The organism is Micromonospora kangleipakensis (assembly GCF_004217615.1).
In the GTDB taxonomy this organism is placed as follows: domain Bacteria; phylum Actinomycetota; class Actinomycetes; order Mycobacteriales; family Micromonosporaceae; genus Micromonospora; species Micromonospora kangleipakensis.
This window is the reverse complement of record NZ_SHLD01000001.1, coordinates 1-111,890: the sequence shown is the minus strand read 5'-3', so window position 1 is coordinate 111,890 and position 111,890 is coordinate 1. Positions and strand designations below refer to the sequence as shown.

Annotated in this window: 117 protein-coding genes, 4 tRNA genes and 1 pseudogene (1 of these 122 running past the window's edge); 96 read left to right on the top strand and 26 right to left on the bottom strand. The window is 71.9% G+C overall.

Annotated features, from left to right (window positions below; genetic code table 11):
• The 3 genes from EV384_RS00615 to EV384_RS00605 all read left to right on the top strand — a co-directional run.
• Positions 1-45, top strand: partial view of a coiled-coil domain-containing protein gene (locus tag EV384_RS00615; protein ID WP_130329093.1) — the 3' portion only. The gene continues 993 nt to the left of window position 1, outside the view; the window shows 45 of its 1,038 coding nt (coding positions 994-1,038); its start codon lies beyond the left edge, outside the window; the stop codon is at positions 43-45.
• A 35-nt stretch (positions 46-80) separates the two neighbouring features.
• The gene (locus EV384_RS00610) at positions 81-1,634 is read left to right on the top strand and encodes a fused MFS/spermidine synthase (RefSeq protein WP_130329091.1); all 1,554 of its coding nucleotides are present in this window, start codon (positions 81-83) and stop codon (positions 1,632-1,634) included.
• 71 nt (positions 1,635-1,705) lie between these two features.
• A complete protein-coding gene (locus EV384_RS00605) occupies positions 1,706-3,313 on the top strand; it encodes a serine/threonine-protein kinase (protein WP_130329089.1) in 1,608 nt (535 codons plus the stop codon).
• A 59-nt stretch (positions 3,314-3,372) separates the two neighbouring features.
• Here EV384_RS00605 and EV384_RS00600 read toward each other — a convergent pair whose 3' ends face one another.
• Positions 3,373-4,005 carry a potassium channel family protein gene (locus EV384_RS00600; RefSeq protein ID WP_423202939.1) on the bottom strand — a complete coding sequence of 211 codons (633 nt, stop codon included), beginning with the start codon at positions 4,003-4,005 and terminating at the stop codon, positions 3,373-3,375.
• Between the two features lie 25 nt (positions 4,006-4,030).
• Positions 4,031-5,365: a TrkH family potassium uptake protein gene (locus EV384_RS00595; protein ID WP_130329085.1), complete on the bottom strand. Its 1,335-nt coding sequence runs from the start codon at positions 5,363-5,365 to the stop codon at positions 4,031-4,033.
• Between the two features lie 106 nt (positions 5,366-5,471).
• Here EV384_RS00595 and EV384_RS00590 point away from each other — a divergent pair, with 106 nt between their 5' ends.
• Positions 5,472-6,590 (top strand): glycerophosphodiester phosphodiesterase, encoded by a 1,119-nt coding sequence (locus EV384_RS00590; RefSeq protein ID WP_130329083.1) that lies wholly within the window; start codon positions 5,472-5,474, stop codon positions 6,588-6,590.
• A 69-nt stretch (positions 6,591-6,659) separates the two neighbouring features.
• On the opposite strand, the gene EV384_RS00585 is transcribed toward EV384_RS00590, so the two are convergent.
• The 3 genes from EV384_RS00585 to EV384_RS00575 form a co-directional block, all read right to left on the bottom strand.
• The gene (locus EV384_RS00585) at positions 6,660-7,184 is read right to left on the bottom strand and encodes a SigE family RNA polymerase sigma factor (RefSeq protein WP_130329081.1); all 525 of its coding nucleotides are present in this window, start codon (positions 7,182-7,184) and stop codon (positions 6,660-6,662) included.
• A complete protein-coding gene (locus EV384_RS00580) occupies positions 7,184-8,299 on the bottom strand; it encodes a hypothetical protein (protein WP_130329079.1) in 1,116 nt (371 codons plus the stop codon). Before EV384_RS00580 ends, EV384_RS00585 begins: the two co-directional genes overlap by 1 nt.
• Before the next feature lie 192 nt (positions 8,300-8,491).
• A complete protein-coding gene (locus tag EV384_RS00575) occupies positions 8,492-8,695 on the bottom strand; it encodes a winged helix-turn-helix domain-containing protein (protein ID WP_423202873.1) in 204 nt (67 codons plus the stop codon).
• A 311-nt stretch (positions 8,696-9,006) separates the two neighbouring features.
• On the opposite strand from EV384_RS00575, the gene EV384_RS00570 reads away from it, so the two are divergent.
• The 8 genes from EV384_RS00570 (at position 9,007) to EV384_RS00535 (ending at position 15,354) form a co-directional block, all read left to right on the top strand.
• Complete coding sequence (locus EV384_RS00570; RefSeq protein ID WP_130329075.1) at positions 9,007-9,309, top strand: DivIVA domain-containing protein; 303 nt, start codon at positions 9,007-9,009, stop codon at positions 9,307-9,309.
• Positions 9,309-9,563: a hypothetical protein gene (locus tag EV384_RS00565; protein WP_130329073.1), complete on the top strand. Its 255-nt coding sequence runs from the start codon at positions 9,309-9,311 to the stop codon at positions 9,561-9,563. The genes EV384_RS00570 and EV384_RS00565 overlap by 1 nt, the downstream gene beginning before the upstream one ends.
• Positions 9,564-9,795: 232 nt before the next feature.
• Entirely contained in the window at positions 9,796-11,001 is a 1,206-nt protein-coding gene (locus EV384_RS00560) for a substrate-binding domain-containing protein (RefSeq protein WP_130329071.1), read from the top strand.
• 2 nt (positions 11,002-11,003) lie between these two features.
• Positions 11,004-11,747, top strand: coding sequence for an ABC transporter ATP-binding protein (locus tag EV384_RS00555; RefSeq protein ID WP_130329069.1), 744 nt, complete (start codon positions 11,004-11,006; stop codon positions 11,745-11,747).
• Positions 11,744-12,475, top strand: coding sequence for an ABC transporter ATP-binding protein (locus EV384_RS00550; RefSeq protein ID WP_130329067.1), 732 nt, complete (start codon positions 11,744-11,746; stop codon positions 12,473-12,475). Before EV384_RS00555 ends, EV384_RS00550 begins: the two co-directional genes overlap by 4 nt.
• Positions 12,472-13,362 (top strand): branched-chain amino acid ABC transporter permease, encoded by an 891-nt coding sequence (locus EV384_RS00545; protein WP_130329065.1) that lies wholly within the window; start codon positions 12,472-12,474, stop codon positions 13,360-13,362. The genes EV384_RS00550 and EV384_RS00545 overlap by 4 nt, the downstream gene beginning before the upstream one ends.
• Positions 13,359-14,468 (top strand): branched-chain amino acid ABC transporter permease, encoded by a 1,110-nt coding sequence (locus tag EV384_RS00540; protein ID WP_130329063.1) that lies wholly within the window; start codon positions 13,359-13,361, stop codon positions 14,466-14,468. Before EV384_RS00545 ends, EV384_RS00540 begins: the two co-directional genes overlap by 4 nt.
• Before the next feature lie 139 nt (positions 14,469-14,607).
• Positions 14,608-15,354, top strand: a complete 747-nt coding sequence (locus EV384_RS00535; RefSeq protein WP_130329061.1) for an SDR family NAD(P)-dependent oxidoreductase — start codon at positions 14,608-14,610, stop codon at positions 15,352-15,354.
• A 69-nt stretch (positions 15,355-15,423) separates the two neighbouring features.
• Here EV384_RS00535 and EV384_RS00530 read toward each other — a convergent pair whose 3' ends face one another.
• Positions 15,424-16,233 carry a hypothetical protein gene (locus EV384_RS00530; RefSeq protein ID WP_130329059.1) on the bottom strand — a complete coding sequence of 270 codons (810 nt, stop codon included), beginning with the start codon at positions 16,231-16,233 and terminating at the stop codon, positions 15,424-15,426.
• A 143-nt stretch (positions 16,234-16,376) separates the two neighbouring features.
• Here EV384_RS00530 and EV384_RS00525 point away from each other — a divergent pair, with 143 nt between their 5' ends.
• The 4 genes from EV384_RS00525 to EV384_RS00510 all read left to right on the top strand — a co-directional run bounded on the left by EV384_RS00525 (position 16,377) and on the right by EV384_RS00510 (position 22,002).
• Positions 16,377-18,404, top strand: coding sequence for a BTAD domain-containing putative transcriptional regulator (locus tag EV384_RS00525; RefSeq protein ID WP_130329057.1), 2,028 nt, complete (start codon positions 16,377-16,379; stop codon positions 18,402-18,404).
• 113 nt (positions 18,405-18,517) lie between these two features.
• Positions 18,518-20,641, top strand: a complete 2,124-nt coding sequence (locus EV384_RS00520) for a RecQ family ATP-dependent DNA helicase (protein ID WP_130329055.1) — start codon at positions 18,518-18,520, stop codon at positions 20,639-20,641.
• Positions 20,642-20,783: 142 nt separating this feature from the next.
• Positions 20,784-21,014, top strand: coding sequence for a heavy-metal-associated domain-containing protein (locus tag EV384_RS00515; protein WP_130329053.1), 231 nt, complete (start codon positions 20,784-20,786; stop codon positions 21,012-21,014).
• Positions 21,007-22,002: a hypothetical protein gene (locus EV384_RS00510; protein WP_423202872.1), complete on the top strand. Its 996-nt coding sequence runs from the start codon at positions 21,007-21,009 to the stop codon at positions 22,000-22,002. Before EV384_RS00515 ends, EV384_RS00510 begins: the two co-directional genes overlap by 8 nt.
• 4 nt (positions 22,003-22,006) lie before the next feature.
• Here EV384_RS00510 and EV384_RS00505 read toward each other — a convergent pair whose 3' ends face one another.
• From EV384_RS00505 to EV384_RS00495, 3 genes are all read right to left on the bottom strand, one after another.
• Positions 22,007-22,423, bottom strand: coding sequence for a helix-turn-helix domain-containing protein (locus EV384_RS00505; RefSeq protein WP_130329051.1), 417 nt, complete (start codon positions 22,421-22,423; stop codon positions 22,007-22,009).
• Between the two features lie 183 nt (positions 22,424-22,606).
• The gene (locus EV384_RS00500) at positions 22,607-23,773 is read right to left on the bottom strand and encodes a class I SAM-dependent methyltransferase (protein ID WP_130329049.1); all 1,167 of its coding nucleotides are present in this window, start codon (positions 23,771-23,773) and stop codon (positions 22,607-22,609) included.
• Positions 23,774-24,084: 311 nt separating this feature from the next.
• Positions 24,085-25,761, bottom strand: a complete 1,677-nt coding sequence (locus EV384_RS00495; RefSeq protein ID WP_130329047.1) for a DEAD/DEAH box helicase — start codon at positions 25,759-25,761, stop codon at positions 24,085-24,087.
• A gap of 302 nt (positions 25,762-26,063) precedes the next feature.
• Between EV384_RS00495 and EV384_RS00490 the strand changes: the two genes are divergently transcribed.
• Positions 26,064-26,717, top strand: a complete 654-nt coding sequence (locus EV384_RS00490; RefSeq protein WP_130329045.1) for a ferritin-like fold-containing protein — start codon at positions 26,064-26,066, stop codon at positions 26,715-26,717.
• A 63-nt stretch (positions 26,718-26,780) separates the two neighbouring features.
• On the opposite strand, the gene EV384_RS00485 is transcribed toward EV384_RS00490, so the two are convergent.
• Entirely contained in the window at positions 26,781-27,008 is a 228-nt protein-coding gene (locus EV384_RS00485) for a DUF3107 domain-containing protein (protein WP_130329043.1), read from the bottom strand.
• 65 nt (positions 27,009-27,073) lie between these two features.
• Entirely contained in the window at positions 27,074-27,712 is a 639-nt protein-coding gene (locus tag EV384_RS00480) for a TetR/AcrR family transcriptional regulator (protein WP_130329041.1), read from the bottom strand.
• Positions 27,713-27,860: 148 nt separating this feature from the next.
• On the opposite strand from EV384_RS00480, the gene EV384_RS37125 reads away from it, so the two are divergent.
• From EV384_RS37125 to EV384_RS00450, 6 genes are all read left to right on the top strand, one after another.
• Positions 27,861-30,854: a hypothetical protein gene (locus tag EV384_RS37125; protein ID WP_130329039.1), complete on the top strand. Its 2,994-nt coding sequence runs from the start codon at positions 27,861-27,863 to the stop codon at positions 30,852-30,854.
• Positions 30,855-30,900: 46 nt separating this feature from the next.
• Positions 30,901-31,875, top strand: coding sequence for an alpha/beta fold hydrolase (locus EV384_RS00470; RefSeq protein WP_130329037.1), 975 nt, complete (start codon positions 30,901-30,903; stop codon positions 31,873-31,875).
• A 5-nt stretch (positions 31,876-31,880) separates the two neighbouring features.
• On the top strand, positions 31,881-32,789 hold the full coding sequence (locus EV384_RS00465; protein ID WP_130329035.1) for a DUF3152 domain-containing protein: 909 nt from the start codon (positions 31,881-31,883) through the stop codon (positions 32,787-32,789).
• Between the two features lie 226 nt (positions 32,790-33,015).
• Positions 33,016-33,759 (top strand): DUF3152 domain-containing protein, encoded by a 744-nt coding sequence (locus EV384_RS00460; RefSeq protein WP_242623886.1) that lies wholly within the window; start codon positions 33,016-33,018, stop codon positions 33,757-33,759.
• A 70-nt stretch (positions 33,760-33,829) separates the two neighbouring features.
• The gene (moeZ, locus tag EV384_RS00455) at positions 33,830-35,050 is read left to right on the top strand and encodes an adenylyltransferase/sulfurtransferase MoeZ (protein ID WP_207232201.1); all 1,221 of its coding nucleotides are present in this window, start codon (positions 33,830-33,832) and stop codon (positions 35,048-35,050) included.
• Complete coding sequence (locus tag EV384_RS00450; RefSeq protein WP_423202938.1) at positions 35,047-36,024, top strand: squalene--hopene cyclase; 978 nt, start codon at positions 35,047-35,049, stop codon at positions 36,022-36,024. The genes moeZ and EV384_RS00450 overlap by 4 nt, the downstream gene beginning before the upstream one ends.
• A gap of 13 nt (positions 36,025-36,037) precedes the next feature.
• On the opposite strand, the gene EV384_RS00445 is transcribed toward EV384_RS00450, so the two are convergent.
• Together EV384_RS00445 and proB are read right to left on the bottom strand one after the other, a co-directional pair.
• Positions 36,038-37,279 (bottom strand): glutamate-5-semialdehyde dehydrogenase, encoded by a 1,242-nt coding sequence (locus EV384_RS00445; protein ID WP_130329027.1) that lies wholly within the window; start codon positions 37,277-37,279, stop codon positions 36,038-36,040.
• A 10-nt stretch (positions 37,280-37,289) separates the two neighbouring features.
• Positions 37,290-38,399 (bottom strand): glutamate 5-kinase, encoded by a 1,110-nt coding sequence (gene proB / locus EV384_RS00440; RefSeq protein WP_207232200.1) that lies wholly within the window; start codon positions 38,397-38,399, stop codon positions 37,290-37,292.
• A 61-nt stretch (positions 38,400-38,460) separates the two neighbouring features.
• On the opposite strand from proB, the gene EV384_RS00435 reads away from it, so the two are divergent.
• Genes EV384_RS00435 through EV384_RS00425 form a run of 3 tightly spaced genes read left to right on the top strand, consistent with a single transcriptional unit; the run spans position 38,461 to position 41,855 of the window.
• Positions 38,461-38,775: an MGMT family protein gene (locus EV384_RS00435; protein ID WP_130329023.1), complete on the top strand. Its 315-nt coding sequence runs from the start codon at positions 38,461-38,463 to the stop codon at positions 38,773-38,775.
• Between the two features lie 32 nt (positions 38,776-38,807).
• The gene (locus EV384_RS00430; protein ID WP_130329021.1) at positions 38,808-40,304 is read left to right on the top strand and encodes an MFS transporter; all 1,497 of its coding nucleotides are present in this window, start codon (positions 38,808-38,810) and stop codon (positions 40,302-40,304) included.
• Positions 40,305-40,331: 27 nt separating this feature from the next.
• A complete protein-coding gene (locus EV384_RS00425) occupies positions 40,332-41,855 on the top strand; it encodes a pyridoxal phosphate-dependent decarboxylase family protein (RefSeq protein WP_130329019.1) in 1,524 nt (507 codons plus the stop codon).
• A 49-nt stretch (positions 41,856-41,904) separates the two neighbouring features.
• Here the strand turns inward: EV384_RS00425 and EV384_RS00420 are convergent, their stop codons facing one another.
• The 3 genes from EV384_RS00420 to EV384_RS00410 form a co-directional block, all read right to left on the bottom strand.
• Positions 41,905-42,828, bottom strand: a complete 924-nt coding sequence (locus tag EV384_RS00420) for a hypothetical protein (protein ID WP_130329017.1) — start codon at positions 42,826-42,828, stop codon at positions 41,905-41,907.
• A gap of 200 nt (positions 42,829-43,028) precedes the next feature.
• Complete coding sequence (locus tag EV384_RS00415; protein WP_130329015.1) at positions 43,029-44,234, bottom strand: hypothetical protein; 1,206 nt, start codon at positions 44,232-44,234, stop codon at positions 43,029-43,031.
• Entirely contained in the window at positions 44,227-44,796 is a 570-nt protein-coding gene (locus EV384_RS00410) for an RNA polymerase sigma factor (protein WP_130340105.1), read from the bottom strand. Before EV384_RS00410 ends, EV384_RS00415 begins: the two co-directional genes overlap by 8 nt.
• 130 nt (positions 44,797-44,926) lie before the next feature.
• Between EV384_RS00410 and EV384_RS00405 the strand changes: the two genes are divergently transcribed.
• Positions 44,927-45,502 (top strand): NADH-quinone oxidoreductase subunit B, encoded by a 576-nt coding sequence (locus EV384_RS00405; RefSeq protein WP_130329013.1) that lies wholly within the window; start codon positions 44,927-44,929, stop codon positions 45,500-45,502.
• Positions 45,503-45,538: 36 nt separating this feature from the next.
• Entirely contained in the window at positions 45,539-46,855 is a 1,317-nt protein-coding gene (locus tag EV384_RS00400; protein ID WP_130329011.1) for a DUF2252 domain-containing protein, read from the top strand.
• Between the two features lie 20 nt (positions 46,856-46,875).
• On the opposite strand, the gene EV384_RS00395 is transcribed toward EV384_RS00400, so the two are convergent.
• Positions 46,876-47,922, bottom strand: coding sequence for a glucose 1-dehydrogenase (locus tag EV384_RS00395; protein WP_130329009.1), 1,047 nt, complete (start codon positions 47,920-47,922; stop codon positions 46,876-46,878).
• Positions 47,923-48,035: 113 nt separating this feature from the next.
• Here EV384_RS00395 and EV384_RS00390 point away from each other — a divergent pair, with 113 nt between their 5' ends.
• Together EV384_RS00390 and nuoH are read left to right on the top strand one after the other, a co-directional pair.
• Positions 48,036-48,857 carry an NADH-quinone oxidoreductase subunit C gene (locus tag EV384_RS00390; RefSeq protein WP_130329006.1) on the top strand — a complete coding sequence of 274 codons (822 nt, stop codon included), beginning with the start codon at positions 48,036-48,038 and terminating at the stop codon, positions 48,855-48,857.
• Positions 48,857-49,819 carry an NADH-quinone oxidoreductase subunit NuoH gene (gene nuoH, locus EV384_RS00385; protein WP_130329004.1) on the top strand — a complete coding sequence of 321 codons (963 nt, stop codon included), beginning with the start codon at positions 48,857-48,859 and terminating at the stop codon, positions 49,817-49,819. Before EV384_RS00390 ends, nuoH begins: the two co-directional genes overlap by 1 nt.
• An 18-nt stretch (positions 49,820-49,837) precedes the next feature.
• On the opposite strand, the gene EV384_RS00380 is transcribed toward nuoH, so the two are convergent.
• A complete protein-coding gene (locus EV384_RS00380) occupies positions 49,838-50,884 on the bottom strand; it encodes a glutathione S-transferase family protein (protein WP_130329002.1) in 1,047 nt (348 codons plus the stop codon).
• Positions 50,885-50,993: 109 nt separating this feature from the next.
• Between EV384_RS00380 and EV384_RS00375 the strand changes: the two genes are divergently transcribed.
• From EV384_RS00375 to EV384_RS00330, 9 genes are all read left to right on the top strand, one after another.
• A complete protein-coding gene (locus tag EV384_RS00375; protein ID WP_130329000.1) occupies positions 50,994-51,425 on the top strand; it encodes an ester cyclase in 432 nt (143 codons plus the stop codon).
• A 140-nt stretch (positions 51,426-51,565) separates the two neighbouring features.
• Positions 51,566-52,156 carry a NuoI/complex I 23 kDa subunit family protein gene (locus EV384_RS00365; RefSeq protein ID WP_130328998.1) on the top strand — a complete coding sequence of 197 codons (591 nt, stop codon included), beginning with the start codon at positions 51,566-51,568 and terminating at the stop codon, positions 52,154-52,156.
• Complete coding sequence (locus tag EV384_RS00360) at positions 52,153-52,758, top strand: NADH-quinone oxidoreductase subunit J family protein (RefSeq protein ID WP_130328996.1); 606 nt, start codon at positions 52,153-52,155, stop codon at positions 52,756-52,758. Before EV384_RS00365 ends, EV384_RS00360 begins: the two co-directional genes overlap by 4 nt.
• On the top strand, positions 52,755-53,156 hold the full coding sequence (nuoK, locus tag EV384_RS00355) for an NADH-quinone oxidoreductase subunit NuoK (protein WP_242623884.1): 402 nt from the start codon (positions 52,755-52,757) through the stop codon (positions 53,154-53,156). Before EV384_RS00360 ends, nuoK begins: the two co-directional genes overlap by 4 nt.
• Entirely contained in the window at positions 53,153-55,105 is a 1,953-nt protein-coding gene (locus EV384_RS00350) for an NADH-quinone oxidoreductase subunit 5 family protein (RefSeq protein WP_130328994.1), read from the top strand. The genes nuoK and EV384_RS00350 overlap by 4 nt, the downstream gene beginning before the upstream one ends.
• A 232-nt stretch (positions 55,106-55,337) precedes the next feature.
• Positions 55,338-56,840, top strand: coding sequence for a complex I subunit 4 family protein (locus EV384_RS00345; RefSeq protein WP_130328992.1), 1,503 nt, complete (start codon positions 55,338-55,340; stop codon positions 56,838-56,840).
• 169 nt (positions 56,841-57,009) lie between these two features.
• Positions 57,010-58,503, top strand: coding sequence for an NADH-quinone oxidoreductase subunit N (locus EV384_RS00340; protein WP_130328990.1), 1,494 nt, complete (start codon positions 57,010-57,012; stop codon positions 58,501-58,503).
• A gap of 130 nt (positions 58,504-58,633) precedes the next feature.
• Positions 58,634-59,512: a zinc metalloprotease HtpX gene (htpX, locus tag EV384_RS00335; RefSeq protein ID WP_130328989.1), complete on the top strand. Its 879-nt coding sequence runs from the start codon at positions 58,634-58,636 to the stop codon at positions 59,510-59,512.
• A 137-nt stretch (positions 59,513-59,649) separates the two neighbouring features.
• On the top strand, positions 59,650-60,909 hold the full coding sequence (locus EV384_RS00330) for an MFS transporter (RefSeq protein ID WP_130328987.1): 1,260 nt from the start codon (positions 59,650-59,652) through the stop codon (positions 60,907-60,909).
• A 240-nt stretch (positions 60,910-61,149) separates the two neighbouring features.
• Here EV384_RS00330 and EV384_RS00325 read toward each other — a convergent pair whose 3' ends face one another.
• The 4 genes from EV384_RS00325 to EV384_RS00310 all read right to left on the bottom strand — a co-directional run bounded on the left by EV384_RS00325 (position 61,150) and on the right by EV384_RS00310 (position 63,505).
• Positions 61,150-61,335 (bottom strand): hypothetical protein, encoded by a 186-nt coding sequence (locus EV384_RS00325; RefSeq protein ID WP_130328985.1) that lies wholly within the window; start codon positions 61,333-61,335, stop codon positions 61,150-61,152.
• Between the two features lie 63 nt (positions 61,336-61,398).
• Positions 61,399-61,863 carry a PH domain-containing protein gene (locus EV384_RS00320; protein WP_165439843.1) on the bottom strand — a complete coding sequence of 155 codons (465 nt, stop codon included), beginning with the start codon at positions 61,861-61,863 and terminating at the stop codon, positions 61,399-61,401.
• A 91-nt stretch (positions 61,864-61,954) separates the two neighbouring features.
• The gene (locus tag EV384_RS00315; RefSeq protein ID WP_130328981.1) at positions 61,955-62,698 is read right to left on the bottom strand and encodes a class I SAM-dependent methyltransferase; all 744 of its coding nucleotides are present in this window, start codon (positions 62,696-62,698) and stop codon (positions 61,955-61,957) included.
• Positions 62,699-63,010: 312 nt separating this feature from the next.
• Entirely contained in the window at positions 63,011-63,505 is a 495-nt protein-coding gene (locus tag EV384_RS00310) for a YajQ family cyclic di-GMP-binding protein (RefSeq protein ID WP_130328979.1), read from the bottom strand.
• A gap of 149 nt (positions 63,506-63,654) precedes the next feature.
• On the opposite strand from EV384_RS00310, the gene EV384_RS00305 reads away from it, so the two are divergent.
• Positions 63,655-63,738: transfer RNA gene (locus tag EV384_RS00305), tRNA-Tyr, on the top strand.
• A 166-nt stretch (positions 63,739-63,904) separates the two neighbouring features.
• Positions 63,905-64,144 (top strand): annotated as a pseudogene (locus tag EV384_RS00300) (tyrosine-type recombinase/integrase); the annotation flags it as partial.
• Positions 64,145-64,191: 47 nt separating this feature from the next.
• Here the strand turns inward: EV384_RS00300 and EV384_RS00295 are convergent.
• The 4 genes from EV384_RS00295 to EV384_RS00280 all read right to left on the bottom strand — a co-directional run bounded on the left by EV384_RS00295 (position 64,192) and on the right by EV384_RS00280 (position 67,949).
• Positions 64,192-64,617, bottom strand: a complete 426-nt coding sequence (locus EV384_RS00295) for a DUF6924 domain-containing protein (RefSeq protein ID WP_130328975.1) — start codon at positions 64,615-64,617, stop codon at positions 64,192-64,194.
• A gap of 757 nt (positions 64,618-65,374) precedes the next feature.
• Positions 65,375-66,592 (bottom strand): low temperature requirement protein A, encoded by a 1,218-nt coding sequence (locus tag EV384_RS00290; RefSeq protein WP_165439842.1) that lies wholly within the window; start codon positions 66,590-66,592, stop codon positions 65,375-65,377.
• 108 nt (positions 66,593-66,700) lie between these two features.
• A complete protein-coding gene (locus EV384_RS00285; protein WP_130328971.1) occupies positions 66,701-67,102 on the bottom strand; it encodes a hypothetical protein in 402 nt (133 codons plus the stop codon).
• Positions 67,103-67,427: 325 nt separating this feature from the next.
• Positions 67,428-67,949 carry a TetR/AcrR family transcriptional regulator gene (locus EV384_RS00280; protein WP_242623883.1) on the bottom strand — a complete coding sequence of 174 codons (522 nt, stop codon included), beginning with the start codon at positions 67,947-67,949 and terminating at the stop codon, positions 67,428-67,430.
• 256 nt (positions 67,950-68,205) lie between these two features.
• Here EV384_RS00280 and EV384_RS00275 point away from each other — a divergent pair, with 256 nt between their 5' ends.
• From EV384_RS00275 to infA, 55 genes are all read left to right on the top strand, one after another.
• Positions 68,206-68,829: a DUF2218 domain-containing protein gene (locus EV384_RS00275; protein WP_130328969.1), complete on the top strand. Its 624-nt coding sequence runs from the start codon at positions 68,206-68,208 to the stop codon at positions 68,827-68,829.
• A gap of 1,221 nt (positions 68,830-70,050) precedes the next feature.
• Complete coding sequence (locus EV384_RS00265) at positions 70,051-71,247, top strand: epoxide hydrolase family protein (RefSeq protein WP_130328967.1); 1,197 nt, start codon at positions 70,051-70,053, stop codon at positions 71,245-71,247.
• A 200-nt stretch (positions 71,248-71,447) separates the two neighbouring features.
• Entirely contained in the window at positions 71,448-72,539 is a 1,092-nt protein-coding gene (locus EV384_RS00260; RefSeq protein ID WP_130328966.1) for an IS630 family transposase, read from the top strand.
• Positions 72,540-73,018: 479 nt separating this feature from the next.
• A complete protein-coding gene (locus EV384_RS34580; protein WP_165439841.1) occupies positions 73,019-73,168 on the top strand; it encodes a hypothetical protein in 150 nt (49 codons plus the stop codon).
• 60 nt (positions 73,169-73,228) lie between these two features.
• The gene (locus tag EV384_RS00255; protein WP_130328965.1) at positions 73,229-75,769 is read left to right on the top strand and encodes a putative bifunctional diguanylate cyclase/phosphodiesterase; all 2,541 of its coding nucleotides are present in this window, start codon (positions 73,229-73,231) and stop codon (positions 75,767-75,769) included.
• 107 nt (positions 75,770-75,876) lie between these two features.
• Positions 75,877-75,949 (top strand) — tRNA-Thr (locus EV384_RS00250).
• 25 nt (positions 75,950-75,974) lie between these two features.
• Positions 75,975-76,047: transfer RNA gene (locus tag EV384_RS00245), tRNA-Met, on the top strand.
• 130 nt (positions 76,048-76,177) lie between these two features.
• The gene (gene rpmG / locus EV384_RS00240; protein ID WP_067301359.1) at positions 76,178-76,345 is read left to right on the top strand and encodes a 50S ribosomal protein L33; all 168 of its coding nucleotides are present in this window, start codon (positions 76,178-76,180) and stop codon (positions 76,343-76,345) included.
• Positions 76,346-76,467: 122 nt separating this feature from the next.
• The gene (locus EV384_RS00235; RefSeq protein WP_130328964.1) at positions 76,468-76,914 is read left to right on the top strand and encodes a MaoC family dehydratase N-terminal domain-containing protein; all 447 of its coding nucleotides are present in this window, start codon (positions 76,468-76,470) and stop codon (positions 76,912-76,914) included.
• A gap of 1 nt (position 76,915) precedes the next feature.
• Positions 76,916-77,308, top strand: a complete 393-nt coding sequence (locus tag EV384_RS00230) for a MaoC family dehydratase (protein WP_130328963.1) — start codon at positions 76,916-76,918, stop codon at positions 77,306-77,308.
• A gap of 128 nt (positions 77,309-77,436) precedes the next feature.
• A tRNA-Trp gene (locus EV384_RS00225) sits at positions 77,437-77,509 on the top strand.
• A gap of 212 nt (positions 77,510-77,721) precedes the next feature.
• A complete protein-coding gene (secE, locus tag EV384_RS00220) occupies positions 77,722-78,114 on the top strand; it encodes a preprotein translocase subunit SecE (protein WP_130328962.1) in 393 nt (130 codons plus the stop codon).
• Between the two features lie 38 nt (positions 78,115-78,152).
• A complete protein-coding gene (gene nusG / locus EV384_RS00215; protein WP_089012486.1) occupies positions 78,153-78,875 on the top strand; it encodes a transcription termination/antitermination protein NusG in 723 nt (240 codons plus the stop codon).
• A gap of 184 nt (positions 78,876-79,059) precedes the next feature.
• Positions 79,060-79,491 carry a 50S ribosomal protein L11 gene (gene rplK / locus EV384_RS00210; protein WP_109944007.1) on the top strand — a complete coding sequence of 144 codons (432 nt, stop codon included), beginning with the start codon at positions 79,060-79,062 and terminating at the stop codon, positions 79,489-79,491.
• Between the two features lie 82 nt (positions 79,492-79,573).
• The gene (gene rplA / locus EV384_RS00205) at positions 79,574-80,290 is read left to right on the top strand and encodes a 50S ribosomal protein L1 (RefSeq protein ID WP_130328961.1); all 717 of its coding nucleotides are present in this window, start codon (positions 79,574-79,576) and stop codon (positions 80,288-80,290) included.
• A gap of 77 nt (positions 80,291-80,367) precedes the next feature.
• Positions 80,368-80,790: an ATP-binding cassette domain-containing protein gene (locus tag EV384_RS00200; protein WP_423202871.1), complete on the top strand. Its 423-nt coding sequence runs from the start codon at positions 80,368-80,370 to the stop codon at positions 80,788-80,790.
• Complete coding sequence (locus tag EV384_RS00195) at positions 80,787-80,966, top strand: hypothetical protein (protein WP_130328960.1); 180 nt, start codon at positions 80,787-80,789, stop codon at positions 80,964-80,966. Before EV384_RS00200 ends, EV384_RS00195 begins: the two co-directional genes overlap by 4 nt.
• Positions 80,967-81,275: 309 nt before the next feature.
• The gene (gene rplJ / locus EV384_RS00190) at positions 81,276-81,821 is read left to right on the top strand and encodes a 50S ribosomal protein L10 (RefSeq protein ID WP_130328959.1); all 546 of its coding nucleotides are present in this window, start codon (positions 81,276-81,278) and stop codon (positions 81,819-81,821) included.
• Positions 81,822-81,875: 54 nt separating this feature from the next.
• A complete protein-coding gene (rplL, locus tag EV384_RS00185; protein ID WP_130328958.1) occupies positions 81,876-82,259 on the top strand; it encodes a 50S ribosomal protein L7/L12 in 384 nt (127 codons plus the stop codon).
• A gap of 572 nt (positions 82,260-82,831) precedes the next feature.
• Positions 82,832-86,263, top strand: a complete 3,432-nt coding sequence (rpoB, locus tag EV384_RS00180) for a DNA-directed RNA polymerase subunit beta (RefSeq protein ID WP_130328957.1) — start codon at positions 82,832-82,834, stop codon at positions 86,261-86,263.
• A gap of 80 nt (positions 86,264-86,343) precedes the next feature.
• Positions 86,344-90,231 carry a DNA-directed RNA polymerase subunit beta' gene (locus EV384_RS00175; RefSeq protein WP_130328956.1) on the top strand — a complete coding sequence of 1,296 codons (3,888 nt, stop codon included), beginning with the start codon at positions 86,344-86,346 and terminating at the stop codon, positions 90,229-90,231.
• 61 nt (positions 90,232-90,292) lie between these two features.
• Entirely contained in the window at positions 90,293-90,811 is a 519-nt protein-coding gene (locus EV384_RS37120; protein WP_423202937.1) for a winged helix-turn-helix domain-containing protein, read from the top strand.
• Positions 90,763-91,230 (top strand): hypothetical protein, encoded by a 468-nt coding sequence (locus EV384_RS00165; RefSeq protein ID WP_130328954.1) that lies wholly within the window; start codon positions 90,763-90,765, stop codon positions 91,228-91,230. Before EV384_RS37120 ends, EV384_RS00165 begins: the two co-directional genes overlap by 49 nt.
• A gap of 8 nt (positions 91,231-91,238) precedes the next feature.
• Positions 91,239-91,607: a hypothetical protein gene (locus EV384_RS00160; RefSeq protein WP_130328953.1), complete on the top strand. Its 369-nt coding sequence runs from the start codon at positions 91,239-91,241 to the stop codon at positions 91,605-91,607.
• A 502-nt stretch (positions 91,608-92,109) separates the two neighbouring features.
• A complete protein-coding gene (locus EV384_RS00155) occupies positions 92,110-92,568 on the top strand; it encodes a hypothetical protein (protein WP_278045665.1) in 459 nt (152 codons plus the stop codon).
• Between the two features lie 531 nt (positions 92,569-93,099).
• Positions 93,100-93,474, top strand: a complete 375-nt coding sequence (gene rpsL / locus EV384_RS00150) for a 30S ribosomal protein S12 (RefSeq protein ID WP_007465318.1) — start codon at positions 93,100-93,102, stop codon at positions 93,472-93,474.
• A 1-nt stretch (position 93,475) separates the two neighbouring features.
• Complete coding sequence (rpsG, locus tag EV384_RS00145; protein WP_088647009.1) at positions 93,476-93,946, top strand: 30S ribosomal protein S7; 471 nt, start codon at positions 93,476-93,478, stop codon at positions 93,944-93,946.
• Positions 93,947-94,021: 75 nt separating this feature from the next.
• Complete coding sequence (gene fusA, locus EV384_RS00140; RefSeq protein WP_130328952.1) at positions 94,022-96,118, top strand: elongation factor G; 2,097 nt, start codon at positions 94,022-94,024, stop codon at positions 96,116-96,118.
• A gap of 222 nt (positions 96,119-96,340) precedes the next feature.
• Positions 96,341-97,534 (top strand): elongation factor Tu, encoded by a 1,194-nt coding sequence (gene tuf, locus EV384_RS00135; protein WP_130328951.1) that lies wholly within the window; start codon positions 96,341-96,343, stop codon positions 97,532-97,534.
• Positions 97,535-97,889: 355 nt separating this feature from the next.
• On the top strand, positions 97,890-98,198 hold the full coding sequence (rpsJ, locus tag EV384_RS00130; protein ID WP_007073037.1) for a 30S ribosomal protein S10: 309 nt from the start codon (positions 97,890-97,892) through the stop codon (positions 98,196-98,198).
• Positions 98,199-98,209: 11 nt separating this feature from the next.
• Positions 98,210-98,875 (top strand): 50S ribosomal protein L3, encoded by a 666-nt coding sequence (rplC, locus tag EV384_RS00125; RefSeq protein WP_130328950.1) that lies wholly within the window; start codon positions 98,210-98,212, stop codon positions 98,873-98,875.
• Positions 98,872-99,522, top strand: a complete 651-nt coding sequence (gene rplD / locus EV384_RS00120) for a 50S ribosomal protein L4 (RefSeq protein WP_109801296.1) — start codon at positions 98,872-98,874, stop codon at positions 99,520-99,522. The genes rplC and rplD overlap by 4 nt, the downstream gene beginning before the upstream one ends.
• Positions 99,519-99,821, top strand: coding sequence for a 50S ribosomal protein L23 (gene rplW / locus EV384_RS00115; protein ID WP_130328949.1), 303 nt, complete (start codon positions 99,519-99,521; stop codon positions 99,819-99,821). Before rplD ends, rplW begins: the two co-directional genes overlap by 4 nt.
• Positions 99,822-99,833: 12 nt before the next feature.
• A complete protein-coding gene (gene rplB / locus EV384_RS00110; RefSeq protein ID WP_130328948.1) occupies positions 99,834-100,673 on the top strand; it encodes a 50S ribosomal protein L2 in 840 nt (279 codons plus the stop codon).
• A gap of 12 nt (positions 100,674-100,685) precedes the next feature.
• Positions 100,686-100,967 carry a 30S ribosomal protein S19 gene (rpsS, locus tag EV384_RS00105; RefSeq protein WP_013735950.1) on the top strand — a complete coding sequence of 94 codons (282 nt, stop codon included), beginning with the start codon at positions 100,686-100,688 and terminating at the stop codon, positions 100,965-100,967.
• Between the two features lie 40 nt (positions 100,968-101,007).
• Positions 101,008-101,466: a 50S ribosomal protein L22 gene (gene rplV / locus EV384_RS00100; protein WP_130328947.1), complete on the top strand. Its 459-nt coding sequence runs from the start codon at positions 101,008-101,010 to the stop codon at positions 101,464-101,466.
• Complete coding sequence (gene rpsC / locus EV384_RS00095) at positions 101,466-102,350, top strand: 30S ribosomal protein S3 (protein WP_130328946.1); 885 nt, start codon at positions 101,466-101,468, stop codon at positions 102,348-102,350. Before rplV ends, rpsC begins: the two co-directional genes overlap by 1 nt.
• 3 nt (positions 102,351-102,353) lie before the next feature.
• Entirely contained in the window at positions 102,354-102,779 is a 426-nt protein-coding gene (rplP, locus tag EV384_RS00090) for a 50S ribosomal protein L16 (protein ID WP_073834927.1), read from the top strand.
• Positions 102,779-103,015, top strand: coding sequence for a 50S ribosomal protein L29 (gene rpmC, locus EV384_RS00085; protein ID WP_007465283.1), 237 nt, complete (start codon positions 102,779-102,781; stop codon positions 103,013-103,015). Before rplP ends, rpmC begins: the two co-directional genes overlap by 1 nt.
• Complete coding sequence (gene rpsQ, locus EV384_RS00080; RefSeq protein ID WP_130328945.1) at positions 103,012-103,287, top strand: 30S ribosomal protein S17; 276 nt, start codon at positions 103,012-103,014, stop codon at positions 103,285-103,287. Before rpmC ends, rpsQ begins: the two co-directional genes overlap by 4 nt.
• 97 nt (positions 103,288-103,384) lie before the next feature.
• Positions 103,385-103,753, top strand: coding sequence for a 50S ribosomal protein L14 (rplN, locus tag EV384_RS00075; RefSeq protein WP_007465279.1), 369 nt, complete (start codon positions 103,385-103,387; stop codon positions 103,751-103,753).
• Entirely contained in the window at positions 103,750-104,070 is a 321-nt protein-coding gene (gene rplX / locus EV384_RS00070) for a 50S ribosomal protein L24 (protein WP_007465276.1), read from the top strand. Before rplN ends, rplX begins: the two co-directional genes overlap by 4 nt.
• Positions 104,070-104,639 carry a 50S ribosomal protein L5 gene (rplE, locus tag EV384_RS00065; protein ID WP_130328944.1) on the top strand — a complete coding sequence of 190 codons (570 nt, stop codon included), beginning with the start codon at positions 104,070-104,072 and terminating at the stop codon, positions 104,637-104,639. The genes rplX and rplE overlap by 1 nt, the downstream gene beginning before the upstream one ends.
• A gap of 1 nt (position 104,640) precedes the next feature.
• Positions 104,641-104,826, top strand: a complete 186-nt coding sequence (locus tag EV384_RS00060; protein ID WP_007465272.1) for a type Z 30S ribosomal protein S14 — start codon at positions 104,641-104,643, stop codon at positions 104,824-104,826.
• A 96-nt stretch (positions 104,827-104,922) separates the two neighbouring features.
• The gene (rpsH, locus tag EV384_RS00055) at positions 104,923-105,330 is read left to right on the top strand and encodes a 30S ribosomal protein S8 (protein ID WP_130328943.1); all 408 of its coding nucleotides are present in this window, start codon (positions 104,923-104,925) and stop codon (positions 105,328-105,330) included.
• A 16-nt stretch (positions 105,331-105,346) separates the two neighbouring features.
• Positions 105,347-105,889: a 50S ribosomal protein L6 gene (gene rplF / locus EV384_RS00050; protein ID WP_130328942.1), complete on the top strand. Its 543-nt coding sequence runs from the start codon at positions 105,347-105,349 to the stop codon at positions 105,887-105,889.
• Positions 105,886-106,275, top strand: coding sequence for a 50S ribosomal protein L18 (gene rplR, locus EV384_RS00045; protein WP_130328941.1), 390 nt, complete (start codon positions 105,886-105,888; stop codon positions 106,273-106,275). The genes rplF and rplR overlap by 4 nt, the downstream gene beginning before the upstream one ends.
• A 33-nt stretch (positions 106,276-106,308) precedes the next feature.
• A complete protein-coding gene (rpsE, locus tag EV384_RS00040; RefSeq protein ID WP_130328940.1) occupies positions 106,309-106,923 on the top strand; it encodes a 30S ribosomal protein S5 in 615 nt (204 codons plus the stop codon).
• Positions 106,923-107,105, top strand: coding sequence for a 50S ribosomal protein L30 (gene rpmD, locus EV384_RS00035; RefSeq protein ID WP_120729755.1), 183 nt, complete (start codon positions 106,923-106,925; stop codon positions 107,103-107,105). Before rpsE ends, rpmD begins: the two co-directional genes overlap by 1 nt.
• Positions 107,105-107,548: a 50S ribosomal protein L15 gene (gene rplO, locus EV384_RS00030; RefSeq protein WP_130328939.1), complete on the top strand. Its 444-nt coding sequence runs from the start codon at positions 107,105-107,107 to the stop codon at positions 107,546-107,548. Before rpmD ends, rplO begins: the two co-directional genes overlap by 1 nt.
• A gap of 235 nt (positions 107,549-107,783) precedes the next feature.
• On the top strand, positions 107,784-109,112 hold the full coding sequence (secY, locus tag EV384_RS00025) for a preprotein translocase subunit SecY (protein WP_130328938.1): 1,329 nt from the start codon (positions 107,784-107,786) through the stop codon (positions 109,110-109,112).
• Complete coding sequence (locus EV384_RS00020; protein WP_089012511.1) at positions 109,113-109,766, top strand: adenylate kinase; 654 nt, start codon at positions 109,113-109,115, stop codon at positions 109,764-109,766.
• Positions 109,767-109,857: 91 nt separating this feature from the next.
• Positions 109,858-110,709 carry a type I methionyl aminopeptidase gene (gene map / locus EV384_RS00015; RefSeq protein WP_130328937.1) on the top strand — a complete coding sequence of 284 codons (852 nt, stop codon included), beginning with the start codon at positions 109,858-109,860 and terminating at the stop codon, positions 110,707-110,709.
• A 141-nt stretch (positions 110,710-110,850) separates the two neighbouring features.
• Positions 110,851-111,618, top strand: coding sequence for a DUF1707 SHOCT-like domain-containing protein (locus EV384_RS00010; protein WP_130328936.1), 768 nt, complete (start codon positions 110,851-110,853; stop codon positions 111,616-111,618).
• Between the two features lie 47 nt (positions 111,619-111,665).
• A complete protein-coding gene (infA, locus tag EV384_RS00005; protein ID WP_207232199.1) occupies positions 111,666-111,887 on the top strand; it encodes a translation initiation factor IF-1 in 222 nt (73 codons plus the stop codon).
• Positions 111,888-111,890: the final 3 nt, after the last annotated feature.

Below are 111,890 nucleotides of genomic sequence, written 5' to 3'. Positions count from 1 at the left end.
CCCGCCGCCGACCACACAAACCATGTTCATCTTTCGATGTACTGACCCGGTCGCCGGGGAGGCTGCGTAGCATCGCGACGGTGAGCAGCTCATCGTCCGACGTCGTGGTGGACTCCGCGCCGACCGCGCCGACGCCGCCCCGGGCCCTGCCGAACGGGCTCGCCGCCTTCCTGGTGTTCCTCTCCAGCGGGGCCGTGCTGGTCCTGGAGACCGTCTCGCTCCGCCTGGTCGGCCCGTACGTCGGGGTCACCCTCCAGGTGACCAGCTCGGTGATCGGCATGGCGCTGGCCGCGATCGCGTACGGGGCGTGGATGGGCGGGTTCCTGGCCGATCGGCGGGACCCGCGTACCCTGCTGGCCCCGGCCCTGGTGCTGGCCGGCATCGCCACCGCGGTCACCCTCCCCGTCGTCCGGTACGCCGGTGAGGCCCTGCGCGGCGGCGCGGCGAGCGCCGTGCTGCTGCTCACCGCGCTGGCGGTGCTGGTGCCGGCGGCGCTGCTCGCCGGGGTGACCCCGCTGGTGGTCAAGCTCCAGCTCGCCGACCTGCGCCGCACCGGGCAGGTGGTCGGGCGGCTCTCCGGCATCGGCACGCTGGGCGGGATCACGGCCACCATGGTCACCGGCTTCGTGCTGGTGGCCGCGCTGCCCAGCACGGTGATCGTGCTGGGGCTGGCGGCGCTGCTCGGGGCCACCGGGCTGGCGCTCGGGGTGTACCTGCGGCGGCGGGCGGGGACCGGGCTGCCCGGTCCGGCCCGGGCGAAGGCCGCCCTGGCGGTACTCGGCCTGGCCGGCGCCGGTCTCGCCACGGTCGCCCCGAACCCGTGCGACGTGGAGACCGCGTACCACTGCGCGAGGGTCGAGGTGGACCCACAGTGGACGCAGGGGCGGACGCTCTACCTCAACTCCGCCGAGCACTCGTACGTGGACCTGGCCGATCCGACGCACCTGAAGTACGCGTACACGCAGTGGATGGGCCTGGTGGCCGACGCGGCGGCGCCCAAGGGGCAGCGGCTGGATGCCCTGCACCTGGGCGGCGGTGGCTTCACCATGCCGCGCTACCTGACCGCGACCCGGCCGGGCACCGCCAACCTGGTGTTCGAGATCGACGGCGGCCTGGTCGAGCTGGACCGGCGCGAGCTGGGTGTGCGCACCGGCCCGGAGCTGCGCGCCGCGGTCGGGGACGCCCGGGTGCTGCTCGACGCCGAACCGACCGACAGCCGGGACCTGATCGTCGGTGACGCCTTCGGCCACCTGGTGGTGCCCTGGCACCTCGCGACCCGGGAGATGGCCGCCGAGATCCGCCGGGTGCTCCGGCCGGACGGGATCTACGTGCAGAACGTCATCGACCTCCCGCCGGACCGGTTCATCCGCGCCGAGCTGGCCACCGTGGCCGCCGAGTTCCGGCACGTCGCGCTGGTCGCCCCGCCCGGCGCGATCGCCGGCCGGTACGGCTCGAACTTCCTGATCGTCGGCTCGGACGCGCCGCTGCCGCTGGCCCGGATCCAGGTCGGGCTGCGCACCCTGCCCGAGCAGGCGAGCCTGCTGCACGACGACGAGCTGACCGCCTACGTCGGGGACGCGCTGGTGCTGACCGACGACTACGCCCCGGTGGACCAACTGCTCGCTACCGCCTGATCGGGTGACTTTCCTGACCGATTACGACTCTTCAGGTGTAGGTGGGATCACCCCGGGCAACAGGACTGACCATGGGTGGAGCGGTCAGGAGCGGCGAGCAACTACTGGGTGAGCGGTACCGGCTGATCGAGCAGCTCGGTGCGGGCGGCATGTCGGTGGTGTGGCGCGGATACGACGAGGTGCTCGGCCGCCAGGTCGCGGTCAAGGTGCTCGCGTCCCGACTGGCCAGCGACAAGGCCTTCCGGCACCGGATCCGCATCGAGGCGCAGGCCGCCGCGCGGCTCTGCCACCCCAACATCACCAACGTGTACGACTACGGCGAGTCCGAGCAGGTCGGGCTGACCGTGCCGTACGTCGTGATGGAGCTGGTCGACGGTGGCCCGCTGAGCAGCCGGCTCGGCCGCGGCGGGCAGCTGCCCTGGCGCGAGGCGGTGACCATCGGCGCGGAGGTCGCCTCGGCGCTGGCCACCGCGCACGCCCGGGGCGTGGTGCACCGCGACGTCACCCCCGGCAACGTCATGCTCACCCCGACCGGGGTGAAGGTCGTCGACTTCGGCATCTCGGCGCTGGTCGGGGAGAGCGAGAACGGCCCGGACGGCGCCCTGCTCGGCACCCCCGCCTACCTCGCCCCGGAGCGGCTCGACAAGGGCCAGGTCTCCCCGGCCACCGACGTGTACGCGGTCGGCCTGCTGCTGTACCGGATGCTGACCGGCCGGCTGCCCTGGCAGGCCAGCACCACCACCCAGATGCTCCAGGCGCACATGTACAACGACCCGGACCCGATGCCGCCGGTGGTCGGGCTGCCCGACGAGGTCGAGGAGCTGGTCCGGCGCTGCCTGGCGAAGGGTCCCGCGGACCGGCCGACGACCGCCGACGTCGCCCGTACGCTCGCCGAGGCCGCCGGCATCGCGGCGATCGTGCCGGTCTCCCCGGCGCTGGGCCAGTTCGACCCGGCGCTGCTGGAGAACGCCGGGACCACGATCCTGCCCTGGTCGACGGCGACCGACGCGCTGCCCTTCTCGGCCTTGCGGACCCGGACCCGCCGGGCGGCGACCCGCCGGCGCAGGGTCGAGGCCGGGGTGGCCGCGGTGGGCCTGGTCGCGGTCACCGCCGCCATGTGGGGGATGACCTCGCGGACCTCGGCCAGCGGGGAGATCGAGCCCACCGAGGCCCGGATGGGGCTGCCTGAGCCGGCCCCGTGCGAGGTCGACTACGTGCTGCGCCGGGACTCCGGCCGGGACTTCGCCGCCGAGCTGACCCTGACCAACACCGGCGGCCGGGAGCTGCGGGACTGGATCATGAGCTTCACCTTCCCGGGCCGGCAGACGGTGACCCAGGCCCAGGCGGCGGTGCGGCAGCACGGGCAGACGGTGCTGCTTGAGCCGCCCGCCGCGGACGCCGCGCTGGCGCCGGGGGCGTCGAAGAAGGTCGCGCTGAGCGGCTCGTACACCGGAAACAATCCGCTGCCGGTGCAGTTCAAGGTCGGCGAGAGCACCTGCGGCGTGCAGGTCTCCGGGGTGGCCGGGTCGACGCCGACGACCGCGCCGCCGACGACCAGGGCGCCCGCGAAGACCACCGCGAAGAGCGGCTCGCACTCGTCGGGCAGCTCCGGCGGGGGTGGGCGGGCGAAGTCCGAGAAGTCCGGCAAGGGCAAGGACGGCGGCAAGGGAAAAGGATAGTGGCCGAGGGCAGGGGAGGCGGCCACGGCGGCAAGGGGAAGTGACCGTGCGGGTGGCGCTCAGGACAGCGCGGCGAAGCGCTGCACCTGCGCGATGCTGCCCTCCACGATGAGCACGCTGCCCTTCTCCAGCACCGTGTCCGGCTCGGCGTAGTGCAGGCGTTCGCCGGGCAGTTTGGCCCCGACCACCCGCACGCCGTACCGGTCCGCCGGGGGCAGCTCGCGCAGCCGCCGGCCGACCAACCCCTCCGGCACGCGCACCTTGGCGATGGCGAAGTCGTCGCCGAACTCGATGAAGTCGAGCATCTTGCTGACAATCAGGTGCGCCACCCGCTCGCCGGTCTCCGCCTCCGGGAAGACCACGTTGTGTGCGCCCACCGAATCCAGGATCTTGGCGTGCTTCGCTGAGTTGGCCCGGGCCCAGATCTGCGGGATGCCGAGCTCGGCCAGGGCCAGCACGGTGAGCACGCTGGCCTCCACCGAGGCGCCGATGGCGACCACCACCCGGCGGAAGTCCGCCACGCCGAGCTGCCGCAGGGCGCCCTCCTCGGTGGAGTCCGCCTGCACCACCCGGTCCAGCTGCTCCGACCAGCGCTGCACCGTGTCCTGACTGTGGTCGATGGCGAGCACCTCGTGGTCGAGCTGGGTCAGTGAGCCGGCCAGGTGGCAGCCGAACCGGCCCAGGCCGATCACCACGACGCCGCTCTCGTTCGTCTTCCTAACCGACAATGGGTTGCTCCTCCGGATAGCGGTACATGCGTCGCCGGGTGTTCAACGCGATCGCGGACCCGAGGGTGAGCGGGCCGACCCGGCCGATGTACATGAGCGCGGTGAGGACGTACTGGCCCGGCTGCGACAGCTCCGGGGCGATCCCGACGGACAGACCGGTGGTGCTGAAGGCCGACGTCACCTCGAAGAGCGCCTGGTAGTAGTGCACCCCCACGGTGATCAGGACCAGCAGCACCGTGCCGGCCACGACCAGGGCGACGCTGAGCAGGGCTACCGTGAGTGCCTGCCGCTCGCTGGCGCGCGCCACCCGACGACGGCCGACCGACACGTCCGGCTCGCCGCGCAGTTCCGCCCAGATCACGAAGGCCAGCAGGAAGAAGGTGCTGACCTTGACGCCGCCCGCGGTGCTGGCGCTGCCCCCTCCGATGAACATCAGGATGATGAGCAGGGGGTAACTCGACTCCGTGAGCTGGTCGATGTTGATCACGTCGAAGCCGCCGGTCCGGCTCAGCGCGATCTGGGTGAACGCGGCCAGCACCTTCCCCGGCGCGTCGTACGTGCCGATGGTGGCCGGGTTGGTCCACTCGGCGGCCAGCAGGTAGCCGAAGCCGACCGTGATCAGCGTCAGGCTGCCCCAGACGGTCAGCTTGGTGGCGACCGCCCATCGGACCGGTCGCCGCCATTCGCGGACGGCCTCGAAGAGGGCCGGGAAGCCGAGCCCGCCGATGATCGCGCCGAAGCCCAGCGGCAGCGCGACCCACGGGTCCCGGGAGAACGCGACCAGCCCGTCCGAGTAGAGCGTGAAGCCGCCGTTGTTGAACGCCTGGATCGAGTGGAAGGCGGCGGACCAGAGCGCCGACCGGGGCGGGTAGTCGTAGACCAGCCAGAGCCGGCCGGTGATGAGCGCCGTCATCACCGCCTCGGTGACGAACACGGTCGCCGCGATCCCCATCAGCAGCCGGCGTACGTCGCCGATGCCGAACTCGGTGGTCTCCGCCTGCACCAGCAGCCGGTTGCGCAGGCCGAGCTGTCGGGACACCACCAGGATCACCAGCGCCGCACCGGTCAGGATGCCCAGGCCGCCGACCTGGGTGAGCACGGTGATCATCGCCAGTCCGAAGCCGTTCCAGTAGTTCGGGGTGTCGTTGACGGCCAATCCGGTGACCGAGACGGCGGAGGTGGAGGTGAAGAGCGCCGTGGCGAACGGCGTGTAGTGCTGCTCGCTCGTGGCCCAGGGCAGCATCAGCGAGCCGGTGCCGAGCAGGATCACCGCCAGGAACCCGAACGGCACCAGGCGCACGGGGTGACGGAGCAGCCGACGCACCACGCAATCTTCCGTCCGGAGATTCATCGGCAGGTCAGGAACCGACCAACTGCTGGTCAACCGGGACCGGTCTGCTGGGCGCATCCCTCGACGACAGGAGACGGCGTTGCGACGTACCCTTTCCGCCCTCGGCGTGGCTGGCGCGCTGCTCGCGGCGGCCGTGATGGTGCCGGCCGTGGCCGCCCAGGCCGATCCGGAGCCCGACACCGCGCGGTCCCGCGCCACCCAGCGGCCCATCGTGATCGGCCACCGGGGCGCGAGCGGCTACCGCCCGGAGCACACCCTGGAGTCCTACCGGCTGGCGATCCGGATGGGCGCCGACTTCATCGAGCCGGACCTGGTCTCGACGAAGGACGGCGTGCTGGTCGCCCGGCACGAGAACGAGATCTCGGGGACGACCGACGTGGCGGCCCACCCCGAGTTCGCCGCGCGCAAGGCCACCAAGACCATCGACGGCGTCGCGGTGACCGGCTGGTTCACCGAGGACTTCACCTTGGCCGAGCTGAAGACGCTGCGGGCCAAGGAGCGGCTGCCGCAGGTCCGGGTGGCCAACACCGCGTTCGACGGGAAGTTCCAGGTGCCGACCTTCCAGGAGGTCATCGACCTGGCCCGGGCCGAGTCGAAGGCCCGGGGCCGGACCATCGGCGTCTACCCCGAGACCAAGCACCCCAGCTACTTCGCCTCGATCGGGCTGGCGCTGGAGGAGCCGCTGGTCGCGGTGCTGAAGGCGAACAAGCTGACCCACCGGCAGGACCCGGTCTTCATCCAGTCCTTCGAGACGGCCAACCTGCGCAAGCTCGACGGCATGATCGACGTGCCGCTGGTGCAGCTGATGGACGCCGCCGGCCGCCCGTACGACTTCACCGCCGCCGGTGACGTCCGCACCTACGCCGACCTGGCCAAGCCGGCCGGCCTGGCCTGGATCGCCGGGTACGCCGACGGGATCGGCGCGAACAAGAACCTGATCGTCCCCCGGGACGCGACCGGTCGACTGCTCGCCCCGACCACGCTGATCCGGGACGCGCACCAGGAGAAGCTGGTCGTGCACGCCTGGACGTTCCGCGCGGAGAACCAGTTCCTGCCGGTGGACTTCCGGATCGGGGCCGACCCGAACGCCCGCGGCGACATCACCGCCGAGTACGAGCTCTTCTTCGGCCTCGGCCTGGACGGCGCCTTCGCCGACCAGCCGGACACCGCCGTCGCCGCCCGCGCCGGCCTCGCCTGACAGACGTACGCCGTCGGCCCGCCACCCCCGTTGGGGCGGGCCGACGGCGTCGGCGGGTTCCCGCCGATGTCAGGCCGACGTCTCGGACAGCTCGAACGCCTGGGCCAGCGGCCCGTCCGTCCGCCGAAGGGCGCCGATGGCCCGGCTGGCGCGGCTCTTCACCGTCCCCGTGGAGCAGCCGAGCTGGACGGAGATCTCCTGCTCGCTCAGCCCGGCCCAGTACCGCATCACCAGCACCACCCGCTGTTGCGCGGGAAGCGCGCGGAGCGCGTCCAGCACCAGCCGCGCCGTGTCGCGCGGCTCGTACGGGTCGGCGTCGCGGCGCTCCGGCAGCTCGCCGGTGGGGATCTCCCGGCGCCACAGCCGCCGTCCGGCCCGCCAGGCCGCCCGCACCATCACCTGTCGGGTGTACCCGTCGGCGTCACCGTCCGGGTGCAGCCGGGACCACGCGCGGTACGTCTTGACCAGCGCCTCCTGGGTGAGGTCCTCCCCGTGGCCACGGTCGCCGGTGAGCAGCGTGCCGTGGCGGACCAGGGCGGCGTACCGGGCGTTGACGAACTCGGCGAAGCCGGCCGGGCCGGTCGGGGCGGCCATCAGCGTGCCCCGGGGGCGAGCAGGCCGCGGAGCTCGGCCAGGAAGCCCGGCGGAAGCCAGACCCGGCCACCCATCGAGGAGGTGGCGAAGGCGCAGTCGTCGGTGCTGCTGATCGCGACGACGGCCTGCGGCAGCCCGGACGGGTAGCTGAAAGTCAACCTGACCATGTCCTTTCCGGCCAGCCGCCACCCCGGAACCAGCTCCGGCGCCGAGGCGCACGGCAGCTCGCCGTCCCGCACGACCCGGTCGAGCCCGCGCAGCCGGTCCAACACCCGGGAGACCGCAGACGCGTCGGTCGAGTGGATCTGATCCTGGCTCCTAACTGCCAGGTATGCGCTCGACGCGGTCTCGGGCAGGACCAGCCGGCGCGCGGGCACCGGATCGGAAGTGACCGAGGAGACGAAGGCAGGCACGGACTTCGACGTCATCTCCCAGGCGAGGTCCGCCCCGGCCCAAGGCAACTGCACCTCGCTAACGACGGACCACTCGTGGCGCTGCGACGCCCGGACGTTGTTCACCTCGTTGTCGGTGAGCCAGGCCGGCTGTCCCCCGGGCAGGACGACCTCGCTGAGGCCCTCCTGGAACTGCCGCGGCCTGCCAATTCGCCCCACGGGCGGTTGCCACCACCGCACGTGGATCTGTGCGGGAACCTTCGGGCAGTCCATGCCGCTCGGACGGTAGCCAACGTTGATCAGCACGGAGCCCTCGGGGATCTGGCAGTCGCTGAGCGGCTCAGGCGGGTCGCTGAGCACCTGCCAGCCGTCGGGAACGGGCAGGATCAGTCCGTGGATGCGGACCGCTCCGTCGACCACAGTTGCCGCCACCTTGGGCCGCTCGTACGCGCCCTTGGTCGGCGCGATGCTCGGCAGGGCAGGCGGAGTGGGGCCGGCTGCGGCGGAAGGGTCGGTGCCGGCCGGTGTCGTGCCAGCGCCGCCGGCGACCAGGCCTCCGGTGGTGAGCAGGGCAACGGCGACCACGCCGGCCGCGCCGGCGGTGGCCAGGTGCCGCCGTCGGGCCGCCCGGCTCCGGCGTAGCACCTCCGGCACCGGATCGGCGGCGCGTGGCCGGGCGTCGGCGACCGCCGCGTCCAGCAGCGATCGGATGCGTTCCGTCATCGGTCCCCGTACCTCCCGTTGTCGATGTCCCACCTATCTGAAGACATCGGGGAGCGCGGAGGTTCCATCCGGGTCCACCGAGCCGACCGGACGTGGTCCCGCCGGTGGCGAGGCGTCGAGGGCTTCAACGGGTGGTGGGCCGGTTGTCACGCGAGGGCTCTGCCGTCGCGCGGGGGATTGTGGCCGGGACGCCTAAGGCTCCGAGCGCTCTGCGACGTAGGTGCCCCGCCCCGGTTGTCCGGTGATCAGCTCGCGGTCGTGCAGCAGTGACATCGCACGATAGGCGGTGTTCATGCTTACGCCATATTCGTCGGCTATCTGCCGAGTAGTGGGCAGCTTGTCGCCGGGCTTCAACTCGCCACTCTTGATCTTCGCGGTGAAGTCGTTGGCGATCACTTTGTAGGGCGCTGTCGCTGTGGGCATCGGGACTCCGGTTGGTTCGGCGAGTCCGATCCTGCCTTACTTACTCAAGTAACTGCAACAAGTTGCCGACGCGTCGAAAGTAGAGGGTCGACCAACGCCATATACTGGTGTAGGTTGCTGATGTCCGGCTCCGGTTGGTTCGGCAAACCGCGGGGTCGGACCTCGGATTGGCTCCGGGGTCGTATCGCCGATATTGGCTGCGGTCGCGGGGCCGGCGGTCCGGTCCGCGTCCCCTTTCCGCGGGCCGGGCCGCCTGCCAGCGCGACTGCGGGAGGAAGGTGGTCATGCGCAACGTGCTGAACCTGTTCCGGTCGGCGCGGAGGCGGCCGGCGTCGAGTCGGCCGCAGAACGGCGGCTGGTACCGGTCGGAGTCCTGTCGGCCGCTGAGCGTGGGGCAGATCCGCGACCGGCACTTCCGCACCGTGCGGCACGGTCTCGACCCGACCGAGGTGCACGCCTTCCTCTACCGGGTGGCCGGGGACCTGGCGATCGTCCGCCGCGAGTTGGCCCGTACCGCGGAGGAGAACGTCCGGATCAAGCGGGCGTTGCGAAGCTGGCAGTCCAGGTTCACCCCGGGGAGGCGCTGATGGGCCGGGAGCGGTTCGTCGTCCACCTACCGGTGCTCGCCACCGACCTCGACGGGGCCCGACGCTTCGCCCGGGGCATCTGCCGGGCGCTCGCCGTCCTTTCCGACGTGGACCGGGCCGAGACGACGGTCTCCGAGGAGGACGCCCAGCACGTACGCCATCGGGTCTACTGCGACCGGTTGCTCGACGGCGGCCGGCGCTGCCCGTTGCCGGCCGACCACGACGGCGAGTGTGGGCCTCGCCGGCAGCGGTAGCCGAAGGTCCGGTTTTCCGGCTCTGCGGTGGCGGGGTGCGACACACCGCCGTCGCGGGTGGTGGCGGCGACGACCATCACCCACGGGCGTCATCACCGGCGGTGGCAGGCTGTTGTTACGGCCGGCCACCCCACTACGGTTACTTGTGTGTTTCGGCCACATAGCCCGTGCGTGACGTCACTTCTAGCGTGAGCCGACAAATGAGTTCCCCCTGTCCTCACCTGGAGTCGCAATGACGGTCCGGCACACGCGACGGGTGTTCCTCTCCGCCGCCACGATGATGGCGGCGGCGATTGCCGCCACGGCCTGTGGCAGCCCGCAGGACACCGCCTCCGGCGGCGGCGACAGCGCCGCCCCGGTCAAGGTTGGTCTGGTGTATTCCCAGTCGGGGCCGCTGGCCAGCTACGGAAAGCAGTACATCGAGGGGTTCAAGGCCGGCCTCGACTACGCCACCAAGGGCACCGGCAAGGTCGGTGACCGGAAAATCGAGCTCACCGAGGCCGACGACGCCGGTGACCCGGCCAAGGCGGTCTCCGCGGCCAAGGACCTGATCGGCAAGGGCTCGAAGATCATCGCCGGTTCCACCTCCTCCGGCGTCGCCCTCCAGGTCGCCCCGATCGCCGCGCAGAACAAGGTCCTCTTCATCTCCGGCCCGGCCGCCACCGACGCGGTCACCGGCGCGAACAAGTACACGTTCCGGTCCGGCCGGCAGTCCTACCAGGACGTGGTGACCGCCAAGTCGTTCATCGGGGACGCGACCGGCAAGAAGGTGGTCGTGTTCGCCCAGGACGGCGCGTTCGGCGACGCGAACGAGGCCGCGGTCAAGAAGGTGATCGGTGGCGCCGGCGCGACCGTCAGCAGCGTCCGGGCCCCGGCCAGCGCGACCGAGTTCACCCCGTTCGCGAGCCAGATCAAGGCCGCCAAGCCGGACCTGCTCTTCGTCGCCTGGGCCGGCACCACCGCCCCCGCCATGTGGCAGACCCTCGACCAGCAGGGCGTGCTCTCCTCCACCACGGTCGTCACCGGCCTGGACATCCGCGCCTCCTGGCCCACCTTCGGCGCGGCCGGCGGCAAGATCTCCTTCCTGTCGCACTACTTCGACGGGGCCAGCGACACCGAGGCCGCCAAGGCCGCCAAGGCGAAGATCCCCGGCGGGACCCTCGACCTGTTCCACCCGGACGGCTTCGCCGCCGCGCAGATGGTCGTCCGCGCGGTCACCGAGGGCGGCGACGACGTGGACAAGATGATCAAGGCGCTCGAAGGCTGGCAGTTCGACGGGGTCAAGGGCCCGATGACCATCCGCGCCGAGGACCACGCGCTGCTCCAGCCGATGTACCAGGCCAAGCTCTCCGGCAGCGGCACCACCTTCACCGCGGCCGCCCAGAAGAGCCTGACCGGCGACGAGACCGCCCCGCCGGTCACCCAGATGAAGGGCTGAACGTGCTCGCCACCCGCGGTCTGACCTGGCGGATCGGCGAGGTCGCCATCGTCGACTCCGTGTACCTCGATCTCGCGCCCGGGGAGTTCCTCGGCGTGATCGGGCCGAACGGCGCCGGCAAGACCTCGCTGTTCAACCTGATCACCGGCCTGCGCCGGCCCACCGAGGGGCGGATCCTGCTGGACTCCGAGGACATCACCGCCCTCCCGCCGCACCGGCGGGCCCGGCTCGGCCTGGGGCGTACCTTCCAGGCGTCCTCGGTCTTCGGCTCGCTCACCGTGCGGGAGAACGTCCGGCTGGCCGTACAGGCGCACCGGGGTGGCTCGATGAAGCTGTGGCGGCGGGCGGCGGCCGACCGGGAGGTCGCCGCCGCCGCCGACGCGGCGCTCGACCGGGTCGGCCTCCACCACCGGGGTACGGCGCTCGCCGGCACCCTGGCCCACGGCGAGAAGCGCAAGCTGGAGATCGCCCTGCTGCTCGCCGGGGAGCCCCGGGTGATGCTGCTGGACGAGCCGATGGCCGGGGTCAGCGCCGAGGACGTGCCCGAGCTGGTCGAGGTGATCAAGTCGCTGACCGGCGACAGTGGCCGGTCCGTGCTGATGGTGGAGCACCACATGGACGTGATCCTGGAGCTGGCCGACCGGATCGCCGTGATGCACCACGGCGCGCTGCTGGCCTGCGACACCCCGGACACGGTGATGGCCAACGCCACCGTCCAGGAGGCCTACCTGGGGGAGTCGCTATGAGTGTGGAACCCGTCCTCGCGGTCGACGACCTGTCGGTGCGGATCGCCGGGCTGCACATCCTCCAAGGGGTGTCGTTCACCGTCGCGCCGACCGGGGTGACCGTGCTGCTCGGCCGCAACGGGGTCGGCAAGACCACCACGCTGCGCGCGATCGTCGGGCTGACGCCCCGCAACGGCGAGGTCCGCGGCACCATCCGGATGGGCGCGCAGAGCCTGCTCGCCCGCCCCACCCACCGGCTGGTCCGCGGCGGGCTCGGCTACGTGCCCGAGGACCGCTGCGTCTTCGCCGGCCTCACCGTCGCGGAGAACCTGCGGCTCGCCGAACGGCGGGGCACCACCCCGGCGTACGACAAGGTCTTCGCGCTCTTTCCGGAGCTGGACCGGCGCGGACGGCAACGGGCCGGCTCCCTCTCCGGCGGGCAGCAGCAGATGCTCGCGATCGGCCGGGTCCTGCTCAACGACAACCGGCTGCTGCTGGTCGACGAGCCGACCAAGGGGTTGGCGCCGAAGGTGGTGACCGAGGTGGCCGAGGTGCTGGAACGGGTGGCGGAGTCGGTGCCGGTGCTGCTGGTCGAGCAGAACCTGGCCGTGGTCCGCCGGCTGGCGAAGGACGCGGTGGTGCTCTCCGCCGGCAAGGTCGCCTGGACCGGGAACGCGCAGGAGCTGCTCCTGGAGACAGCGCTGACCAAGTCGCTGCTCGGGGTGGGCTCCGGGGAGGTGCACGCGTGAGCGACGTCGTCCTGCTGACGCTGACCGGGCTGGGACTGGCGGCGCTCTACTTCCTGGTCGCCTCCGGGCTCTCCCTCGTTTTCGGCCTCGCCGACGTGCTCAACTTCGCGCACGGCCTCTTCCTCGGCGTCGGGGCGTACGCGACGTGGTGGGCGGCCGGCAACCTGCCCGGCGCCGGCTCCGACGGGTTCGGGTTCGTGGTGGCGGTCGCCTTCGGCGTGCTCGCCGGGGCGCTGGTCGCGGTGCTGGTCGAGCTGGTGCTGATCCGGCCGCTCTACTCCCGCACCATCGAGCAGGTGCTGGTCACCGTCGGACTGTCGCTGGCCGGGGTGGCGCTGCTCCAGGCCACCTGGGGCGCCGACCCGCGCCCGTTCCCGCGGCCCGCGTGGACCCGGGACGTGACCGGCGTCCTCGGCGCGAACGTGCCGAACGCCGGGCTGCTGCTGATCGTCGCCGCGGCGGTGGTCCTCGGCGGGCTGCTCGCCTTCCTCCGCTGGACCCGGTACGGCCTGGTGATCCGGGCCGGCGTGGAGAACCGGGAGATGGTGACCGCACTCGGCATCGACGTCCGCAAGGCGTTCACCCTGGTCTTCGCGCTCGGCGGGGCGGCGGCCGCGCTGGCCGGCGCGCTCGGCGGGGTCTACTTCGGCACCGTGTCGCCCGGGCAGGGCGGCTCGCTGCTGATCTTCGCCTTCATCGTGGTGGTGATCGGCGGGATGGGCTCGGTCGTCGGGTCCGCGTACGCGGCGGTCGCGGTGGGGCTGCTGCAACAGTTCGTCAACTACTACGGTACGTCCGGCCTGGGTGACCTCTGCGTGGTCGGGCTGCTCGCCGCGGTGCTGCTGCTGCGTCCGCAGGGCCTGGCCGGAAAGGTGGCTCACGCATGACCAACTCCGTGGTCGAGGCGCCCCCGGCGCAGGTGCCCGACGAGCTGGCCCCCGGGCATTCCCGCTGGCACGGGGTGCGGCCGTTCCTGCCGCTGGTCGCCCTGGTGGTGGCGGCGATCGTGCCGTACTCGACGGCGAACCTGCCGGGAATCTTCGAGGGCCCGCTGAACTCGCCGGGCACCCTGCAGCTGCTCGCCATCTGCCTGGTCTTCGGCGGTCTGGCCGCCGGCTACGACCTGCTCTTCGGCCGCACCGGGATGCTCTCCTTCGGACACGCCCTCTACTTCGCCGCCGGCGTGTACGGCACCGACATCCTGGTCACCCGGGCCGGGCTGCCGCTGTGGCAGGCCGCGCTGCTCGCGATCACCGGGGGGACGATCCTCGCCGCGCTGCTCGGGGCGGTGGCGCTGCGTACCGTCGGGATCGCCTTCGCCATGGTGACGCTGGCCTTCGCCCAGGTCGGGGCGATCCTGGTGGCCCGCGACTTCTACGGCTGGACCGGCGGCGAGGAGGGGCTGCCGCTGGACGTCTCCGGGTTGCCCCCGGCCCTGGTCGGGGTGGCGAACACGGTCAACCTGTACTGGCTGGCGCTGGCGTACCTGGCGCTGGTGGTCTTCGTGGTGCACCGGGTGAGCGGCTCACCGACCGGCCGGGTGCTGGCCGGGCTGCGCGACGACGAGCGGCGGATCGGGGTGCTCGGCCTCGACCCGTACCGGTTCAAGCTGGTTGCGTTCACCCTGGCCGGCGGGCTGGCGAGCGCCGGCGGGGTGGTCTACTGCCTGATCGTCGGCGGCGCCTCCCCGCACATCACCTCCTCCGAGCTGACCCTGTCGCTGCTGGTCATGGTGGTGCTCGGCGGTCCCGGCACCCGCTGGGGACCGGTCCTCGGCGGCATCCTCTACATGTACCTGGACCACCGCCTCACCGCCTTCGGCACCAGCGACGCCGTCAACAACCTCCCGGCGTTCCTCAGCCACCCCCTCTCCCAGCCCCTCTTCGTCCTCGGCACCGTCTTCATCCTGGCCGTCTACTTCTTCCCCGGCGGCCTGACCAGCCTCCGCACCCGCCTCCACCCCCTCCTGACCACCCTCCACCGCCGCCCCTAACCCCCCGCCCCCCGGCCCCCCCGCCCCCCGGCCCCCCGGCCCCCCAGACCCCGTTGATCATGAAGTTATTGTCGCGACACGCCGTGGTCGCCGGCGATAACTTCATGATCGACGGGGTCTGAGCGCAGGGGAGGCGGTAGTGGTGGAGCGGTTGGCGGTGGTTAGTGGGGGTGGGACCGGGATCGGGGCGGGCGTGGCGCGGGGGTTGGTCGCCGACGGGTTCGACGTGTTGATCGTGGGGCGGCGGGCGGGGGTGCTCGACGCGGCTGCGGAGCGGATCGGGGCCGAGGGTGGGCGGCCGGGCGCGGTCCGGGCGGTGGCCGCTGATCTGACCGATCCGGGGCAGGTTGACCGGGTGGTCGAGGCGGTCGGGGGGCGGGGCGTGGACGCGGTGGTGAACAACGCCGGGGGATACCTCGGTGGGGACACCGGCACGCTGGCCGGGACCGCGGCGCACTGGCGGGCCAACCTGGACGCCAACGTGCTCACCGCGGTGCTGCTCACCGAGGCGCTGCGGCCGGTCCTGCGCCGCCCCGGCGGCCGGGTGGTCCTGCTCAGCTCGATCGCCGCGCAGCGCGGCGGCGGCGGGGCGTACTCGGCGGCGAAGGCGGCGCTGCACGGCTGGGCGTACGACCTCGCCACCCAGCTCGGCAGGGAGCAGATCACGGTCAACGTGGTCAGCCCCGGCTACGTCGCGGAAACCGAGTTCTTCGGCGACCGGATGACCCCGGAGGGGCACGCCGCCCGGGTGGCGGCCACCCTGGTCGGCCGCGCCGGCCAGCCCGACGACATCGCGGCGGCGGTCCGCTACCTGGTCGGCCCGGCCGCGGGCTACGTGACCGGCCAGGTGCTCGGCGTCAACGGCGGCTCGGTCCTCGGCCGCTGAGGCCGCCCGCCCCGCTGACGACGAAAGGGCGGCGGCCCCCCGTGTGGCCGCCGCCCCCTGCGTCGTGGGTCAGCCGTTCAACATCTCGTACGCCATCGCCGGCGCCTTCGTCGCCGCGCTGCCGGTCGGCACGGTGATCTTCGGCGTGCTGCCGTAGTCGGCGTACGTGACGACGTACTGGTACGCCTTCCGCTCGCCGCCCGCGGGGATCTCCAGCACCAGCGAGGCGAGGTGCTCGTCCGGCCCGACCAGCGCGGTGAACGGCACGTGCTTGCCGGCCTCGCCGAGCGCCGCCGCCTCACCGTCCTCCAGCGCCTTCGCCGCCTCACCGCTGGTCACGTCGATCAACCCGACGTACTTCCCGAGGCCCTGCTCCTCGACGGAGGTTGCCGCCTCGATCAGCGGGCCGGCGTTGCCCTGGTCGGCGCCGTCGAAGGTCGGCACGCTGTCGCTGTCGGTCAGCTTCGACTTGTCCAGCACCATCCACTTGTTCGGGAACTTCGGCAGGCCGGGGTGGCCGCTGAACTTCGCCTTCATCCAGATCTTGTCCTCGATGACCAGGAACGACATCTTCATCGTGATGCCGTCCTTGTCCGGGGCCATCACGGTGTTCACCTCGAATGCCTTCGACTCCGGGTCGATCCGTCCGGTGAGGTTGCTGGACGCGTCCTTGCCGGTGAACCGGAAGGCACCTTCCGTACCGTCCGGGACGGCGTCGAGGAGGGCCTTCTTGGGCGTGGCGGTGGGGTTGGCCGGCGGCGCGGCGGCCGGCTCGGTCTTCGGCCCGCAACCCCCGAGCAGGGTGGTCGCGGCCAGCATGGCGGCGACCGTGCCGACCGCCCGTCGGATGGTGCCGGCGCTGCCCGTTGCCTGTGTCATCGCACTTCTCTTTCTCGCTGCGTGGCTTCTGCCGAGGACGATGCTGCGGGCCGGCACGGCGGTTTGGCTGCCGATATGCTGCCGTCCGGCTGCCGGGCACTGCCGTCCGGCGACCATGGGGGTGTCAGGAGCGGAAGACTCGCATGTCAGCAACGCTGCGTTTCGAGGTCCTCGGGCCTCAGCTGGCCTGGTACGGCGACCGGGAACTCGACCTCGGCCCGGGCAAGCAGCGGGCCGTGCTGGCCGTGTTGCTGCTCTCCGCCGGCCGCCCGGTGCCCACCGGCCAGATCGTCGACGCGGTCTGGCCGGAGGAGCCGCCCGCGAACGGCCCCAACGTGGTGCAGAAGTACGTCGCCGGGCTGCGCCGGGTGCTGGAGCCGGACCGTTCCCCGCGTACGCCCGGGCAGGTGCTCAGCCTGACCGACGCGGGGTATTTGCTCCGGATCACGCCGGAGGCGGTGGACGCGGTCCGCTTCGAGCGTGGCGTCCAGCGGGCCCGCCAGCGGCACGCGGCGGGGCGTACGGCCGAGGCGCTGGCCGAGCTGACGGCGGCCCTGAAGCTCTGGCAGGGCGAGCCGTTCACCGGGTTCGCCGGGCCGGTCTTCGAGGCCGCCCGGCACCGGCTGGTCGAGCTGCGGGCCGTCGCCCTGGAGACCCGCGCCGACCTGGAGCTGGAGAGCGGGCGGCACCGCGAGCTGGTCGGCGAACTGGTCGAACTGGTCGCCGAGTTCCCGGTCCGGGAACGGCTGCGGTACCAGTTGATGCTGGCGCTGCACCGCGGCGGCCGGCAGGCGGAGGCGCTCGCCGCGTACCGCGAGTTCGCCGCCCTGCTCCGGGAGGAGTACGGCATCGAGCCGGGCGAGGTGCTCCGGGAGCTGCATCGCCGCATCCTCCGCGCCGACCCGACGCTGGTCCCGGCCCGGATCCCGGCCCAGGCGGTGTCGGATCCGCCGGCGCCCACCGAGGGGCTCCCGGCCGCCGTCGCGGCGTCCGCGCCGACCTCGGGTGCGGCCGACCCGGCATCCCGGCCCGACGTCCCTGCACCGCGGGAGGACGACGCCGCAGCCCTGGCTGACGTCTCAGTGCCGCGGGGGGTCGAGGCCGCGTCTCCGGCCGACGTCTCAACGTCGGAGGGGGTCGACGGCGGGGCCGACGTCCGGGCACCGCGAGAACCGGAGGCGAATTCCCGGGCCGTGGTCGCGGGACCGCCCGAGGCCGATGGTGGGCCCCGGTCCGACAGCACGGCATCGCGCGAGGTCGACAGGGTTTCCCCGGCCGTCTTCACCGCGTCGCCGGCGGCCATTGCGGGTTCCGGCGCCGCGCCGGGGGCGGCCGCCACCTGGCCGCCGCCCGTCGTCCCCGCGGCGGAGTCCGCCACGGCGCTGCCGTCGGGTTTCGCGCCGTCATTCGGCGCCGGCCCGGCAGGGCTCCCCGGCACCGGCCCGACGTACGGCCCACCGCCGGCGTTCCCCCCACCGCACACCGCGTTCGCCGGTGGCCGCCCGCCCCGGCGGGCCCCGGTCTGGCTGAGCTTCACCAGCACGATCATCGGTACGGCGGTCACCCTCCTCAGCTTCGGCTTCCTGACCTGGGTGGTGCTGCTGCCGTACGCCGTCTGGCGGCGGAGCTGGCGGACCGCGATCGCCGCCGCCTGCTACCTCGCCCTGGTGGTCGCCTTCGTCGTCGCCTTCGGAGATCTGGAGGCCGAAGCGGAGCCGAGCGACCTGGACATGCTCACCGTGCTCGGCCTCGTGATTGCCTGGCTCGGTGGCGCGCTGCACGTCGTCCTGCTCAACCGGGGTGTCTGGGCGACCGTCACCGGGCGGCGGCGGGACCGGCCGGGCGAGGCGCGGCGACTCCTCCGGGAGCAGGCCCGGTACCTGCTGCACCACTACCCGGCCGCCCGGTACGACCTGCGCATCGGCCGGCCCGACCTGCCCCGCACCTTCGACGACGGCGGGCTGGTGGACATCAACGCGGTGCCCGAGCAGGTGGTCGCGGCCCTGCCCGGGCTGACCCCGGCGCAGTACCAGCAGGTCGTCATGGACCGCTGGCTCCGGGGCCCGTTCACCTCGATGGAGGAGCTGGCCGGCCGCTGCCTCCTCCCGCCCACCCTCACCGACTCCCTCCGCGACCTCCTCGTCTTCCTGCCCCCACCCCCGCAGGATTGATCAAGAGGTTTGCGTCGGTCCGGGCCCGGATCGTGACGCAAACCTCTTGATCACCGGGAGTGGGCGCGGGCGGTGGAGGGGTGGTGGGCCTTGAGCGCTGGTAGAAATGCCGGATGAGCCAGGATCGGGCGACGGTACGGGAGCGGGCCGAGGCGGTGCTGCGCCGGCTGGCCGGTGAGCACGCCCGGCTGCGGGAGGACCAGTGGCGGGCGATCGAGGCGCTGGTGGTGGACCGGCGCCGGGTGCTCTGCGTGCAGCGCACCGGGTGGGGCAAGTCGGCGGTGTACTTCGTCGCCACCGCGCTGCTGCGGGAGCGCCCCGACGCCGCCGGCCCGACCGTGATCGTCTCCCCGCTGCTGGCGCTGATGCGCAACCAGGTGGAGTCGGCGGGGCGCGCCGGCATCCGGGCCCGCACCATCAACTCCGCCAACCTCGACGAGTGGGACGAGATCACCGGCGAGATCCACGCCGGCGCGGTGGACGTGCTGCTGATCAGCCCGGAACGGCTCAACAACCCGGACTTCCGGGACACCGTGCTGCCGAAGCTGGCCGCCACCACCGGCCTGCTCGTGGTGGACGAGGCGCACTGCGTCTCCGACTGGGGGCACGACTTCCGGCCGGACTACCGCCGGCTGCGTACCTTCCTCGGCAACCTGCCCGAGCGGACGCCGGTGCTGGCCACCACCGCCACCGCCAACGAGCGGGTCACCGCCGACGTCGCCGAGCAACTGGGTGACGCCTTGGTGCTGCGGGGCACGCTGGACCGGGAGTCGCTGCGGCTGGGCGTACTCGACCTGCCGAGCCCGGCGCACCGGCTGGCCTGGCTCGCCGACCACCTGGACCGGCTCCCCGGCTCGGGCATCATCTACACGCTCACCGTCGCGGCGGCCGGGGAGACCGCCGAGTTCCTGCGGGCCCGGGGCTGGTCGGTGGCCTCATACACCGGCCAGGCCGAGGACGCCGACCGCCGGGCCGCCGAGCAGGACCTGCTCGACAACAAGATCAAGGCGCTGGTCGCCACCAGCGCGCTGGGCATGGGCTTCGACAAGCCGGACCTCGGCTTCGTGGTGCACCTCGGCGCGCCGCCCTCGCCGATCGCCTACTACCAGCAGGTCGGCCGCGCCGGCCGGGCCGTGGAGCACGCCGAGGTGCTGCTCCTGCCCGGCGTCGAGGACGCGGCCATCTGGCGCTACTTCGCCTCCCTGGCCTTCCCGCCCGAGGAGCAGGTCCGCGCGGTGCTCGCCGCGCTCGCCACCGACCGGCCGATCTCCACCCAGGCCCTCGAACCGGTCGTCGACCTGCGCCGGGCCCGGCTGGAGCTGATGCTCAAGGTGCTCGACGTGGACGGCGCGGTCCGCCGGGTCCGCGGCGGCTGGCTCGCGACCGGCGAGCCGTGGGTCTACGACGAGGCCCGGTTGCGCCGCGTCGCCCAGGCGCGCACCGCCGAGCAGCAGGCCATGCGGGAGTACGCGACCACGCCCGGCTGCCGGATGCGCTATCTGCGCGAGTGCCTGGACGACGCCGGGGCGGGCGACTGCGGCCGGTGCGACCGCTGCGCCGGCCCGCTCTTCGCCGCCGAGGTCTCCGACGCCGCGCTGAGCGCCGCGCAGACCTTCCTCGGCCGCCCCGGCGTGGAGATCGCGCCCAAGAAGCTCTGGCCGACCGGTCTGGAGGCGGTGGGCGTACCCCTGAAGGGCCGGATCCCCCCGACCGAGCAGGCGCTGCCCGGGCGGGCCGTGGGACGGCTCTCCGACCTGGGCTGGGGTGGGCGGCTGCGCGGCCTGGTCGGGCCGGAAGCGGCGGACGGTCCGGTCCCGGACGACGTGGCCGCGGCCGTGGTCGAGGTGCTGAAGGCCTGGGCGCACGGCGACGACCCGTGGCCGCGCCGCCCGGTCGCCGTGGTCGCGGTGGGCTCCCGCACGCGCCCCGCGCTGGTCGACTCCCTCGCCGAGCGGATCGCCACCGTGGGCCGGCTGCCGCTGCTCGGCCGGGTGCTCCCGACCGGCCCGGCCGGGACCGGCGGACCGCGCGGCAACAGCGCCCAGCGGGTACGCGCCCTCCACGACGCCTTCACCGTCCCCGACGAGCTGGCCGCCGCCCTCGCCGGGCTGGACGGGCCGGTGCTGCTCGTCGACGACCTGGTCGACTCGGGCTGGACGGCGACGATGGTGGCCCGGCTGCTGCGCCGGGCCGGCGCCCCCGACGTCCTGCCCCTCGCCCTCGCCGTGGCCGGCTGACCCGCCCGGGTCGCCGGCGGCGCGATCCCCGGGGCGGTCGTCCGTGGCGGAGGAAAAGTTCCCGGCCGGCCCGGAATGCGAGCGTCACCACCGTCACCGACCGTGCGCGGGCCGGCACCACGTCCGGCGGTACCGTGGGGCCATGACCGAGCAGCGACCCGTCACGCAGACGTACGCCGTCACCGGGATGACCTGCGAGCACTGTGTGCGGGCGGTCACCGCGGAGCTGACCACCCTGCCCGGCGTCGAGGAGGTCCGGGTGGACCTCTCCACCGGCACCGCCACCGTCACCAGCGCCGACCCGCTGCCGGTGGAGTCGGTCCGGGCAGCCGTCGACGAGGCGGGCTACGAGTTGGCCGGCGGCGTTGCCTGAGCCGTCGCCCGCCGGACCGGCGGCCCCGGCCGACCCCGTGCTGGCGGTCGGCCCCGGCGTCCCGGTGGGGGAGCCGCCCGTCGGGCCGGACCGGGCCACCCTGCGGTTGGCGCTGGTGGTCGGCGGGCTGCTGCTCGCCGTGCTGCTCGGCTTCGGCCTCGGCCGGCTGAACCCGCCGCCGAGCACGGCGTCCGGCGCGGCCCCGGCGGCCGGCGGGCACACCCACCCGCCCGGCACCGGTGTCCATTCGCACGGCGGGGCGGCCGTCGACCAGGGCACCGCCGCGGACGCCGCCGGCCTTTCGGTCAGCGCGGCCGGCTACACCCTCACCCCGTCGACCGTGGAGTTCCCGGTCGGCCGGGCCGGTGAGCTGCGGTTCCAGATCCGGGACGAGCGGCGGCGGGCGGTCACCCGGTTCGCCGTCGTGCACGACAAGCCGATGCACCTGATCGTGGTCCGCCGCGACCTGACCGGATACCAGCACCTGCACCCGACCATGGCGGCGGACGGCACCTGGTCGGTGCCGCTGACCCTGACCCAGCCGGGCGTCTGGCGGGCGTACGCGGACTTCACCGCGGTCGCCGACGACGGCGGGCAGACCGCCGTCACGCTCGGGACCGACCTGACCGCCCCCGGCGGGTACGCGCCCCGCCCGCTGCCGGCGCCGGCCACCACCGGCACGGTCGACGGGTTCACCGTCGGCTACGAGGGGACCCCGAAGGCGGGGGAGTCGACGCCGTTGCGGTTCCGGGTCCGCGCCGGTGACGCCGCCGCGCCGCTGGAGCGCTACCTCGGCGCGTACGGCCACCTGGTCGCGCTCCGCGAGGGCGACCTGGGCTATCTGCACGTACACCCGGAGACCGGGCGGGACGGCGATACGGTGACGTTCCAGCTGACCGTGCCGGGGCCCGGCCGCTACCGGATGTTCCTGGACTTCCAGGTGGCCGGGGTGGTGCACACCGCCGGCTTCACGGTGACGGTGCCCTGACCGCTCAGCCGGCCCGACGGACCGGGCGGCGGGCCAGGTAGCGGAGCAGGTCACGGATGTGGTGCTTCTCCTCGGCGGGGACGCTGGGATCGGCCAGCCGCTCCAGGATCACCCGGACGTCCGCCTCCACCGGCGCGTCCTCGGCGCGGCGACGCGGCGTGGGGCCGGCGTCCGGCAGCCCGAGGGCCCGGAAGGCGGCGGCCACCGGCAGGTCGAGGGCGGCGCAGAAGCCGCGCACCTTGGCCAGCTCGGGGTAGTCCTGCCAGTCACCGGCGAGCCAGCGAAACACGGTGGACCGGCCCACGCCGGTGTGCGTGGCCAGGTCGGTCACCGTCCAGCCGCGCTCTTCGCGGGCGTCGTCGATGGCGCGGCGCACGAAACGCGCGAACGCCATCTGCGGCGATACCTCTGCGGAACCCATATCCCTGCGGGGTCTTCCTTCCCGACCGGAGCACCGGACGATGCGCCTAAGAGGGTAGTACGACCCGACGCGGAGGCAACCGACCGATCGGTCCGACCGTCCCGTGGGCGGGACTGCCGGGGCCGGCGGGGCGGCTCCGCCTTCGGGCGGGGGCGTCGGGAACCGCGGCGCCGAGCGGCGCCGTTAGGCCGGCGGCCCGTCGGTCGCCGCCCCGGAGAGCAGGGTCTCCAGCCGCGGCGTGACGTGCCACTGGTCGACCAGCTCCCGGTACTCCGCCCGCTGCGCGTCGGTCGGGGCCGTCCCGGTCCGGCGGGCCCGGATCAGCAGGTTCCGCGGGGTGTGCCGGGAGTCGACGAACTCGACCACCTCCGCCCGGTAGCCGTGCAGCCGGAGCAGCCCGGCCCGGAGCGCGTCGGTCAGCACGTCCGCGAACCGCTCCCGCAGGATGCCCTGCCGGGTGAGCAGCTCGTACGGCGCGGGCGCCGGCCGGGAGCGGAGTTGGGCCGCGATGTCGTGGTGGCAGCAGGGCGCGGCGAGCACCCAGCGGGCGCCCCACCAGACGGCGCGGGCCAGCGCCTCGTCGGTGGCGGTGTCGCAGGCGTGCAGCGCCAGCACCAGGTCCGGGGCCGGCTCGACCACCGCGTCGGCGATGGTGCCGGCGACGAAGCGGACCTGGTCCGCCCAGCCCAGCCGCTCGGCCAGCTCGGTGTTGCGCCGGCGCTGGTCCTCGCGTACGTCCACGCCGACCAGCTCCACCTCCAGCCCGCGGGCGGTGAGGTACCGGTGGGCCGCGAAGGTCAGGTACGCGTTGCCGCAGCCCAGGTCGACCACGCGCAGCGGGCCGGTCAGGTCGTCCGGCAGGGTCGCGGCCAGCGCCCGGAGGAACGCGTCCACCTGGCGGCGCTTCGCCGCCGAACCGCCGATCTCGGCGAAGATCGGGTCGCCCGGATCGAGCAGGTAGTCCTTCTCCCGGTCGTGACCGCCCGGCTCGGCCGCCGGCCGGCTGGCCGCCGCCCGGTGCACCTGCGCCTCGCCCGACTTGGTGACCCGCAGTTGCAGCGTCGCGTCGGCAGTCTCCACGTGCCAGTTGCCGAACGGCTCGGCCAGCAGCGCGTCAATTGCCGCGCCGGCCTCCGCGCCGGGCGCCACGTTCCGCGTGTACGGCCGGGCTCCGTCGGAGGTGGAGATCTGCAGGCGCGGGCCGGCCTTGAGGGTGACCGGCCGCAGCTCGGCGCGGACCACCGAGGGCCGCAGCCCCCGGCGTCGTCCGGCGGCGACCGCCCGGGTCAGGGCGGGGTCGAGCAGCAGCGCCTTGACCTCGGTCAGGGCGGCGTCCAGCGGTTCCGGCATCGCTCCATCATCCTTCCCGGCCGCCGGCTTCCCCGGCGGGCCGGTCGTGAGTGTCCTGTGGCACCCCTCCGCCCCGCTCGCGGTGGCAGGGAGTGCCGGTGCTGGGTGTCCTCTCGGCATGCTTTGCTCTGCTTCAGCCGCCGCAACACCTGGCGGGCGATGGTGTTGCCTCCGCTGCAGCAGAGCAAAGGGCGCCAGTGGGGTGTCCCTCCTCCGAGCGCCGGCAGCCCGGCCCGGCCGCGTGGGCCCCGGACAGCCGACGTCCCCCGTACCGGGGGACCGGTGCGGGGGACGTCGGGGTGTCGCAGAGGTCAGTCGGCGGTCGCCTCGGCCGGCGTACCGGCGCCCGAACCACCGGCACCACGGCGGCGCCGGCGGCGACGCGGCTTCGCGGCCGCCTCGCCCTCGGCGGAGGCCGCCGCGGCCGGCTCGGCGCCGCCCTCGGCGGTGATCACCGCGGTGGGCTCGCCGGCCACCGCCTCGCCGGCCCGGCGACGCCGCCGGCGCGGGGTACGGGTGCCCTCCTCGGCGGAGGCGTCGGCGGGCGTTCCGCCCGCCGGCGTGGCCGCCGCGTCGCCGCCCCGGCCCCGGTCACGCTCGCGGTCGCCGCGCTCGCCCCGGCCACGGCTCTCACCGCGTCGGGAGCCGCGGCTCTCACCGCGCCGGGACCGGCCACCGCCGAGGTCCTCCTCGACCTCCGCCGCCAGCCCGGCGCGGGTGCGCTCGGCGGTCGGCAGGGTGCCGGTGACGTCCCGGGAGATGTCCAGGTCGGTGTAGAGGTGCGGAGAGGTGTGGTACGTCTCCGCCGGCTCCGGCATCTCCAGCCCGAGCGTCTTGTCGATGATCCGCCAGCGGGGCATGTCGTCCCAGTCGACGAAGGTCACCGCGACACCGGTCGCCCCGGCCCGGCCGGTACGACCGATCCGGTGGGTGTAGGTGTCCTGGTCCTCGGGGCAGTCGTAGTTGATGACGTGGGTGACGCCGGTGACGTCGAGCCCGCGCGCCGCCACGTCGGTGGCGACCAGGATGTCGATCTTGCCCGCGCGGAACGCCCGCAGCGCCCGCTCCCGGGCGCCCTGGCCCAGGTCCCCGTGGACGGCGGCGACCGCGAAGCCGCGGAAGTCGAGGTCCTCGGCGACCCGGTCGGCGGCCCGCTTGGTCCGGGTGAAGATCATGGTCAGGCCGCGACCCTCCGCCTGCAGGATGCGCGCGACGATCTCGACCTTGTTCATCGAGTGCGTGCGGTAGACCAGCTGCTGGGTCTGCGGCGACGGGCCGGTCTCGGCGGTGTGCCCGGCGTGGATGGTCACCGGCCGGCGCAGGAAGCGCCGGGACAGGGCGACGATCGGGTCCGGCATGGTGGCCGAGAAGAGCATGGTCTGCCGGTCCTCCGGCAGCATCGCGAGGATCTTCTCGACGTCGTCGAGGAAGCCCAGGTCGAGCATCCGGTCGGCCTCGTCGAGGACCAGCGCGCGCACCCGGTCGAGCCGCAGGTGCTTCTGCTTCTGCAGGTCCATCAGCCGGCCGGGCGTGCCGACCAGGATCTCGACGCCCCGGCGGAGCGCCTCGATCTGCGGCTCGTACGCCACGCCGCCGTAGATCGGCAGCACCCGGATGCCCCGCGTGCGACCGGCGGCGTCGAGGTCCTTGGCGACCTGGATGCCCAGCTCGCGGGTGGGGACGACGACCAGCGCCTGCGGCACGCCGTCGCCGCCCTCGGCGGGGGCGAAGACCCGCTCCAGCAGCGGTACGCCGAAGCCGAGGGTCTTGCCGGTGCCGGTCGGCGCCTGGCCGATCAGGTCGACGCCGCGCAGCGCGATCGGCAGCGCGTACTCCTGGATGGCGAACGCACGGGTGATGCCGGCGGCGGCCAGCGCCTCGACGGTCTCCTGGCGGGCGCCGAGTTCGGCGAAGGTGGGAGCTTCCGGACGGACCGGAGCGGTGGGAGCCAGTTCCTGGCCCGCGTTGTCCTGAATCTGCTCGCTCATATGGATTTGGGGGTGCCCTCTCGTGGTGCGCCCCGTCATGTCCTCAGGGCGCGATCGGTGTGGCGCGGGCCACACGGTCGGGCGGAATGCCGAGCCGGACCGGGCCGCACGCGCGCCGCGGGTCGGGTGCGACCAGTTCACTGATCGGATCGACGCCCACGGCAACTGTTACATACTACCTGAACCCCCTGGTGGCCGTCCCTGTTCCAGGCGGCGGTGCGGCATCCGGGGGTTACCGGTGTGACCTGCGCCACAAGCCAGCGGGACCGCCGTGTCACGCGGGCGGACGGTAGCCTGCGCTCGTGTCCGCCCCGACCGCGCCCGACCCCGCCCTCGTCGACCTGCTCGGCCTGGTGGCGTACGGGGAACTGCTCGCCTTCGACCGGCTGGCCGCCGACGCCCGGCTCGCCCCGGACCTGCGCCGCCGGGCCGCGCTGAGCGAGATGGCCGCGGCCGAGATCGGCAACTACCGGCGGATCGCCGACCGGCTCTCGGCGCTCGGCGTGCCGCCCGACGACGCGATGGCCCCGTACGTCGGGCCGCTCCAGGCGTACCACGACTCGACCGAGCCGAAGGACTGGCTGGAGGCGGTGACCAAGGCGTACGTCGGCGACGCCATCACCGACGACTTCCTCCGGGAGATCGCCGACGGCCTGGCCGAGCCGGACCGCCAGCTCGTCCTCAACGTCCTGCACGACTCCCGGTACGCCGAGTTCGCCGCCGCCGAGATGCGGGCGGCGATCGAGGTCGACCCGCGGGTGGCCAACCGGCTCTCGATGTGGGCCCGGCGGCTCGTCGGGGAGGCGCTCTCCCAGGCCGGGCGGGTCGCGGCCGCGGACCGGGGCGCGCTCACCGCGCTGATCACCCGGCGGGAAGGCGTGGACGTGCCGGCGCTGTTCCGGCGGCTGACCGCCGCGCACACCGCGCGGATGACCGCCGCCGGGCTGAACAACTGAGCCGCCCCCGGCGTGCCGCGCGGCAGGGACGCGGGCGCGTCACCTGCCGCGGCGACCGGATCGTCAGCGGACGGTGAACCCGACCGCGCGGGGCGCGGCCTCCGCGATCTCGACGTAGGCGACCTTGTTGACCGGCACGATGACCCGCCGGCCCTTCTCGTCGGTCAGGGAGAGGGTGCCCTCGTCCTTGGCGAAGGCGTCGGTCACGATCTGCTCGATCTCGGCCGGCGTCTGCGCGCTCTCCAGGACCAGCTCGCGCGGCGCGTACTGCACGCCGATCTTGACCTCCACTGTGCCTCCTCAACTGGGGCGAAAAAGCCGCCTTGGGAAGGCTATCCGATCTGGCGGCCCGATGTTCAGGCTGACTCACCTTGCAGCGGGAAGCTGGCGATGCCCCGCCAGGAGAGCGCGGCGACCAGCGCCTCCGCCTCGGCCTTCGGCACCTGCCGGCCGCCGGCCAGCCAGAACTGCGCCGCCGTCTCCGCCGCCCCGACCAGGCCGGAGGCGAGCAGCTCGGCGTGCGCTCGGCTGACGCCGGTGTCCGAGATGATGGTGTCGGTGATCGCCGCGATGCAGCCCTGCTCGACCCGCTCCACCCGCTGCCGGACGGCCGGGTCGTTGCGCAGGTCCGACTCGAAGACCAGGCGGAACGCCTCGCTCTCGTGGTCGACGAAGTCGAAGTACGCGCGCACCGACGCGCTGACCCGCTCCTTGTTGCTGTTGTTGCCGCGCATGGCGTCCTGCACCCGGGCGACGATCGCGTCGCAGTGCGTGTCCAGCAGCGCCAGGTAGAGCTCCATCTTGCCCGGGAAGTGCTGGTAGAGCACCGGCTTGGAGACCCCCGCCCGCTCGGCGATGTCGTCCATCGCCGCAGCGTGGTACCCCTGGGCGACGAACACCTCCTGGGCGGCCGCGAGCAGCTGCTTGCGCCGCGCCGAACGCGGCAGGCGGGTGGGCCGGCCGGCGGTCTGTGCACCGTTCCCCACAGCGGTCATGGGAGCCTCCGAGTTTCTTCGTACGAGCCGGCATTTATCACCCGAACCGGTCCGGGTTCGTGACCCGGCCCGGAATTGGCCCGCCGCTGTAACTTATCGCCACTGTCACCACACGGTAGCCTCACCGGGGGCGACCAAGGAGCGCGCGGTGACTGAATCAGGGCAACCCGGAGCCGCCACCCCGGGAGAGCACGGCGACGGGACGGGTCAGCGGGACGACCTGGCCCGTTCCGTCAGCGGGTGGGCGCCCCGGGCAGCCGGCTGGTCCCGCGGCGGGGAGGCCGGCCGCGAGCCGGGGCCCGTCTGGCGGCGCCCCGAGCCCACCGCCGGCTGGGCCGCCTCGTCCACCCGTCACGGCGACCTGCCGGCCCCGCTGGCCGGCCTGCCCGCCGAGGAGCCGCCGGCCCGGGTCAACGGCCGTCCCCACGTCAACGGCGTACGCCACGCCGAGGAGGAGCCGCCCGTGACCCGCCAGGCGCCGGTGAGTGCCCCGCCCGCAGGCGAGCCGCGGCGGGATCTCGACGCCGACCGGCTGGTCGTACCGGCCCAGCGGCCGGCCCCCGCGGTGGAGCAGCCGTCCGCCGACGCCGAGCCCGGCCCGGCCCGGCACGCCTCGGACGACCCGCCGGCCAGCCGCGGCTCCTCGCGCTGGGCGGAAGGGACCGTCCCGTCCTCCGCGCCGCCGGCCGTGCAGGTGCCGCCGGTCGGCACCGCCGCCGCCGGGTTCGAGGTGCCGCCCGGCTTCCACGCCCCGATCGTCGAGCGCGGCGCTCCCGAACCGGCCCCGTCGCTGTCCCGCGGGTGGACCGACCGGCTCCCCCCGGAGCCGCCCGCCACCGAACCGGCCGAGCGCCGCGCCGCGTCCGCCGAGGAGCCGGGGTGGCGCGCCGAGCCGGCCGACCACCGGGCCGCGTCCGCCGAGGAGCCGGCGTGGCGCGCCGAGCCGCCTGAGCACCGTGCCGCGTCCGGCGAGGAGCCGGGGTGGCGCGCCGCCGAGCCGGCCGACGAGCGCCGCGCCGGGCCCCCGGCGGAGCCGGAGTGGCCGGGTCCGAGCTGGAACCGGCCGAGCTGGGGCAGCGGCTGGGCGCCGCCGTGGCCCCGCGACGACGAGCCGACCGGCCGCCGCGCCCGCGACGAGCGGGCCGTCGAGTGGGCGCCCGAGCCGACCCGGCCGTACGAGCCGGTGCGCGCGGAGCCCGCCCCGCCGTACGAGCCGGTGCGGGCCGAGCCGGCGCCGGCGTACGAGGCGCCGCCGGCCGAGCCGGTCCGGCCGTACGAGGTCGCCCGGACCGACGTCGAGCCCCGCCCGCCGTACGAGCGGGAGAACACCGACCGACCGTCGTGGGCCGGCGGTGCCCCCGCGGCCACGCCGTTCAGCCCCCCGCCGCACGCCGCCCCGACCAGCGCCCCGCCGGTCCCGCGCAGCGCCTCGCCGGTCCCGCGCAGCGCCCCGACCAGCGCCCCGCCGGTCCCGCGCAGCGCCCCGACCAGCGCCCCGCCGGTCCCGCGCACCGCCCCGGCCAGCGCCCCGCCGTACGCGGCGCCCGCCAACGTCGCGCCGGCGCCCCGGGAGGCGCCCGGCGGCGCCCCGGCGTACGCCGTCCCGGCCAGCGCTCCGCCCGCCGCCTACGACCCGCAGTCCGCCGGGCCCGATCCGGTCCTCCCCGGGGCCGCCCGGTCCGCCGAGGAGCGGAACGTCCGGCCGTTCCGACTGCGTCCAGAGGCCGGGGAGGTCCCCGCGACACCTCCCACCGGGACGGGCGGCCATCCGCCGCCCCCCGCCGGCCCGGGCCCCGCCACCGCCACGAGCGGAGTGGCCCGCTTCGACCGCGCCCCGGCGCCCGCCCCGACGAGCGCACCCCCCTACGCGGCCCGCCGGTCCGCCCCCGAACCGGTGCCGACGGCCGAGCCGGTCGCCGACACCGGGCCGGACGACGCGGCGTTGGCGATACTGCCGCAGCGCGTCCCCGCCGAACCGGACGTGCCCGTCGTGCCGGAGCCGCCAGCCGTGGAGCCATCCGCCGAAACCCCCGAACTCGCCCGGATCGCCACCCACCTGCGTCGTGACGACGAGCCCGCGCCGCTGCGGGAGCGACCCGAGGGGTTCGACGTCAACGCCATCCTCGACGCTGTCCGGGAGGTCGCCGGCGTCCGGGACGCCGCCCTGCGCCGGACCCCGGCCGGCGCGCACAGCCTCCGGCTCGACCTGACCGACGGCGCCGACCCGGCCGAGGTGAGCCGCCAGGTGGCGCGGCTGCTCCAGGACCGGATGGGGCTGGCCGCCGCCCCGCAGAACCTGCCGGGGATGCCGGCCACGCCGCCGCCCCCGGTCCGCCGTCGCTCCGCCGAGGGGCGCGCCGACCGGGGAGCCGCGGAGGCGCGGCCCGCCGAGGAGCGCGCCGACGCGTCGCGTACCGGCCCGGCCCGGGCGGACGCGCGGGCGGCGGAGAGCCGCTTCGGCCAGGAGCCCGAGGGGCGGGCCGGCCGGGCCGCCGACACCTCCGCCGACGGGCGGGAGGGCCGGAACGAGCCACGTGCCGAGCCGGAGTCGCCGCGCCGGCGCCGCCAGCTCGCGCCCCACCGGGGCCGGGCCACGGTGGAGGAGACGTCGCTGGCCGCCGCGCCGGCCGGTACGCCCACCGCCAGCCCGGCGATGCTCGGCACGTCGTACTCCGGTGGCCAGATGACCACGACGGAGACCGCCCCCTCCCGACCGCTGGACACCGGCGGCGCGCCGGGGCCCCGGGTGGTGATCGACCACGTCCAGGTGAGCACCTTCGGCCTCGACGCCACCGTCGAGGTACGCCTGATCGCCGGCGACGAAACCGCCGAGGGCCACTCCACCGGCCCGGCGGTCGACGGCTACGTGCTGCGGCTCTGCGCGGTGGCCGCCGCGGCGGCCGTGGACGAGCTGCTGCGCGGCGCCGCCCAGCCGGCGGACCGGGGGCGCTGCTTCGTGGAGCACACCGCCGTGGTGCCGTTCGGCAACTGCGAGGTCGCCACCGTGGTCGTGCTGCTGGTCTGCGACGGGTGGGTGGAGCAGCTGGCCGGCTCCGCGCTGGTCGCCGGTGACCCCCGGCAGGCGGTGGTCCGGGCGACGCTGGCCGCCGTGAACCGCCGGCTCGAGGCGTTGCTGGCCTGATCCGCGGCCGGTGTGGGTCGGGGGTGGCGTGGGAAACACTGGGAGCATGAAGCGTGCCACCCTCTGGCCGGACCATCTCCTGCCGGCGCACCACGTGCCGCCGCCCTGGCCCGGCCGTGCGGTACGCCTCGATGGCACGGTCACCTACGTACGGGACACTCCGGCCACCGCGCCCGGCGCGGAGCCGGCGCTCTACGTGCACGGCCTCGGCGGCTCGTCGCAGAACTGGACGGACCTGGCCGGTCTGCTCGCCGACCGGCTCGACGGCCAGGCCATCGACCTGCCGGGCTTCGGGCGCAGCGAGCCGGGCCGGCGCTACACGATCCCCTCCTTCGCCGAGCGGGTGGTGCGCTGGATCGAGCACAGCGACCGGGGACCGGTGCACCTCTTCGGCAACTCGCTGGGCGGGGCGATCTCGGTGCAGGTCGCGGCGTCGCGGCCGGACCTGGTGCGGACGTTGACCCTGATCTCCCCGGCGCTGCCGTTCCTGGACTTCCGGCGGTCCCTCCAGGGGCGGATGCTGCCGCTGCTGGCGATCCCCCGGGGCGAGCGGCTGGCCGCCTGGCGGCTGGCCCAGCTCGCTCCGGAGGTGACGGCCCAGCAGGTGATGGAGGCCTGCGTCGCCGACCTGACCCGGATCAGCGAGCAGCGCCGGCAGGAGGCGGTCGAGGAGATCCGGATCCGCTACGAGGCCGCGCACTACGCCGCCGCGTACGTCCGGACGTTCCGCGGTCTGGTCTCCAGCTTCCTGCGGTCGTACCTGCCCGGGTCGGGTTCGCTCTGGCGGCTGGCCGCCACGGTGCGGGCGCCCACGCTGGTCGTCGGCGGGCGGCACGACCGGCTGGTCGACGTCCGGGTGGCGCCGCAGGCCGCCCGGGTGATCCCGGACAGCCGGCTGCTGATGCTCGACGGGGTCGGACACGTGGCGCAGCTGGAGGTGCCGCGCACGGTGGCGCGGGCGGTGCTGGGGCTGCTCGGCGAAACGGAGGAGAGCGCCCGGGGCCACGACATGGCAGGCTGAGCCGGATGCCCAGCTCCCCCCCGCCACGCCACGGTGCCGCGCGGCCCGCTCCCGCCGTCCGTCCGACCGCTCGACCCGCCGCGCGCCGCTGGCGGCCGGCGATCGTGGTGGCCGCATTCCTGGTCGCCGCCGGGGTCGCCGTCGGTGTCGCGGTGCAGCGGCTGCCGGCCAGTGCCGGGGTGGTGGTGAACGACGAATGGGCCGCCCGACCGGCCGCCCGGTCGGCCGTGCCCACGCCGCCCCCGTCGCCGTCCGGGTCGCCGTCCGGCCGGCCCGTGCCGAGCCCGACGACCCCCGCGGAGCCGGTGCTGAGCCTGCCCGGCCCGGTGCCCTCGGCGGGGCGTGGCAGCTTCGGGTACGACGACCGCCAGGGCGGGGTGCTGGGCCGGTCGGGCACCCTGCGGCGCTTCCGGGTGGCGGTGGAGAACGGCTCCGGGGAGGACGTGCTCGCCTTCGGCGACGCGGTGCAGGCGGCGCTCGCCGGGCCGGGGAGCTGGGTGGACGGTGGCCAGCTGCGGTTGCAGCGGGTGCCGGCCGGTTCCGGCTACGACTTCACGATCTACCTCGCGACGGCCCGTACGGCGGGTCAGATGTGTCTGGCCGGGGGCACCGACATCCGGATCGGCGGGCGCCCGTACACCTCGTGCCGGACTCCGGGCAAGGTGATCATCAATCTGGACCGCTGGCGGCTGTCGGTGCCGCACCTGGTGAAGGCCGGGTTGCCGCTGGACCGCTACCGGCTCTACGTGATCAACCACGAGGTCGGCCACCAGTTGGGGCACCGCCACGAGCGTTGCCCGGGGGCGGGCCGGCCGGCGCCGGTGATGCAGCAGCAGACGCTCTTCCTGGACGGCTGCACGCCCAATCCCTGGCCGTATCTGGAGGGGCGGCGGTACACCGGGGCGCCGGTGTGATCGTCCTGCGGACGGCAACGGGAGGCGTTTGCGGCAAGAGCGGTAAACATGGCTGAATGCCCGAATTGCATGGCAGGCTGAGGTCATGACGTCGTCGTCCCCTTACGACCCGCCTGCCGAGCCCGACCGGGTGTCGGCCCCTCCCGGCCGTCCGCCCCGGCTCGACTTCGACCGCCCCCCGGCGGCGACCGGTCTCCCGCGGCCGGTCGGGCCGAGCCTGCGCCGGATGCGGCGTCGCCGTCGTCGTACCGTCCTGCTGCTGGTCGCCCTGCTGGCGGTGGCCGGCGCGGTGGCCGGCCTGACCGAGCTGGTCCACCGGCGGGCGGATCCGCCGGCCGGGAATCCACGGCCGGCGAACGGGTTCGGCGCGGGCGCCCGGGTGGAGCCCGGCCCGTACCCGACCGGGGCCTCCGGCAGCTTCGCCGCCGCCGACGGCCGCTCCCCGATCCGCGGGTACGACGGCCCGCTGCGCCGCTACCGGGTCGCCGTAGAGCAGGGCGCCGGGCAGGACGTGGACGTCTTCGCCGCCACGGTGGACGAGGTGCTCGGCGACCGGCGCAGCTGGATCGGCTCGGACGAGCTGCGGGTGCAGCGGGTGGCCGAGGAGGCCGCCGCCGACTTCACCATCTACCTGGCCACCCCGGCGACCTCCGAGCGGATGTGCGCCGAGGGCGGGCTGACCACCGAGCGGTACACCTCCTGCCGGATCCCCGGCCGGGTGATCATCAACCTGGCCCGCTGGATGGAGTCGGTGCCCGACTACGGCGCGCCGCTGGAGGTCTACCGCACCTACGTGATCAACCACGAGGTCGGGCACGAGTTCGGCGAGGAGCACCAGGCCTGCCCCGGGCCGGGGGCGCCGGCCCCGGTGATGCAGCAGCAGACGTACGGGCTGGACGGCTGCGTCGCGAACGCCTGGCCGTACGTCGACGGCTCCCGCTACTCGGGCGAGCCGGTCGACGGGATCTGAGTTATTCCCGCTCCCGCATGTCGGGCGACGTGTCCCTCCTCATGGCCGACCGGTGCTCCGCCGAGCGACAATGGCGCGGTTCGCCACCGCCGATCCCGGGGAGTCCACCGTGTCGTTGCCCCCGCTCGTCGAGCCCGCCGCCGAGCTGACCGTTGACGAGATCCGCCGCTACTCGCGCCACCTGATCATCCCGGACGTCGGGGTCGAGGGGCAGAAGCGGCTGAAGAACGCCCGGGTGCTCTGCGTCGGCGCCGGCGGTCTCGGCTCGCCGGCCCTGATGTACCTCGCCGCCGCGGGCGTCGGCACGCTCGGCATCATCGACTTCGACACCGTCGACGAGTCCAACCTCCAGCGCCAGATCATCCACGGCGTCTCGGACGTCGGCCGGTCCAAGGCCGAGTCCGCCGCGGCCTCGATCCGGGAGATCAACCCGCTGGTCAACGTGGAGATCCACAACACCGCGCTGGACCGGGAGAACGTCAAGGAGATCTTCTCCCAGTACGACCTGATCGTCGACGGCACGGACAACTTCGCCACCCGCTACATGGTCAACGACGCGGCGGTGCTGCTCGGCAAGCCGTACGTCTGGGGTTCGATCTACCGCTTCGACGGTCAGGCGTCGGTGTTCTGGGCCGAGCACGGCCCCTGCTACCGCTGCCTCTACCCGGAGCCCCCGCCGCCCGGCATGGTCCCGTCCTGCGCCGAGGGCGGCGTCCTCGGCGTGCTCTGCGCCTCGATCGGCTCGATCCAGGTCAACGAGGCGATCAAGCTGCTCGCCGGCATCGGTGAGCCGCTGGTGGGCCGGCTGATGGTCTACGACGCCCTGGAGATGGAGTACCGCAAGATCAAGGTCCGCAAGGACCCGAACTGCGTGCTCTGCGGCGAGAACCCGACGGTCACCGACCTGCTGGAGGACTACGAGGACTTCTGCGGCGCGGTCTCCGAGCAGGCGCAGGAGGCGGTGGTCGACGCGACCATCACCGCGCTGGAGCTGAAGGAGTGGCAGGACGCCGGCAAGGACATCTTCCTGATCGACGTCCGCGAGCCCGCCGAGTACGAGATCGTCCGGATCCCCGGCTCGACGCTGATCCCCAAGGGCGACATCCTCTCCGGCGAGGCCCTGGTGAAGCTCCCGCAGGACAAGCAGATCGTGCTGCACTGCAAGTCCGGCGTCCGCTCCGCCGAGGCGCTCGCCGCGCTGAAGGCGGCCGGCTTCCGCGACGCCGTGCACGTCCAGGGCGGCGTGCTCTCCTGGATCAAGCAGATCGACCCGTCGCTGCCCGCGTACTGAGTCGTCTCTCGAAGGGGCCCTTCCGTCGCCGGGAGGGCCCCTTCGCGTTCCCGCCGGTGGGCCGGGTCACGTCGGCCGAGCTACCGAGGCGTAACCGCGTTTGCGCCGGTAGCGTTGCCGCCGTGGTCGACTTGGACGCCGCGATCGGCTTCGTCGTGGCTCATGGTGACGCGGTGGACCGCGCTCGCCTCTCCCGGCTGCGCACCGGGGCGCCGGTGCCGGTCGAGCTGCTCGACGCGGCCGAGGCCGGGCAGACGCCGGGTGGCGGCTGGCCGGCCACCCTGGGCAGCGACGTCGCCTCCGTCGACGCGACCTGCTTCCGCCTCGGCGAGCTGGACGACCTCGGCGCGCTCGGTCGTCCGGCGGCCCGGCACGCCCTGGACTGGCTGGCCGTCCGGCAGCTCCCCGACGGCGGCTGGGACGAGGACCCGGCGCTGGCCGCGTTCGCCCCCGAGTGGGCCCGTCCCGGCGACCCGGAGGCCCAGCTCTACCTCACCGCCAACGCCGGGTTCTGGCTGACCGTCGCCGGGCTGGACGCGCGCGCCGCCGGCCCGCTGGACCACCGCGTCGGCGGGGCGTACGCCGGGGTGGTGCAGGCCGCGGCGCAGGCGCTCGCCGCGCAGCTCGCCCCGGACGGGAGTTGGCCGTCGTTCCTGCCCGCCGGCTGGTTGAGCGCGGCGGTGCTGCACCGGCAGCAGATGTACTACGAGTCGGCGCGGATCCAGGCGGTGCTGGCCGAACGGATCCCGGAGCTGTCCCCGGCCGACGTGGCGTGGCTGGCCGCGACGCTGCGCCGGGTCGAGGTGGGCGAGGAGCAGTGGCTGCTGGTCTCGGCGCGCAAGCGGCTCGCCGAGACGCAGCGCAGCGACGGTGGCTGGGACAGCGACGACGGCCACCAGTTCGACGTGCACACCACCCTGCGGGCGATCCGCGCCTGCCGCCCGGCGGTCGGGTCGGCCACCCCGGCCGGCTGAGCGGCGGCCGGCGTCAGCGCAGGTGCCCGTCCCCGGTGACCACGTACTTGGTGCTGGTCAGCTCGGGCAGCCCCATCGGGCCACGGGCGTGCAGCTTCTGGGTGGAGATGCCGATCTCCGCGCCGAAGCCGAACTCGCCGCCGTCGGTGAACCGGGTGGAGGCGTTGACCATCACCGCCGCCGCGTCGACCCGGGCCACGAACTCCCGGGCGGCGGGCTGCGAGTCGGTGACGATCGCCTCGGTGTGGCCGGTGCCGTAGCGGCGGATGTGCGCGACCGCCGCGTCCAGCGAGTCGACCACGGCGACCGAGATGTCGGCGGAGAGGTATTCGGTGCCGAAGTCCTCTTCGGTGGCCGGGACCACCGCGGCCGAGTACGCGGCCACCCGGGCGTCGCCGTGCACGGTCACCCCGGCGTCGGCGAAGGCGGCCAGCATCGGCGGCAGGAACGCGTCGGCGACGTCCGCGTGCACCAGCAGCGACTCGGCGGTGTTGCAGGTGGAGAGGCGCTGGGTCTTGGCGTTCAGGGTGACCGCGACCGCCTTGGTGAGGTCGGCGGCGGCGTCCACGTAGACGTGGCAGTTGCCCACCCCGGTCTCGATCACCGGCACCGTCGACTCCTCGACCACGGTGCGGATCAGCGACGCGCCGCCGCGCGGGATCAGCACGTCGACCAGGCCACGGGCGCGCATCAGCTCCTTGACCGAGTCGCGCGAGCTGGCGTCGAGCAGTTGCACCGCGTCCGCCGGCAGCCCGGCCCCGGCGACCGCGTCGCGGAGCACCGCGACCAGCGCCGCGTTGGAGTGCGCGGCCGAGGAGGAGCCGCGCAGCAGCGCCGCGTTGCCGGACTTCAGGCAGATCCCGGCCGCGTCCACGGTGACGTTGGGGCGGGCCTCGTAGATGATGCCGACCACCCCGAACGGCACCCGGACCTGCCGCAGCTCCAGGCCGTTGGGCAGGGTCGAGCCGCGGACCACCTCACCGACCGGGTCGGGCAGCGCGGCCATCTGGCGCAGCGCGTCGGCGATGCCGGCCACCCGGCCGGCGTCGAGCGCGAGCCGGTCCAGCACGGCCGCGGTCAGCCCGGCCTCCCGCCCGGCCGCCAGGTCCGTCGCGTTCGCGGCCAGGATCTCCGGGGTACGCGCCACCAGCGCGTCGGCCATCGCGACCAGCGCGGCGTCCTTGACCGTACGGGTGGCGACGGCCAGCGCCTCCGCCGCGTCCCGGGCCCGCCGGGCCTGCTCGACGACGCTCATCCTGCACTCCTCACAGCAGTACGAGGTCGTCGCGGTGGACGACCTCCCGTTCGTACGCCGGGCCGAGCGCCGCGGCGAGTTCTCCGGTGGAGCGGCCGAGCAGCCCGGGCAGCTCCACCGCGTCGTAGTTGACCAGCCCGCGGGCCACCGGAGCGCCCTCGGCGTCGACCAGGTCGACCGGGTCGCCGGCGGTGAACGCGCCGTCCACGGCGGTGATCCCGGCCGGGAGCAGCGACTTGCGCCGGCCCACCACGGCCTGCACCGCCCCCGGGTCGAGGTGCAGCCGGCCGCGCGGGGTGGTGGCGTGGGCGAGCCAGAAGAGCCGGGCGGCGGGGCGCCGCCGCTCGGGGTGGAAGAGCGTGCCGACCGGCTCGCCGGCCAGCGCCGGGGCGGCGAGCGGGGCGGCGGTGAGCACCACCGGGATGCCGAAGCCGGTGGCGATCCGGGCCGCCTCCACCTTGGTCACCATGCCGCCGGTGCCCACCCCGGCGCGGCCGGCGCCGCCGATGTCGATGCCGGCCAGGTCCCGGTCGTCGCGGACCTCGGCGATCCGGCTGCTCTCCGGCCGGGTCGGGTCGCCGGTCCAGAGCGCGTCGACGTCCGAGAGGAGCACCAGCAGGTCGGCGTGGACCAGCGCGGCCACCAGCGCGGCCAGCCGGTCGTTGTCGCCGAACCGGATCTCCTCGGTGGCCACCGTGTCGTTCTCGTTGACGATCGGCACCGCCCGCAGGTCGAGCAGCTTGCGCAGGGTGCGGTACGCGTTGCGGTAGTGCACCCGCCGGGTCACGTCGTCGACGGTGAGCAGCACCTGCCCGACGGTCAGCCCGTGCCGGGCGAAGCTGGCCGCGTACCGGCCGATCAGCAGGCCCTGGCCGACGCTGGCGGCGGCCTGCTGGGTGGCCAGGTCGCGCGGGCGCCGGGCCAGCCCGAGCGGGGCGAGGCCGGCGGCGATCGCGCCGGAGGAGACCAGCACCACCTCGCGGCCGTCGGCGGCGAGCGCGCCGAGGGTGTCGACCAGCGCGGCGACCCGGGCGTCGTCCAGCCCGCCCGCCGCGGTGGTCAGCGAGGACGAGCCGATCTTGACGACGATCCGCCGGGCCGCCGTGACTGCTTCGCGCACCCGACCATTCTGCGCGGTCGGGTCCGCCGCGCCCGCCGCCGTTCCCATATCGTGGCAGCTCGTGACACCTGACGAGTACGTCGAGGCGGTGCTCGACCTGGTCGAGCGGATCCCGCCGGGCCGGGTGATGTCGTACGGGGCGGTCGCCGACGCGCTCGCCGAGCGCTCCGGGCGGGCGTCCGCCCGGCTGGTCGGCTCGATCATGGCCCGGCACGGGGGCGGGGTGCCCTGGCACCGGGTGGTGAACTCCGCCGGGCGGCTGCCGCCGGGGCACGAGGTCGAGGCGCGGGACCGGCTGCGGGCCGAGGGCTGCCCGTTGCGTCCGTCCGGGGTGGACATGGCGGCGGCGGCCTGGTCGCCGGAGGAGGGGATGTGACCCGGGCCATAACGTGAGTAACATTCGGCCCCATGAACAGGCCGCCGGGAAGCCCCGCTTCGTCGGATCGACAGCCTGGTCCGTCCCCGGCCGACGTGCCGGTCGTCCCCGCGCCGCGCGCTGGCGCCGATCCGGTCGGCACCGAGATGCCGCCGCCTGCCGGGTTGTCCCGCCGGGTGCACGTCGGCTACGCGCTGGGCTCGCTGGTCACCGGCGCCTTCGGCACCGTGCCCGGGCTGCTGCTCCTGCCGTACCTGACCGACACGCTGGGCGTCGCCGCGGGCATGGCCGCCCTGCTGGTGCTCCTGCCCAAGGCGTGGGACGTGCTGGTCAACCCGGTCGCCGGGCGGATCTCGGACCGGACCCGGTCCCGCTGGGGCGCCCGCCGGCCGTACCTGCTGCTGGGTGGGCTGGCGCTGGCCGTGCTCTTCGCCGGGATCTTCGCCGCGCCGTTCGGCACCGGGCCGGCCGCCGGGGCGTACGTGGCGGTGGCGTTCCTGGCCACCGCGACCGCGTTCGCCTTCTTCCAGGTGCCGTACGTGGCGATGCCGGCCGAGCTGACCGGCGACTACGCGGAACGTACCCGGCTGATGAGCTGGCGGATCGCGGTGCTGGCGCTGGCCATCCTGGTCTCCGGGGCGGTGGCCCCGGCGGTGGTGACCGCCGGCGGCGAGGGCGTGGCGGGGCACCGCTGGATGGGGCTCTTCGTGGCCGCGCTGATCGTGGTCGGCGCGGTCGGCGCGTTCCTCGGCACCCGCGCCGCGCCGACCGGCACGGTGGGGGAGAGCGAGCCGAGCCTGCGCGTCCAGCTCGCGGTCGCCGCCCGCAACCGGCCGTTCCGGGCCCTGCTGGCCTGCTTCGTGGTGCAGTCCGCCGGGGTGGCGACCGTGCTGGCCGGGGTGAGCTACTTCGCCGACCAGGTGCTGCGCGACCCGGAGACCGGGCCGACCCTGCTCTTCGCCTGCTTCGTCGGGCCGGCGCTGCTGGTCATGCCGCTCTGGACCCGGGTCGGCGCCCGGCTGGGGAAGCTCGCCGCGCTGGTCGCCGCGTCGCTGATCTTCGCGGCCGGCGCGCTCGCCCTGGTCGCCGCGCCGGTGCTGCCGGCCGTCGGGGTCTACCTGCTGGTCGCGGTGATCGGCGTCGGCTACGCCGGCCAGCAGGTCTTCGCGCTGGCGATGCTCCCGGACTGCATCGCCTACGACACCGCGCGCACCGGCCGGCGCCAGGCCGGCGTCTTCACCGGCGTGTGGACCGCCGGGGAGACCTTCGGCCTCGCCCTCGGCCCCGGCCTCTACGGCCTGGTCCTCCAGCTCTCCGGCTACGTCTCGTCCTCGACCGGTGTCGCCGCCACCCAGTCCGCCACCGCCCGCCTCGGCGTCCTCCTCGGCTTCACCGTCCTCCCCGCCCTCCTGGTCGGCGCCGCCGTGCTGCTCCTCCGCCCCTACGACCTCACCCCCTCCCGCCTCGCCGCCGCCACCCCCACCGCCTCCGCCGATCATCGGGTCGTGGTGGGGGAGGAGAACCGCTGACCGCCACGAGAAGGGCGCGACAAGTCGATGATCGACGAGGAGAGGGCGGGCGCGTTGCCCGTCGAGGGGGTGCCCGCGGAGCGGGTGCTCGACGAGATCCGGGAGTTGCGGGGGCTGGACCGGCCCACGCACGGGGGGCGGCTGTTCGCGTACGTGTACGACCCGGGAGTGGCCGGGCTGGACGAGCTGGCGCACGCCGCGTACGCGGAGAGCGCGCACGTGAACGGGCTCGACCCGACCGCGTTTCCGTCGCTGCTGGCGATGGAGAACGCCCTGGTCGGGGCGGCGGCCCGGCTGCTCGGCGGCGGGCCCGGCACGAGCGCGCCGGACGTGGTCGGCAGCGTCACGGGCGGCGGCACCGAGTCGCTGATCCTGGCCGTTAAGGCGGCCCGGGACGCCCGGCCGGAGGTCACCGAGCCCCGGATCGTGGTGCCGGTCAGCGGGCACGCCGCGTTCGCGAAGGCGGCCCACTACCTGCGGGTGGCCCTCGATCCCGTTGAGGTCGACCCGGTCACCCTCCGCCCCACCGTTCGGGACGTGGCCGCCGCGATCCGGCCGGAGACCGTGCTGGTGGCCTGCTCCGCCCCCTCGTACGCGCACGGCGTGGTCGACCCGGTCGCGGAGATCGCGGCGGTCGCCGCGGCGGCCGGGGTGCGCTGCCACGTGGACGCCTGCTTCGGCGGCTGGACCCTGCCCTGGCTGCGGCGCCTCGGCGCGCCGGTGCCGCCGTTCGACTTCGCCGTCGACGGGGTCACCTCGATCTCCGTCGACCTGCACAAGTACGCGTACGCCCCGAAGGGGGTGTCGGTGCTGCTGCACCGCGATCCCGGACTGCGCGCGCCGCAGTACTTCGCGTACGCCGACTGGCCCGGGTACACGATGGTCAACCCGGTGATCGCCTCCACCCGCTCGGGTGGCCCGATCGCCGCCGCGTACGCCACGCTGCGGCACCTCGGCGAGGACGGCTACCTGCGGCTGGCGGCACTCACCCGGGACGCGGTGGCCGGGCTGGCCGACGCGGTGCGCGGGGTCGACGGCCTGCGGCTGATGGCCGAGCCGGAGTCGAGCGTGGTCTGCTTCACCAGCACCGACCCGGGTCTCGACCTCTTCGTGCTGGTCGACGAGCTGACCGCCCGGGGCTGGCACACCCAGCCGCAGCTCGCGTACGCCGACCTGCCGGCCAGTGTGCACCTCACGGTGACCGCGGCGGTGGCCCCCCGGGTGGCCGAGTTCGGCCCGGACCTGGCCGACGCGGTCGCCGCGGCCCGGGCGGCCGGACCGGTCGTGCTCCCGCCGGAGCTGCTGGCACTCGTCCGCAGCCTGACCCCGGAGGCGCTCACCCCGGAGCTGATCGCCGGGCTGGCCGCGGGCCTCGGCCTCGGCGCCGCCCCGGCGGGTGGGGGGAACCCCGCGCCGGGATCGGCGCGGGCCGGCGCGCCGGTGCCGGACCGGATGGCGGTGGTGAACACGCTGCTCGACGCCGTCCCGGTGCGGCTGCGGGAACGGCTGCTGGTGGAGTTCGTCGGCCTGCTTCAGAACCCGACCTACTGACGGGCACGGCCCGGCCGGAAGGGTCCCGACCGGGCCGTGACCACGGCGGTCAGGCGCCGACCCTGATCGGGAAGGTGACGGTGTTGTCGGACGGATCACCCTCCGGTGCCGCCCCGCCCTCGTAGTAGGTGCTCACGGCGAAGGTGCCGGTGCCCAGCAGGCCCGGAGCGGTTCCCGCGGGGGCGGTCAACAGGACCCGGAAAATCCGCTCCTCGCCCTCCGTGAACGCGCCACCCGGCACGAGGAAACCGGTCGAGAACACCGGCATGTCCGGCGGGTCCATGTCGACGATGTCCACGCCGGTCGGCAGCGTCGCCGCCACGTCCAGGAAGTGGTTGGCAGCATCGCTGTCGTACCGGGCGGTCACCGGCAGCCAGCCGGCGAAGGTGCCGTCCGCCTGCTGGACGAGCCGGGCCTCCCCGGTGGCGATGGCGGCCTCCGTCGTCCGGTCCTGCCGGTACGGCCGGCGGCCCTGCCGGCTGCCGTCGGTGGAGCGGAACAGCGTGCGGAACGTTGCGCTGGTCGTCACCGGAGCGTCGTGGCCGACCTGGACCGCGACCTGACCCCCGCGGGCGGACATGGCGTACGGGCGGGTGTGGGTCAGCACCTCGAAGCGGGCGGTGTAGGTGCGGCTCTGCCCGGCGCCGAGGCTCACCATGCAGTCGAAGGTCCTGACGTACTGCTTGGGCACGACCACCATGCAGAACTCGTTCGAGAGGGTGCCCCGCCAGGAGCCGGCGACCGGCTCGGTGATCAGGAGGTGCGAGACGGGCTGGTCGCTGTGGTTGGTGACGGTGATCGGCAGGGTGCCCTGGTAGCCGCGCGCGGTCGGCTCGAGCACCAGCTGGCCGACGACGGGCGTCGCGCCGCCGGTCGTGGCGGAGACGGTGGACGCGACCGCCGGGCCCGCCGACGCCACCAGGACGACGGCCGCGCCGAGCCCGCCGGCGACGGTACGGATGAAGATGGTCATGGAGATGCCTCCGAGTTCCCCGTGTCGTCCCCTGGGTGGGACGCTCGCCGGTACCACGGCCGATACCGGGCCCCGGTTGCGCCCGGCCGTTGTCCCCAATCGGACAGCTGCTGTGCGTCCCGAGGCGCTGGCCCGGTCGTCCGGACACCCGCGACGGCCCGGCCGAAAGGAGTTCCGGTCGGGCCGTCGCGCGTTCGCGTTCAGTTCTCGAACCGCACCTCGAAGGTCGCCGACCGACCGGTGCCGGGAACGACGGTGCCGTTGCGGTCGGCGCCGACGTCGAGCCGGATCGTTCCCTCGCCGTTCGGGCCGTCCGCCTTGCTGCGGAAGGGGAAGAGCGTCCATCGTCGTTCGCCGGCCGCCAGCGGCTCCGTGACGCAGGTTGTCGTCGTCGACCCCTCGATCACCGCGACGCAGTACTCCCACAGCTCCGTGTACGCCTCGTCGCGGTCGTTCCGGGGAAAGCTCACCAGCGGATACTCGACCGCCGCACCGGTGGCGCCGATCTCGACGGCCATGCTCGCGACCCGCCAGCCGTCGGCCTGCCGGGCGCCGTAGAGCAGCGTCTCGGCCGTGAGCGTGACGCGCGGTCCCGGCGGCGACGTCGTCGGCGGCGGCGGCATGACCGTCGGACCCTCGACCTGGACGAAGCGTCCACGGTCCCACCGGTAGCCGCGCCACTGGCGCCGCACCGGATCGCCGCAACAGGCCTGGACGTCGGCCACCCGCACCCGCACCGTCCCGTCGGTCCGGACGGCCGTCTCCGTGATGTCGTCGAACCCGTCATGGGTCCGGATGACGCCACCGAGCGTGCTGATCTGCCCGGCGCTGTCCCGGTCGAAGACCACCAACTGCTTCGCCACGACATCGCCGAACAGGCACCCGATCAGTGCGACGGTCTCCGCCGCGCCGTCGCGGTCCACGTCCCCGTACCTGAGGTCCAACAAGGCGGGGCGGGACTCCCGGGTGGAGGCGGGCAGGAGCCGGACCGGCTCGGTGCGGCACGTCGCCGGTGCCACCGGCGGCCAGGCTGGCAGGTCGACCGGGGTGCCGAGCAGTTCGGTCCGGCTGATCCGGCCGTTCGGTGCGGCCGGCGTACCGCTCGGCGCCGCCGACGGGGCGGGAGAGAACGTCGGCGTCGGCGTCGGGCTGGGCGACGGGGTGGGCGAGCCGGTCTGCGCGGGCGGCGCCGGCGGCCGGGACCCGCGGCCGAGCGCCGCCCAACCCGCCACCGGAGCGGCGACGGCGAGCACGGTGGCGGCGGCGACCAGACCCGCCGCCCGCCGCCGTCGGCGTCGCACCGTCCCCCGGGCCGCGTTCGGGCCGGCCGGGTCGACCGCCGCGAGCAGGGTCTGCCGGTACGCCGCGAAAGCGCCGTCCAGCAGGACGTCCTCGGGCTCACTCATGGTTGTTCACCTCGATGGTCACGCTCAACTGGGTCGCCAGTGCCGCACGACCCCGATGCAGCCAGGACTTCACCGTGCCCTCGGGCACCTGCTCCTGCTGCGCTATCTCGGCGATGGAAAGGTCGGACAGGTAGTGCAGGACCACCGCCCGGCGATGATTCGGCGGCAACAGCGCCAGCGCCGCGATCAGCGCCACCCGGTCGGGACTCGGGCCGGGGGCGTGCTCCTCGCGCTGCCGGCGGAGGAAGCTCTGGGCCGTGCGGAGGCGACGCCACCGACTGGTGGCGAGATTCCAGGCCACCCGGCGGACCCAGGCGACCGGATCGTCGTACCGGGACACCCGGGACCAGCGGGCGAAGGCCCGGCAGAACGCCTCCTGCACCAGGTCCTGCGCCTGCGACAGGTCACCGCAGTAGGCGGTGAGCTGGAGCGTCAACGACCGGAAGTGCGCGTGGTACAGCTCGTCGAAGCCGACCCCGTCGGTCCGCTCCCGGCCCTCCCGCCGGCCGGCGGCCCCCTCGGGTGGAGGCTCGTCCAGCCTCGGTTCCCCCGTTGCCATCATCTGGTCCTCCCCGTCGCCGCCGGCGCGGTCGACGCTCGTCACACGTGTCGATGCTCCAGACGGTTGCACCGGTTGTCGCCGGAGCGCTGTGGTTGACTGTCAGATCGGGGACACGCGAGGGAGGCCCGAGGTGCAGCTACCGGCGGTGCTCGGCGAGCCGATCCGGTTCGTGCTGAACTGGGGACGGCGTTACTCGCTCTGGGTGTTCAACTTCGGGCTGGCCTGCTGCGCCATCGAGTTCATCGCCACCAGCATGGGCCGGCACGACTTCATCCGGCTCGGGGTGATCCCGTTCGCCCACGGGCCCCGGCAGGCCGACCTGATGGTGGTCTCCGGCACGGTCACCGACAAGATGGCCCCGGCGATCAAGCGGCTCTACGACCAGATGCCCGAGCCGAAGTACGTCATCTCGTTCGGCGCCTGCTCCAACTGCGGCGGCCCGTACTGGGACTCGTACTCGGTGACCAAGGGTGTCGACCAGCTCATCCCCGTCGACGTCTACGTGCCCGGCTGCCCGCCCCGGCCGGAGGCGCTGCTGCACGGCATCCTCCGCCTTCAGGAGAAGATCGCCGCCGAGCAGTCCGGCATCGGCGGCGTCAGCCGCCCGGACCGGCTCGCCCCGCCGGTCGACGCCAACCCCGCGGAGACCGCGCCGCGCCCGGTGGCATCCCTCACCGCGCCACCGGTGCGTCCTCCGGCCGGCTGAGGCCGGCGGTGGCCGCCGGGGATTAGCCTGCGGACCATGACCCAGTCCGCGGAGAAGCGCTCCGCCTTCATCGTCGACGTGCTGACCGAGGAGTTCGGCGCGTCGATGGCGCTCGACCCGGCGGCGTTCCGCCGCAAGTTCCGCAAGATGGCGGCCTCCCCGTTCGCCTTCTACCGGGGCAGCGCCTCGCTGTTCTACGCCGACCAGCGCGGCGACTTCGCCGACGACCGGTTCCTCGACGAGCGGACCAGCCGGGTCTGGATCCACGGCGACCTGCACGCGGAGAACTTCGGCACGTACATGAACGCCTCCGGGCAGCTGGTGTTCAACGTCAACGACTTCGACGAGGCGTACGTCGGGCCGTTCACCTGGGACCTCAGGCGCTTCGCGGCCAGCGTGGCGCTGCTCGGCTACGCCAAGGCGCTCTCCGACCGGGTGATCGGGGAACTGGTCGGCGGCTTCGCCCGCTCCTACCTCACCGAGCTGCGGGCCATCGCGGCCGGCGGGGACGACGCGATCGGCTCGATCACCCTGGACAACGCCGACGGCGTGCTGCGCCGGGTGCTCCAGCAGGCCCGGCTCAACACCCGGGTCGAGCTGCTCGCGACGCAGACCACCATCGACAACTACGACCGCCGGTTCTCCCTCGGCGACGGCGTGTTCGAGGTCGACGGGGAGACCCGGGAGAAGGTCCGCGCCGCCTTCCACGACTACCTCGGCACCCGGCCGGAGTCCGCGATCCGGCTGCGTCCCGTCGCGGCGAACATCAAGGACGTGGTGCTGCGCAAGGGGGTCGGGATCGGCTCGGCCGGCCTGCCGTCGTACAACCTGCTGCTGGAGGGGCACACCCAGGCGCTGGAGAACGACGTGGTCATCTACATGAAGCGGGCCCAGGTGCCAGCGGTGGCCCGGTACATCGACGACGAGCGGGTCCGCGGCTACTTCACGCACCAGGGCCACCGGACCGCCGAGTCGCAGCGGGCGCTCCAGGCGTACGCCGACCCGTGGGTGGGCTTCACCGAGCTGGACGGGGCCGGCCAGCTCGTCGCCGAGGTGTCGCCGTACGCGGCGGACCTGGACTGGGCCGACGTCAACGAGCCGGAGGAGCTGGCCGGGGTGCTCACCGACCTGGGGCGGGCGGTGGCCCGGATGCACTCGGTAGCCGACGACGAGTCCAGCCACGACCTGGTCGACTACTCGACCGAGGAGGCGATCGTCGCCGCCGTCGACGCCGACCCGGAGGGCTTCGTCCGGCACCTGGTCGACTTCGCGCACGCGTACGGCGTCGAGGCCCGCCACGACCACCAGCTCTTCGTGGACCTGTTCCGCAACGGCAGGCTGCCCGGCATCTGAGCCGCGCCCCGTCCGACCGCTCAGGCGGTGAAGTCGAGCACCACCTTGATGTCGTCCGGTCCGGGGGTGTATGCCTCGGCGTACGCCCCCACCGGCACCCGACGGCTGATCAGCGAGCTCAGCCAGGCCTGGTCGGCCCGGGCGAGCGCCTCGGCGGCCAGGTCCCAGTGCCGCCGGTTGGCGTTGACCGAGCCGAAGACCACGTTGTTCTCCAGCACCAGGGCCCGGTTGAGCGCGCCCGCGTCGAAGTCGATGGTCCGGCCGCCGCTGGACACGCCGGTCAGGCAGACGATGCCGGTCGGCGCGGCCTTGCACATCGCGTCGAGCACCACGACCGGCGCGCCGGTGCACTCCACCACCACGTCCGGCTCGAACTCCAGCTCACCCACCGGCGTGGCGTGGTAAGTCGCGCCGAGGGACCGGACCAGCTCCGGTTTCGGCCCCTCGGTGGCCCGGTCCAGCACGTGCACCGACAGGCCGCGCTGGGTGGCGAGCAGCGCGGCCAGCAGACCGATCGGCCCGGCCCCGGTGACCAGCACGGTCTGCGGCTTCCACTCGGCGCGGCGACCGATCCGCTCGATGTGGTCCCAGGCCTTCGCCACCACGCTCGTCGGTTCCAGCAGCATCCCGACCGGGGCGAGGACCGGGTCCAGGCCGACGGCGAACTTGGGCTGCACCCGCCACCGGTCCCGGGCGAACCCGGGCAGCGCCTTGATGCCGTGCTCGGTGTACTGCCCGTTGCGGCACATGTCCCACTCGTCCACCGCGCAGTTGGGGCAGGGCACCGGGTCGGGGTGCCGGACGATGCCGGCCACCAGGTCGCCGGCCTGCAGGGTGCCGGTGGGGTCCTCCAGCACCCGGCCCAGCGCCTCGTGGCCCAGCACGAGCCGTTCCTGGCCGGGCGGCGCCTTCCCGTAGGCCCCGGCGATGATCTCGAGGTCGGTGCCGCAGACGCCCACCGCCAGCGCCTCGACCAGGATCGCGCCCTCCTCGGGAGCCGGCTCGGGCCAGTCCTCGGTCAGCTGCAGCGAGTTGGGGACCTTGGGAGACACAGTCACAGCGCGCACGGGTTCATCTTTCCCCGCCCGGAGCCCGCCCGCGGGCAAAGCGGCCAGTTGCCCGGGCCGGGAGCGCGGGCGGCCCGACACGGGTGCGGGCCGCCGGCCATAGGATCAGCGGCATGACTCCGGAAGAGGTCGGCCAGCGGCTGGTCGCGCTGCTCGCGTCCGTCGATGCCACCGCGTCGGTCTCCGGCGGTCAGGGGTATGCCCGCGCCACCGTCGACGTACCCCCGGCGAGCTGGCGGGACGCGGTGCGTGCGGCCCGCGACGACGCCGAGCTGGCCTTCGACTTCTTCGACTGGCTGTCGGCGGTCGACGAGCTGGCCGACGGCTTCGACGTGGTGGTCCACCTCTGGTCGACCGGCGGGCGGCACGGGCTGCTGCTGCGTACCCGGCTGCCCCGGGAGGCGGCGACCGTGGCGTCGGTGGTCGACCTCTACCCGGGCGCGGCCTGGCACGAGCGGGAGACGTACGAGATGTTCGGCATCTCGTTCGACGGGCACGGCGAGCTGAAGCCGCTGCTGCTGCCGCCGGAGTTCGAGGGGCACCCGCTGCGCAAGGAGTTCGTCCTCGCCTCCCGGGTGGCCAAGCCCTGGCCGGGCGCCAAGGAGCCCGGCGAGTCCGAGGCCGGCGGCGGCCGGCGGCCGATCCGCCCGCCGGGCGTGCCGGCGCCGGGGGAGTGGGGCACCACGCCGACCCCCGCCGGCGCGGCCGGCGCCGGCGAGGGCCCGCGCGGTGGTACGCCCGCCCGCCCGGCCCGGGAACGCCCCGCGCGGCCCGCCCCCGGCGACCGCTCGGCCCGCCCCGCCCCCGGCGAGCGCCCGACCCGCGCGGCGGCCGACGGTCCCGCCCGGCCCGTACCCGGCGAGCGCCCGACCGGGCCCACCCGCGCCGAGCCGGCGGCCGGCGACGAGCCCACGGCCGAGGAAGGAAAGGCCTGATGCCCACCTGGTTGGAGCTGGTCCTCCGGGTGGCGGGCGTGCTGGTCGCGTTCCTCACCCTGCCGCTGGTCGTCGGGCAGGTCGAGCACAAGGTGATGGCGCACATGCAGGGCCGGCTCGGCCCGATGTACGCGGGCGGCTTCCACGGCTGGGCGCAGTTGATCGCCGACGGGATCAAGTTCGTGCAGAAGGAGGACGTCACGCCGCGCGACGCGGACCGGGCGGTCTTCCGGCTGGCGCCGGCGGTGGCGCTGGTGCCGTACCTGCTCGCGCTGCTGGTGATCCCGCTCGGCCCGGGCGACCTGGTCGGGCAGCCGCTGGACATCGGCCTCTTCTTCGTCCTCGCCGTGGTGGGCGTCGGCGTGGTGGCGGTGCTGATGTCGGCGTGGGCGTCGGCCAACAAGTACAGCCTGCTCGGCGGGCTGCGCGGCGCCGCCCAGCTGCTCGGTTACGAGCTGCCGCTGGTGCTGGCCGGGGCGTCGGTGGCGATGGCGGCGGGCACGCTCAGCCTCTCCGGCATCGTCGAGGCGTGGCGGCCGTGGTGGCTGCTCTGGCAGGCGCCGGCGATGGTGGTCTTCTTCGTCGCCGGGCTGGCGGAGATCCGGCGGCCCCCGTTCGACATGCCGATCGCCGACTCGGAGCTGGTCTTCGGCTACATGACCGAGTACACCGGCCTGCGCTTCGCCTTCTTCCTGCTCGCCGAGTACGTCGGCATCGTGGTGATCGCCGCGCTGACCACCGTGCTCTTCCTCGGCGGCTGGCAGGGCCCGTTCGGCGACGAGTGGCTGGGCTGGCTCTGGACGCTGCTGAAGGTCTTCGCCGTCGCCTTCGTGATCATCTGGCTCCGGGTGTCGTACCCCCGCCTCCGCGAGGACCAGCTCCAACGCCTCTGCTGGCTGGTCCTCGTCCCGCTCTCCCTGGCCCAGCTCGTCCTGACGGCCGCTGTCCGCCTCGCGCTCTGACCGGGCAGCGGCCGACGCTCAGCGCAGCGGCGTGTGGGCGGGGTCGACGCGTTCGGCCGGCGGGGGCGGCGGCGGCGGGGTGCCGTCGCCGAAGGGGCGGCCGCCGAGGGCCTCCCGGCCGTGTGGGGTGAGCCAGCCCGACAGGTCGGGGCCGAGCGGGACGACGCCGGTCGGGTTGATGTCCCGGTGCACCTCGTAGTAGTGCCGCTTGATCTGGTCGAAGTCGATGGTGTCGCCGAAGCCGGGAGTCTGGAACAGGTCCCGCGCGTACGCCCAGAGCACCGGCATCTCGGTGAGCTTCTGCCGATTGCACTTGAAGTGGCCGTGGTAGACCGGGTCGAAGCGGACCAGGGTGGTGAAGAGCCGCACGTCCGCCTCGGTGATCGTCTCCCCGACCAGGTACCGCTGCCCGGCCAGCCGCTCGCTCAGCCAGTCCAGCCGGTCGAAGAGCCGGTGGTACGCCCTCTCGTACGCCGCCTGACTGCCGGCGAAGCCGCACCGGTAGACGCCGTTGTTCACGTCGGCGAAGACCACCGCGTTGACCTCGTCGATCTCGTCCCGCAGCCGCTCCGGGTAGAGCTCCGGTGCCCCCTCGCGGTGGTACGCGGTCCACTCGGTCGACAGGTCCAGGCTCATCCGCGCGTAGTCGTTGGTGACCACCTGCCCGGTCGGCACGTCCACGATCGCCGGCACGGTGATCCCCCGCTCGTACCCGGGGAACCGCTTGAAGTACGCCTCGGCCAGCCGCTCGATGCCGAGCACCGGGTCCCGCCCGCCCGGGTCCAGGTCGAAGGTCCAGCTCCGCTTGTCGTGCGTCGGCCCGGCCACCGCCATCGAGATGGCGTCCTCCAGCCCGAGCAGCCGGCGGACGATGATCAGCCGGTTCGCCCAGGGGCAGGCGCGGCTGACGGCCAGCCGGTACCGGTCGGGCTCCACCGGCCAGCCGTCCCGCCCGTCGGCGGTGACCCGGGTGGCGATGTAGCGCTGGTCCCGGGTGAACTCGCCGCCCGGCTCGACGTACTTCCCGCCGGTCCGGGCCAGGATCCCGTCGCCGTCCTCGCTCACGCCGCCTCCTCGCCGTCGTCCACCGCGCCGGCCACGCCGACGTTCCCATCATGGTCGCTCGGGGGTCCCGGAGCAGCCCCGGCGTGAGAAGCGGGGCTAGGCTGCCGCGGTGACCGATCTGGAGACGGCGGCCCGACGCTTCATCGTCGACGTGTGGAACGGCGGGCGCGAGGAGACGGCGTACGAGCTGATCGCCGAGGACTGCCCGGGGCTGGGCGGGACCGGGCCGGCGGCGACGCTGGCCTGGCACCACGACCGGCGGGCGGCCTTCCCGGACCTGCGCTACAAGATAGTCGAGCTGGTGGCGGCCGGGGACCGGGTGGCCGTGCACTGGCGGGCCGCCGGCACCCAGGCGGGCCAGTTCGGCCCGGTGCCGCCGACCGGGCGGGTGGTCAGCTACTCCGGGGCGACGTTCCTGCGGTTCGACGAGACCGGCCGGATCATCGACGTGTGGAGCGTCAACGAGCTGTTCCAGGTCCTCCAGCAGCTCGGCGTCGAGATGCTGCCCCCGCTCCCCGGCGTCACCGACCCGGGGGCGTGATCCGCTCGGGCGGCAGGTTCACCGAAAACGGCACTCCGGTGTCGACGAACTTCGTCCACCGCCCGGTCTCCGGGTAGACCTCGTTCGCCGGGCCGGTAAGAGCCGGGTGGTGGTCGCGCGCGCCGGGGGCACAGGGCAGGATGGGCGGCATGAGCGAGCGCAGCGGGATGCCCGGCGAAGGGCTCGTGAAGGGGCTCGCGGTCACGTTGAAGACGATGACCCGCCCCTCGACCACCCAGCAGTACCCGGACGTCGCCCCCGAGCTGCCACCCCGGTCCCGCGGCGTGATCGCGCTGCTCGAGGAGAACTGCACCGTCTGCATGCTCTGCGCCCGGGAGTGCCCGGACTGGTGCATCTACATCGACTCGCACAAGGAGGAGGTGACGGTGCCCGGCGCCGCCCGCCCCCGGCAGCGCAACGTGCTCGACAAGTTCGACATCGACTTCTCGCTCTGCATGTACTGCGGCATCTGCGTGGAGGTCTGCCCCTTCGACGCGCTCTACTGGTCCCCGGAGTTCGAGTACGCCGAGCACGACATCAAGGACCTGCTGCACGACAAGGACCACCTCGGCGAGTGGATGGCCACCGTCCCGCCGCCGCCCGCGCACGACCCGCACGGTGATCCCTCCAAGGAGGAGACCACCGCCGCGCGGAAGGCCGCGGCCCCGGCCCGCCCCGCCGCCGTACGCCCCGAGCCCGGCCCCGCCGCCGACGGAGGTACGGCCCCATGACGGGTGCGGACCTGCTGCTGCTCGCCCTCGGCGCGGTGGCGGTCGGCGCGGGCGTGCTGGTGGTGAGCACGAAGCATCTGGTCCGGGCCGGGCTCTACCTGGTGGTCTGCCTGGGCGCGCTGGCCGGTGACTACCTGGTGCTCACCGCCGAGCTGGTGGCCTGGGTGCAGGTGCTGATCTACGTCGGCGCGGTGGTGGTGCTGCTGCTCTTCGCGGTGATGCTGACCCGAGCGCCGATCGGCGCCTCCGACGACCTGGACCGGCCGGGCTGGCCGGCCGCGCTGATCGGCGGCGGCAGTGGGCTGGGCCTGGCCGTGCTGCTGGTGGACGCGTTCCGCTGGTCCCGGGTGGAGCTGCCCGCCGCGGGCACCGCCGACCGCCTCGGCGAGCAGGTCTTCCGCTCCTGGGTGCTGCCCTTCGAGGTGCTCTCGGTGCTGTTGCTCGCCGCCCTGGTCGGCGCGATCGTGCTCTCCCGCCCCGACATCGGCCGCCGCCCGGGGACCACCCCCGCGCCCGGCGGGCCGGGTCGCCCGACACCGGTCGCGACGACCCGGGCCGGTGCGGTCGCCGGGACCGCCGCCGAGGAGGGTGGTCGCGGGTGAGGCCGGTCGTCCCGTACGTCACCGCCGCGCTCCTGTTCGGCCTGGGCGTCTTCGGCGTGCTGCGCCGCCGCAACGCCGTGCTGGTGCTGATGGCCGTCGAGCTGATGCTGAACGCGGTCAATCTGATCCTGGTCACCGCGGACACCACGGTCCGGGCCCAGCTGCCGCACGCCGGGCAGGTCTTCGCGCTCTTCGTGATCGTGCTCGCCGCCGCCGAGATCGGCGTCGGGCTGGCCATCGTCCTCCAGCTCTACCGGCTGCGGGCCAGCGTCGCCGTGGACGAGGTGCCGCTGACCGAGGCTCCGACGCCGGTACCGGCCGGTGTGACCGGGGTGCCCGCCGACCGGTCGGGCGCGGGGACCGTGGGCGGCGTCGACGGGCCGGAGGTGCGCGGATGAGCGAGGGCATCGGGCGGCTGGCGTCGCTCGTACCGCTGCTGCCCGGCCTGCCGTTGGCCGCCGGTCTGGTGGGGCTGCTCCTGCCGCCGTCGCCGCGCGGCGCGGCGACCGGCGAGGACCGGGCCCGGCGGGCGGCGATCGCGCTCGGGGTGGCCGGCGCGGCCGGGGCGCTGCTCGTCGCGCTGGCCCTGCTGAGCCGGGTGGACCACCTGGTCGAGGCCTCGACCACCTGGGTAGACCTGGGCGGGCTGCGGGTGACCCTCGGCTACCGGCTCGACGGGGTGGCCGTGCTGGTCGCCACGGCCGTGGCCGCGGTCGCCCTGGCCGTGCAGGTCTACTCGATCGCCTACCTGAAGCGCGGGCCGCACGACGACGTCGAGGTGGACCACCGCTACCCGCCGTACGCGGCGCAGATCAGCCTCTTCACCGCCGCGATGCTGGTGGTGGTGGTCTCCGGCGACCTGATCATGCTGCTGGTCGGCTGGGAGGTGATGGGCATCTGCTCGTACCTCCTCATCGCCCACGACCGGCGGCTGCCCGAGGCGCCCGGCGCCGCGGTGAAGGCGTTCCTGGTCACCCGGGTCGGTGACGTGGGCTTCCTGCTCGGCATCGCGCTGCTCGGCGTCTCCGCCGGCAGCTTCAAGATCGCCAACGTGCTCGCCCATCCCTACTCCACCGGTACGCTCACCGCCGCCTGCCTGCTGCTGCTCGCCGGGGTGGCCGGCAAGAGCGCCCAGTTCCCGCTGCACACCTGGCTGCCGGACGCGATGGCCGGCCCGACCCCGATCTCCGCGCTGATCCACGCCGCCACCATGGTCGCCGCCGGCGTGTACGCGGTGGCCCGGCTCTTCCCGCTCTTCGAGCGCGCCCCGGTCGCGCTCGCCGTGCTCGGCGTGATGGGCGCGGTCACCCTGCTGCTGGGCGCGTTCGCGGCCACCGCGCAGGACGACATCAAGCGGGTGCTGGCCTGGTCGACGGTCTCCCAGATCGGCTACATGACCGGCGCCCTCGCCGTCGGCGCGCCCACCGCGGCGCTGTTCCACCTGCTCACCCACGCCGCGTTCAAGGCGCTGCTCTTCCTCGCGGCGGGTGCGGTCATCCACGCCGTGGGCACCACGCTGATGTCCAGGATGGGCGGCCTGCGCACCGCCATGCCGGTCACCTTCTGGTGCACGCTGGTCGGTCTCGGCGCGCTCGCCGGGGTGCCGCCGTTGTCGGGCTTCTGGAGCAAGGACGGCGTGCTCGCGGTCGCCGAGGCCGCCGCGCTGGACGGCGCCGGTCCGACGCCGCAGTGGGTCGGCTGGCTGGTCTGGCTGGCCGGGCTGCTCGGCGTCGCCGTCACCGCCTGGTACGCCACCCGCCTGCTGCTGCGCACCTTCTTCGGCGCGACCCGGATCCCGCTGGCGCACCCGCACGACCCGCCCGCGCTGATGCGCTGGCCGGTGCTGCTGCTCGCGGTCCCGGCCGCGCTGCTCGGCCTGGCCGCCTTCTGGGGGCCGTTCATCGGGCGGATCTTCGCGCCGGCCACCGAGGCGGAGCTGACCGACTTCGGCGACTCGCTGACCCACCTCGCTCCGGCGGTGCTGCTGCCGCTGGTCCTGCTGCTGGTGGGCGCGGGCGTCGCCTGGGCGGGCTGGCGCCGGGACCCGGCCGCCGACCCGGCCCGCTTCCTGGGTCCGCTGCGGCCGGTGTTCGCCCGGGCGTTCCGGCTCGACGACGTTCAGCAGGCCCTCGTCGTACGCCCGACGAACGCGCTCGCGAGGGCCGTCCGGACCGGCGACGAGCTGGGGGTGGACGGCCTGGTGGAGGGGAGCGGCCGCGCCGCGACGGGCCTGGGCGGCGGGCTCGCCGCGCTGCACCGCGCGGCCCTGCCCCGCGCGGCGGCCGGCGTACTCGCCGGCGCGCTGCTGATCGGTCTCGCCGTCGCGCTGATCGGAGGGGCACCGTGAGCGCGAGGAGTGAGCCGGGGTTGCGAGCCCCGCAGTCGCGAACTGAGGTGGCGGCGTGAGCGCGAGGAGTGAGCCGGGGTTGCGAGCCCCGCAGTCGCGAACTGAGGTGGCGGCGTGAGCGCGAGGAGTGAGCCGGGGTTGCGAGCCCCGCAGTCGCGAACTGAGGTGGCGGCGTGAGCGCGAGGAGTGAGCCGGGGTTGCGAGCCCCGCAGTCGCGAACTGAGGTAATGACGTGAGTCTGGGACAGGTCCTGCTGGTCGCGGTGATCGCCGTGCCGGCGCTCGGCGCGGTCGCGGTGGCGGCCATCCCGCACGACCGGGCAGCCCGGTTGACCGGCGCGGTCGCCGCCGCGCTGACCCTGCTCGCCACCCTGCCGCTGGTCGGCGGCGACCACGGCTGGTTCGGCTACGGGCCGCGTCCCGCCGTGCAGCCCTGGCATCAGCTCGACCTGCCCTGGGTGCCCGGCCTCGACCTGCGCTTCCACCTCGGGGTGGACGGGATCTCCTGGCCGCTGGTGGTGCTCACCGCCCTGCTCACCCTGCTCTGCTGCGGGTACACGCTGTGGCGGGTGCCCGGCGGCGGCAGCGGTCGGGTCCTGGTCGCGTTGCTGCTGGTCGTCGAGGTGGGCATCCTCGGCACCTTCCTCGCCCTCGACCTGGTGCTCTTCTTCCTCTTCTTCGAGGTTGTCCTGCTTCCGATGTACGCGATCATCGCCGGCTGGGGCGGCGACGACCGGCGGCGGGCGGCCCGGAAGTTCGCCCTCTACACACTCTTCGGCTCGGTGCTGCTGCTGGTCGGCGTCTACGTGGTGGTCGCCGCCGCCGGCACCGCCGACCTGGTGACGCTGACCGGCGGGGCCGGCCTGTCCCGGGGCACCCAGCTCGCCGCGTTCACCCTGTTGGCGCTGGCGTTCGCGGTGAAGAGCCCGCTCTGGCCGCTGCACTCCTGGCTGCCCGACGCGCACACCCAGGCGCCCACCGTCGGCAGCGTCATCCTCGCCGGGGTGCTGCTCAAGATGGGCACGTACGGCCTGATCCGGGTGGCGGTCGGGGTGGCCCCGGAGGGCGCCCGCTGGGCCGCCCCGGTGCTCGGGGTGCTCGCCGTCGCCGCGATCCTGATCGGTTCCCTGGTCTGCCTCGCTCAGGACGAGCTGAAGCGGCTGATCGCGTACTCCAGCGTCGGGCACATGGGTTTCGTGCTGCTCGGGGTGGCCACGCTGACCGCCACCGGCATCCAGGCGGCGTTGATCGGCAACATCGCGCACGGGGTGATCACCGGCCTGCTCTTCTTCCTGGCCGGGGCGGTCAAGGACCGTGCCCACACCGGCGCGCTCGCCGAGCTCTCCGGGCTGCGGGAGACGGCGCCCCGGCTGGCCGGGCTGCTCGGGTTCGCCGCGGTCGCCTCGCTCGGGCTGCCCGGGCTGGCCGGCTTCTGGGGCGAGGCGTTCGCCGTGGTGGCCGCCGTCCGGCGGGGCGGCGGGCTCTGGACCACCCTGGCGGTGCTGGCGGCGATCGGCGGGGCGCTGACCGCCGCGTACTTCCTGCGGCTGCTGCGGCAGGTCACCCACGGTCGGCCCAGCCCGGCGGTGGGCCGGCTGGCGCCCGGGCTGGCCGGGGCCGAGCTGACCGCGTGGGCCCCGCTGGTGCTCCTCGCGCTCGCCGTGGGCCTGGCTCCCGCGCTGGTGCTCGGCTACGCGACCGGCCCGGTGGACGCCCTGGTGGCGGTGCTCCGGTGACCGCCGCGCGGGTTCGGTGGAACACCATGGGTGTCTCCGTTGCCCGGACGCACCCATGGCGTTCCACCCGCGACGGCGCCGGCCTGCGGTCTGCGGCCGTCCGGGGGGCTGGCGTGGGGGCGACGACGACGGGCAGGGGCCGGGGCATCGACCGGAGCGGGGTGGCGGCGTGAGCCTGGTGCAGAGCGTGGACAACGTGGCGCTGCTGCCGGCGTACCTGGCCGCCGGCACCGCCGTACTCGTGCTCCTGGCCGACCTGTTGCTGGCCCGGGCCGGCGCGACGGTGGCCGCGGCCGCCGCGGGCTCCGTCGCCACCGCGGCGGGTGCGGCGGTGGTCGGGGCGGGCGGCGAGCGGCGCACCTTCTGCGTCGGCGGTGACTGCTCCTGGGTCTTCAACGGCCGCGCTGCCCTGGTCGCGGCGGTCTTCGCGCTGCTCACCCTCGGGGTGCTGGCGTTGTCGGGGCCGCTGCTGCGGGCCGGCCGCACGCCGGTGGGGGAGTACTGCTTCCTCCTCGCCTGCGCGATGACCGGTGGCGTGGTGCTCGGCGCGGCCGGCGACCTGATCACCCTGATCGTGGCGCTGGAGACGCTCACCCTGCCGCTCTACGTCCTGGTCGGGCTGCGCCGGGGCAGCCTGGCCAGCGCCGAGGCGGCGGTGACCTTCTTCGTGGTCAGCGTGGTGGCGACCACGCTGACCCTGCTCGGCGCGGCCCTGCTCTACGCGGTGACCGGCGGGCTGCACCTCGATCGGCTCGGCGCCACCCTCACCGGGCGGCCGGAGCTGCTGGACCTGCCGCTGACCACGGTCGCGGTGGCGCTGGTGGTGCTCGGCCTGGCGTTCAAGGTGGCGGCGGTGCCGTTCCACGCCTGGGCCCCGGCCACGTACGACGGCGCGCCGCTGCCGGTGGCCGCGTACCTGTCGACCGCGTCGAAGCTGGGTGGGGTGGTCGCCCTGCTCGCCGTGGTCCAGCGGGCGCTGCCGGCCACCGTCACCGGTCCGGTGCTGGCCCTGCTCGCCGTGCTCACCATGACCGTCGGCAACCTGGTGGCGCTGCGCCAGCGGCGTACCGTCCGGCTGCTCGCCTGGTCCTCGGTGGCCCAGGCCGGCTACATCCTCGCCCCGCTCGGCGCGCTCGCGCTGGCGGTCGGCCGCACCGCCGACGCCCGCGCCGGCGCTTACGCGGCCGCGGTCGCGTACGCGATCTTCTTCGTGGTGCTGGAGCTGGCCGCCTTCGCGGCGGTGGTGGCCCTGCGCCCGGCGGACGCCGACGGCGGCACCCTGGACGACCTGCGCGGGGCGGCCCGCCGGCACCCGTGGGTCGGCGGCGCGCTCGCGCTCGCGCTGATCGGGCTCGCCGGGCTGCCGCCCGGGCTGGCCGGGCTCTTCGCCAAGGTGACCGTGGTCCGGTCGCTGCTGGACGGCCACGCCGGGTGGCTCGCCCTGGTGGTGGCGGTCAACGCGGTGCTCGGCCTCGCCTACTACCTGCGCGTCGCGGCCACCCTCTGGGCCGCCCCGGACGCCGCCGCCCGGCCCGCCCCGGCGGAGGGACCGGCCGGGGCCCGCCCGGCCGCGAGCGTCGGGCTGGCCCTGGCGGTTGCGACCGTGGTGGCCGTGGTGGTCGGTTTCGCCCCGCAACTCCTGCTCGACCTGGTGGCCCGCTGATCCGGCCGGCGCAGCCGGCCCGCAGCCTTTTTCAGCCAACTTTCAGCCATGAGCAGGATGGTTGACGGGTACCGGGTTGTTGAACCGGTCAGCGGATTCCCGTGCGGGTCCGCGCACCGAAGGAGCGATCGTGCATCACAACCGTCTGAAGACCGCAGCGCTGCTCGGCCTGTTGACCTCGCTGATCCTCGCGGTCGGCTACTGGTTCGGCGGGAGCGGTGGCCTCGTCATCGCCGTCGTCGCCTCGTTGGTGATGAACGGCGTCACCTACTTCTGGTCCGACAAGCTCGCGCTGCGCTCGATGCGGGCGCAACCGGTCAGCGAGGCGGAGTTCCCCGACCTGTACCGGATGGTGCGTGAGCTGGCCACCGAGGCGCGGCAGCCGATGCCCCGCCTGTACGTCAGCCCGACGTCGCAGCCGAACGCGTTCGCCACGGGGCGCAACCCGCAGCACGCGGCGGTCTGCGTCACCCAGGGCATCACCGAGATCCTCGACTACCGCGAGCTGCGCGGGGTGATCGGACACGAGCTGTCGCACGTCTACAACCGGGACATCCTGATCTCCAGCGTGGCGGCCGGGCTGGCCGGCATCATCACCTTCCTGGCGAACATCGCCTGGTTCATCCCGCTGGGCTCCTCCGACGACGAGGACGCCCCGAACCCGGCCGTGCTGCTGCTCACCCTGATCCTCGGCCCGATCGCGGCGACCATCATCCAGCTGGCCATCAGCCGGAGCCGGGAGTTCCAGGCCGACCAGTCGGGTGCGGCGCTGAGCCGGGACCCGCTGGCCCTGGCGAGTGCGCTCCGGAAGATCCACATGGGCACCCAGGCGCGGCCGCTGCCGGCACAGGGGCAGCTGACCAGCACCGCCCACCTGATGATCGACAACCCGTTCAAGCGGGGCGGCGGCATCGCCGCGCTCTTCTCCACCCACCCGCGGATGGAGGAGCGGGTCGCCCGGCTGGAGCAGATGGCCGCCAACAGCGGTCCGGTGCAGTTCCAGCGCTGACCCACGCCGACACCTCCGCCCGCGTCCGGTCCGGTCGCGGGCGGAGTCGTGTGTCGGGGCACTAATCGGTTCCCTCCCGTCGTGCCCGGCGTTAGGGTCGAAACGTCTCTCACCCATTACATCCTCGGAGGTCGACCGTGGCCGCACTGCGCCAGTACCTGGGCGTCTGGCGGATCCCCGGCGCGCCGATGCTGCTGATCCTCGGCATCATCGGTCGGCTCGGGATCGGCATGACCCCGCTGGCGCTGCTGCTCGTCGTCGAGCAGGTGACCGGGCGGTACTCGCTCGCCGCGGTCGCCGGCGGCATCTACGCGCTCTCCGGCGCCGCGCTCAGCCCGGTCGCCGGGCGGGTCGCCGACCGGGTCGGCCCGACCCCCGTGCTGCTGGCCACCGCCGTCGCCCACCCGCTCGCGCTCTTCGGGCTGCTCGGGGCCAGCCGCTCCGAGGCCGGCAACCTGGGCCTGATCTACCTGGCCGCCGGGGTCGCCGGCGCCACCTACCCGCCGCTGACCGCCGCCATCCGCGGCGCCTGGAACGACCTCACCGGCCCCACCTCCGGCCGGTACCACCTGCGCAACACCGCGCTCGCCGCGGAGACCTCGCTCTTCGAGATCGTCTTCGTGCTCGGCCCGCTGCTGGTGGCCGCGTTCGTGCTGGCCGCCGACGCTGCCGCCGCGCTCGTCGGCGCCGCCGTGGTCACCCTGGTCGGCACCGCCGCGGTGGCCCTCGGCCGGGTGATGCGCGGCTGGCGGCCGCACCCGCGCGAGCACCACGCCAAGGGCCTCGGTCCGCTGCGGGTGGGCGGCTTCCCCGCGCTGCTGCTCTGCGTCGCCAGCCTCGGCATCGCGTTCGGCGCGGCCGGGGTGATCGTGCCGGCCTTCGCCGGCGACGCCACCGCCGACGACCCGGAGAGCCTCGCCGGCGTGCTGCTGGCCGTCTGGGGCATCGGCAGCGCCGCGGGCGGCTTCTGGTTCGGCGTACGCCGGCCGGCGGCCAACATGACCCGCCAGTTCGCCTGGCTGCTCGGCGCGGTGGCCGCCAGCTTCGCCGTCTTCGCGGTGATGCCGGGCCCGGCGGCGCTGGGCGTCGCGCTGGTCCTCGGCGGCGCCACCATCGCGCCCGCGCTGACCCTGGAGAACACCCTGGTCGGGCGGATCGCCCCGGCCGGCATGCTGAACGAGGCGTACACCTGGGTGGTCACCATGTCGGTGGCGGCGAGCGCCGCCGGCGGCGCGGTGGCCGGCCTGATCGTCGACCACGCCGGCGGCGTGCCCTGGGCGTTCCTCTTCGCCGGGTCGGCGGTCGCCGTCGGCGCCGCGGTCGCCGCGCTCCCCGCCGGCCCCATCGCCCGCGCCGAGGCCACCGCGGTACGCGCCGAGCACCCGGTCGCCGCCTGAGCGCGGCTCACCCGGACGACCGCCACCACCTCGTCCACCCCGGCCAGCGTCCCGAGCGCCGCGGTGGCTCGGCTGGCGGGTCTCAACGCGTCCCGGGTGGGTACAGCACGGGAGTGTTCGTCTTCTTCTCGAACCGGATCGGCTGCCTGGGGTCGATCCTGATCAGCGCCATCCTCACGGTGATCCTGCTGTTGATCTTCTCGCGCTGACCGGGCTCGCCGGCCGGGCCGTCCACTCACGTCAGGTGTCGTAGAGCCCGTCCCACGGCTCCTGAAAGCCGAGACGATCCGGATACAGCGCGACCCAGTCGACGTGGCTATCGTCGCCTGCCCGATCGCCGGACTCATCGATCAGGCCGAAGGCGACGCCGTCCTGGTGGGTCTGGAACAGTTGTACCGCAATGTCGCCGTACAACTTCCCGGACACTCGATCAACGTACTGCACAGGAAGAATGCGCGGTTGGTGCCGGCCTCGGTAGGACTGGCGCGATCAGCGGCGCGAATTGAGGGCGGCCAGGGCTGCGGCGAACTCCTCGGGTGGGAGGACGACCCGGTTACGGTGGCGTGCCCGGGAGCCTCGGCGCCAGATCGGTGTCTCGAGCTCCCGCTCGGGATCGCGGGCCGAGACCCAGATCTGCCAGGCGTCGTAGTTGGCGGCCTGGCCTGCCCAGGCGCGGGTCACCTGCGACCAGGGAATGACGCGCGTACGGAGCACCGTGCGAATCTTGATGCCGTGGTCGCTGACGTAGACGCCGACCAGCACCACCCGCCACAGCACGACCTCCCACGTCACCACGAAGAGGACGACGGCCGGCAGTGCGGCCCCAGACAGCCCCCTCGAAGCGGCGCCGCAGAGCGGGAAGAGGCCGGCCACGGACATCCCGGCGGCGACGACGTAGCGCAGGGTGTGGAGATCGTCCTGGTCGCCTTCGTATGGCCGGACCCAGTTCGGCATGGGCCGCATCGTACGGACCTCCCAGTCACCTGCCTGGCAGCCGACCGGGCTCGGTTGCCGAGGGACGTAGGACTTCGGTCCTCGGGCGGAGCTACTGGCGTGGCGGGATGCGATAGACGGACACGTGGGAACGCGACTCGGCCGTGAAGTCGGCTCCGGCCCAGTCCGCATGCCTGGTCTCCAGCTCGAACCCGGTCAGTTGCGCCATGAGGTCGAGCTCGGCCGGCCAGATGTAGCGGTGCGGACTGCGGAACACCTGAGCCTGTGTGCCCTCACCGAACGTGAAATGGTGGGACACGACGTGCTGGCGCAGGACGTCGTAGGTGTCCAGGCCGATGTAGCCGGGCTCGGAATGCCAGACCGTGGCTTGCTGGCCCGGCGGGAGCTTGCGCAGCTCAGGTACCCAGAGCTCGATCACGAACCGGCCGCCGGGCGTGAGGTGTCGGGCAGCGTTGCGGAAGCACGCGACCTGCTCGGCCTGGGTGAGCAGGTTGGAAATCGTGTTGTAGACGAGGTAGACGAGCGAGTACTTCCCCGGGGCGACGGCAGTCGCCATATCGCCGACGATCACGGGGATCGTCGCTTCGTCCGCCTTCGTTCGCAGCTGGTCGATCATGGGAGGTGACAGCTCGATGCCGGTGACGGGCACCCCTCGCTCGGCGAGTGGGACGGCCACCCGACCGGTTCCGACGGCGAACTCGAGCGCCTCTCCGTCGCCTGCGAGTTCGGCGAGGCGCTCCACGGTCGGCCCCAGAACCTCGGGCGCGAACATACCGGTGCCTGGCGTGTCATAGCGCTGGGCGGCGTTGACGTCCCAGACGTCCTCCTGCTGCATGCCGCCAACGATCGCGATGGATCTACCCGTTGTCCAGCGATTTCGGACCCTGCAGGGCGCCACCACCGCCGTCATGCGGCGTCACACACCAAGGGCCGGGCTTGCGGTGTCTTGTCCGGTCTGGGTTACAGCGGCGTAGGTGACGCTTCCGAGCAGGGCGCCGAGTCCGGCGAACAGATCGACGGCGGGTGGCGGCGGGGAACCATTCCCGCCTGTCATCGACCCGGGCAAGCCGAGCAGAGCCTCGCCCGGCGCGCCAGCGTCCGAACCTGCGTCACGGTCCGCGTGACGCGGCGCACCGGGCGACGGCCCTTACCTGTAGTTGGTGAACTGCAGCGCGACGCCGAAGTCCTCGCCCTTGAGTAGCGCGATGACCGCCTGGAGGTCGTCCTTCTTCTTGCCGGTGACCCGGAGCTGGTCGCCCTGGATCTGCGCCTGCACGCCCTTCGGGCCCTCGTCACGGATCTTCTTGCTGATCGCCTTCGCCTTGTCCGTCTCGATGCCCTGGATCACCTTGGCGTCGATCTTGAAGACCTTGCCCGAGGCGCGGGGGTCGCCGGCGTCCAGCGACTTGAGCGAGATGTTCCGCTTGACCAGCTTCTCCTTGAAGACGTCCAGCGCCGCCCGGACCCGCTCCTCGGTCTCCGCCTGGAGGCTGATCGCCTCCTCGCCCGACCAGGAGATCTCGGCGCCGGTGCCGCGGAAGTCGAACCGCTGCGCGAGCTCCTTTTCCGCCTGATGGAGGGCGTTGTCGACCTCCTGGCGGTCGACCTTGCTCACGATGTCGAACGACGGGTTCGCTGCCATGCTCATGCTCCTGCTGTCCGGCGGTCTGAAGGTCTTCCGTCGCCCGCTGACCAGCGGCACGACCCCCTGACGGTACCCGGTTGCGGCCGCCCCGGGGGCAGCCGCTATCCTTGCTACCGCTGCCGCGCACGGCGAGGTGGCGACGCCCTGGCGGGTTGCCCGAGCGGCCAATGGGAGCGGACTGTAAATCCGTCGCGAAAGCTACAGAGGTTCGAATCCTCTACCCGCCACCAGGTGCGAGAACGGCCCCGTGAGCTGCGGAAACGCACTCCGGGGCCGTTCTCGTTCAGTCCAGCGGAGTCCAGCCCGGTCCGGCGCTCTGTGGCTGTCCACGGGAACATAGCGGGAACAGACGATCTTGCGTTGCGGCGGCGAATCGCCCGGACCGCGCCCGCTTCTGCCCGCGAGAAGGCGCTCACCCCGGCCCAGGTCGCCTCACCGCTCGCCCGCCGGTCGTACGACCTGCGCCACGCTGCCGCCTCGCTCTGGCTCAACGCAGGTGTCCCGGCGACTGAGGTAGCCCGCCGCCTGGGGCACAGCGTCGCCGTTCTGCTGCGGGTGTACGCGAACTGCATCGACGGGGGAGAGGACGGGGTGAACGACCGCATCGGCGACGCGCTGGGTGACCGGTGGCGGTGAGGCGTGCCTCGCGGAGCGCGAAGAACCCCTGCCGTGCTGTATGCGGCTCAGCCCCGGTAGACACCGCCGCTGCGGTGCGCTGCCCTTGCGAACTCGGAGAAGTCCACGTTGGAAATCAACAGGTTGGTCTCGATGGAGTCCAGCTCTCCGGGCACGACCCGGAACGGCTCTGCGGCGTCCCGCTCGTTGAGGCCAATGGCGAGGATGGGATGTTCCGGCGATGAGACGGTCACCGCGTCGACGACGAACACCACCGGATGGTTGTACTCGTGGGGGTAGGCGCGGGGGAAGGCGCGGACCAGCGCCGGCACATCGAGGCCGGCCAGCCTCGGATCCTCGACAAACTCGACGTTTGCTCCGAAGCCCTTTTCCGTCTCCTTGGAGATCTCCTCTTGAAGCTGGGCCCAGAGCGCATCGTCGCTGAAATCCGCACGGATCACTGGAACGCGGTGCGTGTCGGGCAGGTAGGCCATGGCCGCAGTCTAAGCTGGACCGGCCTTCCCGCTGCGGGAACATTACGGGAACATGAGCTTTAGGCCCGGCTCATACGCTAGGAAACGCCTGGTCACGCGCGGTGCGGCACCCAAGATCCCGCGCTCTCTGTAAATCCGTCGCGAAAGCTACAGAGGTTCGAATCCTCTACCCGCCACCAGGCAACGGCAAGGCCTCTGACCTGCGGAAACGCAAGTCAGGGGCCTTTGTCGTCTCCCGCCGCGGTTGACCGTTGTTGTCCCCTGCCCGACCGGCCGATCGGGCACGCAACGGGCACGTTGGATCTTGGGTTCCCGACAATCGTGGGTCACGCCCTGGTCCTCGGTCTCGCGCGTGGCGGGGGGTGGGTCGCGATGGACTTTCTCCATCCAGTCCCGGGATCGCTCCGGGGACCTTCCATGCCCACCCCCCGTGGCCGCGCTGTCCCACGAAGGGTGGCTGAGACCGGCCGGTCAGTAGGACACCGTACGTGCCTTCTCTGACAATCAGCAGGCGGCCCTCGTGCCGGGCCTCGCACCGGGTCTCCGGCCGGCTGGCCGACGCACTTCCGATTCGCGGACCGGTGACCTGGCCCTTCCAACAGAGCCGCCTGACGGACGACCTACGCATTACGAGATCAAACTGCCCGTGCCGCCGACCTGGGCGCATGGGGGTCTGGCAGCGTAAATCCTTCCGACATCCCTCAACGCCTCCCCATCGTCTGTGGACCTCTTGCGGACTGGATGCGGACCGCCTCTGCTAGGCGGACGGGGACGGGGCCTCCGGTGGGCGGCCGGCGGCGCGTCGAGCGTCCGCGACGGCGACCCCGAGCAGCACGACCGCAGCGGCGATGGCGGCGAGCAGCGGCGGGCCGAAGAACAGCGGCGGCGCCAGCAGGACCAGAACGCCGATGCCGACGAGCCGGCGCACGGCGAGCCGGTTGAAGACGACCCGTTCCAGCCGACTGCGGCCGAACAGGAAGACCGCCGGCCCGCCGAGGATGACGAAGAGCCAGGCCGGCACGGAGGGCCCCTGGGGATTCGCCAACACGATTTCCGAGCCGGCCGCGGCCAAGGTGATGCCGAGCACCATGAGCAGATGGGCCACGCCGACGATCCCGCCGGCAGCTGCCCGGTTCGTCGACATCTCGACGGCCTCGGCCAGCACCTGGCCAGCGCGATAGAAGTAGATCCGCCACATCAGCACGGACGACAGGAATGTGACCACCAGGGCCGCCTTTGCGGCGAGCGTGGTGGGGTGGGTGGCGTAGGTGAGGCCGATGGACAGCACCGTCTCGCCGAGCGCGATCAACAACAGTTGCTGGTAGCGCTCGGGGAGGTATCGGCTGCTGGACATCGCCCACGCGCTGGTCGGTGGTCGGCCCATGCCGGGTACCGGCCATCTGAACCGCGCTACGACCAGGTCCACGGTGATGGCGATCAACCACAGGGCCAGCCGGTAGTTTCCGCGCATCGCCGCCCCGGCGAGCCAGATGACGCCGGAGATGCTGGCCCAGATGGCCAGGCGGGTGTAGAGCGCCCGTACGTTCTCGTGCTCCCGTAACAACGGCCGGAGCACCAAGGGGCGTCCGATGTGCAGCACCACGTACACAATGGCGAAGGTGGCGCCGCGTTGCTCGAACTGGTACAGGGACGTCGCCATGATCAGCAGGCCGAACGCGCTGACCAGGACCAGCAGCTGAATCCAGCGGTTGCGGTAGTCGAAGCGGCTGGTGAGGTACGCGGTGGTGGTCCAGAGCCACAGCAACGGCAGGGCAAGAACGACCGTGTACAGCAGCGACAGCCAGCGCAGGCGCACGTTGTCGGAGAGCAGGTCCGGCACGATCCGGCTGACGACCCCGACCAGGGCGAAGACCAGCACCAGGTCGAAGAACAGCTCCAGGAAGCTGGCCTGCTGGGCCTCCTCCTCGCCGCGCATGATGCCCCCGGTCTGCGCCGGCTCCGATGGTCGCCCCATCCGCCCATGGTCACGGGAGGATCGCCTTGCGCGCACCGATTTCGCCCGTTTCATCGACCGGCGGTGACGGCGGTAAAGGCTGCGGTGCCCTCATTCTGAAACGACCAGTTAGAGCCGAACCCACTCTCCGAGTCGTGCCGCTGGTGCGCCGTCGATGAAGGCTGCGATCACCGCCGTTGCCTTGGCCACGCTCAGGACGAAGTCACCCGAAAATGTGCAGTCGTCGGAGAGCACTGGGACTTCGACGGTTTTCGTCGCGGACAGCCGGCCATCCCCCGGAAGAAGGCGGCAATCATCTGGGGACTCGAACAGATGCATGACTGCGTAGTCCCCTCTGAACGAGAACGTCAAGAGGGGGTAGTCCGCCTCGACGCGGCGTACCTCCGCATACCCCTCTCCGGCTCCCAGAAGGTGCTGAAGCCGGGACATGAAGCCGTCGGCGTCAGACCGGGTTTCCGTGGAGGCGGGATCGCCACTTCCGGGATCGGTCGCGATCCAAGCCACATCCATGTGTGTCTCTCCATCAGGCGAGCCGAGGCGTCGAGAGTTCAGGCCGCGCCTTGCCGAGCGGTAGTCGGGCCACGACGGACCACTCGTACATGCGCCGGTCGCGGCTCAGCGCCACGCTTTTCGTGATGGGCCTGACGGCCCGGGAGGCTTTCGTCGACCGTCTCGGCGGGCTCTCCGGGCCGGTCGTGTTCGCGGCCTTCTACGTGATCGCCCGTAGTGGCGCCCCTCGTGTTCGCCACCGCAGCTGGCGTGGCGGAACCGGGCACCCGCCGGCGGCTGTGGAGAGCTTGGCCGGTGCTCGTGTCCGGCGAGCTGGCACTGCTGGTTACCGGCGACGGGCGGTCAGCCCGGCCAGGGTGACGGTGACCAGGCGCTGGACGGCCTCTGGACGGGGGACGGTGCCGGCTGCTGTGAGGGCATGCAGGCAGTAGGTGGCCAATTCGTCGGTGGCCACGTCGTCGCGGAGATCGCCGTCTCGCACAGCCTCGGCGATCAGGTCTTGGACGAAGCCGCGTAGTCGTTGCTGGGCGCGGTCGACGTGTTCGCTGCGATGCAGCAGCGCGGCGAGTTCGCCGCCATGGTGGCGCGCCGAGTGGTGCTGGATGTGCGCGTAGGTGTGCAGGACAGCTTCCAGGCGCGCGATGGCTGGGGCGGCGGGGTCGACGGCGGCGGTGAGCTGGTCGAGGTGTGTGGTGATCTGGCGTTCGTGCCAGGCGGTGAGAACGGCCTGCGCGTCCGGGAAGTACTTGTACAGCGTGGCGCGTCCGATGCCGGCCTGTTGGGCGATTTGCGACATCGTCACCGCGACCAGCCCGTGCGTGGCCACCAGGGCGGCCATGGCGTCCATGGCGGCGTCCCGAACCGCTGCGCGGTGTGCGTCGATCGTCTCGGTCCACAGTTTGGGCACACCCGTATCCTACACGTCGTTCACAAGAAGAACAGGTTGCGGTTGACGCAGACAGATTGTCTCTATAATTTTGGGGACGGGCCATGACCTGCCGGGTGACCCGCCACCTTTCCAGCCTGACGCTCGACTGCGCCGGGAGCCAGCCCGCGAACCGCCGAGGCAGGCTCTCGGCAGCCCATGACCGAGAAGGAACACCGTGCCAGTCCTGCAAGCCCAGATCCAGACCGACAGAGCCACTCGCTACCTCGTCCAGTTCTGCAAGCACGCCGCCGCCATGGGCAGCGGTGGCCACTCTGCCCGCATGCACTTGCACATGCGCCGGGAGGTGCAGGTGGCCGCGGAGTGGACCGACACCAGCGGAAGTGTCACCTTCGGCCCGTGGGGCCGGGCCAGGCTCACCGCCGACGGCAACTCCCTTACTGTGCGCATCGAGGCTGCGGACGGAGACCGCCTGACTCAGATCCGCGACATCATCACCCGCGATTTCGAGCGGTTCAGCCGCCGCGACCCTCTGGCCGTAGCCTGGCAGCGGCTCGAATCCCCCGATTCGGCCCCCCTCCGAGACGCCGTCGGCGTGCCATCTGGACAACGGCGGGGCTTCCCGCGATCCCACCTCCAGACCGCTGTCCTCGCGTTGGCCGTGGTCCTGGTCGTCGCTCTGCATGTGGGGCTGGCGGGCTCGATCGTGGCGGAGTCGCGGTGGACCGGCCTAGCCGCGAACGTCGTCGTGGCGCTCGTTGCTCTCAAGATCGCGCTGATCGCCGTGGCCCGCTTCAAAATCCGTCAGCGCAGGGCCACCAAGCGCCCTGACCACACCTGACCCGGACTGCGTCCACGCCGCGCACCGCTCTCGGGGGCTAGACGGGAGTCCATGCCCCGGCCAGCTCGCCCGGCGAGCCTACGAGGGCCGTCCCTGACCCCTCGCTTGTAAGAACTGCGCGCCTCGTCGGCCTGCGTCCCGGGGTGTCTCCCGCCTCGGCCGACCGCCCGTGTGACGCTGGCCGTGGATCTCTTCGTCTTGGCCTGTTGGTGTCAGCGTTGCTGTCGCCTGCCTGGCCGCTTCAGAGGTCTTACGGCGCCTCGTCGTCGCTGACGGCCCGATGGAACAGGATCGTGTCCTTGCCCATCGGGTCGAAGATCCCGACCTCCTTCCCCTCGATCGTGACCGTGTGCTCCACCGGGCGACGTTCAGTGGAGGGAGAGTGTCCTTCGTCCGGGCGACGTTCAGCGGTGCGGAGACGTCCTTCCTCAGGGCGGCGTTCAGCGACAAAGTGGTCGACTTCGACCGGGCGGACCTTGGTGTCCCCCCAAGTTCGATACTCGGCCGAGTGGACAGGCTTCGGCCGGTCTGAATCGGTCTGACGACTGATTCTGTGTCGGGCTTGTGTCGTCGCCCCGTCGCGCAGCAACAAACGACCTGGTCAGCGCCCTGGCGTTAGCGCTCTGTAAATCCGTCGCGAAAGCTACAGAGGTTCGAATCCTCTCCCCGCCACCAGGTGCAGAGATGGCCCCGTGAGCTGCGGAAACGCGCTCCGGGGGTCTTTCTCGTGGAGTCCACGGGAGTCCAGCCCGATCCGGCGCTGCATGGCCCTCTACGGGAACATGGCGGGAACGGGGATCCTGCGAGCGTTGCCCGTCCGCTGGCCTCGGACCGGCTCCTGCCGCCAGCTCGTGATGGGTGCCGTTGACCCTCGGCCTGACGGCGCTGCACGACCCGGAAGCCGGGCTCGCCGGTCAGGTCCGCGTCGAGCCGCCATCCCAGCTGCAGCTGCGGCTCCTGCGCGCCGACGTCGTCCGCGATGTACGTCGCGTCGCGCGCAGGCCGTGGCTGTGCAACAGGCCGACGGCCAGTTCCGCCTCAGTGCGGCTGGGACGACCGCCACCGTGACCGGCGCCCACGACAGAAGGCAGTAAGCCGGTCCGGGCCGGACCAAGCGCGAAATCGCGTTTCGGTCCGCCGGTCGCCGGGCCGCTGCGAGACTGGGCGCGCGCCAGCCCCGCCGGCGCCCCGGCGCCGGTCGACCCGACCCGGCAGGTGGAGATGTCGAACGACAACGAAATCCGCCCCTTCCGGCTCGACACGCCGGAAGAAGCGATCGCCGACATGCGTCGCCGGATCGCGGCCACGCGCTGGCCCAACCGAGAGCTGGTCACCGATCGCTCCCAGGGCGTGCAGGTGGCGACGGTCCAGGAGCTGGCCCGCTACTGGACGACCGAGCACGACTGGCGCGCGTTCGAGGCGAAGCTGAACGCCCTGCCGCAGTACACGACCGACATCGACGGCGTGGAGATCCACTTCATCCACGTGCGGTCGCAGCACGAGAACGCCCTGCCGCTGATCATGACGCACGGCTGGCCAGGCTCGGTCGTCGAGCTGCTCGGGGTCGTCGGCCCGCTCACCGACCCGACCGCGCACGGCGGCACCCCCGAGGACGCCTTCCACCTGGTGCTGCCGTCCTTGCCCGGCTACGGCTTCTCGGGCGAGCCGACCGAGCTCGGCTGGGAGAACGGCCGCATCGCCCGCGCGTGGGCGGAGCTGATGGACCGCCTCGGCTACCCGCGCTACGTCGCCCAGGGGGGCGACGTGGGCGCCGCCGTCACGGACGCAATGGGCCGCCAAGGACCCGAGGGGTTGCTCGGCATCCACGTCAACTTGCTCGCCGGGGCGATCGGTCTCAAGGACCAACTGCCGGCGGAGTCCGAGCAGGAACGCGCGGCGCACGACGCGCTCAACACATTCACGACGGACGGCTTCGGCTACTTCCTGGAGCAGTCCACCCGGCCGCAGACGATCGGCTACTCCCTGCTGGATTCACCCGTCGGGCTGGCGGCCTGGATGCTCGACCACGACACGGACAGCTACTACAAGATCTCCCGCGCGTTCGTCGACGGCAAGCCCGTGGGCGGCCTCACCCGGGACACCATCGTCGACAACATCACGCTGTACTGGCTGACGGGCACCGGCGCCTCGGCCGCCCGGTGGTACTGGGAATTTGGACGGTTCCTGGCCGCAGCCGGTGCGGCCGGCCAGGCTCCTCCGCCGGTCTCGGTTCCGGTCGGCTTCACGACGTTCCCCGGCGAGCTCTGGGCTGCCCCGCGGAGCTGGGTCGAGACGGTCTACCCCGACCTCGCGTACTTCAACGAGGTCGACAAGGGTGGCCACTTCGCCGCCTGGGAGGAACCGGAGCTCTTCTCTGCCGAGGTGCGGGCCGCGTTCCGGCCGCTGCGGAAATCCTGAGCCCGCTCCGGTTCGCGCGTGATCCTCCTGGTCAGTGAGCCGCCGCACGCGTACGGGATCTGCCACCGTCGCAGCCTGACCGCAACAACGCCGTAGGCCAGGCAAGGTTTACGGCGTGTCAGCAACACCGTGAACGTTCGTGGTCACGGCACTAGTGCGGTGCGCCAGAAATTCGCCTGATAAGTGGGTATGGTGGTGGGATGCCGAGGACTGGGCGTCCCACCCCGCCGCTGACGTTGACCGATGAAGAACGTGCGACATTGACCCGATGGTCGCGGCGGGCGAAGACGGCGCAGGTCCTCGCGATGCGCTCCCGGATCATTCTGGCCTGCGCCGATGGCGGCTCGAACACTGATGTGGCAACGGCACTGGGTGTTCATCTGTCCACGGTGGGGAAATGGCGTCGCCGATTTTTGAAGCTGCGGCTGGACGGACTGATCGACGAGCCGCGGCCGGGTCGTCCTCCGTCCATCGGTTTGGACCGGGTCGAAGAGGTCGTCGTCGCCACCTTGGAGCAGACGCCACGTAACGCCACCCACTGGTCGCGTACCTCCATGGCGGAGAAGTCCGGACTGTCGAAGTCCACCGTCGGACGGATCTGGCGGGACTTCGGCCTCAAGCCGCATCTGGCCGACACGTTCAAGCTCTCCACGGATCCGCAGTTCATCGAGAAGGTCGTCGACGTGGTCGGGCTCTACCACAACCCGCCCGAACGGGCCGTGGTGCTCTGCGTGGATGAGAAGTCGCAGATCCAGGCCCTGGACCGGTCCCAGCCGGTGCTGCCGATGATGCCCGGCATGCCCGAACGCCGCACCCACGACTACGCCCGCAACGGCATCACCAGCCTGTTCGCCGCGTTCAACATCGCCGACGGCACCGTCATCGGCGAACTGCACCGCCAGCACCGCGCGACCGAGTTCAAGAAGTTCCTGGCCACGATCGACAAAGCCGTGCCAGCCGATCTGGACGTGCACCTGGTCTGCGACAACTACGGCACCCACAAGACCCCCGCCGTGCGGGCGTGGCTGGCCCGCCATCCCCGCTTCCACATGCACTTCACACCGACCGGTTCCTCCTGGATCAACCAGGTCGAACGCTGGTTCGGCTACCTCACAGAGCAGAAGATCCGCCGCGGCGCCCACAAGAGCGTTCACAGCCTGGAAGCCGACATCCGCACCTGGATCGCAGACTGGAACACCAACCCCAGGCCCTTCACCTGGACCAAGACCGCCGAGGAGATTCTCGAATCACTCGCACGATTTTGTAGGCGGATTTCTAGCGCAGCACACTAGCGAGATGTCTCCTGCCATCCCGTCAAGCATGTGGTGGGACACCGCGACCGACAACCACAGGCTGCGCCCGCCACCAGGCAACGGCAAGGCCCTGATCTGCGACTGCGGATCCGGGGCCTTCGTCATAATTGTCGCAATCCGGCCAGGCTCCCGAGTCGCGTTCGTTCCGGGCGGCGGACGACCGCCGGACCGATGTCGGGGATCGGTCAACGTGCCGGTGGACGACCGGTTGCGTGTCCGCTACGGGTGGTAGAGGATCTAGGTGCCAATTCTGGCGCTAGGTCGGTTTTTGGGACTATGGCACGACGGGGGAAACGACAAAGATTCTGGCCACATGACTGACCCGCCCAACCAGACGGCTCGAGCAGCTCCTGCGAGCGTCTCGCGGGCGCTGCTGCAACTTTCCAGGCCGAGCGTGCTGTGGCACCATCATGGAATCTCCATTGTTTTCTGCACCCCCTGCCGACAGGAGCACAGTCATGTCTGGTCGTAGGTCCGGCCGGCTGCTCGGCGTGACGCTGGCGCTCGTTGCCCTTGCCGCCCTGGCTGGCGGTGTCATCGGTGAACCCGACCTGCACCAGATGGAATACGACTGGTCCGCCGCGATCGTGGCCACGCTCGTTCCGTAACCTCCCCGGGACACTCGCGTCCTGGCGGCTTCGGCCAGGCGTCACTCTGTGAGGAGCGGGATGGCAACGAGTCGACCGTCGGCGCGGAGGACGACGGATTCAGCCTGGCTGATCACCGGTCCGCTCGCACTGATCACCGTCGTCGGCCTGGTCATCCTCAGCCTGGCCACCCCGCCGACCGCGCGGGACGCCCTGGCCGCACCGGTGCTGCTGTTCGTCCTGGTGGCTGCGGGCACTCAGGTCCTCCAGTTCATCGTCCTCCGGCAGGGGCTCTCCGTCACGTTGACGGAGATCCCGCTCGTGCTCGCTTTCCACTATCTGCAGCCGGTCACCGTCGTCCTGGTCGCCGCGCTCGCCGCGCTGATCGGTCAGATGAGACGCCGCCTGACGCCGACCAAGGTGTGGTTCAACGTGGCGAAGGCCGGGGCGGCGGCGACCGTCGCCAGCCTGGTGCTGCTCGCCATGCCGCCGGTCGAGGGCGTCGGGCCGCCGACCTGGGGCGTGCTCTTCCTCGCGGTGAGCACGTACACGCTGGTCACGCTCGGCGCCGTGGGTGGCGTGATCAGCCTGCTGCAGGGCTTGCAGGCGGGCTGGCAGGTGGTCCGGACGGCGGCACCCACGCTGCTGGCCGCGGCGGTCAACGTCACCATCGGTCTGGTCATCCTCATCGTGCTCAGCAGCAGCGGCTGGGCGATCCTCCTGCTCGCAGCGGTGGCGGTGGCGGTGGCCTTCGTCTACCGGTCCTACTCGCGGTTCTTCCGGCAGCACCGCACGCTCGCCGACCTGTACGACCTGACCAAGGCAGTGACCCAGAGCGGCCAGGACGGCACGCTCGTCGACGCGCTGCTCGGCCGGATCCGCAGCCTCATGCAGGCCGAGTACGCCACTCTCTGGCTGCCGCCGCAGGGGCGGCATCCGGAGGTCCTGCTCACCGCCCGGGTCGACGACCCCGGCCTGCTCGACTTTGCGCCCGGCCCGCCGGCGATCCGGCAACGGGTACTTCAGTCGGGTCAGCGGGTGGCGGCCGGGCGGAAGCTGGGCGACGACCCGGATCTGGTCAGGTCCGCCTCCGGCCCCGCCAAGGACGTCCTGGTCGTGCCGCTGCGGTCCGGCCAGGCCGTGATCGGCACGCTGGAGATCGTCAACCGGCTGGGCGACACCAACCACCTCACCTCGGCCGACATCCCCGTCTTCGAGACGGTGGCGGCGCACGTCGCGGTCGCCCTGGAGAATTCCCGGCTGGTCGACCGGCTGCGCCACGACGCGTACCACGACGCGCTGACCAAGCTGCCCAACCGGCGGCGGATCACCGGCGCGCTGGACGAGGCGGTGAAGATCCGGGCGCCCGGCGAGGTGGTCGCCGTGCTGCTCTTCGACGTGGACGGGCTGCGCCAGGTCAACGAGTCGCTGGGACACGCCGCGGGCGACAAGGTCCTCGTCGAGGTGGCCGAGCGCCTGCGCGCTTGCGCCCCGTCGTCCGCCCTGGTGGGCCGGGCGGGCGGCGACGAGTTCCTGGTCACCCTGCGGCTGGAGAACGCCGAGGCGGCCCTGGAGCTCGCCGCCGAGCTGCGCGAGCAGATCCGCGACGAGATGGTCTTCGACTCGCTCACCCTCGACGTGGACACCGCCGTCGGGGTGGCCGTATACCCGGATCACGGCAGCGACGCCGCGACCCTGCTGCAACGGGTCGACCTGGCCGCGACGGCGGCCAAGGCGGTGCCCGGCAGCGTGCAGCTGTTCAACCCGGCGCTGGAGTCTCGGTCGCTGCGCCGCCTCGGCCTCGCCGGCGACCTGCGGCGCGCCCTCGACGAGGGTGCGCTGGAGGTCTACTTCCAGCCGAAGGTGACGTTGCGGGACCGGCGGCTGCTCGGCGTCGAGTGCCTGGCCCGCTGGGAGCATCCGACGCACGGCACGGTCGCCCCGGAGGACTTCGTCGCGGTGGCCGAGCACACCGGCCAGCTCGGCCGGCTCACCGAGGTGGTGCTCCGGGAGGGGCTGCGGCGCAGTCGGGACTGGGCCCACGCCGAGCAGCCGCTCGCCGTCGCCGTCAACCTCTCCGCGCGTACGCTCACCGACCCGCACTTCCCGGACCAGGTACGCGAGCTGCTCGACGAGTACGGCGTGCCGCCGCAGCGGCTCACCTTCGAGATCCGCGAGGCCGGGGTGCTGGACGGCACGGACCGGCCGATACCGACCCTGCACCGGCTGCGTGACCTCGGCGTACGGCTCTCGGTGGACGACTTCGGGACGGGCTCCTCGTCCCTGGCCTACCTGCGCCGGCTGCCGGTCCACGAGGTGAAGGTGGACCGCTCGTTCGTGCAGGGCATGGCGACCGACCCGGGCGACCTGGCGATCGTCAACGCGGTGGTGACGCTCTCCCAGCAGTTCGGCCTCGCGGTGGTCGCCGAGGGGGTGGAGAGCGAGCTCACCCTCGAACTGCTCCAGGACATCGGCTGCGAGATCGGCCAGGGCTTCCTGTTCAGCCGGCCGCTGCCGTACGAGCGGCTGGAGGCGTGGTTCGGCGCCCAGGTGGAGCCGGAGGCCGCCGCCGAGGCGCCCCGGCTGCGGGTGGTCCCGGACCGTTCGGTGACCCTGCTCTGAGCTGGGAGGACGCGGATCACCCCGGGTATGGGGGGATCCGATTTCACCTCGGCGGCGGGGTCGTGTACTGTTTCCTCTGCGCGACGCCCTTCGGGGTGATCGGGTAGGCCCCCTTAGCTCAGTCGGCAGAGCGTCTCCATGGTAAGGAGAAGGTCTACGGTTCGATTCCGTAAGGGGGCTCACAGGGTCCGGCTGGACCCGCCACGGCGGTGTAGCTCAGATGGCAGAGCAAGCGGCTCATAATCGCTGTGTCGCCGGTTCAAGTCCGGCCACCGCTACTCTCGTCCGCCGGGCTTCCCGGCGGTCGGTGGGATGGGCGCCACAGGCGCCCACTTTGCATGTCCGCGCCGTCAGTGCGTAGGCTGATGCGCCGTAGTTGTTATCCGTTAGCGAGGAAGGCACTCCGCCGTGGCGAAGGCGACCGATGTCCGGCCGAAGATCACTTTGGCGTGTGTGGAGTGCAAGGAGCGCAACTACATCACGCGCAAGAACCGTCGTAACGACCCGGACCGCATCGAGCTGAAGAAGTTCTGCCCCCGGGACGGCAAGCACACCATCCACCGCGAGACCCGCTGACCCGCGGCCGGCTCGGCCGGCCCGGTCCCGCAGCAATTCCGAACGCCGATCCACACGGACGACGGCCCCGAGCCGCCGCCCCGTACGGATCGGCGTTCGTGTTTTCCGTGTAGGTTCGCGGCATGTCCCTGGACCCGTCCTTCGTCGGCCGGACCTACCCGCCGACCGCCCCCTACCAGGTGGGCCGAGAAAAGATCCGTGAGTTCGCCACGGCCATCGGCGCCACCGACCCGGCCCACCACGACCCGGAGGCGGCCCGCGCGCTCGGGCACCCCGACGTGGTCGCGCCGCCGACCTTCCCCGTGGTGGTCACCATGGCCGCCAACCGGCAGATCATCGAGGATCCGGCCCTCGGCGTGGACTACAGCCGGGTGGTCCACGGCGACCAGCGGTTCGCGTACACCCGTCCGGTGATCGCCGGTGACGAGCTGGTCTGCGTGAACACCATCGAGGACATCACCAGCCGGGGCGGGCACGGCTTCCTGACCACCCGCACCGACGTGCGCACCGCCGCCGGCGAGCCGGTGGTCGCCGTCTGGTCCAAGATCGTCGTACGCGGGGAGGCCTGACATGGAACTGCCCACCCAGACGTTCCGGGTGACCCGCGCGGACCTGGTCCGCTACGCGGGCGCCTCCGGCGACTTCAACCCCATCCACTGGAGCGACCGGTTCGCCACCAAGGTGGGACTGCCGGGGGTGATCGCCCACGGCATGTTCACCATGGCGCTGGTCGGCCGGGCGGTCACCGCCTGGGCCGGCGCGCCGGACGCGGTGGTCGACTTCGGCGTCCGGTTCACCCGCCCGGTGGTGGTCCCGGACGACGACCAGGGCACCGAGATCGAGGTCGCCGCGGTGGTCAAGGAGGTCACCGAAGACGGTCTGACCAGGCTCGACGTGACCGCGACCTGCCTGGGGGAGAAGGTGCTCTCGCAGGCCCGGGCGACCATCCGGACGCCCCGCTGAGGGGTGTTCTGACGCGCTGGTGGCAGACCGGTTGGGAAAGTCGTACGACTACCCGTACACTGGTCCGCCGTGGGGCAAGTGACCCCTGCTCGGCCGTGCGTGGTCGAGTGGGGTGCGAGTTGCCGCACAGGGGTGTAGCTCAATTGGCAGAGCAGCGGTCTCCAAAACCGCAGGCTGCAGGTTCAAGTCCTGTCACCCCTGCGCCTCAGGCCTGACCGTTCCCGTGGGTCGCGCCGCCGAACGGCGGCGTTCGGCCCGTGGTGGTGGCATCGGCGGGGTGGTTCCGAGGCAATCGGGCCCTCCCGGTCGGTCCGCCGGCCGCGGCCCGTCGCGGGACGGTTGGTCCGGCCGGCGTGACCAAACGCCGCGCACGCCCATCGGCGTGCGACCCGATACCCCGCACGGAGGGCGAAGTGGCCGAGAGCAAGCGGCGCGGCGAGGACGCCGGCGACGAGCGTGAGCGCGAAGACGCGGTCGTCGACGACGTGGCCGACGACGACGCCACCGACGCGGACGAGCCGGTCTCCCGGGGTGGCACCGCGACCCGCGCGCGGGCCCGGGCTGAGTCGGCCGACGGTCGGAAGACCCGCAAGGACACCGACCGGGTGGGCCTCTTCGCCCGCATCGCGCGGTTTTTCCGCGAGGTCGTGGCCGAGCTGCGTAAGGTCATCTGGCCGACGCGCAAGGAGCTGCTGACCTACACCGCCGTGGTGGTCACCTTCGTCGCCGTGATGCTGACGATCGTGGGCCTTCTCGACTTCGCGTTCGCGAAGGGCGTGCTGTGGGTCTTCGGCAACCCCAGCTGACCGGCTGACTGTGCCGATAGTGACGGAAGTGAGCGAGCGTGCCTGAGTACGACGAGACCGCCGAGACCACGGACGAGCAGTCCACGGTGGCGACGGCGGCCAACGATGAGTCGGTCGAGGCCGCCAGCGAGCCGGAATTCCCGACCACCGAGCCCGCGCCGGACGAGGAGTACGACCCGGTCGCCGAGCTGCGCCAGAAGCTGCGCTACGCGCCCGGCGACTGGTACGTGGTGCACTCCTACGCCGGCTACGAGAACAAGGTCAAGACCAACCTCGAGACCCGGATCACCTCCCTCGACATGGAGGACTTCATCTACCAGGTCGAGGTGCCGACCCGGGAAGAGGTCGAGGTCAAGAACGGCAAGCGGTCCCAGGTCCAGGCGAAGGTCTTCCCGGGCTACATCCTGGTCCGGATGGAGCTGACCGCCGAGTCCTACTCCTGCGTCCGGAACACCCCGGGGGTCACCGGCTTCGTCGGGGCCACCGACCGGGCCGACCGCCCGGCGCCGCTGAGCCTCGACGAGGTGCTGAAGTGGCTGGCCCCGGCGGTGGAGGCCGTGGAGAAGAAGGCGAAGCCCGAGGTCAGGGTCCTCGACTTCGAGGTCGGCGACTCGGTCACCGTCACCGACGGCGCCTTCGCCTCGCTGCCGGCCACGATCAGTGAGATCAACGCCGACCAGCAGAAGCTCAAGGTGCTGGTGTCGATCTTCGGCCGGGAGACGCCGGTCGAGCTGAACTTCAACCAGGTCGCCAAGATCTGACGTACGGTCGCACCGGCGGCGGGCTTCGGCCTGCCGCCGGTGCGTCGTTTCGCCCTCCCGTCGGACCTCGGCGCGGAGGGCGGCGGAAGTCTGCGCTACCCTAGAACGTCGTCGTTGTCGCATCGCGCTGACCGTGCGTGCCCGCGACCCGGCGCTTTCCCAGTTCCAAGCCCCAGGAAGAGACATGCCTCCGAAGAAGAAGCTCGTCAAGACGTTCACGCTTCAGCTGAAGGCGGGCCAGGCCACGCCGGCTCCGCCCGTCGGCCCGGCGCTCGGTCAGCACGGCGTGAACATCATGGAGTTCTGCAAGTCCTACAACGCGCAGACCGAGTCCCAGCGGGGCGACATCGTCCCCGCCGAGATCAGCGTGTACGAGGACCGGACCTTCACCTTCGTCCTGAAGACCCCGCCCGCCGCCCGGCTGCTGCTCAAGGCCGCCGGCGTGGAGAAGGGCTCGGGCGTCCCGCAGAGCCAGAAGGTCGGCTCCGTGACCCAGGCCCAGGTGCGTGAGATCGCCGAGAAGAAGATGGTCGACCTCAACGCCAACGACGTCGACCAGGCTGCGAAGATCATCGCCGGCACCGCCCGGTCGATGGGCATCATCGTCAACGACTGACGTCGGTCAGCACTTTCCCGCTCAGTTCGTGGGAGGGCGCGCGGTGACCGCGGCCCGCCATAGACCACAGGAGTAACCAGAAATGCAGCGCAGCAAGAGCTACCGCAAGGCCGCCGAGGTCATCGACCGGTCGAAGCTCTACACCCCCGCCGAGGCCGTCAAGCTGGCCAAGGACACCACCAACGTCAAGTTCGACGCCACGGTCGAGGTCGCGATGCGCCTCGGCGTCGACCCCCGCAAGGCGGACCAGATGGTCCGCGGCACGGTCAACCTGCCGCACGGCACCGGTAAGACCGCCCGCGTGATCGTCTTCGCCGCCGGCGCGAAGGCCGAGGAGGCCGCCGCGGCGGGTGCGGACGAGGTGGGCACCGACGAGCTGGTCGCTCGCATCCAGGGTGGTTGGCTGGACTTCGACGCGGCGATCGCCACCCCGGACCAGATGGCCAAGATCGGCCGGATCGCGCGGATCCTGGGCCCGCGCGGCCTGATGCCGAACCCGAAGACCGGCACGGTGACCATGGACGTCACCAAGGCCGTCTCGGACATCAAGGGCGGTAAGATCACCTTCCGGGTGGACAAGCACTCCAACCTCCACCTGATCATCGGCAAGGCCTCGTTCTCCGAGACCCAGCTGATCGACAACTACGCCGCCGTCCTCGACGAGGTGCTCCGCGCCAAGCCGTCCGCGGCCAAGGGCACGTACCTCAAGAAGGTGGTCCTGACCACCACCATGGGCCCGGGCGTTCCGGTCGACCCGAAGCTGGTGAAGAACCTGCAGGAGGGCTCGGCCGAGGCCTGAGCACGGCTCCCGTAACGGGCCCCGCCACGACACCGTGGCGGGGCCCGTTCGTTTGTCCGCTGTGGCAGGCTCGCGGCATGCGGCTGGAGAACGTCTGGTTGCGGTACCACCGGCGCGGCCCGTGGGTGCTGCGGGAGACGGACGTGCGGATCGGTCCGGGTGAGGTCGCGGTCGTGCTCGGCCGCAACGGGGTGGGCAAGTCCACGCTGCTCCAGGTCGCCGCCGGCGTGCTCCGGCCGACCCGTGGCCGGGTGGTCGACCGGCCCGCCGCCGTCGGCTGGGTCCCGGAGCGCTTCCCGGCCGACCAGCCGTTCACCGTGGCGCACTACCTCGCCGCGATGGGCGGGATGGCCGGGCTCGCCGCCCCGACCGCGCGGGTCGCCGGCACCGTGGCCCGCCTGCGCGCCGACGGCCACCAGATCCTCCGGGTACGCGCCGGTGGCGGCGCCGCGCCGGGTGAGCCGGGCGCGGGCGGTCCGGCCCGGGAGGCGGCCCGGTGACCGCGCTGGTCCGGCTGCGGCTGGCCGCCTTTCTGCGTACCGGACGGGCGCTGGCACCGGTCCTCGCCGGCCTGCTCGCCCTCGCCACGGTGGGCGTTGCGCTGGGCGGCGGCCTGGGCCGCGGTGGCCCTCGCCGGTTACGCCTGGCGACGCCGCTCCCGGGCCTGACGGCGTGACCGGGCGCACGCGGGGGGCGATTTGGCGGTACGCGGACACGTCGCGTAGCCTGGGGAGGTAGTTCCACCCAGAGACCGCTGGTCACCGTGCTCCGGCACGGTCGAAGGTTCCGCGATGACGGGCGACCCGCGCAGGGCGGCAAGCGAAAATCGGTTCTTACCGTGGTCCGCCGACCATGGTGATCAGGCCGGCCCTCGCCCCGCGCGCCCTGCGCCGGGGCTTTTCTCGTTGTCGTGATGCCTCCGGCGCCGTCGCAGAGCCTCCGCTCGTCGACGGCGACCAGCCTCGAGCAACGAGAGAGGAGGGACATGGCGGACAAGCCGATCCGGGCCGACAAGGCCACGGCCGTCGCTGAGCTGACCGACAGCTTCCGCAACGCGGGCGCTGCAGTGCTCACCGAGTACCGTGGTCTGACGGTTTCCCAGCTCACCCAGCTGCGGCGCTCGCTCGGCAAGGAGACCACCTACACGGTCGCGAAGAACACGCTGGCCAAGCGTGCGGCGACCGAGGCGGGCATCTCCGGCCTCGACGAGCTGTTCACCGGTCCTACCGCGCTGACTTTCGTTTCGGGCGACGTCGTCGAGGCGGCGAAGGGGCTTCGCGACTTCGCGAAGGCCAACCCGAAGCTCGTCATCAAGGGCGGTGTCTTCGAGGGCAAGGCCATTTCCGCGGCCGAGGTCACGAAGCTCGCCGACCTGGAGTCCCGCGAGGTGCTGCTGGCCAAGCTGGCCGGCGCGATGAAGGGCAACCTGAGCAAGGCCGCGGCCCTGTTCCAGGCTCCGCTCTCCAAGACCGCCCGTCTGGCGGCTGCCCTGCAGGACAAGCGCGAGAAGGAGGGCGCCGAGGCGGCCTGAGGCCTCCCGGCGCACCCACGTTCTTAGTTTTCACTTTTAGAAAGGACGCCAGACATGGCGAAGCTCAGCACCGACGAGCTGCTCGACGCGTTCAAGGAGATGACGCTGATCGAGCTCTCCGAGTTCGTGAAGCAGTTCGAGACGACCTTCGAGGTCACCGCCGCGGCCCCGGTCGCGATGGGCGTTGCCGCCCCGGGTGCCGCCCCGGCCGAGGCCGAGCCGGAGAAGGACGAGTTCGACGTCATCCTCGACGCCGACGGTGGCAAGAAGATCCAGGTCATCAAGGTCGTGCGTGAGCTGACCGGCCTGGGCCTCAAGGAGGCCAAGGACCTGGTCGAGGCTGCTCCGAAGGCCGTCCTGGAGAAGGCCAACAAGGAGACCGCCGAGAAGGCCAAGGCCAAGCTCGAGGGCGAGGGCGCCAAGGTCACCCTCAAGTGACCTTGAGTTCGACCTGACGCGCGTCCGGCTCACGTGAGCCGGGGCACACCGCGTCGCGGCGGGCGGTGATCCGGGAACGGATCGCCGCCCGCTCTGGTTGGTGGGTTCCGGTGGCAGCGGCGTGAGCAGGGCGTCCGGCGTCCGGCGTACCCTGTACAGCGGGGCCGGTCGGTAGTCCGTCGGTGGGAAAGACACCCCGACCGGTAACCGGCCCTTGACGCGAGACCGGGCTGGCAGGCACGCTGACACCAGCAAGACCTTCCGCGCTTGCAACGGCCGCCACTTGGGTAATGGCAGCGGCAGCACCACCGCCGCCATACCCGAGCGGCCCGGCAGGAACGTCGCGTTCCGAGCGGCCCGTGAGACCCGTTTTCCAGGGTCCCGAGGCGAGTTCCGCGATGACCTGCGGGGTGGGCTGGACAGCGGTTAGCCTCTCGGCTACACTGCTAGTTTGCGCTGCCTTCCGACTTGACCCCTGCTCGGAAATGTCCGTTTACGGATAATTCTGGTGGGGTCATTGGAGTGCACGCGTACCAGCCGTTCTGCAGCACCGGTCCTCGGAAGGACGCATCTTGGCAGCTTCCCGCCCTGCGAAGACCAGTCGTACGTCGAGCGCTTTCGCTCCCCGCCGAGTTTCTTTCGGCAGGATCACCGAACACCTCGAGGTCCCCAACCTCCTCGCCATCCAGAACGAGTCCTTCGACTGGCTCGTCGGCAACGAGGCTTGGCAGGGCCGGTCGGCGGACGACCCGCACGCACGCTCGGGTCTCGCGGAGATCCTCGAAGAGATCAGTCCCATTGAGGACTTCTCCGGCACCATGTCGCTCTCCTTCTCGGCTCCGCGCTTCGACGAGGTCAAGGCCTCGATCGAGGAGTGCAAGGAGAAGGACCTGACCTACTGCGCTCCGCTGTTCGTGACCGCGGAGTTCACCAACAACACCACTGGCGAGATCAAGAGCCAGACGGTGTTCATGGGTGACTTCCCGATGATGACGCCGAAGGGCACCTTCGTCATCAACGGCACCGAGCGCGTCGTGGTCAGTCAGCTCGTCCGATCCCCGGGCGTCTACTTCGACAAGCAGCCGGACAAGACCTCCGACCGCGACCTCTCCAGCGTCAAGGTCATCCCGAGCCGGGGTGCCTGGCTGGAGTTCGACATCGACAAGCGCGACACGGTCGGCGTCCGCATCGACCGTAAGCGCCGGCAGGCCGTCACCGTCCTGCTCAAGGCCATCGGGTGGTCCGCGGAGCAGATCCGCGAGAAGTTCGGCTGGTCCGAGCTGATGATGACCACGCTCGAGAAGGACCACATCGCCGGCCAGGACGAGGCGCTGCTCGACATCTACCGGAAGCTCCGCCCTGGCGAGCCGCCGACCCGTGAGAACGCCCAGACCCTGCTCGACAACCTCTTCTTCAACCCGAAGCGGTACGACGTCGCCAAGGTCGGTCGTTACAAGTTCAACAAGAAGCTCGAGCTGAGCGTGCCGATCACCACCGGCACGCTGACCGAGGACGACATCGTCGCCACCGTGGAGTACCTCTGCCGGCTGCACGCCGGTGAGGACGGCTACGAGGCCGACGACATCGACCACTTCGGCAACCGGCGCCTGCGTACCGTGGGCGAGCTGATCCAGAACCAGGTCCGGGTCGGCCTGTCCCGGATGGAGCGGGTCGTCCGCGAGCGGATGACCACCCAGGACGTCGAGGCGATCACGCCGCAGACCCTGATCAACATCCGCCCGGTGGTGGCGGCGATCAAGGAGTTCTTCGGCACGTCGCAGCTGTCCCAGTTCATGGACCAGACCAACCCGCTGGCGGGTCTGACCCACCGGCGCCGGCTGAGCGCGCTCGGCCCGGGTGGTCTGTCCCGGGAGCGGGCCGGCTTCGAGGTCCGTGACGTGCACCCGTCCCACTACGGCCGGATGTGCCCGATCGAGACGCCGGAAGGCCCGAACATCGGCCTGATCGGCGCCCTGTCCACCTTCGCCCGGGTCAACCCGTTCGGCTTCATCGAGACGCCGTACCGGAAGGTCGTCGAGGGTCGGGTCACCGACCAGATCGACTACCTGACCGCGGACGAGGAGGACCGGTTCGTCAAGGCCCAGGCCAACGCGCCGCTGAAGGCCGACGGCACGTTCGCCGAGGACCGGGTCCTCTGCCGCCGTAAGGGCGGCGAGACCGAGGACGTCGTTCCCGCCGCGGTCGACTACATGGACGTCTCGCCGCGGCAGATGACCTCGGTCGCGACCGCGATGATTCCGTTCCTCGAGCACGACGACGCCAACCGCGCCCTGATGGGCGCGAACATGCAGCGTCAGGCGGTGCCGCTGGTCAAGGCCGAGGCTCCGCTGGTCGGCACCGGCATGGAGTACCGCGCGGCCGTCGACGCCGGCGACGTGGTCGTCGCCGAGGTCGGCGGTGTGATCGAGGACCTCTGCGCCGACTACGTGACGATCCACCAGGACGACGGCCACCGCCGGACGTACCTGCTGCACAAGTTCCGCCGCTCCAACGCCGGCTCCTGCGTGAACCAGAAGCCGGTCGTCTTCGAGGGCGACCGCGTCGAGGCCGGTCAGGTCATCGCCGACGGTCCGTGCACCGACGAGGGCGAGATGGCGCTCGGGCGCAACCTGCTGGTGGCGTTCATGTGCTGGGAGGGCCACAACTACGAGGACGCGATCATCCTGTCGCAGCGCCTCGTGCAGCAGGACGTGCTGACCTCGATCCACATCGAGGAGCACGAGGTCGACGCCCGGGACACCAAGCTCGGCCCGGAGGAGATCACCCGCGACATCCCGAACGTCAGCGAGGAGATGCTCGCGGACCTCGACGAGCGCGGCATCATCCGGATCGGCGCCGAGGTCGTCCCCGGCGACATCCTGGTCGGCAAGGTCACGCCGAAGGGCGAGACCGAGCTGACCCCGGAGGAGCGGCTGCTCCGCGCGATCTTCGGTGAGAAGGCGCGTGAGGTCCGGGACACCTCGCTGAAGGTGCCGCACGGCGAGACCGGCACGGTCATCGGTGTGCGTACCTTCTCCCGCGAGGACGGCGACGAGCTGCCGCCGGGTGTCAACGAGCTGGTCCGGGTCTACGTCGCCCAGAAGCGCAAGATCCAGGACGGTGACAAGCTCGCCGGCCGGCACGGCAACAAGGGCGTCATCTCCAAGATCCTGCCGGTCGAGGACATGCCGTTCCTCGAGGACGGCACCCCGGTCGACATCGTGCTCAACCCGCTGGGTGTGCCCTCCCGGATGAACATCGGCCAGGTCCTGGAGACCCACCTCGGCTGGGTCGCCAAGACCGGTTGGAGCGTGGACGGCGACGACGCGGCGTGGAAGAAGCAGCTGCGCTCGATCGACGCCCACGAGTCCGAGCCGGACACCAACGTGGCCACTCCGGTCTTCGACGGTGCCCGCGAGGAGGAGATCTCCGGTCTGCTCTCGTCGACCCTGCCCAACCGGGACGGCAAGCAGCTGATCGGTTCCTCGGGCAAGGCGCAGCTGTTCGACGGTCGCTCCGGCGAGCCGCTGCCGGACCCGATCGCGGTCGGCTACATCTACATCCTGAAGCTCAACCACCTGGTCGACGACAAGATCCACGCTCGGTCGACCGGCCCGTACTCGATGATCACGCAGCAGCCGCTGGGTGGTAAGGCGCAGTTCGGTGGTCAGCGCTTCGGTGAGATGGAGTGCTGGGCGATGCAGGCGTACGGCGCCGCCTACGCCCTGCAGGAGCTGCTGACGATCAAGTCCGACGACGTCCTCGGCCGGGTGAAGGTCTACGAGGCGATCGTCAAGGGCGAGAACATCCCCGAGCCGGGCATTCCGGAGTCGTTCAAGGTGCTGCTCAAGGAGCTGCAGTCGCTGTGCCTCAACGTCGAGGTGCTCTCCAGCGACGGTGTGGCCCTGGAGATGCGCGAGACCGACGACGAGGTGTTCCGGGCCGCGGAGGAGCTGGGCATCGACCTGTCCCGGCGCGAGCCGAGCTCGGTCGAAGAGGTCTGAGTGAGCGGTCGGGAGCCGGCTCGCCGGCTCCCGACCCCACCCACTAGCTAAGCAGTACAGACGACGACATAGGGGACATAGTGCTCGACGTCAACTTCTTCGACGAGCTGCGCATCGGCCTTGCCACCGCTGACGACATCCGTCAGTGGTCGCACGGTGAGGTCAAGAAGCCCGAGACGATCAACTACCGCACGCTCAAGCCGGAAAAGGACGGGCTCTTCTGCGAGAAGATCTTCGGTCCGCAGCGGGACTGGGAGTGCTACTGCGGTAAGTACAAGCGGGTCCGCTTCAAGGGCATCATCTGCGAGCGCTGCGGCGTCGAGGTGACCCGTTCCAAGGTCCGTCGTGAGCGGATGGGGCACATCGAGCTGGCCGCTCCGGTGACCCACATCTGGTACTTCAAGGGCGTGCCGAGCCGGCTGGGCTACCTGCTGGACCTCGCCCCCAAGGACCTCGAGAAGATCATCTACTTCGCCTCGTACGTCGTGACGAGCGTGGACGCCGAGTCGCGTCACCGTGACCTCTCGACCATCGAGAACGAGATCCTGGCCGAGAAGCGGCAGGCCGAGAACAGCCGCGACTCGGAGATCGAGAAGCGGGCCGCCAAGCTCGAGGCCGACCTGGCCGAGCTGGAGGCCGAGGGCGCCAAGGCGGACGTCCGGCGCAAGGTCAAGGAGGGCGGAGAGCGCGAGATGCGCCAGATCCGCGACCGGGCCCAGCGCGAGATCGACCGCCTCGACGAGGTCCTCGACACCTTCCGCAAGCTCGAGCCGAAGCAGCTGGTCACGGACGAGCTGCTCTACCGCGAGCTGCGCGACCGGTTCGGCGAGTACTTCACCGGCGGCATGGGCGCCGAGGCCATCAAGGCCCTGGTCCAGAACATGGACCTCGGGGCCGAGGCCGAGAGCCTGCGCGAGACCATCCGCTCCGGCAAGGGCCAGCGGAAGATCCGGGCGCTCAAGCGGCTGAAGGTCGTCGCGGCGTTCCAGAACACCCGCAACTCGCCGCTCGGCATGGTGCTGGACTGCGTTCCGGTCATCCCGCCGGACCTGCGTCCGATGGTGCAGCTGGACGGTGGCCGCTTCGCGACCTCCGACCTGAACGACCTGTACCGCCGGGTGATCAACCGGAACAACCGCCTCAAGCGGCTGATCGACCTCGGCGCGCCCGAGATCATCGTCAACAACGAGAAGCGGATGCTCCAGGAGGCCGTCGACGCGCTGTTCGACAACGGCCGTCGCGGCCGGCCGGTCACCGGTCCGGGCAACCGCCCGCTGAAGTCTCTCTCCGACATGCTCAAGGGCAAGCAGGGCCGGTTCCGCCAGAACCTGCTGGGCAAGCGCGTCGACTACTCCGGCCGTTCGGTCATCGTGGTCGGCCCGAAGCTCAAGCTGCACCAGTGCGGCCTGCCCAAGCAGATGGCGCTGGAGCTGTTCAAGCCGTTCGTGATGAAGCGGCTGGTCGACCTCAACCACGCGCAGAACATCAAGTCCGCCAAGCGGATGGTCGAGCGGCAGCGGCCGGTCGTGTGGGACGTGCTGGAAGAGGTCATCGGCGAGCACCCCGTGCTGCTGAACCGCGCGCCGACCCTGCACCGGCTGGGCATCCAGGCCTTCGAGCCGCAGCTGGTCGAGGGCAAGGCGATTCAGATCCACCCGCTGGTCTGCACCGCGTTCAACGCCGACTTCGACGGTGACCAGATGGCGGTGCACGTGCCGCTCTCCGCCGAGGCCCAGGCCGAGGCGCGGATCCTGATGCTGTCGTCGAACAACATCCTCAAGCCGGCGGACGGCAAGCCGGTCACCATGCCCACCCAGGACATGGTCATCGGCCTGTACCACCTCACCCACCTCACCCCCGGTGAGAAGGGCGAGGGCCGGTCGTTCAGCTCGGACGCCGAGGCCCGGATGGCGTTCGACAACGGTGAGCTGCACCTGCAGGCCCCGGTCAGGATCCGGCTGCGCGGCGTCACCGGTGTCGACAACGGCGCCGGCGCCGAGCCGTGGACCGCGCCGGAGGGCTGGGTTGAGGGCGAGGCGCTGACGGTGGAGACCACCCTCGGCCGCGTGCTGTTCAACGAGACGCTGCCGCAGGGCTACCGCTTCGTGAACTACGAGATCCGCAAGGGTCAGCTCTCCGCGATCGTCAACGACCTCGCCGAGCGCTTCCCGAAGGTGGCGCTCGCGGCCACCCTCGACGGGCTCAAGGAGGCCGGTTTCCACTGGGCCACCTGGTCCGGCGTGACGATCGGCATGGAGGACGTCATCGCTCCGCCGCGCAAGCGGGAGATCCTGGAGCGGTACGAGAAGGAAGCCGACCGGATCGACAAGCAGTACCAGCGTGGTCTGATGACCGCCGAGGAGCGCCGCGGCGAGCTCATCGAGATCTGGACCAAGGCGACCAACGAGGTCGCCAAGGAGATGGACACCGCGCTGCCGCAGGAGAACCCGCTGTGGAAGATGATCAACTCGGGTGCTCGCGGTAACCTGCTCCAGCTCCGGCAGATCGCGGCGATCCGTGGTCTGGTGGCCAACCCCAAGGGTGAGATCATCCCGCGGCCCATCAAGGCCTCGTACCGGGAGGGTCTGTCCGTGCTGGAGTACTTCATCTCCACGCACGGTGCCCGTAAGGGTCTCGCGGACACCGCCCTGCGTACCGCCGACTCGGGTTACCTGACCCGTCGTCTGGTGGACGTCTCGCAGGACGTCATCATCCGCGAGGAGGACTGCGGCACCGACCGGGCCATCCCGATGCAGATCGGCGAGCGGCTCGACAGCAAGCTGGTCGTCCACACCCACGCCGAGACCAGCGTGCACGCCCGGACCCTGGCCGACGACATCAAGGGGCCGGACGGCAACGTCGTCGCCGAGCGGGGTCAGGACCTCAACTCGATCCTGGTCGACAAGATCGTCGCGGCCGGGGTGGAGACGGTGCGGGTGCGCAGCGTGCTCACCTGTGAGTCGAAGCTCGGCGTCTGCGCGGCTTGCTACGGCCGTTCGCTGCCGACCGGCAAGTCGGTCGACATCGGCGAGGCGGTCGGCATCATCGCCGCCCAGTCCATCGGTGAGCCGGGTACCCAGCTGACGATGCGTACCTTCCACACCGGTGGTGTCGCGGGTGAGGACATCACCCAGGGTCTGCCGCGTGTGCAGGAGATCTTCGAGGCCCGGGTCCCGAAGGGTAAGGCGCCCATCGCCGACACCCCGGGTCGGATCCGGATCGAGGACGGCGAGCGGTCCCGGAAGATCATCGTGGTGCCGGACGACGGCAGCGACGAGATCGTCTACGACAAGATCTCCAAGCGGGTCAAGCTGCGGACCCACGACGGCGGTCACGTCGAGGTCGGCGAGAAGCTCACCGAGGGCACCATCGACCCGCACGAGCTGCTCCGCATCCTCGGCCCGCGCGCGGTCCAGGTCCACCTGACCCAGGAGGTCCAGGAGGTCTACCGCTCGCAGGGTGTGCTCATCCACGACAAGCACATCGAGATCATCATCCGCCAGATGCTCAAGCGGGTGACGGTCATCGACTCCGGCTCGACCGAGTTCCTGCCGGGCGTGCTGGTCGACCGGGCGCTCTTCGAGTCGGAGAACCGCCGGCTCGTCGGCGAGGGCGGCGAGCCCGCCGCCGGTCGCCCGGTGCTGATGGGTATCACCAAGGCCTCGCTGGCCACCGACTCCTGGCTCTCGGCGGCCTCCTTCCAGGAGACCACCCGGGTGCTGACCGACGCGGCGATCAACTCGCGCAGCGACTCGCTCGTCGGCCTCAAGGAGAACGTGATCATCGGTAAGCTCATCCCGGCCGGTACGGGCATCAGCAAGTACCGCAACGTCCGGGTCGAGCCGACCGAGGAGGCGAAGGCCAAGGTCTACTCGATGACCGGCTACCCGGAGACGGACTACGGCTTCGGGCCGGCCAGCGGCCAGGCGGTGCCGCTGGACGACTTCGACTTCGGGTCGTACCGCTAAGCAGTAGGAAACGACGAGGCCCCCGGCGTCTGCCGGGGGCCTCGTCGCGTCTCGGGGTGCACTGCGGGCGCTCAGTCATCCCGTACGGCTGGCCCTGATGGAGGCCCTCGGCGAGGGCCCGCTGACCGCCACCCAGGCCGGCGAGCTGATCGGGGAGATCCCGACGACCTGCTCCTTCCACCTGCGGCAGCTGGCCCGCTACGGCTTCGTCGAGGAGGCGGGCGGCGGTCGCGGGCGCGCCCGGCCCTGGCGGCTGACCCGGCGGAGGCGGTCCGCGCCGGCCCGGCCCGAGGACCCGGACTGGACCCGCGCCTCGCAGGCTCTCGACCGGGTGCTGCTCGACCGGGTACGTCCAGCGGCTGCGCCGCTTCGTCGACGACGCCCCCACCTACCCCGGCGAGTGGTAGCAGGCAGCCACGGGCCAGCAGCACCTCTTCCACCTCACGGCGGCGGAGCTGGCCGAGTTCGGGGCGGCTTACCGGGAGCTGGTGGCCGGGTTCACCGCCCGTTTCGGCCACCCGGAGGTGGCGGATGTCGACCCGACGCCTGCTGGCTGACCGCCGGGCCGGGCGGTACCTGACCGGGCAGACCCTCTCCCTCGTCGGCGACAGCTCCATGTGGCTGGCCTGCGGGATCTGGGTGAAGGAGCTGACCGGCAGCAACGGCGCGGTCGGGCTGACCGTCGAGGCGATCGCCCTGATCACCCTCCTCCAGCGCAGGGCACCGGAACGGCTCCAGGGCCGGGTGTACGCCGGCTTCGAGGTGGCCGCTACCGTCCCGCAGACCGCATCGATCGGGCTCGGGGCGTACCTGGTCGGGGTGCTCGACAACCGCGCGGTGCTGCTCACCGAGGCGGCTGCGGTGGTCTGGCCGCGCTGCTCCTGCTCCGCGCCGCGCCGCTGGCGGCGGGGGAGACGGCGGTGCCGATCACCCGGACGCCGGTTCCGGCGGGGGAGACCGCGGCCGGTCGGCCTCGTCGAAGCCGCCAGCGCGGCATGATGGTGGGCATGACGACCGCACCCGGGCCGGTGCCCGTCGCCCAGCAGGGGCCGCGCCATCCGCTCGACCCTGAGCCGACGACGTCGACGAAGGCCCGCGCGGTCTTCGCCCTGGGCCTGATCGGGGCGTTGACCGGGATCTTCGTCGGCGGGGTGGTGCCGTCGACGATCGCCCTCCTGCTCGCCCGGCAGGCCCGCCGGGAGGCGTACGCCTCGGGCGGCTTCCTGACCGGTGGGGACTGGCTGCGGCGCGGGGAGCGGCTGGCCTGGACCGGCCTGGTGCTGGCGGCGGTGGCGGTGGTGGCGACCGTGGTGATCGGGGTGGTCCGGCTCGCCGACGCCCCCTTCGGGCGCGACTACGCCCCGAACGTCGACTGACCGCCGGGGGGAGGCGTCCGCGCCCGGCCCCGCCGACGGGACCGGCGACGGTAGCCTGGCCGGTGTCCGCCGCATCGCGGTGGGCGAGGCGCGTCGACAGGAGGACCTCGTGACGGAACCGGCCGCACCGTCGGGCGGTGAGCCGATCCGGCCCGGGTCGGACCCGGTCGACTCCGCTCCGGACGCGGGCCCGACCAGTCCGTGGGCCGCGCCGGGCGCCGGGATCGACGAGGGGCCGAGCGCGCCGCCGGAGGTCGCCGCCGTCGGGTACGCGCCGCCGCCGGTCCGCCCGTCCGCGCCGTCCGCCGGCCAGCAGGGGCCGCACCCCGGAGGCTGGCCCGCGCCGGGGGAGCAGCCCTGGTCCGCGCCGCCGGTCGGTCCGTCGTACGGGCCGGTCCCGGGGCATCCGCAGCCCCCGGCCGGTTGGCCGGGAGGGTCGGCGTACCCCCAGGTGGCGCCCGGTTTCCCCGGCGCCGCGCCGCCCGGCGTCGGTTGGGGGCCGATGCCGCCGGCGGCAGGTCCCCGGCCCGGGCCGGTGCCGCCGCCTCCGCGGGAGCCGGCCCGCCCGCCGAAGCGGGTCGACCCGGTCCCCGGCACGCCCTTCGGCGTGGTCCACCTGGACGTGCCGCCGGTGACCTCGGGGCTGGCCATCGGGTCGCTGGTGACCGGGATCGCCGCCATCCTGGTCTCGCTCCTGGTGCTCTGCTTCGGGCTCGCCGGCCCGGACTACGGCGGTGCCTGGGCCGCCGGGGCGTTCACCGTGCTCGGCGCGCTGGCCGGGACGGCGGCGATCGTCGCCGGTCTGCTGGCGCGCCGGCAGATCCGCCGGCCGGCGCCGCCACCCGCAGTCCGCTTCACCGGCAACGGGCTCGCCGTCGCCGGCCTGAGCTGCGGCGGGGCGGGGCTGCTGCTCAGCCTGCTCGGGCTCGGCCTGGCGCTGGTTGTCCAACTGACGTGGTGATCGGAGTCACCTTCCAGCCGGAGTGTCCGTGACCTCGCCGGCCGGGCGGACCCGGGAGTCCGGCCTCCGGGCGGAACCGGGGCCGCCGGGCCGCACCGCGGGGAAGCCGGTACACTTGTAACCGTAGGTGCCCATCGCGGGTGGGCAGGCATGACGGGCCCGGCCGGCGGGCTGCGACGCAGTTCCCCCGACCGCTCCGTTTTGACCTGCGCGGCTGTGGTAGGTACTCTTTCCCCTTGTGCCCGGGCCAGCCCGGGCAATGCGTGCGTGCGCTGGAGCCGGTCCACCGGTGATCGCGCGGAGCACGATCAAAGCCAAAGATCCGGCGCTCGGTGATCCGCGTGCCGGTGACACACCCGGTACGACGCGCGAGCGCCGCCACCGGGACCGTGATCCGGGCGACACGCCCGACCGCGGGTGCTGGGACCACCGTCAGGTGGCCCTGGTTGGAAGGTAAGAGAGCCGTCCATCAGGCCGGCTACGAGCAGACGGTGCGGCCGCGAAAGCGGCCGAAGGGAGCGGAGAAACCCGGTGCCCACGATCCAGCAGTTGGTCCGAAAGGGCCGCCAGGCCAAGACGACCAAGACCAAGACCCCGGCGCTGAAGGGTTCCCCTCAGCGGCGCGGTGTGTGCACCCGCGTGTACACCACCACCCCCAAGAAGCCGAACTCGGCGCTCCGCAAGGTCGCTCGTGTCAAGCTCAGCAGCCAGATCGAGGTGACCGCCTACATCCCGGGCGTGGGTCACAACCTGCAGGAGCACTCGATCGTGCTCGTTCGCGGCGGCCGGGTGAAGGACCTCCCCGGCGTGCGGTACAAGATCGTCCGCGGCTCGCTGGACACCCAGGGTGTCCGCAACCGCAAGCAGGCGCGCAGCCGTTACGGCGCGAAGAAGGAGAAGAGCTGACATGCCGCGTAAGGGACCCGCTCCGCGGAAGCCGCTGGTCGCTGACCCGGTGTACAACTCGCCCCTGGTCACCCAGCTGGTGAACAAGATCCTGATGCGCGGCAAGCGTCAGCTCGCCGAGCGCATCGTGTACGCCGCCCTGGAGGGCTGCCGCGAGAAGAGCGGCACCGACCCGGTCGTCACCCTCAAGCGGGCGATGGACAACGTCAAGCCGACCCTCGAGGTCCGCAGCCGCCGCGTCGGTGGCGCGACCTACCAGGTTCCGGTCGAGGTCCGTCCCGCCCGGGCGACCACCCTCGGGCTGCGCTGGCTGGTGACGTACTCCAAGGCGCGTCGTGAGAAGACCATGGTCGAGCGGCTGATGAACGAGCTGCTGGACGCGAGCAACGGCCTGGGTGCCGCCGTCAAGCGGCGCGAGGACACGCACAAGATGGCCGAGTCGAACAAGGCCTTCGCGCACTACCGCTGGTAACACCCTGGTTCCGGCGCTTGACCGGCGCCGGAACCGCCACCAGTTGTGTCGAGACGACGATAAGTAGGGATTGAAGTGGCCGCCGCAGACGCGCTCGCCAACGTACGCAACATCGGCATCATGGCGCACATCGATGCCGGTAAGACCACGACCACCGAGCGGATCCTGTTCTACACCGGTATCACGTACAAGATCGGTGAGGTCCACGAGGGCGCTGCCGTCATGGACTGGATGGAGCAGGAGCAGGAGCGTGGTATCACCATCACCTCCGCTGCTACCAAGTGTGAGTGGAAGGGCCACACGATCCAGATCATCGACACGCCCGGTCACGTCGACTTCACGGTCGAGGTCGAGCGGTCGCTGCGGGTGTTGGATGGTGCGGTCGCGGTCTACGACGGTGTCGCCGGCGTGGAGCCGCAGACGGAGAACGTCTGGCGTCAGGCCGACAAGTACCACGTCCCCCGGATGTGCTTCGTCAACAAGCTGGACCGGACCGGCGCCGACTTCTTCCGCTGCGTGCAGATGATGATCGACCGGCTCAACGCCACCCCGCTGGTCCTCCAGATCCCGATCGGGCTCGAGGGCGACCACATCGGCGTCGTCGACCTGATCGGCATGCGCGCGCTCACCTGGCGCGGGGAGACCCAGAAGGGTGAGGACTACGCCATCGAGGAGATCCCGGCCGAGCTGGCCGACTCCGCGGCGGAGTGGCGCGAGAAGCTGGTGGAGACCCTGGCCGACGTCGATGACTCGGTGATGGAGAAGTACCTGGAGGGCGAGGAGATCTCCGCCGAGGAGATCAAGGCCGCCATCCGGCGCGCCACCATCGCCAGCAAGGCCAACCCGGTGCTCTGCGGCTCGGCGTTCAAGAACAAGGGCGTCCAGCCCATGCTCGACGCCGTCGTCGACTTCCTGCCGTCGCCGCTGGACGTCCCGGCGATCGAGGGCACCGCCACCGACGGCGAGACGCCGCTGCAGCGGAAGCCGTCGAAGTCCGAGCCGTTCTCCGGCCTGGCCTTCAAGATCCAGACCGACAAGCACCTCGGCAAGCTCACCTACGTCCGGGTCTACTCGGGCGTGGTCGAGACCGGCACCCAGGTGGTCAACTCCACCAAGGACCGCAAGGAGCGGATCGGCAAGATCTACCAGATGCACGCCAACAAGCGGGAAGAGCGCGGCTCGGCCCAGGCTGGCGACATCATCGCGGTGCAGGGTCTGAAGCAGACCACCACCGGCGACACGCTCTGCGACCCGGCGAACCCGGTCATCCTGGAGTCGATGACCTTCCCGGAGCCGGTCATCGAGGTCGCGATCGAGCCCAAGACCAAGGCCGACCAGGAGAAGCTCAGCACCGCCATCCAGCGGCTGGCCGAGGAGGACCCGACCTTCCGCGTCAAGCTGGACGAGGAGACCGGTCAGACGGTCATCTCCGGCATGGGCGAGCTGCACCTGGACATCCTTGTCGACCGGATGCGCCGCGAGTTCAACGTCGAGGCGAACATCGGTAAGCCGCAGGTGGCGTACCGCGAGACGATCCGCCGCAAGGTGGAGAAGATCGAGTACACCCACAAGAAGCAGACCGGTGGTTCCGGCCAGTACGCCCGCGTGATCGTGAGCATCGAGCCGCTGCCGCTGGACAACGACTCGCCGACCTACGAGTTCGCGAACGCCGTCACCGGTGGCCGCATCCCCCGGGAGTTCATCCCTTCGGTGGACGCGGGCGCCCAGGACGCCATGCAGTACGGCATCCTCGCCGGCTTCCCGCTGGTGGGTGTCAAGCTGACGCTGCTGGACGGCCAGTACCACGAGGTCGACTCGTCCGAAATGGCATTCAAGATCGCCGGCTCGATGGTGATGAAGGAGGCGGCCCGCAAGGCCGACCCCGCGCTGCTCGAGCCGATGATGGCCGTTGAGGTCACCACTCCTGAGGAGAACATGGGTGACGTCATCGGCGACCTCAACTCCCGCCGTGGCATCATCCAGGCGATGGAGGAGCGCAGCGGCGCCCGCATCGTGAAGGCTCTGGTGCCGTTGTCGGAGATGTTCGGCTACGTCGGCGACCTGCGGTCGAAGACCCAGGGCCGGGCTAGCTACAGCATGCAGTTCGACTCCTACGCCGAGGTTCCGCAGAGCGTCGCGAAGGAGATCATCGCCAAGGCTACGGGTGAGTGACGCTCACCTGAGTTGATCCGATGGTCCGAGGCTGGTCGCGGGAGGGTGCTCCCCGCCCGCGGCCACCTCGGTCGGGTTGTGTGAGACCGGGCCTGTAGGCTTCACCGCCGCAGAACCCACCAAGGCTCTCCGGCCGCCAGGCCGGAAAGGCTGTCGACAGAGTCCTAAGCGCCGACCGGCGCGCCGGGGCGAACGAACCAAGAAGTCCACAGGAGGACACCAGTGGCGAAGGCGAAGTTCGAGCGGACTAAGCCGCACGTCAACATCGGCACCATTGGTCACATCGACCACGGTAAGACGACGCTGACGGCGGCCATCACCAAGGTCCTGCACGACAGGTACCCGGATGTCAACCCCTACACGCCTTTCGACGAGATCGACAAGGCGCCGGAGGAGAAGGCCCGCGGTATCACGATCTCGATCGCACACGTCGAGTACCAGACCGAGGCGCGGCACTACGCACACGTCGACTGCCCCGGTCACGCCGACTACATCAAGAACATGATCACCGGTGCCGCGCAGATGGACGGCGCGATCCTGGTGGTGGCGGCGACCGACGGCCCGATGCCGCAGACCCGCGAGCACGTGCTGCTGGCCCGCCAGGTCGGTGTGCCGTACATCGTCGTGGCGCTGAACAAGAGCGACATGGTCGATGACGAGGAGCTGCTCGAGCTCGTCGAGCTCGAGGTCCGCGAGCTGCTGTCGGCGCAGGAGTACCCGGGCGACGACCTGCCGGTCGTGCGCGTCTCGGCGCTGAAGGCGCTCGAGGGCGAGCAGGAGTGGACCGATCGGCTCATGGAGCTGATGAACGCGGTCGACACCGCGATCCCGCAGCCGGAGCGCGAGACCGAGAAGCCGTTCCTGATGCCGATCGAGGACGTCTTCACGATCACCGGTCGTGGCACGGTCGTCACCGGTCGCGCGGAGCGCGGCATCCTCAAGCCGAACGAGGAGGTGGAGATCGTCGGGATCCGCGAGAAGTCGCAGAAGACGGTCTGCACCGGCATCGAGATGTTCCGCAAGCTGCTCGACGAGGCCCGCGCGGGCGAGAACGTCGGTCTGCTGCTGCGTGGCATCAAGCGCGAGGACGTCGAGCGCGGCATGGTGGTCGTCAAGCCGGGCACCAGCACCCCGCACACGGAGTTCGAGGCGACCGTCTACATCCTCTCCAAGGAGGAGGGTGGCCGGCACACCCCGTTCTTCCAGAACTACCGTCCGCAGTTCTACTTCCGGACCACGGACGTCACCGGCGTCGTCACGCTGCCCGAGGGCACCGAGATGGTCATGCCGGGTGACAACACCACCATGACCGTCAAGCTGATCCAGCCCATCGCGATGGAGGAAAACCTCAAGTTCGCGATCCGGGAGGGTGGCCGGACGGTCGGCGCGGGTCGCGTCACCAAGATCATTAAGTGAGCTAGGTAACCCCGATTAGCGTCGCCGCCGGTCGTGCGGCATACTAGTCAGGTTGCGTAACGACAGTTCGTCGACCCGCGTCCGGCTCAGGCTGGACCTCCGGGACGGAGAGCAGTCGCGCGTAGGGTGGTTGACTGCCCAGTGCGGTCAACCACCCTCGCACGGCGCCCAGGTCGCGTTGACGCGATCGGCGCCAAGACCCACCGCGTGGTCAGAGGATCGCTCCGGAGTCCCGGGGCGGAGCCTGGCCCGAGGGCGCGACACGCCCGACCGCGGGGGTCGGCGAAGTGGGGCTGTACCAGCCGGTACAGGCGCCCGCAACACAGCGGCATCGAGAGAAGGAACAGAAGCCACCATGGCGGGACAGAAGATCCGCATCCGGCTCAAGGCCTATGACCACGAGGTCGTCGACTCCTCGGCTCGGAAGATCGTCGAGACGGTGACGCGTACCGGGGCGCAGGTCGCTGGCCCGGTGCCGCTGCCCACGGAGATCAACCGTTTCTGCGTCATCCGCTCGCCGCACAAGTACAAGGACTCGCGCGAGCACTTCGAGATGCGCACGCACAAGCGTCTGATCGACATCATCGACCCGACCCCGAAGACGGTCGACTCGCTCATGCGCCTCGACCTGCCGGCTGGCGTCGACATCGAGATCAAGCTGTAGGGACCGGACAAATGGACAGGCAAGTCAAGGGGATCCTGGGCGCAAAGCTCGGCATGACCCAGGTCTGGGACAACAACCGCGTTGTCCCCGTGACCGTGGTTCAGGCCGGCCCGTGCGTCATCAGCCAGGTTCGTAGCGCCGAGAAGGACGGTTACTCCGCGGTCCAGCTGGCGTACGGCACGATCGACCCGCGCAAGGTCAAGAAGCCGATCAGCGGGCACTACGCGAAGGCGGACGTGGCGCCGCGCCGGCACATCGTCGAGCTGCGCACCGCGGACGCCACGGACTACTCGCTGGGCCAGGAGGTCACGGTCGAGGAGTTCCCGGCCGGCGTCACCATCGACGTCACCGGCAAGACCAAGGGCAAGGGCTACGCCGGCCCGATGAAGCGGCACGGCTTCCACGGTCTGAAGGCCAGCCACGGTGTCGAGCGCAAGCACCGCTCGCCCGGCTCCATCGGCGCCTGCGCCACCCCGGGTCGTGTCTTCAAGGGCACCCGGATGGCCGGCCGGATGGGTGGCGTGCGCTACACCGTCCAGAACCTGACCGTCCAGGCGGTCGACACCGAGAACAACCTCCTGCTCGTCCGTGGCGCCATCCCCGGCCCCAAGGGTGCGCTGGTCCTGGTCCGTACCGCGGCCAAGACCAAGGTGAAGAAGGGCGGTGCGGCCAAGTGACCACCGTTGACGTCCGCAACGTCGAGGGCGCCAAGAGCGGCTCCGTCGAGCTGCCGGCCGACATCTTCGACGTCCAGGCCAACCTCGCGCTGATGCACCAGGTCGTGGTGGCCCAGCTCGCGGCGGCCCGGCAGGGCACGCACAAGGTCAAGACCCGCGGCGAGGTCGCCGGTGGCGGCAAGAAGCCGTACAAGCAGAAGGGCACCGGTCGTGCCCGCCAGGGCTCGATCCGCGCGCCGCAGTTCGCCGGCGGTGGCGTGGTCCACGGCCCGGTGCCGCGCGACTACAGCCAGCGGACCCCGAAGAAGATGAAGGCCGCCGCCCTGCGTGGCGCCCTCTCCGACCGGGCCCGCGCCGGGCAGGTGCACGTCGTCGAGGCGTTCGTCTCGGGCGAGAAGCCGTCGACCAAGGCCGCGCTGGCCACGCTGACCAAGCTGACCGAGGCCCGTCGGGTCCTGGTCGTGCTGAGCAGCACCGACGAGCTGAACTGGGTGTCGCTGCGCAACGAGCCGCGGGTGCACCTGATCGAGGCCGGCCAGCTCAACACGTACGACGTGCTGGTGGCCGACGACGTGGTCTTCACCAAGGACGCCCTGGACGAGTTCCTGGGTGTTCCCGCCGAGACCACCGAGGAGGGTGGCAAGTGAGCACGATCGCCGATCCGCGGGACATCATCATCGCGCCGGTCGTCTCGGAGAAGAGCTACAGCGAGCTGAACCGGAACTGGTACACCTTCCTGGTGCACCCGGACGCGCACAAGACCGAGATCAAGATCGCTATCCAGCAGATCTTCAACGTCCGCGTCCTGACGGTCAACACGCTCAACCGCCAGGGCAAGCGCAAGCGCACCAAGACCGGCTTCGGTCAGCGCAAGGCCACCAAGCGGGCGATCGTGAAGCTGGCTGACGGAGACCGTATCGAGGCCTTCGGCGGCCCGGTCAGCTGAGGGGTGTAGACAATGGCTATCCGTAAGTACAAGCCGACGACGCCGGGCCGGCGTGGCTCGAGCGTCGCCGACTTCGCCGAGATCACCCGGTCGACGCCCGAGAAGTCGCTGCTGGCTCCGCTGCCGAAGAAGGGCGGGCGTAACGCCCACGGCCGGATCACCACGCGGCACCACGGTGGCGGCCACAAGCGCCAGTACCGTCTGATCGACTTCAAGCGGGTCGACAAGGACGGCGTGCCGGCGAAGGTCGCCCACATCGAGTACGACCCGAACCGCACCGCGCGGATCGCGCTGCTGCACTACGCCGACGGCGAGAAGCGTTACATCATCGCGCCGAAGGACCTGAAGCAGGGCGACGCCGTCGAGTCCGGTCCGGGCGCCGACATCAAGCCGGGCAACAACCTGCCGCTGCGCAACATCCCGGTCGGTAGCACCATCCACGCGGTGGAGCTGCGTCCCGGCGGTGGCGCCAAGCTGGCCCGCTCGGCCGGCGTCGGCATCCAGCTGCTCGGCCGGGAGGGCGCGTACGCGACCCTCCGGATGCCGTCCGGTGAGATCCGGCGCGTCGACGTCCGTTGCCGCGCCAGCATCGGCGAGATCGGCAACGCCGACCAGTCGAACATCAACTGGGGTAAGGCCGGCCGGATGCGGTGGAAGGGCAAGCGCCCGACCGTCCGTGGTGTCGCCATGAACCCGGTCGACCACCCGCACGGTGGTGGTGAGGGTAAGACCTCCGGCGGTCGCCACCCGGTCAACCCGCAGGGTAAGCCCGAGGGCCGCACCCGTCGTAAGGGCCAGCCGAGTGACCGGCTGATCGTCCGCCGCCGCTACGCCACGCGTAAGCGCGGCTGAGGGAGATAAGACATGCCTCGCAGCCTGAAGAAGGGCCCGTTCATCGACGACCACCTGCTCAAGAAGGTGGAGACGCAGAACGAGAAGGGCTCGAAGAACGTCATCAAGACCTGGTCGCGGCGCTCGACGATCATCCCGGAGATGCTGGGTCACACGATCGCCGTGCACGACGGACGCAAGCACGTCCCGGTGTTCGTGACCGAGGCGATGGTCGGGCACAAGCTCGGCGAGTTCGCGCTGACCCGCACGTTCAAGGGTCACGAGAAGGACGACCGGAAGAGCCGTCGGCGCTGACGCCGCGGGCATACGGATAGAGGAACAAGGGGTTACAGCGATGCCAGGAAAGGGCGACGCTCCGGTGCTTCCGGGCGCGCGGGCGGTTGCGCGGCACGTGCGCATCTCGCCGATGAAGGCGCGCCGGGTGGTCAACCTCGTCCGCGGCCTGCCCGCGAAGGAGGCGCTCACGGTGCTGCAGTTCGCGCCGCAGGCTGCGAGCGAGCAGGTGTACAAGGTGCTCGCGAGCGCGATCGCCAACGCGGAGAACAACGAGCGGCTGGACCCCGACGCGCTGCTCGTCAGCGAGGCGTTCGTCGACGAGGGCCCGACCATGAAGCGGTTCCGGCCGCGGGCGCAGGGCCGGGCGTACCGGATCCGCAAGCGCACCTGCCACATCACCGTGGCGGTCGAGGCGGTCGCGCCGGCCGGACCGAAGAAGTCCGCGGCGAAGAAGGCCGCCCCGGCGAAGCAGGCCGAGGCCGCTGAGGCGGAGAGCAAGACGGAGGGCGCCGAGTAATGGGTCAGAAGGTTCACCCCACTGGATTCCGGCTCGGCATCTCGACCGACTGGAAGTCCCGCTGGTTCGCGGACAAGCTCTACAAGGACTACATCGGCGAGGACGTCAAGATTCGCCGGATGATGTCCAAGGGCCTCGAGCGCGCCGGCATCTCCAAGGTCGACATCGAGCGCACCCGGGACCGGGTCCGCGTCGACATCCACACCGCCCGGCCGGGCATCGTCATCGGCCGTAAGGGTGCGGAGGCCGACCGGATCCGCGGCGAGCTGGAGAAGCTCACCGGCAAGCAGGTGCAGCTGAACATCATCGAGGTGAAGAACCCCGAGTCGGACGCGCAGCTGGTTGCCCAGGGCGTTGCCGAGCAGCTGTCCAGCCGGGTCAGCTTCCGTCGGGCGATGCGCAAGGCGATGCAGTCGGCCATGAAGAACCCGGTCTGCAAGGGCATCCGGGTGCAGGTCTCGGGTCGCCTCGGCGGCGCCGAGATGAGCCGGACCGAGTTCTACCGCGAGGGTCGGGTTCCGCTGCACACGCTGCGGGCCAACATCGAGTACGGCTTCTTCGAGGCCCGTACCACCTTCGGCCGGATCGGCGTGAAGGTCTGGATCTACAAGGGCGACGCCGTCCCGGGCCGGGAGGCTCCGGCCGAGGCCGGTCCGTCCCGCCCGCGCCGTGACCGCGGTGAGCGCCCCGAGCGGCCGCGCCGTGGCCGGTCGGGTTCGTCCGGCACGACCGCCGGTGGCACCGAGGCCGGCCGGGCTGCCGCGACCACCATCGCGCAGCAGGCCGAGACGCCGAGCGGCGAGCCGGTTGACGCCGGCGCTGTCGCCGCGACCGCGTCCGCTCCGGCCGCCACTCAGCCGGCAGAAACGCAGCAGGAGGGCTGACAGATGCTGATGCCGCGCAAGCCCCCGAAGGGCTTCCGCAAGCCGCACCACCCGGACCGCCACGGCGCGTCCAAGGGTGGTAACCGGGTGGTGTTCGGCGAGTTCGGGATCCAGGCTCTCGAGCCGGCGTACGTGACCAACCGGCAGATCGAGTCGGCGCGTATCGCGATGACCCGTCACATCAAGCGTGGCGGCAAGGTCTGGATCACGATCTTCCCGGACCAGGCGCTGACCAAGAAGCCGGCCGAAACCCGGATGGGTTCCGGTAAGGGTTCGCCCGAGTGGTGGGTCGCCAACGTCAAGCCGGGGCGGGTTCTCTTCGAGATGTCCTTCCCCAACGAGCAGATCGCGCGAGAGGCGATGCGTCGCGCGATCCACAAGCTCCCGATGAAGTGCCGGATTGTTACGCGCGAAGTGGGTGAATCCTGATGGCAGCGGGCGTTAAGGCGACCGAGCTGCGTGAGCTCTCCGAGGAGGAGCTGGTCACGAAGCTTCGGGAGGCCAAGGCGGAGCTGTTCAACCTCCGCGTGCAGGCCGCAACCGGGCAGCTGGACAACAACCGGCGGCTGCAGGTCATCCGTCGGGAGATCGCCCGGATCTACACGATCATGCGTGAGCGCGAGCTGGGTCTCTCGGCCGCGCCGACTGAGGTGACTGCATCATGAGCGAGAACACCACCGCCGCCGCGCGGGCCCGCCGTAAGGTGCGTGAGGGCCTCGTGGTCAGCGACAAGATGGAAAAGACCGTCGTGGTCGAGGTCGAGGACCGGGTCAAGCACGCGCTGTACGGCAAGATCATGCGCCGGACACGCAAGCTGAAGGTGCACGACGAGCAGAACTCCGCCGGGATCGGCGACCGGGTTGTGATCATGGAGACCCGGCCGCTCTCCGCCACCAAGCGTTGGCGGCTCGTGGAGATCCTCGAGAAGGCCAAGTAGCGAAGGCTCGAGCTCGGCCGGCAAGGTCGGGCGCAGGTTCCGCCAGGCTCCGGCCGCCTTCGGGCGGCCGGAGAACCGGCAGACATAGGAGATAGACGTGATTCAGCAGGAGTCGCGACTGCGCGTCGCCGACAACACGGGTGCCCGGGAGATCCTGTGCATCCGGGTTCTCGGTGGCTCCGGTCGGCGCTACGCGAGCATCGGCGACGTCATCGTGGCCACGGTCAAGGACGCGATCCCCGGTGCCGGTGTGAAGAAGGGCGACGTCGTCAAGGCCGTCGTCGTTCGCACCGCCAAGGAGAGGCGGCGGCCGGACGGCTCGTACATCCGCTTCGACGAGAACGCCGCCGTCATCATCAAGGACGGTGGGGACCCGCGCGGTACCCGCATCTTCGGCCCGGTGGGTCGGGAGCTGCGGGACAAGCGGTTCATGAAGATCATCTCTCTCGCGCCGGAGGTGTTGTGACCGTGAAGGTCAAGAAGGGCGACACGGTCGTCGTCATCGCCGGCAAGGACAAGGGTGCCAAGGGCAAGGTCATCGCGGCCTACCCGCGGCAGGACAAGGTCCTGGTCGAGGGCGTGAACCGGGTCAAGAAGCACACTCGCATCAGCACCACTCAGCGTGGCGCCAAGACCGGTGGCATCGTCACCCAGGAGGCCCCGATCCACGTCTCGAACGTGCAGGTCCTGGACTCCGACGGGAAGCCGACCCGCGTCGGTTACCGGATCGACGACAACGGCCAGAAGGTCCGCATCGCGCGTAGCACCGGTAAGGACCTGTGATGACCACGGCTACCGAAACCAAGACCATGCCGCGCCTCAAGGAGCGGTACCGCAACGAGATCGTGGCCGAGCTGCAGAAGCAGCACGCCTACGGCAACCCCATGCAGGTGCCGCGGCTGGTCAAGATCGTCGTCAACATGGGTGTCGGCGAGGCTGCCCGGGACGCCAAGCTGATCGACGGCGCGGTCCGCGACCTGGCCACGATCACCGGCCAGAAGCCGCAGGTGCGGCGGGCGACCAAGTCCATCGCGCAGTTCAAGCTGCGTGAGGGCATGCCGATCGGCGCGAAGGTGACCCTGCGCGGCGACCGGATGTGGGAGTTCCTGGACCGGCTGCTCTCCATCGCGCTGCCGCGTATCCGCGACTTCCGCGGCCTGGACGGGCGCAAGCTCGACGGGCACGGCAACTACACGTTCGGTCTGACCGAGCAGTCGGTGTTCCACGAGATCGACCAGGACAAGATCGATCGCCCGCGGGGCATGGACATCACGGTGGTCACGACCGCCACGACTGACGACGAGGGCCGGGCGCTGCTCAAGCTCCTGGGCTTCCCGTTCAAGGAGAACTGAGATGGCCAAGAAGGCGCTGATCATCAAGGCGGCCGCGAAGCCGAAGTTCTCGGTTCGCGCGTACACCCGCTGCCAGCGGTGCGGGCGTCCGAAGGCGGTCTACCGCAAGTTCGGTCTCTGCCGGGTGTGCATCCGGGAGATGGCCCACCGCGGTGAGCTGCCCGGCGTGTCCAAGGCTTCCTGGTAATAGCCCGGCGCGCTCCGGCGCGTCAGCTGAACTGTCTCTTCGCCGTAGGCCCCGGGCAGTGCCCGGGGAACCCCGGCGAGAAAGGTTGACGAATTCATGACGATGACCGACCCGATCGCAGACATGCTCACGCGTCTGCGTAACGCCAACCAGGCGTACCACGACCAGGTGACGATGCCCTACTCGAAGATCAAGGCGAACATCGCCGAGGTCCTCAAGACCGAGGGTTACATCGCCACCTGGTCGGTCGAGGAGCCCGAGGAGGGCGCCGTCGGCAAGCGACTGGTCGTCGAGCTGAAGTACGGCCAGAACCGGGAGCGGAGCCTGGCCGGCATCAAGCGCGTGTCCAAGCCCGGTCTGCGGGTTTACGCCAAGTCGGACGGGCTCCCGCGGGTGCTCGGCGGGCTGGGCGTGGCGATCATTTCGACGTCCCAGGGGCTGCTCACCGACCGGCAGGCCCGCAAGCGGAGCGTTGGCGGGGAAGTCCTCGCCTTCGTCTGGTAACGGGAGACAGGTAGAAATGTCGCGTATTGGACGTAAGTCGATCCCGGTGCCAGCCGGCGTCGAGATCACGATCGACGGGCAGACCGTGAAGGTCAAGGGCCCGAAGGGCGAGCTGAGCCACGTCCTCGCCGAGCCGATCAAGGCGGAGCGGGGCGAGGACGGCGTGCTGCACGTCAACCGGCCCAACGACGAGCGCAAGGCCAAGGAACTGCACGGCCTGAGCCGGACGCTGGTCGCCAACATGATCGTCGGAGTGACCGAGGGCTACCGCAAGAGCCTCGAGATCGCCGGCACCGGTTACCGCGTCACCGCCAAGGGCAAGGACCTGGAGTTCGCGCTCGGGTTCTCGCACCCGGTGCTGGTGCCCGCCCCGGACGGCATCACCTTCACGGTGGAGAGGCCGACCCTGTTCCACGTGGCCGGCATCGACAAGCAGCAGGTCGGCGAGGTCGCCGCCAACATCCGGAAGATCCGCCCGCCGGAGCCCTACAAGGGCAAGGGCGTGAAGTACCAGGGCGAGGTCATCCGCCGCAAGGCTGGAAAGGCAGGTAAGAAGTGAGCGCCACGCTGCTCAAGCGCCGCCGCGGCGTCGCCGCCAAGCGCGCCGTCGGGCGTGCGCGCCGGCACTTCCGGGTCCGCAAGAACGTCAGCGGCACCACCGAGCGTCCCCGCCTGGTCGTCACCCGCTCCCTGCGGCACATCGTCGCCCAGATCGTGGACGACACCAAGGGTCACACCCTGGCGTCGGCCTCGACCCTGGACGCCTCGCTGCGCGGCGCCGAGGGCGACAAGAGCGCCCTGGCCGGCAAGGTCGGCGCCCTGCTCGCCGAGCGGGCCAAGGCCGCCGGCATCTCGAAGGTCGTCTTCGACCGCGGTGGCAACCGGTACGCGGGGCGGGTCGCCGCGCTTGCCGACGCCGCCCGCGAAGCCGGGCTCGAGTTCTAGAAACCCCGTCACGAGAGAGAAGGAAGGCTGCTGATGCCAGGTCAACAGCGCCGTGGCGGCGGGTCCGGTGGCAACGAGGGTGGTCGCCGCGACAACCGCCGTGAGGGCGGCCGCGGAAACGCGCCCGTCGAGAAGACCCCGCACCTCGAGCGGGTCGTCGCGATCAACCGCGTCGCCAAGGTCGTGAAGGGTGGTCGTCGCTTCAGCTTCACCGCCCTGGTGATCGTGGGCGACGGCGACGGCACCGTCGGTGTGGGCTACGGAAAGGCCAAGGAGGTGCCCGCGGCGATCGCCAAGGGTGTCGAGGAGGCCAAGAAGCACTTCTTCAAGGTGCCGCGGATCGGCCAGTCGATCCCGCACCCGGTGCAGGGCGAGGACGCGGCCGGTGTGGTGCTGCTCAAGCCGGCCTCGGCCGGTACGGGCGTCATCGCCGGTGGTCCGGTGCGTGCCGTGCTGGAGTGCGCGGGCATCCACGACGTGCTCTCCAAGAGCCTCGGCTCGTCCAACCCGATCAACATCGTGCACGCCACGGTGGCGGCCCTGAAGGGGCTCGAGTCCCCGGAGCAGGTCGCGGCCCGTCGTGGTCTGCCGGTCGAGGACGTCGCGCCGGCCGCCATGCTGGCGTCGCGGGCGGGGGTGGCGCGCTGATGGCACGTCTCAAGGTCACCCAGCTCCGGTCCGAGATCGGGACCAAGCGCAACCAGCGTGAGTCGCTGCGGTCGCTCGGTCTCAAGCGGATCAACGACGTGGTGGTCAAGGAGGACCGGCCCGAGATCCGCGGCATGATCTTCACGGTCAACCACCTCGTGAAGGTCGAGGAGGTCGAGTAATGACGATCAAGGTTCACCACCTGCGCCCGGCCCCGGGTGCCAAGACCGCGAAGACCCGCGTGGGTCGCGGTGAGGGCTCCAAGGGCAAGACCGCCGGTCGCGGTACCAAGGGTTCGAAGGCCCGGAAGAACATCTCGGCGGCGTTCGAGGGTGGGCAGATGCCTATCCACATGCGCCTGCCGAAGCTGAAGGGCTTCAAGAACAAGTTCAAGGTCGTCTTCCAGGTGGTCAACCTGGACCGGCTCGCCGAGCTCTTCCCGAACGGCGGCGAGATCGGCCCGGTCGAGCTGGTCGAGGCCGGCGCGGTCCGCAAGGGCCAGCCGGTCAAGGTCCTCGGCACCGGCGACCTCGGTGGGGTGGCCCTCCAGGTGTCGGCGCACGCGTTCAGCGCGTCGGCCAAGGAGAAGATCACCGCCGCCGGTGGCTCGGTCACCGAGCTGTAAGGCAGAGGTACCCGTGGCGCCCGCTCAGTTGTCCAAGACTGGGCGGGCGCCATGGTCTACCCGGCCAGTGTGCGCCGGGTAACATCGGATTCGGTTTATGTAGCCGGGCACATCTGCCCGGACCGGGAGCGGGCTGTTAGAGTCCCATCCCAGCTATGGATATCGGGCGCTCGCCCGGCACCCACCCCGCCCCGCCAGGGATCACCGGCGGCCCGCCTCGCGCAGGAGGAAGAAGTTGCTGTCCGCCTTTCTCAGTGCGTTCCGTACGCCTGACCTGCGCAAGAAGCTGCTGTTCACAGTAGGCATCATCGCGGTCTACCGGCTCGGCGCAACGCTGCCCAGCCCAGGTGTCTCGTACGGCAACGTGCAGAAGTGTCTCGACACCATCCAGGGCAGTGGCACCGGCGTGCTGAACCTGCTGGACCTGTTCTCCGGTGGCGCGCTGCTGCAGCTCTCGGTCTTCGCGCTGGGCATCATGCCGTACATCACCGCGTCGATCATCCTGCAGCTGCTGACGGTGGTCATCCCGCGGCTGGAGCAGCTCCGCAAGGAGGGCCAGGCCGGCCAGGCGAAGATCACCCAGTACACCCGCTACCTGACGCTGGGCCTGGGCATCCTCCAGTCCTCGGCGTTCGTGGCGCTGGCGCGCTCCGGGCAGCTGTTCCAGAACCGCTGCGACCAGTTCCCGATCGTCCCCAAGGGCACCGGGATCCCGGACTGGCTGACCCTGACCATCCTGGTCATGACGATGACCGCCGGCACCGGCGTGGTGATGTGGCTCGGTGAGCTGATCACCGACCGGGGCGTCGGCAACGGCATGTCCGTCCTGATCTTCACCTCGATCGCGGCCCGGCTGCCCAGCGAGGGCTGGAAGATCAAGACCACCAAGGGCTGGGGGATGTTCGCCCTGGTGATCGTGCTGGTCCTGCTGGTCATCACCGCGGTCACCTTCATCGAGCAGGCGCAGCGCCGAATCCCGGTGCAGTACGCCAAGCGCATGATCGGCCGGCGGATGTACGGCGGCACCTCCACCTACATCCCGCTCAAGGTGAACCAGGCCGGTGTCATCCCGGTCATCTTCGCCTCGTCGCTGCTCTACCTGCCGCAGCTCGCGCTCCAGTTCTTCGACCAGACCAACCCGGGCAAGACCCAGGCCTGGTTCCAGAACCACATCGTGAAGGCGAGCGCGCCGGAGCACATCGCGATCTACTTCCTGCTGATCATCTTCTTCACGTACTTCTACGTGTCCATCACGTTCAACCCGACCGAGGTCGCGGACAACATGAAGAAGTACGGCGGCTTCGTGCCGGGCATCCGCCCCGGCAAGCCGACCGCCGAGTACCTCGACTTCATCCTCAGCCGGATCACCCTGCCGGGCGCGCTCTACCTGGGCGTCATCGCGATCCTGCCGAACTTCTTCTTCATCTGGCTGGACAGCCAGCAGTTCCAGAACTTCCCGTTCGGCGGCACCGCTGTGCTCATCATGGTCGGCGTCGGTCTGGAGACCGTGAAGCAGATCGAGAGCCAACTCATGCAGCGGAACTACGAAGGGTTCCTGCGGTAGATGCGACTCGTTCTGGTTGGCCCGCCGGGCGCGGGCAAGGGCACACAGGCGGAGTTCATCGCCGCCCACCTCTCGGTGCCGAAGATCTCGACCGGTGACATCTTCCGGGCCAACGTCTCGCAGGGCACGCCCCTGGGAGTCGAGGCCAAGCGGTACATGGATGCCGGCAAGCTGGTCCCGGACGAGGTCACCATCAACATGGTGCGGGACCGGCTCGCCGAGCCGGACGCCGCCGAGGGCTTCCTGCTCGACGGCTTCCCGCGGACCACGCCGCAGGCCGCCGCGCTGGACAAGCTCCTCGCCGACCTCGGCACCGCGCTGGACCTGGTGCTCGAGCTGGTCGTCGACGACGACGAGGTGATCCGGCGGCTCTCCGGCCGGCGGACCTGCCGGGGCTGCGGCAAGATCTGGCACGTCGAGTTCGATGCGACCACCCGCGAAGGCGTCTGCGACCGCTGCGGCGCCGAGCTGTTCCAGCGCGACGACGACAAGCCGGAGACGATCGCCGCCCGCCTCCGGGAGTACGCGGAGAAGACCGCGCCGCTGGTCGACTACTACGGCGCACAGGGCAAGCTCGTCGGCATCGACGCGACCGGGCCGGTGGAGGACGTCACCGTCCGCGCCATAGACGCCCTGCGCTCGTACGGCGGCTGACGTCCCGCCGGGTCTCCGGCGGATAGAGTGCGAACAGCGGGGTACGTCCGACGTGCCCCGCTGTTCCGCGCGACGAAAGGTAACGGCTCCGATGCGTCGTCCCCAGCTGGACATCCAGCTGAAGACTCCCGACCAGATCGAGAAGATGCGGGCCGCCGGTCTGGTGGTCGCCCGTGCGCTGCGTCTGATGCGGGAGGCGGTGGCGCCCGGGGTCAGCACCGCCGACCTCGACGCGATCGCCGAGTCGACCATCCGCGAGGCCGGTGCGATCCCGTCGTTCAAGGGCTACCACGGCTTCCCGGCGTCCATCTGCTCCTCGGTCAACGAGCAGGTCGTGCACGCGATCCCGTCGTCCCAGCAGGTGCTCCGCGAGGGGGACCTGATCTCGATCGACTGCGGCGCCGTGCTGAACGGCTGGCACGGGGACGCCGCCATCACCGTCGGGGTCGGCGAGGTCGACCCGGCCCTGCTGAAGATGGCCGCGGTCGCCGAGGACGCGATGTGGGCCGGGATCGCCGCCGCCGCCCGGGGTGCGGCGAGCGGCAAGGGGCGGCTCACCGACATCTCCCACGCGGTGGAGACCGCGGTCCGCAAGGGCGGCCGGTACGGCATCGTCGACGGGTACGGCGGGCACGGCATCGGCACCGAGATGCACCAGGATCCGCACGTGCTCAACCACGGGCGGCCGGGCAAGGGCCCGCGCCTGGTCCCCGGGCTGGCGCTGGCGATCGAGCCGATGATCACCATGGGCTCGCCGCGCACGGTGGAGCTGACCGACGGCTGGACCGTGGTGACCCGGGACCGGTCGATGGCGGCGCACGTCGAGCACTCGATGGCGCTGCTGGACGACGGCGTCTGGGTGCTGACCGCCGAGGACGGCGGTCGCGCTCGCCTCGGTGACCTGGTGACCGCCCGCCAGTCGGCCGACTCCCCGGCCCGCTGACGGCCGATCCCCTTCGGGCCCCTGCTGCTGCCGGCGGCTGGGGCGACAGGCTCCCGGCCGCTTCGTCCGCGCTGTCCGGATCCGGCTGCGGCCGCTGCGGCCCGCTGGGGTTGGTGGCGGAGCGGTGGCATGCTTGCCGGCATGGACGGGCGGGACGGCATGCGGGCGGCCGACGCGGACCGGCAGGAGGCGGCGGAGCGGCTCCGGGTCGCGCTCGAAGAGGGCCGGATCGACCTCTACGAGTACGACGAGCGGCTGCAACGGACCTACGGCGCGAAGACGTACGGGGAACTGGGCCAAGTCCTGGCCGACCTCCCCGGACCGGCGCCGCTGGAGCGCTCGGGGCTGGCTCCGCGCCAGCCGGGCCCGGCCGACGTCGCCGCGCCCGTGCCGCCGGCGGCCGCCCCGGCGCCGGCGTCCGGTCCGGTGCCGTCCGGCGTCCGGGGCAACTGGCTGCTCGAGGTGTGGATGCCCTGGCTGCGGGTCGCGGTGATCCTGAACGCGATCTGGCTGCTCTCCGCCGTCGGCGCCGGGGAGCTGATCTTCTACTGGCCGCTCTGGGTGCTCGGACCGTGGGGCGCGGTGCTGCTGATGCGGACTGCGGGCGGGCTGGCGGGTGGTGAGCCTCGCCACCGGGACGACCGCGGGAGCGCCGCCGGGGCCGCCGACAGGCCCGGCGGGCGGGGGAGCGGTAGCGTCATCGCCCGTCCCGGCGCGGGATGCGCCCGGGGTGTCCGTTTTCCCCGGGCGGGTGACGTGCGGGCCGGCCGGTTTGGCGACGGCCCGCAGGCGGGCGTACACTTTCAGATCGGCGCACAGCGTCCACTCCGGCATGCCCACCCTGCGCTTCGGTGGGAGTCGGAGCCGCGGCTGGCTCGGGCCCGGCGATTCTCGTCGGAGCCCGTGTAAGACGTTGTGGGCCGTCCGGAGTAACCGACGTCAGGACAGCGGAGGACATGCCGAAAAAAGACGGAGCCATGAGATCAGAGGGTCGGGTCATCGAGCCCCTGCCCGAACGCCATGTTCCGGGTGAGCTCGCGAACGGTCACAAGGTGCTGGCTCACATCAGCGGCAAGATGCGGCAGCACTACATCCGCATCCTGCCGGAGGACCGGGTCGTCGTCGAACTCTCGCCGTACGACCTGACCCGCGGGCGCATCGTCTACCGCTACAAGTAAAGC

What these genes read in the sequence shown, in the direction of transcription:
- EV384_RS34580 (WP_165439841.1), top strand. Translation starts at nt 73,019, where the DNA reads ATGTCTGGTCGTAGGTCCGGCCGGCTGCTCGGCGTGACGCTGGCGCTC.
- EV384_RS00390 (WP_130329006.1), top strand. Translation starts at nt 48,036, where the DNA reads ATGACTCCGGAAGAGGTCGGCCAGCGGCTGGTCGCGCTGCTCGCGTCC.
- EV384_RS00415 (WP_130329015.1), bottom strand. Translation starts at nt 44,234, where the DNA reads ATGAGTGAGCCCGAGGACGTCCTGCTGGACGGCGCTTTCGCGGCGTAC.
- infA (WP_207232199.1), top strand. Translation starts at nt 111,666, where the DNA reads ATGCCGAAAAAAGACGGAGCCATGAGATCAGAGGGTCGGGTCATCGAG.
- EV384_RS00260 (WP_130328966.1), top strand. Translation starts at nt 71,448, where the DNA reads ATGCCGAGGACTGGGCGTCCCACCCCGCCGCTGACGTTGACCGATGAA.
- rpsQ (WP_130328945.1), top strand. Translation starts at nt 103,012, where the DNA reads ATGAGCGAGAACACCACCGCCGCCGCGCGGGCCCGCCGTAAGGTGCGT.
- EV384_RS00495 (WP_130329047.1), bottom strand. Translation starts at nt 25,761, where the DNA reads ATGAGCGAGCAGATTCAGGACAACGCGGGCCAGGAACTGGCTCCCACC.
- rplL (WP_130328958.1), top strand. Translation starts at nt 81,876, where the DNA reads ATGGCGAAGCTCAGCACCGACGAGCTGCTCGACGCGTTCAAGGAGATG.
- EV384_RS00320 (WP_165439843.1), bottom strand. Translation starts at nt 61,863, where the DNA reads ATGCCGAACTGGGTCCGGCCATACGAAGGCGACCAGGACGATCTCCAC.
- EV384_RS00465 (WP_130329035.1), top strand. Translation starts at nt 31,881, where the DNA reads ATGCCCAGCTCCCCCCCGCCACGCCACGGTGCCGCGCGGCCCGCTCCC.
- rplO (WP_130328939.1), top strand. Translation starts at nt 107,105, where the DNA reads ATGACGATCAAGGTTCACCACCTGCGCCCGGCCCCGGGTGCCAAGACC.
- rpmD (WP_120729755.1), top strand. Translation starts at nt 106,923, where the DNA reads ATGGCACGTCTCAAGGTCACCCAGCTCCGGTCCGAGATCGGGACCAAG.
- rplV (WP_130328947.1), top strand. Translation starts at nt 101,008, where the DNA reads ATGCCAGGAAAGGGCGACGCTCCGGTGCTTCCGGGCGCGCGGGCGGTT.
- EV384_RS00525 (WP_130329057.1), top strand. Translation starts at nt 16,377, where the DNA reads ATGTCAGCAACGCTGCGTTTCGAGGTCCTCGGGCCTCAGCTGGCCTGG.
- EV384_RS00255 (WP_130328965.1), top strand. Translation starts at nt 73,229, where the DNA reads ATGGCAACGAGTCGACCGTCGGCGCGGAGGACGACGGATTCAGCCTGG.
- EV384_RS00165 (WP_130328954.1), top strand. Translation starts at nt 90,763, where the DNA reads ATGTCGACCCGACGCCTGCTGGCTGACCGCCGGGCCGGGCGGTACCTG.
- rpsG (WP_088647009.1), top strand. Translation starts at nt 93,476, where the DNA reads ATGCCGCGTAAGGGACCCGCTCCGCGGAAGCCGCTGGTCGCTGACCCG.
- EV384_RS00425 (WP_130329019.1), top strand. Translation starts at nt 40,332, where the DNA reads ATGATCGACGAGGAGAGGGCGGGCGCGTTGCCCGTCGAGGGGGTGCCC.
- EV384_RS00530 (WP_130329059.1), bottom strand. Translation starts at nt 16,233, where the DNA reads ATGACACAGGCAACGGGCAGCGCCGGCACCATCCGACGGGCGGTCGGC.
- EV384_RS00400 (WP_130329011.1), top strand. Translation starts at nt 45,539, where the DNA reads ATGACCCAGTCCGCGGAGAAGCGCTCCGCCTTCATCGTCGACGTGCTG.
- EV384_RS00285 (WP_130328971.1), bottom strand. Translation starts at nt 67,102, where the DNA reads ATGGATGTGGCTTGGATCGCGACCGATCCCGGAAGTGGCGATCCCGCC.
- rpmC (WP_007465283.1), top strand. Translation starts at nt 102,779, where the DNA reads ATGGCAGCGGGCGTTAAGGCGACCGAGCTGCGTGAGCTCTCCGAGGAG.
- rplE (WP_130328944.1), top strand. Translation starts at nt 104,070, where the DNA reads ATGACCACGGCTACCGAAACCAAGACCATGCCGCGCCTCAAGGAGCGG.
- EV384_RS00445 (WP_130329027.1), bottom strand. Translation starts at nt 37,279, where the DNA reads ATGAGCGTCGTCGAGCAGGCCCGGCGGGCCCGGGACGCGGCGGAGGCG.
- EV384_RS00310 (WP_130328979.1), bottom strand. Translation starts at nt 63,505, where the DNA reads ATGGCAGCGAACCCGTCGTTCGACATCGTGAGCAAGGTCGACCGCCAG.
- moeZ (WP_207232201.1), top strand. Translation starts at nt 33,830, where the DNA reads ATGGCGCGGTTCGCCACCGCCGATCCCGGGGAGTCCACCGTGTCGTTG.
- rpsC (WP_130328946.1), top strand. Translation starts at nt 101,466, where the DNA reads ATGGGTCAGAAGGTTCACCCCACTGGATTCCGGCTCGGCATCTCGACC.
- EV384_RS00230 (WP_130328963.1), top strand. Translation starts at nt 76,916, where the DNA reads ATGGAACTGCCCACCCAGACGTTCCGGGTGACCCGCGCGGACCTGGTC.
- nuoH (WP_130329004.1), top strand. Translation starts at nt 48,857, where the DNA reads ATGCCCACCTGGTTGGAGCTGGTCCTCCGGGTGGCGGGCGTGCTGGTC.
- EV384_RS00520 (WP_130329055.1), top strand. Translation starts at nt 18,518, where the DNA reads ATGAGCCAGGATCGGGCGACGGTACGGGAGCGGGCCGAGGCGGTGCTG.
- EV384_RS00155 (WP_278045665.1), top strand. Translation starts at nt 92,110, where the DNA reads ATGCCGCCGGCGGCAGGTCCCCGGCCCGGGCCGGTGCCGCCGCCTCCG.
- rpsJ (WP_007073037.1), top strand. Translation starts at nt 97,890, where the DNA reads ATGGCGGGACAGAAGATCCGCATCCGGCTCAAGGCCTATGACCACGAG.
- rplK (WP_109944007.1), top strand. Translation starts at nt 79,060, where the DNA reads ATGCCTCCGAAGAAGAAGCTCGTCAAGACGTTCACGCTTCAGCTGAAG.
- EV384_RS00010 (WP_130328936.1), top strand. Translation starts at nt 110,851, where the DNA reads ATGGACGGGCGGGACGGCATGCGGGCGGCCGACGCGGACCGGCAGGAG.
- EV384_RS00605 (WP_130329089.1), top strand. Translation starts at nt 1,706, where the DNA reads ATGGGTGGAGCGGTCAGGAGCGGCGAGCAACTACTGGGTGAGCGGTAC.
- EV384_RS00060 (WP_007465272.1), top strand. Translation starts at nt 104,641, where the DNA reads ATGGCCAAGAAGGCGCTGATCATCAAGGCGGCCGCGAAGCCGAAGTTC.
- EV384_RS00580 (WP_130329079.1), bottom strand. Translation starts at nt 8,299, where the DNA reads ATGACGGAACGCATCCGATCGCTGCTGGACGCGGCGGTCGCCGACGCC.
- EV384_RS00280 (WP_242623883.1), bottom strand. Translation starts at nt 67,949, where the DNA reads ATGGACGCCATGGCCGCCCTGGTGGCCACGCACGGGCTGGTCGCGGTG.
- rplB (WP_130328948.1), top strand. Translation starts at nt 99,834, where the DNA reads ATGGCTATCCGTAAGTACAAGCCGACGACGCCGGGCCGGCGTGGCTCG.
- EV384_RS00420 (WP_130329017.1), bottom strand. Translation starts at nt 42,828, where the DNA reads ATGACCATCTTCATCCGTACCGTCGCCGGCGGGCTCGGCGCGGCCGTC.
- EV384_RS00570 (WP_130329075.1), top strand. Translation starts at nt 9,007, where the DNA reads ATGCGCAACGTGCTGAACCTGTTCCGGTCGGCGCGGAGGCGGCCGGCG.
- map (WP_130328937.1), top strand. Translation starts at nt 109,858, where the DNA reads ATGCGTCGTCCCCAGCTGGACATCCAGCTGAAGACTCCCGACCAGATC.
- EV384_RS00350 (WP_130328994.1), top strand. Translation starts at nt 53,153, where the DNA reads ATGAGCGAGGGCATCGGGCGGCTGGCGTCGCTCGTACCGCTGCTGCCC.
- EV384_RS00315 (WP_130328981.1), bottom strand. Translation starts at nt 62,698, where the DNA reads ATGCAGCAGGAGGACGTCTGGGACGTCAACGCCGCCCAGCGCTATGAC.
- rplP (WP_073834927.1), top strand. Translation starts at nt 102,354, where the DNA reads ATGCTGATGCCGCGCAAGCCCCCGAAGGGCTTCCGCAAGCCGCACCAC.
- EV384_RS00160 (WP_130328953.1), top strand. Translation starts at nt 91,239, where the DNA reads ATGACGACCGCACCCGGGCCGGTGCCCGTCGCCCAGCAGGGGCCGCGC.
- rplJ (WP_130328959.1), top strand. Translation starts at nt 81,276, where the DNA reads ATGGCGGACAAGCCGATCCGGGCCGACAAGGCCACGGCCGTCGCTGAG.
- rplC (WP_130328950.1), top strand. Translation starts at nt 98,210, where the DNA reads ATGGACAGGCAAGTCAAGGGGATCCTGGGCGCAAAGCTCGGCATGACC.
- rpsS (WP_013735950.1), top strand. Translation starts at nt 100,686, where the DNA reads ATGCCTCGCAGCCTGAAGAAGGGCCCGTTCATCGACGACCACCTGCTC.
- EV384_RS00020 (WP_089012511.1), top strand. Translation starts at nt 109,113, where the DNA reads ATGCGACTCGTTCTGGTTGGCCCGCCGGGCGCGGGCAAGGGCACACAG.
- rpsE (WP_130328940.1), top strand. Translation starts at nt 106,309, where the DNA reads ATGCCAGGTCAACAGCGCCGTGGCGGCGGGTCCGGTGGCAACGAGGGT.
- EV384_RS00500 (WP_130329049.1), bottom strand. Translation starts at nt 23,773, where the DNA reads ATGCCGGAACCGCTGGACGCCGCCCTGACCGAGGTCAAGGCGCTGCTG.
- EV384_RS00200 (WP_423202871.1), top strand. Translation starts at nt 80,368, where the DNA reads ATGCGGCTGGAGAACGTCTGGTTGCGGTACCACCGGCGCGGCCCGTGG.
- EV384_RS00235 (WP_130328964.1), top strand. Translation starts at nt 76,468, where the DNA reads ATGTCCCTGGACCCGTCCTTCGTCGGCCGGACCTACCCGCCGACCGCC.
- EV384_RS00585 (WP_130329081.1), bottom strand. Translation starts at nt 7,184, where the DNA reads ATGGCCGCCCCGACCGGCCCGGCCGGCTTCGCCGAGTTCGTCAACGCC.
- EV384_RS00265 (WP_130328967.1), top strand. Translation starts at nt 70,051, where the DNA reads ATGTCGAACGACAACGAAATCCGCCCCTTCCGGCTCGACACGCCGGAA.
- EV384_RS00565 (WP_130329073.1), top strand. Translation starts at nt 9,309, where the DNA reads ATGGGCCGGGAGCGGTTCGTCGTCCACCTACCGGTGCTCGCCACCGAC.
- EV384_RS00550 (WP_130329067.1), top strand. Translation starts at nt 11,744, where the DNA reads ATGAGTGTGGAACCCGTCCTCGCGGTCGACGACCTGTCGGTGCGGATC.
- EV384_RS00505 (WP_130329051.1), bottom strand. Translation starts at nt 22,423, where the DNA reads ATGGGTTCCGCAGAGGTATCGCCGCAGATGGCGTTCGCGCGTTTCGTG.
- EV384_RS00290 (WP_165439842.1), bottom strand. Translation starts at nt 66,592, where the DNA reads ATGGGGCGACCATCGGAGCCGGCGCAGACCGGGGGCATCATGCGCGGC.
- EV384_RS00430 (WP_130329021.1), top strand. Translation starts at nt 38,808, where the DNA reads ATGAACAGGCCGCCGGGAAGCCCCGCTTCGTCGGATCGACAGCCTGGT.
- EV384_RS00480 (WP_130329041.1), bottom strand. Translation starts at nt 27,712, where the DNA reads ATGACCGCTGTGGGGAACGGTGCACAGACCGCCGGCCGGCCCACCCGC.
- EV384_RS00365 (WP_130328998.1), top strand. Translation starts at nt 51,566, where the DNA reads ATGGGCGGCATGAGCGAGCGCAGCGGGATGCCCGGCGAAGGGCTCGTG.
- EV384_RS00295 (WP_130328975.1), bottom strand. Translation starts at nt 64,617, where the DNA reads ATGGCCTACCTGCCCGACACGCACCGCGTTCCAGTGATCCGTGCGGAT.
- EV384_RS00410 (WP_130340105.1), bottom strand. Translation starts at nt 44,796, where the DNA reads ATGATGGCAACGGGGGAACCGAGGCTGGACGAGCCTCCACCCGAGGGG.
- EV384_RS00560 (WP_130329071.1), top strand. Translation starts at nt 9,796, where the DNA reads ATGACGGTCCGGCACACGCGACGGGTGTTCCTCTCCGCCGCCACGATG.
- EV384_RS00360 (WP_130328996.1), top strand. Translation starts at nt 52,153, where the DNA reads ATGACGGGTGCGGACCTGCTGCTGCTCGCCCTCGGCGCGGTGGCGGTC.
- EV384_RS00515 (WP_130329053.1), top strand. Translation starts at nt 20,784, where the DNA reads ATGACCGAGCAGCGACCCGTCACGCAGACGTACGCCGTCACCGGGATG.
- rplF (WP_130328942.1), top strand. Translation starts at nt 105,347, where the DNA reads ATGTCGCGTATTGGACGTAAGTCGATCCCGGTGCCAGCCGGCGTCGAG.
- rplA (WP_130328961.1), top strand. Translation starts at nt 79,574, where the DNA reads ATGCAGCGCAGCAAGAGCTACCGCAAGGCCGCCGAGGTCATCGACCGG.
- EV384_RS00470 (WP_130329037.1), top strand. Translation starts at nt 30,901, where the DNA reads ATGAAGCGTGCCACCCTCTGGCCGGACCATCTCCTGCCGGCGCACCAC.
- rpsH (WP_130328943.1), top strand. Translation starts at nt 104,923, where the DNA reads ATGACGATGACCGACCCGATCGCAGACATGCTCACGCGTCTGCGTAAC.
- EV384_RS00540 (WP_130329063.1), top strand. Translation starts at nt 13,359, where the DNA reads ATGACCAACTCCGTGGTCGAGGCGCCCCCGGCGCAGGTGCCCGACGAG.
- EV384_RS00460 (WP_242623886.1), top strand. Translation starts at nt 33,016, where the DNA reads ATGCGGCGTCGCCGTCGTCGTACCGTCCTGCTGCTGGTCGCCCTGCTG.